Raw genomic sequence first — 113056 nt, 5'->3', positions numbered from 1 at the left:
ACGGCGCGGACGTCGAAGAGGTGCCGGATCCCCTCGAAGCCCAGATCCCGCTCATCCGCGCGGAGCTCGCCGCCCTCGGCATCCCCGTCGTCGGCGTCGCCGAGCATGAGGCCGACGACGTCATCGGAACCCTCGCCACCCGCGCGACGATGCCCGTCGACATCGTGACCGGCGACCGCGACCTCTTCCAGCTCGTCGATGACGCCCGTGACGTGCGCGTGATCTACACGGCGAGGGGCATGAGCAACCTCGAGGTCGTCACGGATGCCGTCGTCGTCGCCAAGTACGGCGTCCTCCCCCAGCAGTACGCCGACTTCGCCACGATGCGCGGCGACGCGTCAGACGGGCTCCCCGGCGTCGCCGGCGTCGGTGAGAAGACCGCCGCAACCCTGCTCAAGGAGCACGGCGACCTCGCCGGCATACGCACGGCCGCCACCGGCGGCACCGGGATGTCCGCGGGAGTCGCCGCGAGGATCACGGCCGCGGCGGCCTACCTCGATGTCGCGCCGACCGTCGTGCGGGTCGCCACCGATCTCGACATCCGACCCCCGGCGTCCCCGCTGCGCACGCTCGGTTCCGACGAGACCGATGCCGCCGTCGCGCTGGCCGAACGATGGAACCTCGGCACCTCGATGGCGCGCGCGCTCGCGGCCCTCCCCTCCTGAGAGCGGTTCCCCCTCAGCGGGGTCGCCGGGCCACGACCATGGCCGAGACGAGAGCGGACGTGTAGACGACGATCATTCCGGCGACCACCGTCAACGGAACCTGCCAGCCGCCGCTCGCCTCGTTCAACGCGCCCAAGACGGGCGCGCCCGAGGCTGCGAGCAGATAGCCGGCCCCTTGGACGAGAGCGGACATCGTCGCCGCCTCGGCGTCGGAGCGCGAGCTGCGCACCAGCGCGGTGAAGACGATCACGAAGCCGGCCGAATGCCCGATCGCGCCGAAGGCGGACCACAGCCATGCCAGCTCCGGCGCGAAGAGAAGGCCGAGCGCCATCAGCATCCAGCACGCGCCCATCGTGACGGCGGACGGGACGGCTCCGAGGAACCGGAGCAGCACGGGCGCGATCAGCGCCCCTGCGATCGCCGCGCCCTGGAAGACCGACGACATCGCGCCGGCGGCCGACGCCGTCGCCCCGATGCGGTCGATCAGCATCGTCGGCAGCCAGGTGGACAGCCCGTAGTACATCGCCGACTGCAGCCCGAACGAGCAGAGCAGAAGCCAGACGATCGGGCGTCTCACGATCGCGCCGACACGATCGTCCACGATCACCGGCAACGGCCCTGTCGTATCGGAGATGATCTCCCTGCCGCCCGCGGGGTGCCGCACCGGCTCGCCGGAGCCGCGCTCCGCCGAGCCCCACGAGCGCGAGCGCACGATGTGCGCGACCCACAGGATGAGGCCGAGCCCCGTGAACGACGACCACAGCAGCAGCGCCGGCGACCAGCCGAGCCCCTCGGCCAGCGGAGCCGTCACCGACGCGGTCGCCAACGAGCCCGCGTTGAGCGTCGCGGTGTACAGCGCCGTACCGAGCGCCGCACGTTCCGGGGGCAGGTCCCTCCGGATGATCACGGGGATCACGACGTTGCCGATCGTGATCCCCGCCCCGATGATGAGCATTCCGGTGAGCATCGCCCCGTAACCGGGCAGCGCGCGCACCAGAGTCCCTATCAGGACACCGGACAGCGAGGCGAGCAGCGCCAGCTCCGCCCCGGCCCTGCGGATCACGAGGGCGGCCACCGGCGTGATCGCCCCGAACATCAGCACGGGGGCCGTGGTCAGCAGCCCCGCCGCCGCCGACCCGATCCCGAGATCGGTGATGATCTCGGGGAGCACCGGCGTCACCGCGATGACCGGGCCGCGCAGGCTCAAGGCGGCGACGAGCACGCCGATCACGACGAGCCATGGCACGGCCCCGGCCGTCCGCCGGCTCACTCCGCCCACGCGAGCAGCCGCTCGGCACCCCAGGTGGTCACGACCCGCTCGGCCGGCACGCCCGCATGCTCCGCACGCTCCGCACGCTCCGCACCGTGATCGAGGAGGGACAGCTGCCCCGGCGCGTGCGCGTCGGAGTCCAGCGCGAACAGGCATTCCTCGGCCAGCGCGATCGCGATCAGCTCGTCGGGAGGATCCTGTCGTTCGGGGCGGGCGTTGATCTCCACCGCGACGCCGTTCTCGGCGCAGGCTGCGAAGACCGCTCCCGCGTCGAAGACGGATGCCGGACGCGTCCCGCGCTCGCCCTGCACCAGCCTTCCCGTGCAGTGTCCGAGCACGTTCACCCGCCCGGACTCCACCGCGCGGACCATGCGCGCGGTCATCGGCGCGGCCTCCATGCGCAGCGCGGAATGCACGGATGCCACAACGATGTCGAGCTCGTCGAGCAGAACATCCTCCTGATCGAGCGCGCCGTCCTCGAGGATGTCGACCTCGATGCCCGCGAGGACCCTGAGCCCGTCCCCTGAGGCGGTCCGCGCCAGCGGGATCTGCTCCCTCAGCCGTTCAGCGCTCAGGCCGCGGGCGACCCGCAGCCGCGGGGAATGGTCGGTGATGGCCAGATACTCGTGCCCGAGCGCCCGCGCGGCATCCGCCATCGCCGTGATGGACGTGGCGCCGTCCGACCAGTCGGTATGCGCGTGCAGGTCGCCGCGGAGGCGCCCGCGGAGCGCCGAGACGCGTTCCGGTTCGACCTCCCCGCGCAGCTCGATGAGATAGCCGGGCACCTCGCCCGCCTGAGCCTGGCGGATCACCGCGAACGTCGAGTCCCCGATGCCCTTGGCCGCGCGCAGGCGAGAGGGGTCCGCACGCACGGCGTCCGAAAGCGCCTGATACGTCTCCGCAGCCTGCCGGAACGCCTTGGCGCGGTAGCGGGAGGCGCGCTCGCGCTCGAGCAGCGAGGCGATCTCGAGAAGGGCCGCGACCGGATCCATGGCGGCCTCAGGCGCTGGCGAGCTCTCGCGAGACGGCGACCCATTCGTCGAGCTTCGCCAGCGCGCGTCCGTCGTCCACCGCGGCCGACGCCCTGTCCAGACCGGCGCGCAGCCGCTCGAGGATCGGGATCTGCGCCCGCGTCGCGTCCTGCGAGAGCTCGAAGGCGACGATGCCGGCCGCGGCGTTGAGCAGCACGATGTCGCGCACCGCCCCCTGTTCCCCTGCCAGCGTGCGCCGAAGCACCTGCGCATTGTGCTCCGGCGATCCGCCGATGAGATCGGCGAGCTCCGCGAGCGGGATGCCGAGATCCCGGGGATCCAGATCGTGCTCGTGGACGTCGCCCCGCGACACCTCCCAGATGCGGCTGTGCCCGGTCGTGGTGAGCTCGTCGAGCCCGTCGTCGCCGCGGAACACCAGCGCGGTCGCACCACGGGTGCGGAACACCCCGGTGATCAGCGGGATCAGCTCCGGGCGTGCGACCCCGACGGCGTTGGCCTCGGCGCGTGCGGGGTTGCACAGCGGGCCGAGCATGTTGAAGACCGTGGGGACACCGAGCTGGGAGCGGACGGCGCCCGCGTGCCGGAAGCCGGGGTGGAACGCCGCGGCCCAGGCGAAGGTGATCCCGGTGCGGTCGAGGACGGCGGCCACGGCGCCCGGATCGAGCGAGAGCTCGAGTCCCAGCGCGCCGAGGACGTCCGAGGAGCCGGAAGCCGAGCTGGCTGCCCTGTTGCCGTGCTTGACCACGGGGATCCCCGTCGCGCCGATGACGATCGCCGCGGTCGTCGAGACGTTGACCGTGCCCACCCTGTCGCCGCCGGTGCCGACGATGTCCAGCACGTCCGGCGAGACGGGAAGGGGGACGGCGGCCTCCAGGATCGCGTCGCGGAAGCCGACGACCTCGTCGATGGTCTCGCCCTTCGCGCGGAGCGCGATGAGGAAGCCGGCGAGCTGCGCCTCGGTCACCTCCCCCTTCATGACCTGACGCATCGCCCAGGTGGACTCCCAGACGCTCAGATCCCGTCGCTCCAGCAGCGTCGTGAGCACATCGGACCAGGTCAGGGATTCAGCCATGTGTGCGATCCTATCGGCGCGCCGAATTCGTCCGGATGCATCCGTCCGCTCTCCCGTCCGGCGTTTCCCGCGAATTCACCGTGTATTCGCAGTTGTTTCTTAGGTTCCCCTAAGTGCTGGCACGGTGAAACGGCCGCCGCCGGTGCAAGAATCACCCTCGCCGATCGGCCATAATGGAAGGGTGACGACCTCAGCGACGTATGCCCCGGCTGCCCGAACGATCAAGCGGCCCAATCCGGTAGCTGTCGGCACCATCGTGTGGCTCGGCAGCGAGGTGATGTTCTTCGCAGGACTCTTCGCGATCTACTTCACCCTCCGCAGCACCTCCGGCGAGCTGTGGGACGAGCGGACGGCGCTGCTGAACGTCCCGTTCGCGGCCGTGAACACCGCGATCCTGGTGCTGTCCTCCGTGACCTGCCAGATGGGCGTGTTCGCCGCGGAGGACCTGCAGCCCTACCGCCTCCCCAAGGGCCAGCTGAACGTCGCGGGTCGTCGGCGCCTGTTCGGCTGGGGCATGGTCGAGTGGTTCTGGCTCACCTTCGCCCTCGGGGCGGTCTTCGTGTCCGGCCAGGTGTGGGAGTACGCCCAGCTCGTGGCCGAGGGCATGCCGATCAACGCGGACTCGTACGCCTCGGCCTTCTACCTGACCACGGGCTTCCACGCCCTCCACGTGACCGGCGGCCTCATCGCCTTCCTGCTCGTCATGGGTCGCGCGTTCGCCGTCAAGAACTTCACCCACAAGGAGGCGACATCCTCGATCGTCGTCTCCTACTACTGGCACTTCGTCGATGTCGTCTGGATCGTGCTGTTCCTCGTCATCTACTTCCTGAAATAAGAGCGGAGCTGATCCCCGAGATGGCACGAGAGAAGAAGCGCCGTTCGAACGGCCGCCGCAGCCCCTTCGCGGCTGTGGCCCTCATCGGAGCAGGGCTCCTCATCAGCGGAGGCGTGTACGCCGGCGCGTCGGCGGCGTTCGCCTCCGGCGACACGCAGACCGTCGCGTCGTCGAACCTCACGGTCGACGACGGCGAGAAGCTGTTCTCCGCGAACTGCGCGACCTGCCACGGCCTCGACCTGCAGGGCACGGACAACGGTCCGAGCCTGATCGGCGTCGGCGAGCTCGCCACCGAGTTCCAGCTGTCGACCGGACGCATGCCGCTGCAGATGCAGGGCCCCCAGGCTCCGCAGAAGCCTGTCCAGTTCACCGAGGACCAGATCCAGGCGATCTCCTCCTACGTGCAGTCCGTCGCCCCCGGTCCGACGTACCCGGACTCCTGGATCACCGACGGCGAGGCGAATCCCACGAACGCCGACGACGAGGGCGCCGATGTCGCGCACGGCGCAGAGCTGTTCCGCGTCAACTGCGCGATGTGCCACAACGTCGCAGCCGCGGGCGGCGCGCTCACCGAGGGCAAGTACGCTCCGGCGCTGACGTCGACGAGCGCGCTGCACATCTACGCGGCCATGGTCACCGGCCCGCAGAACATGCCGGTCTTCGGCAACATGAACCTCTCCGACGAGGACAAGCGCGACATCATCGCCGCGCTCGTCTTCCAGCAGGACGCAGTGCAGGTGGGCGGCGCATCGCTCGGCTCGCTGGGCCCGGTCTCGGAGGGCCTGTTCATCTGGATCTTCGGCATCGGCGCGCTCGTCGCGATCACCGTGTGGATCACGGCGAAGTCCAACTGACGCATATTCATCGAAGAGGAACGTACGAGGAGCACCATGGCACACGACGACGACTCGCAGGCTCTCGACAGGGCCTACCAGCCCTCTCCTGGGCTGGGTGTCGCAGTCAGCGACCCCGTGCAGAACCCGGGGCTGCCGCCGCACCGCGAGCGGATGACGGACAAGGACCCCGCTGCGGAGAAGCGCGCGGTCCGCACCGTCTACACGCTGTTCTACCTGTCGCTGGCCGGTTCGATCTGGGCCGTCGCCGCGTACATGCTGTTCCCGATCGAAGACCAGTCGCTGCTCTCGATCCGCTACAACAACCTCTTCATCGGCCTGGGCATCGCCCTCGCCCTGCTCTCGCTCGGCCTCGGCGCGATCCACTGGTCGAAGGCGCTCATGAGCGACAAGGAGCACGTCGAGCTGCGCCATCCGACGCGCGGGCGCGACTCCACACGAGAGGCGGCGATCAAGGCCTTCTCGGACGCCAACGAGGAGTCCGGCTTCGGACGCCGCACGATGATCCGCAACTCGCTGTTCGCCGCGATCGTCGCCTCGATCATTCCCGGCGTCACCCTCTTCCGCGGCCTCGCCCCGCACAGCACGCCCGACGACCCGACGGCCGGCGACCCGGTCGCCCTGCTCAAGCACACCATGTGGTCCAAGGGCCAGCGTCTCGTCCGCGACCCCGACGGCACGCCGATCCGCGCTGCTGACGTCACTCTCGGCTCCGCATTCCATGTCATCCCCGAGGATCTCGCGACCCTGTCGCACCACGACGGCTACCTCGAGGAGAAGGCCAAGGCCATCGTGCTGATGATGCGCCTGCGCCCCGAGCAGCTCATCGAGGCGGAGGACCGCAAGGACTGGTCGTACGACGGCATCGTCGCCTACTCGAAGGTCTGCACGCACGTCGGCTGCCCCGTCGCCCTGTATGAGCAGCAGACGCACCACCTGCTCTGCCCCTGCCACCAGTCGCAGTTCGACGTCACCGACCACGCCAAGGTCATCTTCGGGCCGGCCGCGCGTCCGCTGCCGCAGCTGCCGATCATGGTCGACGAAGAGGGCTACCTCGTCGCGCAGAGCGATTTCCAAGAACCCGTCGGCCCGAGCTTCTGGGAGCGCCATTGAGCACCGCAACGCTGTCCAAAGAGGACAACAAGGACACCAAGGCGCCGCTGGGCGGACGCTTCGTCGGCGCGGCCTCGAACTACATCGACGAGCGCACCAGCCTCTCCGGCTTCGTCAAGGAGCTGGGCCGCAAGATCTTCCCCGACCACTGGTCGTTCATGCTCGGTGAGATCGCGCTGTGGAGCTTCGTCGTCGTGTTCCTCTCCGGGACCTTCCTGACGTTCTTCTTCCAGGCGTCCATGGTGGAGACGCACTACACCGGCGCCTATGCCCCGATGCGGGGGATCGAGATGTCGGCGGCCCTCGAGTCGTCGCTGCACATCTCCTTCGACCTTCGCGGCGGTCTGCTGGTCCGCCAGATCCACCACTGGGCCGCGCTGGTCTTCGTCGCCGGCATCGGCGTGCACATGCTGCGCGTCTTCTTCACCGGCGCCTTCCGCAAGCCGCGCGAGCTCAACTGGGTGATCGGCTTCGTGCTGTTCGTCCTCGCCATGGCCGAGGGCTTCACCGGCTACTCCCTTCCGGACGACCTGCTCTCCGGCAACGGCCTGCGCATCATCGACGGCATGATCAAGGGAATCCCCCTGATCGGCACCTGGACCTCCTTCATCCTCTTCGGAGGCGAGTTCCCCGGCACCGACATCGTGGGCCGCCTGTACACCCTGCACATCCTGCTGCTGCCGCTGCTGGTCATCGCCCTGATCGTGGTGCACCTCATGCTCATGGTCATCAACAAGCACACCCAGTTCGCCGGCCCCGGTCGCTCGAACGAAAACGTCGTCGGCTACCCGATGATGCCGGTGTACATGTCGAAGATGGGCGGCTACCTGTTCATCGTGTTCGGCACGATCGTGCTGATCGCGACCTTCTTCCAGATCAACCCGATCTGGAACTACGGCCCCTACGACCCCTCCCCGGTGTCCGCCGGCACGCAGCCGGACTGGTACATCGGATTCGCGGACGGCGCGCTGCGCCTGGCGCCCTCGAACCTCGACATCGTCTTCCTCGACCGCACCTGGTCGTTCGGGATCCTGATCCCCGTCGCGGTTCTCGGACTGTTCATCGTCGCCGTCGCGGTCTACCCGTTCATCGAGGCCTGGGTCACCGGTGACAAGCGCGAGCACCACATCGCCCAGCGCCCGCGCAACGCGGCGACCCGCACCGCGATCGGCGTGGCCGGCGTGATCTTCTACGCGGTGCTGTGGGCCGCGGCATCCTCCGACCTCATCGCGACGCACTTCATGCTCACGATGGAGGGCGTCATCCACACGCTGCAGGCGCTGCTGTTCGTCGGTCCGGTGCTCGGCTACTTCATCACGAAGCGCATCGCGATCGCGCTGCAGAAGAAGGACCGCGAGATCGTGCTGCACGGTTACGAGTCGGGCCGCATCGTCCGCCTCCCCGGCGGGGAGTTCATCGAGGTGCACCAGCCGGTCGATGTCTACGACCGCTGGAAGCTCATCGACGTCGACGGCTACGAGCCGCTCGTCGTGCGCCCGAACGCCAAGGGCCGGATCCCGTGGACGGAGAACCTCCGGTCCTCGATCTCCCGCTGGTTCTTCGAAGACCGTCTCACGCCGTTGACGCAGACCGAGATCGAGGCCGCCGATGCCCACCAGCATCATGTGACGGCTCACAACGAGGAGACTGAGGCCGAGGAGATCCAGGGCGCCCACGAGCGCGCAGGCGCTCCGGATGCGCCGCTGGTCGCCTCGGAGACGCACGTCGACGAGACCGCGAACACGCCGAGCACCGTCATCGCCACGGAGCCCGTCGACAAGACGAAGAAGAAGCAGGAGGACGGCGAGTAAGATCCGCCGCCCGAGGCCCCGTCGCGTTTCCTGCGCGACGGGGCCTTCTTCGTTAGGTTTGGTGTCATGCCCTCCGCTGTGCGCCTGATCCGCTCCCCCGCACTCGCCGACGCACCGTACGCCTATGCCGCGACCGCGCCAGCGGGGGCGCGACTGATCTTCCTCGCCGGATCCTGTCCACTCGCCTCCGATGGCGCCGTCGTCGCACCCGGCGACTACGGAAAGCAGGCCGAATGGTGCATAGAGAACATGCGCACCGCGCTGTCCGTCGCCGGAGCCGATCTCTCGGACGTGATCAGCACGCGCGTGCTGGTGGCGTCATCGGCGCGCGCCGATCTCGTCACCGCCTGGAACGTGGTGGCCGGAGCTTTCGGGAGCCACGACGCTCCCAGCACGCTCCTGGGAGTCACGGTGCTCGGCTATCCTGACCAGCTGGTGGAGATCGAGGCCGTGGCAGCAGTGCTGGATGTGTGAACCCGCGCCGTTCCCGTGGCTGGAATCATTCGATATCCGACCGCTCCGGAACGGAGGCGACAGGGCCTGCTCACTAGGCTGAGAGCATGATCGACCGCGCAGACTACTTCGCCGCCAAGCTCGCCTACGAGACGGACGCCAGCGACCTCTACGCGCGGCAGAGGGCCGGCGAAGACGTCACGATCGTCGACGTCCGCTCCGATGAGGCATGGGCGCAGGGACGCGTCGCCGGCGCGATCCATATGCACTACAGCGAGATCGCCGCTCGCGCACCGCAGGAGATCCCTGCCGGCACCGAGGTGGTCGTGTACTGCTGGAGCCCCGGCTGCAACGCGGGCGCCAAAGGCGCTCTCGAGTTCGCGAAGCTCGGTTACGACGTCCGCGAGATGATCGGCGGGTTCGAGTACTGGGCGCGGGAGGGATATCCGGTCGAGGATGCCGACGGCATCCACCGCCGTCCCGTCGACCCGACCACGGGCGTTCCGCGGATCCGCACCCGCGCCTGAGACGAGGAAAGGGCCCCGGAATGATCCGGGGCCCTTTCCTCGTGGAGCTCTCGTCAGCGGGCGAAGTTGCCGCGGTAGTACTCGTACACCCAGCCGACGATCGCGACGACGAAGATCGCCAGTCCGATCGGCAGCAGGAAGTGCCCGACGGCGAGACCGATCACGAAGATCGCGGCTGAGCCCGCGAGCACGATCGGCCACCAGGACCACGGGCTGAACTCGCCGAGCTCGGGGTCGCCGTCGTCGATGTCGCTGGTGAGGATGTCCTCCGGCAGCTCACCCCCCTGGGAGTGGTGCGTGCGGCCGAGATACCAGGCCACCATCGCGCCCATGAACGTCGAGAACACCAGTGTCACCGTGCCGACCCACTCGATCGCGAGGATCAGCGGACGGTCCTGGTGCGCCAGGATGTTCCAGCCGGTGTACACCACGGCCATCAGGCCGAAGAAGGCGGTCAGCACCCACCAGAGGATGATGTTGTCGCGCATGTTACTTGGCCTCTCCGTTCGCGCCGATCAGGACGGGCTCGGGAGCCGCGACCGGATGCTCTGCGGCTTCCGGATGGTTCAGATCGAACGCAGGGCGCTCGCTGCGGATCCGCGGGATCGACGTGAAGTTGTGACGCGGCGGCGGGCAGCTGGTCGCCCACTCGAGCGATGCACCGTAGCCCCACGGGTCGTTCACGGTCACCTTCGGCGCCTTGCGCGAGGTGATCCACACGTTCAGGAAGAACGGCAGCATCGAGGCGCCGAGGATGATCGCGCCGATCGTGGAGACCTGGTTCTGCCAGGTCCAGCCGTCGGCCGCCGAATAGTCCGCATAGCGGCGCACCATGCCGTCCACACCCAGCCAGTGCTGGATGAGGAACGTCATGTGGAAGCCGATGAACAGCATCCAGAAGTGCACGTAGCCGAGGCGCTCGTTGAGCATCCGGCCCGTCCACTTCGGCCACCAGAAGTAGAAGCCCGCGAACATCGCGAACACGACCGTCCCGAAGACGACGTAGTGGAAGTGCGCCACGACGAAGTACGAGTCGCTGAGGTGGAAGTCCAGCGGCGGCGCCGCGAGAATGACGCCGGTCAGACCGCCGAAGACGAACGACACCAGGAAGCCGAGCGCGAAGACCATGGGCGTCTCGAACGTCACGGAGCCTCGCCAGAGCGTTCCGATCCAGTTGAAGATCTTCACGCCCGTCGGCACCGCGATGAGCATCGTCATGAGCGCGAAGAACGGCAGCAGCACGGATCCGGTGACGTACATGTGGTGCGCCCACACCGCCACGGAGAGGGCGGCGATCGCGATCGTCGCGTAGATGAGGGTCTTGTAGCCGAAGATCGGCTTACGGCTGAACACCGGGAAGATCTCCGACACGATGCCGAAGAACGGCAGCGCGATGATGTAGACCTCTGGATGGCCGAAGAACCAGAACAGGTGCTGCCAGAGGAGCACGCCGCCGTTGGCCGGGTCGTAGATGTGCGCGCCGAGCACGCGGTCGGCGCCGGCGGCGAAGATCGCCGCTGCCAGCACGGGGAAGGCCATCAGGATCAGGAGGCTCGTGATGAGGGTGTTCCACGAGAAGATCGGCATGCGCCACATGGTCATGCCCGGGGCGCGCATCGTGATGATCGTGGTGATGAAGTTCACGGCGCCGAGGATGGTTCCGAAACCGGAGATGCCGAGTCCGAGCATCCACAGGTTCCCACCGGCGCCCGGCGAGAACGACGCGTTCGCGAGCGGCTGATAGGCAAACCAGCCGAACGACGCGGCGCCCTGCGGGGTGAGGAAGCCCGCGACCGCGATCGTCGATCCGAACAGGAACAGCCAGAAGGCGAAGGCGTTCAGACGCGGGAAGGCGACGTCGGGGGCGCCGATCTGCAGCGGCAGGATCGCATTCGCGAAACCCGCGAACAGCGGAGTCGCGAACATCAGCAGCATGATCGTGCCGTGCATCGTGAACAGCTGGTTGTACTGCTCCTTGGTCGGGATGATCTGCATCCCCGGCGCGAAGAGCTCGGCGCGGATGATCAGCGCCATCACACCGCCGAGGAGGAAGAACAGCACCGAGGCGATCAGGTACATGTACCCGATCGTCTTGTGGTCAGTGGAGGTGATCCACTTGACGATGATGTTGCCCTTCTGCTCGACGCGCGAGGAGCTCATCAGAGCGGCCTGACGTGCGGGCAGTGCGGTGGGGCGCTGCCCGCCTGCTTCACCGGATGCGGAGGTGGTGGACATGAGGATTACTCTCCCTCTTCCTCGGAGTCCGTCTCGGACGCGCCATCGGTGCCCGGGAGGTTCGACAGGCGGTCGTAGGCGTCGGCGATGTCGCCGGTGTCGCCCTTCTCGCGCAGCTCTTCGACATAGGCGTCGTACTCGTCCTGCTCGACGACCTTGACGTTGAACAGCATCATCGAGTGGTACTCGCCGCAGAGCTCGGCGCACTTGCCCTCGTACTCGCCGACACGCGTCGGGATGAAGGACCAGGTGTTGTCCTTCCCGGTGTACATGTCCTTCTTGTAGAGGAAGTCGATGATCCAGAAGGAGTGGATGACATCGCGCGACTGGAGGTGGATCGTGACCTCCTGGCCGACCGGCAGCACCAGCGTGGGCAGCTGCTCCTGGTCGATGTCGCCCTCGGCGTCGGGCTGACCCTGGATGCCCATGGTCCACACGGCGTCGGACAGGTCGTCGTCCTCGCCCGCGTACATGAAGTCCCAGGACCACTGCTTGCCGATCGCGGTGATCTCGACGTCGGGGTTCTCCCACTGCGTCTCGATCTCGGCCTGGTCGCGAGCCGTGAAGAAGAACATGCCCAGCACGAGGATCAGCGGCACGATCGTGTAGAAGATCTCGATCGGCATGTTGTACCGCATCTGCACCGGCAGACCGGTCTGGCCCTTGCGGCGGCGGTAGGCGATCGCGGCCCAGGCCATCAGGCCCCAGGTGATCACGCCGACGGCGAGGAGGACGACCCAGGAGCTGACCCAGAGGCCCGAGACCCGCTCGGTCTGATTGGTGGCGGCGGTGCCGTCTTCGAAGCCGGGGAGGAAGCCGTGGAGTTCCGTCTGGGAACATCCCGCGAGGGCCACGGCTGCCGCGATTCCCAGAGGAATGGCGGCCCAACGAAGGCGGCGTTTCGAGGGCACGATGCACCTTTCAGATTGCGGACAGGGCACACCCCAGTCTAGGGCAACCTCACACCCGATTCACGCCAACCACGCAGGTTGGCGAGCGCCTACAGGTCAGTGGAAGCTGTCGCCGCAGGCGCAGCTCCCGGCCGCGTTCGGGTTGTCGATCGTGAAGCCCTGCTCCGAGATCGTGTCCTTGAAATCGATCGAGGCGCCGTCGAGATACGGGATGCTCATGTTGTCCACGATGACCTCGACGCCGTCGAAGTCGACGGTCTCATCGCCGTCCAGGTAGCGCTCGTCGAAGTAGAGCTGGTAGATGAGCCCGGAGCATCCGCCGGGCTGCACGGCCACGCGCAGACGCAGGTCGTCGCGCCCCTCCTGCTCGAGCAGGTTCTTGACCTTGGTCGCCGCCGCGTCGGTCAGCGTGACGCCGTGGGCGGTCGCGGTCTCGGTGATCAGTGTGGTGTCGCTCATCTCACTCCTTGGGACGGGCCGTGCACGCACGGCGATACCGGAATTCTACCGCCGTGCGCGCCATCCGGGCGTGTCAGACGCGGATCCGGTTCATCCGCGTCAGCAGCAGGGCCTCCGTGCGCACGGCGTTGCGGAAGGTGTCCAGGTGCAGCGACTCGTTCGGGCTGTGCGCGCGCGAGTGCGGGTCCTCGACGCCGGTGACGAGGATCTGCGCGCCGGGGAACTCCCGCACGAGGTCCGCGATGAACGGGATCGAGCCGCCGACGCCGAGATCGGCCGGCGACTTCCCGTATCCGTCCTGCATCGCGCCGCGCGCCAGCTCGACCGCCCACCCGCTCGTGTCGACGAGGAACCCGTCCCCGAGGTCGACGTCGGAGAACGTCAGCTCGGCGCCGAACGGAGCGTGCGCGCGGAGATGGCGCTCCAATGCGGCATAGGCGTCGGCGCCGCTCTGGCCCGGCGCCACCCTCGCGCTGACGACGACGGAGATCTCCGGCGAGAGCGTGTTGGACGCGGCGTCGACGCTCGTCGCGTCGATCCCGATCACGGTGACGGCCGGCTTGTTCCAGATCCGGCTGAGGATGGCGTCTCGCCCGATGGGCGACACGCCGTCCGGGAGCCCGGCCTCGTCGCGGAGGGTCTCCTCCGAGTACGGCGGCGTCTCCGCCTCCCGCTGCTGCAGACCCGCCACGGCCACCGCGCCCTCCTCGTCCCAGAGCGTGCCGAGCAGACGGATCGTGGCGAGCATCGCATCGGGCACCGCTCCCCCGAACATCCCGGAGTGCGAGGCGTGCTCCAGGGTGCGCACGGTGAGGGTGAAGCGCGCGTTCCCCCGCAGGGAGACGGTGAGCCCGGGCGTCGTGGAGTCCCAGTTGCCCGAGTCCGCGACGACGATGGCGTCCGCCCGCAGCGCCTCCCTGTTGTCGCTGAGGAACTGCGCGAAGGAACGGGAGCCGTACTCCTCCTCCCCTTCGATGAACAGCGCGATGCCGAGATCCAGGTCCTCGCCCAGCGCATCCGCGACGGCGCGGATCGAGGCGATATGAGTCATGACGCCCGCCTTGTCGTCGGCCGCGCCACGGCCGTAGAGCCGCCCCTCGCGGACGGTCGGCTCGAAGGGCGGCGTCTCCCACAGGGCGTCGTCGCCGGGAGGCTGCACATCGTGATGCGCGTAGAGCAGGATCGTCGGACGTCCGTTCCGGGGAGCCCTCGTCGCGAGGATCGCCGGCTGGCCGACCTCCTCCGTGCCGGGGATCGCCGCTCGCAGCACCTTCACCTCGTCGAACACGCCGGTGTCGCCGGCCAGGGCGGCGATCGTCTCGGCGCTGTGCTCCAGCCTGGTCTGATCGAACGAGGGCCAGGCGATGCCTGGAATTCGGACTAGATCGCCCAGATCGCCCAGGGCGCGAGGGATGCCCGTGGCGACGGACTCCAGGACGGCGGACTCGACGGCGGGATCTGCGGGGGCCAGGGATTCAGGTGACGTCATGCGGGTAATCTTAAGGGCGAACCCGATGCACGACCGAGGAGCCCCGTGGCCAATTCGACACCAGAGACGAACGACGACGCCGTCGAGACGCCGAACGTCGGCAAGGGCAGGGCGACGCCCACCCGTGCCGAGCAGGAGGCTGCCCGTCGGCGCCCGCTGGTGGCGAACACCAAGGAGGCCAAGGCCGCGGCCCGCGCCCAGCTGCAGGAGCAGCGCGAGCGCGCCCGCGTCGGCATGGCCAACGGCGAGGACAAGTTCCTCCCCGTCCGCGACAAGGGCCCCCAGCGGCGCTGGGTGCGCGACTACGTGGATGCCGGGTGGCACCTCTCCGAGTGGATCATGGCCCTCATGGTCGTCGTGATCATCATCTCGCTGTTCACGGAGGCCTATCCCGCGCTCGGGTTCTACGCCTTCGCCGGGCTCTGGGCGTACTTCCTCCTCGCGATCATCGACATGGTCCTGCTCTCGCGCCGCGTCAAGAAGAAGGTGGCCGCGAAGTTCGGCAGGGACAGGCTCGAGAAGGGCCACGGATGGTACGCGGCGATGCGCGCGCTGCAGATGCGCTTCATGCGCCTGCCGAAGCCTCAGGTCAAGCGCGGCCAGTATCCGGCCTGAGCGGGGTCAGGCCCCGCGGAGCCCCCTGTTGATCTGGCGCCCCCAGAGGGGACCGCGGTAGAGGAAGGCCGTGTAGCCCTGCACGAGGGTCGCGCCGGCGTCCAGGCGCGCCCTGACGTCCTCGGCCGTCTCCACGCCCCCGACGGAGATGACGCAGAACGTGCCGGGCACTGCGGCTCGCACGATCTCCAGCACCTCCATCGAGCGCTCGCGCAGCGGCGCTCCGGAGAGTCCGCCCGCGCCGGCGGCCTCGATCTTCGCGGGGTCGGTGGTCAGCCCCTCGCGTCCGATGGTCGTGTTGTGCGCGATGATGCCGGCCAGTCCCTCCGCGACGGCGAGCCGTGAGATCGCGGCGATCTCCTCGTCCGGCAGGTCGGGGGCGATCTTCACGAGCAGCGGGGTCGGGCCTGCGGCGCCCTTCACCGCCCGCAGCAGGGGCGCCAGCGTCTCGACCGCCTGCAGCCCGCGCAGTCCTGGGGTGTTCGGAGAAGACACGTTCACCGCGAGGTAGTCGGCGAGGGGCGCGAGTCTCGTCGCGCTGGCGACGTAGTCGGCGGCGGCGTCCGCCACATCGACGACCCGGCTCTTGCCGATGTTCACGCCGATCACCGTGTTCGGACGCCGACGCCGCAGCCTCCGCAGTCGCTTCGCCGCCGCATCCGCCCCCGCGTTGTTGAAGCCCATCCGGTTGATGACCGCGCGGTCGGGGATCAGCCGGAAGAGCCGGGGCTTCGGGTTGCCGTCCTGCGGTATCGCCGTGATCGTGCCGATCTCGACGTGCCCGAAGCCGAGCGCCGCAAGGCCTCGGACGCCGACGGCGTTCTTGTCGAAGCCCGCCGCGATGCCGAAGGGCGAGGGGAACTCCAGGCCGAGCGCCTGGACACGCTGTTCCGCCGATGCCGCGGTGAGCCGCTGCGTCACCCAGGAGAACGGCGGAGCGCCGAGCACCCGGATCACCGCCATGGCGGCATGGTGGGCGAACTCGGGGTCGAGGCGCGCGAGGACGACGCGGAAGAGCAGCGGATACATCCCTGCCAGATTACCGGTCGGCGTCCGCCTTCTCCGCACGTCCGTGGTCCGCGCGCAGATCGCTGATGGCGCTCTCGAAGTCCTCCAGCGAGTCGAACGCCTGGTAGACGCTCGCGAACCGCAGGTAGGCGACCTCGTCCAGCTCGCGGAGCGGACCGAGGATCGCGAGCCCGATCTCGTTCGCATCCAGCTGCGACACCCCGGTCTGACGCACCGCCTCCTCCACGCGCTGCGCGAGGACGGCGAGATCGGAATCGGTGACCGGGCGTCCCTGGCACGCCTTGCGCACGCCCGAGATCACCTTCTCCCGGCTGAACGGCTCCATGACGCCGCTGCGCTTGATGACGTTCAGGCTCGCGGTCTCCGTGGTCGTGAAGCGGCCGCCGCACTCCGGGCATTGACGGCGCCGTCGGATCGAGAGCCCGTCGTCGCTCGTGCGCGAGTCGATGACACGGGAATCCGGATGCCGGCAGAAGGGACAGTGCATGGTGACTCAGCGTACCCGCTCAGACCGCGTCGGGCTCGGAGGCGAAACGCGCCTCGACGGCCTCCCCGTGCGCCGGGAGGATCTCGGCTCCGGCGAGGGCGACCACGCCGGAGCGCACCGCGGCCAGCGCGGAGTGGTCGTACTCGATGACCTGCTGCGGGCGCAGGAACGTGTAAGCCCCGAGACCGGACGCGTAGCGCGCCTGACCGCCGGTGGGAAGGACGTGGTTGCTCCCCGCCATGTAGTCGCCCAGGCTCACCGGGGTCTGATCGCCGACGAAGACGGCGCCGGCGCTCGTGAAGCGCGCCGCCGCATCGGAGGCGTCCTCCAGGTGCAGCTCGAGGTGCTCGGGGGCGTAGGCGTTGCTGAAGGCCTCGGCCATCGCGCGGTCGTCGACGAGCACGATCGCCGACTGCTCCCCCGCGAGCGACGCCGCGACGCGTTCTGCGTGCCGCGTCCTGGGTGCGAGCTCGGCCACCTCGGCGGCGACGTGCTCCGCGAGCCCTGGCGAGTCCGTGACGAGCACCGCCGACGCCTGCTCGTCATGCTCGGCCTGGCTGATGAGATCCGCCGCGATCAACCGCGGGTCCGCTGCCGCGTCCGCGACGATGAGGATCTCGGTCGCCCCGGCCTCCGAGTCGGTGCCGACGACGCCGGCGACGGCCCGCTTGGCCGAGGCCACGTAGTTGTTCCCCGGTCCGGATACGACATCGACGGGGTCGAGGCCGAGGCCGGCGACGCCGTAGGCGAGGGCGCCGATCGCGCCTGCTCCGCCCACCGCATAGACCTCATCGATGCCGAGGAGACCCGCTGCGGCGAGGATCGTGGGGTGCACGCGTCCGCCGTGCTCGGCCTGCGGCGGCGAGGCGAGGGCCACCACGGAGACGCCGGCGACCTGGGCCGGAACCACGTTCATCACGACGCTGGACGACAGCGGCGCCTTGCCGCCCGGGATGTACACCCCGGCGCGGGTGACCGGCTGCCAGCGCTGCGTGATGGTGGCGCCAGGGCCGATCCTGGTGGTCCGCGGCGCGGGGATCTGCGCGGCGGAGCCCTGGCGCACCCGCGCGATCGCGGTCTCCAGCGCCGTCTTCACGGCGGGATCGACCGTCGCCAGCGCCTCGGCGATGTGCTCCGCGGGAACGCGGATGGCGTGGCCGGTGACCCGGTCGAAGCGCTCCGCCTGCTCGCGCAGCGCCTCCTCGCCGCGGACGCGGACGTCGTCGACGATGCGCGCCGCGGTCTCCAGCGCCTCCGCGCGCGCCTGCGCGGCGCGCGGAACGGAGGCGAGCATGTCTGCCGGCGAGAGCTCGCGCCCCCGCAGATCGATGGTGCGCACGTCAGCCCTTCGTGATGTCTGCGATGTCGTGGAGATAGCCGATGCGGCCGTCGTCATGGCGAACGACGTAGGCGCCGCCTCGGTCCTCGATCACCAGGGCCCAGGCGTTCGGCCCGATCCGGAAGATCGCCTGCCCCTGCTCGTCGACGACGTCGCGTTCTGTGGGCGCGAGAGCCCAGAACGGCTGAGCAGACGGAGAGGTCCGAGGGTTCGTGGCGTCGATGTCGACCGCTCGGGTCGAGACGTCCTCTGCAGCCTCGTCCGGTTCGAATCCGAGGACCTCGATCGGCTCCTCGTCCGCCTCGGATTCCTCCGCGGCGTGGCGCGAACGGCGGGCGTAGCCGGGCACGTACTCCTCCTCGGCGACAGCGGGCGCGGTGCCGACGTCGCCGCCGGACGCATGCGCCGAGAGGGGGATCTGCTCCGAGAGGTCGAGCCGGGCGATCTCGTCCGTGCTGTGCTCGCCGGAGAGCTCGATGTCCAGGGCTGCCGGCGCGGGAGCGGGCTCCTCGGCCGGCGCAGGGAAGGGCTCCGCGGCGGTCTCCGGCTTCGGCGCGCGCGGACGCGGAATGACAGGGCGGACGGGATTGGCGTTGCGGTGCGCGAGGGTCTCAAGACGTCCGCGGAAGTCCTCCCGCAGACCCGGGATGAGGAAGGCGAAGGCCGAGACGGCGACGAGGCCCAGCATCGCCACGAACTGGACCCACGGCACCCAGGCGACCGGCCCGACGCCCGCCGCGATGGAGCTCGCGACGAGCTCCCACAGGAACTGCGCCCAGGACAGCACCGCCACCGAGAAGACGACGGATGCGAACTGATCGATCCCGAGCGATCCGACCCGGCGGATGCCGTCGGGAGAGAAGCGGCGCAGCACGATGAGGAACACGGCCGTCGTCGGCAGGCCGATCGGGAGGATCCACTGGATGCCCTGCCATACCGAGCCGCCGAGAGGGCTGAGCACGGGGAAGAAGGAGGTGACGAAGGCGATGAGCCAGACGCCGACGATGATCAGCTCTCGCAGCGTGAATCCGAGGACGCCGTGCTCCGGCGTCACCTGCTCCTCGTAGAGCACGTCGCCATCGTCGAAGGCGCCGTGAACCGTCGGAGCCGCCTCGGGCGCCGGGGTTTCGTCGAACGGCTGCGGGAAGGTCATCGGAGTTCCTTTCATCGTGACGCGTGACGTGCCTGCTCCACGCGCCTAACGCGTCCCGATCCTACCCGGACGCGCTGAAGCGCTCATGCCCGGGCGCGTGATCCTCACGGGTTTCTCATGAACGCGCTCAGCCGAGGCAGGCGGGACCGAGCAGGGACTTCAGATCGCCGAAGAGGTCGGCGGTCACCGAGACCGGCAGGGGAACCTCGAAGACCTTCGCCGTCCGACCTCTGTGGACGCGCAGCAGCACCTCGGTCTCGCCCTGATGTCGCCTCAGCACGGCGGCGAGCTCGTTCATCACCTGTTCGGTCGCCCGCTGCTCGGCGACGAGAAGAGACAGGGGGCCCGCGGCGTCGAAAGACCCCACGTCCGGGGCGAACGCCGACTGCGCATGCAGGTTCAGGCCGTCATCGCGACGCGAGACCCGGCCGCGCACGGCGAGGATCGAATCCTGCTGGAGGACGTGCTGGAACTCGGTGTAGGTCTTGCCCATGAACATGACCGTCACCTCGCCGTTGAAGTCCTCGACGGTGATCATGCCGTACGGATTCCCGCTCGCCTTGGCGACGCGATGCTGCACGCTGGTGACGAGCCCCGCCACGGTGACCTGGTCGCCGTCCTGCAGGTCCTCGGAGTTGTTCAGATCGTGGATCGCGATCGAGGCGTGCTTGGCGAGCGGGACCTCGAGCCCCGCCAGGGGGTGATCGGACACGTAGAGCCCGAGCATCTCCCGCTCGAAGGCGAGCTTGTCCTTCTTCGTCCACTCCGGACGTTCAGGCACCTTCGCCGGCGCGGCCTCCTCGAGGTCGTCGTACAGGCTGTCGAAGTCGAAGCCGATGGCGCCCTGGGCCTCGTTCCTCTTCCGGTCGACGGCCGCCTCGACGGCATCCTCATGGATCTCCAGGAGCGCGCGCCTGGTGTCTCCCATGGAGTCGAAGGCTCCGGCCTTGATGAGCGACTCCACCGTGCGCTTGTTCGCGACGTGCAGCGGCACCTTGCCGAGGAAGTCGTGGAAGGAGGTGAAGTTCTCCTTCTGCCTGGCCTGCACGATGCCGTCGACGACGTTGCTGCCGACGTTGCGCACGGCGCCGAGCCCGAAGCGGATGTCCTCCCCGACGGCGGCGAAGAAGTTGATCGACTCGCCCACGTCCGGCGGAAGGACCCTGATGCCCATGCGGCGGCACTCGTTGAGGTACAGCGCCATCTTGTCCTTGGAGTCGCCGACGCTGGTCAGGAGCGCGGCCATGTACTCGGCGGGATAGTGCGCCTTGAGGTACGCCGTCCAGTAGGACACCACGCCGTAGGCGGCGGAGTGCGCCTTGTTGAAGGCGTAGTCCGAGAAGGGCAGCAGGATCTCCCAGAGGGCGCCCACCGCGGCATCCGAATAGCCGTTGGCGTGCATGCCGGCCTGGAAGCCCTCGAACTGCTTGTCCAGCTCGGACTTCTTCTTCTTGCCCATCGCGCGACGGAGGATGTCCGCCTGGCCGAGGGAGAAGCCCGCCACCCTCTGAGCGATGGCCATGACCTGCTCCTGGTAGATGATCAGGCCGTAGGACTCCTCGAGGATGTCCGCGAGCGACTCGGTGAACTCCGGATGGATCGGCGTGATCGGCTGCTGGCCGTTCTTGCGCAGCGCGTAGTTCGTGTGCGAGTTGGCGCCCATGGGGCCGGGGCGGTACAGGGCGATGAGAGCCGAGATGTCGCCGAAGCTGTCTGGCTTCATGAGGCGCATCAGGGCGCGCATCGGTCCGCCGTCGAGCTGGAACACGCCGAGGGAGTCTCCGCGGGCGAGCAGGTCGTACGCGGCTTGATCGTCGAGGGCGAGATGCTCGAGGTCGAGCTCCTCGCCGCGGTTCATGCGGATGTTGTCGAGCGCATCGGAGATGATCGTGAGGTTGCGGAGCCCGAGGAAGTCCATCTTGATGAGGCCGAGGGTCTCGCACGACGGATAGTCGAACTGCGTGACGATCTGGCCGTCCTGCTCGCGGCGCATGATCGGGATGATGTCGACCAGCGGCTCGGACGACATGATGACGCCGGCCGCGTGAACGCCCCACTGCCGCTTCAGCCCCTCGAGCCCGAGCGCACGGTCGAAGACGGTCTTGGCCTCGGGATCGGTGTCGATGAGCGCCCGGAACTCGCTGGCCTCCTTGTAGCGCGGGTGCGCGGAGTCGAACATGCCGTCCAGCGGCATGTCCTTGCCCATCACGGGCGGCGGCATCGCCTTGGTGAGGCGCTCCCCCATGCTGAACGGGAAGCCGAGCACGCGCCCGGCGTCCTTGAGCGCCTGCTTGGACTTGATCGTTCCGTAGGTGACGATCTGCGCGACGCGCTCGGAGCCGTACTTCTCCGTCACGTAGTCGATGACCTCGGAGCGGCGGCGGTCGTCGAAGTCGACGTCGAAGTCGGGCATCGAGACGCGGTCCGGGTTGAGGAAGCGCTCGAAGATCAGGCCGTGCTCGAGCGGATCGAGGTCGGTGATGCGCATGGCGTAGGCCACCATCGAGCCCGCACCGGAACCGCGGCCGGGTCCGACGCGGATGCCGTTGTCCTTGGCCCAGTTGATGAAGTCCGCGACGACGAGGAAGTAGCCCGGGAAGCCCATCTGCAGGATGATGCCGGTCTCGTACTCGGCCTGTTTGCGGACCTTGTCGGGGATGCCGTTCTGGTAGCGGTAGTGCAGCCCCTTCTCGACCTCCTTGATGAGCCAGCTGTCCTCGGTCTCGCCGTCGGGAACCGGGAAGCGGGGCATGTAGTTCGCCGAGGTGTTGAACTCGACCTCGCACCGCTCGGCGATCAGGAGCGTGTTGTCGCACGCCTCTGGATGGTCGCGGAACATCTGCCGCATCTCCGCCGCGGTCTTGATGTAGTAGCCGTCGCCGTCGAACTTGAAGCGGTTCGGGTCGTCGAGGGTCGAGCCGGACTGCACGCACAGCAGCGCGGCGTGCGCATCGGCCTCGTGCTGGTGGGTGTAGTGCGAGTCGTTGGTCGCGACCAGGGGGATGCCGAGATCCTTGGCCAGCCGCAGGAGGTCGGTCATGACGCGGCGCTCGATGGAGAGCCCGTGATCCATGATCTCGGCGAAGTAGTTCTCCTTGCCGAAGATGTCCTGGAACTCGGCCGCTGCGGCGCGAGCGGCGTCGTACTGGCCGAGGCGGAGGCGGGTCTGGACCTCCCCCGAGGGGCAGCCTGTGGTGGCGATGAGTCCCTTGCCGTAGGTCTGCAGCAGGTCGCGGTCCATGCGGGGCTTGAAGTAGTAGCCCTCCATGCTCGACAGGGAGCTCAGCCGGAACAGGTTGTGCATGCCCTCGGTCGACTGGCTCCACATCGTCATGTGCGTGTAGGCGCCGGAGCCGGAGACGTCGTCGCCCTTCTGATCGGGCGATCCCCACTGGACGCGCGACTTGTCGCTGCGGTGCGTGCCGGGTGTGACGTAGGCCTCGAGCCCGATGATGGGCTTGACGCCCGCGGACTGCGCCGCGCGGTAGAACTCGAACGCCGCGAAGGTGTTGCCGTGGTCCGTCACCGCGATCGCCGGCATCCCGTATTCGGCGGCCGCCTGCGTCATCGCGCCGATCTTGGCGGCGCCGTCCAGCATGGAGTACTCGCTGTGCACATGGAGGTGGACGAAGGAGTCGGATGCCATGCTCCGAGTCTACTTTCGACGTCCGACGTCGGCGCGTGCCCGGAAGCGGTTCACGACTTCTCCTCTCCTCCGCGAAGGTCCCTCCGCATCAGCACGCGCGGAAAACCGTCCAGCACCGATCCCGTATCGGCGGCCTTCGTGAATCCGGCCGCCTCGAACAGGCGCCGCGTGCCCGCGTACGCCATCGTGAGGTTCACCTTCGCGCCGGCGCTGTCGACCGGGTAGCCCTCGACCGCGGGCGCGCCGCGCTCGCGCGCATACGCCACCGCGCCCTCGATCAGCGCGTGCGAGATGCCCTGCTTACGATGCCCCGGTCGCACACGGAAGCACCACAGCGACCACACGTCGAGATCATCGACGTGCGGGATGAGCCGGTTGCGGGCGAAGCTCGTGTCGCGCCGCGGGTGCAGAGCCGCCCACGCGACCGGCTCGCCGCCGAGGTAGGCGATGACTCCCGGCGGCGGATCGTGATCGCACAGCTCCCGGACGCGCGCGGCGCGGTCGGCTCCGCGCAGCGCGACGTTCTCCTTGTTCCCGATCCGGTAGCTCAGGCAGAAGCACACGTTCGAGGACGGATTCTTGGGCCCCACCAGCGTGGCGACGTCGTCGAACACGGTGGCGGGACGAACCTCGATGCTCATCCCCTCAGTGTGCGCTCCCTCACCGACATCGGTTCGGTCATGACTGCGGCGACTTCCGTTCGCGGGACCCCGGCCGAAGCGTGGCCGAAGGCGACGCCGGCCCGGTCACTCGCCGCGCAGCATCTCCAGGGCGTCCGCCAGATCGGCGGGATAGGGCGAGGAGAACTCCACCCGCTCCCCCGTCCCGGGATGCTCGAAGGCGAGCCGGTGCGCGTGCAGCCACTGGCGCGTGAGACCCAGCCGGGCCGACAGCGTCGGATCGGCCCCGTAGAGCGGGTCGCCGACGCAGGGATGCCGGTGCGCGGCCATGTGCACGCGGATCTGATGCGTGCGGCCCGTCTCGAGATGGATCTCCAGCAGCGAGGCGCCGGGGAAGGCCTCGAGCGTCTCGTAGTGCGTCACCGAGTCCTTGCCGCTCGGCGTGACGGCGAACTTCCAGGAGTGGCTCGGGTGCCGCCCGATGGGCGCGTCGATCGTGCCCGCGAGCGGATCGGGATGCCCCTGCACGACGGCGTGGTAGATCTTGTCGACGGTGCGCTCCTTGAAGGCGCGCTTGAGCGCGGTGTAGGCGCTCTCGGTCTTGGCGACCACCATGAGGCCGCTGGTCCCGACGTCGAGCCGGTGCACGATGCCGGCTCGCTCCGCCGCACCGCTCGTCGCGATGCGGAAGCCTGCGGCGGCGAGGGCGCCGAGCACGGTCGGCCCCTCCCAGCCCAGCGAAGGATGGGCCGCGACGCCGGTCGGCTTGTCCACGACCACGATGTCGTCGTCGTCGTGGACGACGCCGAGTTCCGGAACGGCCACGGGGACGATCCGCGGCTCCTCCCTCGGACGCCACTCGACGCTCAGCCACCCGCCGGCCCGCAGGCGGCCGGACTTGCCGAGCGTCACCCCGTCCATGCTGACCCCGCCCGCTTCCGCGACCTCCGCCGCGAACGTCCGGGAGAAGCCGAGCATCTTCGCCAGGGCCGCGTCGACGCGTACGCCCTCGAGCCCGTCAGGGATGGGCAGAGTCCGGGAATCCATGCTCAGGATGCCGCGCCCGACGGCGTCTCGAGGTCCTGATCGTCCACGGCGTCCACGCGATCGGCGTCCGCCGCATCCGCGATGTCCGCCTCGGCTGCCTCGGCATCCTGCTCGGACTCCGCCGCGACGTCCTTCTCGGCATGATCGCGCTCACGCGTGCCGTCGAAGCGCAGACCGAGGACGACGAGCAGCGCGACGGAGATCATGCCGGTCACGATAAAGACGTCGGCGACGTTGAAGATCGCAGGAATCATCCACGGCATCGAGATCATGTCGACCACGTGCCCGTTGCCGAAGCCGGGCTCCCGGAAGAGCCGGTCGGTCAGATTCCCGAGCACGCCGCCCAGCAGCGCCCCGAGCACGACCGCCCACAGCCGGGAACGGAGTCCGAAGGCCTTCCAGACGATCACACCGGCGACGACCGCCAGCGCGATGGTGAAGATCCAGGTCATCTCCGGCAGCAGCGAGAAGGCCGCGCCCGAGTTGCGGATGTAGTACAGCTGCAGGAAGTCGCCCAGCACCGGGACGGCCTCCTCCTTGGGGAGGTTCTCGATGGTGAGGTGCTTCACGAACTGATCGGCGGCCAGCACGACGATCGCGAGAATCGCGACGATCGCACCGGCCGCCGACCGACGAAGGGGACGGCGTCCTGACAAGAGGGCGCCTTACAGGCCGATCGCGGAGACCGGTGTGGAGTCCGTCGACGCCGACTTCTCGTCGAGGTCGCGGAGCTGACCCTCGATGTAGCCGCGCAGCTGCGTACGGTAGTCGCGCTCGAAGGTGCGCAGTTCCGTGATGCGGGCCTCGAGGGAGTTGCGCTCGCGCTCCAGGCGGGCCGACTCCTCGCGCTGCTTGGCCGCCGCCTCGCTGCGGATCTTCTCGACCTCGGTCTCGGCCTCTGCGATGAGCTGCTTGCGCTTGGCCTCGCCCTCGGCGACGTGCTCGTCGTGCAGACGCTGGGCCAGCTCGATGATGCCGGCCGTGGCCGTGGTGGAACCGGTCGCGTCGGGAGTCGTCGGCGCAGCGGGAGCAGCGACGGGAGCGGGCGCCTCGGCGACCGGTGCGGGAGCAGCGGCCTGCTGCTCGCCGGACTCGTAGGCCGCGAGCTTCGCCTTCAGCTCCTTGTTCTCCTCGATGACCTTGCGCCACTCGACGACGATCTCGTCGAGGTAGTCATCGACCTCGTCCGGGTCGAAGCCGTCCTTGAATCGGACGTGCTGGAACTGCTTGGTGACGACGTCATCCGGGGTCAGTGCCATGGGTGGCTCCTCTTTCGATGAGTTCGGTTGCCAGTTTTTCGACTATGGCGCGGTGTTGATCAGGTGCGTACCCGGGGCGCGCACCTGGGAGCCAAGCATAGTCCCCGCAGTTGCGGACCGCGACGCCAGGCCGTCGGCGCGGCGTCCGTTCCCGGTGCCGATCCGCCCGCGATCACAGCACGGACACGGCGATGACGCGCACGATCGACATCAGGATCAGCACGAGGAGCATCGTCAGCGCGAACCCGAAGTCCAGCGAGAGCCCACCGATCCGCAGGGGCGGGATGATCCGCCGGAAGAACCGGATCGGAGGGTCCGTGACCGTATAGACGGCCTCGGCGGCGACCAGCCCGAATCCCCTCGGACGCCACGACCGGTTGAAGATCGGGATGTAGTCCAGGATCAGGCGCGCGAAGAGCACGAAGATGTACAGCAGCAGCACCAGGTGAACGATGCCGGCGATGACGGAGACCAGCGAGCCCACGGGGTGCTACGCGTGGTCGAAGCCCGCGGACTCGGCGTCCGCGTGCGCGATTCCCCCATGGCCCGAGACGGCGATGTTCTCCGGCGAGAGCAGGAACACCTTGGAGGTGACGCGCTCGATCCGGCCGTACAGGCCGAGGGAGAGACCGCTGGCGAAGTCGATCAGGCGACGCGCCTCGGCATCCGACATCTGCGACAGGTTGATGATGACCGGAACGCCCTCACGGAAGCTCTCGGCGATCAGCTGCGCATCGCGGTACTGCTTGGGATGAACGGTGAGGATCTCGTTCACGGCTCCTCCGGCCGGCTGGCGCACGGCGGTCGGGCGACGCAGCGGGGTGACCGGCGCGGGCGCCGACTCCTCGACATCGCGTTCACGGTGTGCACGGGCGGGAGCCTGAGGCGCCTGGTCCTCGTAGGCGTCTTCCTCGTCGGCGAGGCCGAGATACACCATCGTCTTCTTGAGCGGGTTACCCATCGTGTCCTCCGGTGTTCGAACGTCTGGGGCTGGTCTTTTTCGAGGTTATCCCCGCGCAGGGCGAGGACCGGTGATTGCGGACCCGATCCGCAGGTGTGTCGCGCCGATCGCGATGGCTTCGACGAAGTCCGCCGTCATGCCGGCCGAGATCCACGACGCATCAGGATGCTGCGCCCGCACCTCGTCGGCGACGGCGCGCAGCCGGGCGAAGGCGGATGCCGGCTCCTCGTCCAGAGGCGCAACGGCCATCACACCGCGGAGCGCGAGCGTGTCCAGCGCTGCGATGGCGTCGGCGAGGGCGGGAGCGTCCTTCGGCTGCACTCCCCCGCGGCCGGGATCGTCCGTCAGGTTCACCTGCAGCAGGACGTCGAGGAGCTCCGGCCCCTCGGCGGCGCGATGCAGCGCCTGGGCGATGCGGTCACGGTCGATCGAGTGCACGGCGTCCGCGCTGCGCCGGATGGCGCCCGCCTTGTTCGTCTGGGCCTGGCCGATGAAGTGCCAGCGCACCCGCACGTCCTGCAGCTCCTCGCGCTTGGCGGTGAGCTCCTGCTGGCGGTTCTCCCCGACGTCGGTCACCCCGAGCACGGAGAGCTCGCGCACCAGGGCGGCCGGATGGAACTTCGTCACCACGATGCGCGTGATCCCCGCGGCATCCCGTCCCGCCGCACGCGCGGCCTCGGCGATCTGCGCATCGATCGCCGACAGCCGTGCGGCGAGGGTCACTTCAGGAACTCGGGGATGTCGAGATCCCCGTCGTCCGCGAAGGCGGGTTCGATGCTGCTGGTCACCGAGATCGGCGCGGCCTGCTCCGCCTCCGACTTCACCTCGACGGCCGCTGCGGCCTCGTCCAGATCCTCCTTCACCTGCTCCGGCAGCGTGGCCGGTCGCGAGACGAATGTGGGGTCCAGGCGCAGCGTGGGCTCTCCGCCGTCGAATCCGGCCGCGATGACGGTCACGCGCACCTCGTCGCCGAGAGTGTCGTCGATGACCGTGCCGAAGATGATGTTGGCCTCCGGGTGAGCGGCCTCCTTGACGAGGTCCGCGGCGTCGTGGATCTCGAAGATGCCGAGGTTAGATCCACCCTGGATCGACAGCAGCACTCCGTGCGCGCCCTCGATGGACGCCTCCAGCAGCGGAGACTCGACGGCCAGCTCGGCCGCCTTGATCGCGCGGTCCGCGCCGCGCGCCGAGCCGATGCCCATGAGCGCCGAGCCCGCGCCCTGCATGACCGACTTGACGTCGGCGAAGTCGAGGTTGATGAGGCCGGGCGTCGTGATGAGGTCGGTGATGCCCTGCACACCGGCCAGGAGGACCTGATCGGCCGTGGCGAAGGCCTCGATCATCGAGATGCCCCGGTCGCTGATCTCGAGGAGCCGGTCGTTCGGCACCACGATGAGCGTGTCGACCTCTTCCTTGAGCTTGGCGACGCCGGCCTCGGCCTGGCTCTGGCGGCGCCGACCCTCGAAGGAGAACGGCTTGGTCACGACGCCGATGGTGAGCGCGCCGATGGACTTCGCGATGCGGGCGACGACGGGAGCGCCTCCGGTGCCCGTCCCTCCGCCTTCACCCGCGGTGACGAAGACCATGTCCGCACCGGTGAGGGCCTGCTCGATCTCCTCCGCGTGATCCTCGGCGGCACGACGGCCGACCTCGGGGTCCGCTCCCGCGCCGAGTCCCCTGGTGAGCTCGCGGCCGACGTCGAGCTTGACGTCGGCATCGCTCATGAGAAGCGCCTGGGCGTCGGTGTTGACGGCGATGAACTCGACTCCGCGGAGGCCGAGGTCGATCATGCGGTTGACGGCGTTGACGCCGCCACCGCCGACGCCGACGACCTTGATCACGGCGAGGTAGTTCTGGTTCTGGCTCATGGCCGGCCTCCGATGTGTCGAGCCTGAATTCTGTCCTGGGGGGTGGTGAACCTTAAACCTCAGGTAGAGGTGTAAAGTATTTCCCGGTATTGCGTTCTCTTGATCGAAGGTATGCGCCGCTTCGGCATGCGCACGCTATGACACGCGCGTGTCGGGCAATCCCGTGTGCCGGCGCTCAGCCGACGATGCCGACGCCGGGCGCGGAGACGTCGAAGGATCGCGCATCCGGATTGGCGGCGATGAGTCCCTGAAGCGCGAGCGCCTTCTCCGCGGATCTCTCCGAGCTCCCCCAGACGACGGCGACGCCGCCGAGAGTCAGGCTCACGTCGTCCGGCGAACTCGCCCGGACCCTGGTGAGCTGAGCCCGCAGATCCGCGGGCAGGGATCGCACCACGAGGCCCGCCGAGGCGAAGGCCCCGGAATCCGTCCCGCCGTCGATCTCCAGCAGCGGCTGGCCCTCCGGCTGGGCGTCGGTCGTCGACAGCACGACGCCGGCGGCGTCGACGAGGGTGTAGCCGGCGTCGGATCGGATCACGCCGACCGGCGTGCGCTCGACGATGCGGACCGTCAGCCCGTGCGGGGGGCTCGCCTCCAGCGTGTACGTCTCGATGAGGGGGAACGCGACGAGCGCGGCCTTCACCTCGCTCCCGTCGACGAGGGCGAGCGGCGTGCCGACCTGGTCGACGAGCGCGGCCTCCACCGTGGCCGCGTCCAGCGTGGATGCGCCGACGACGGTGATCTTCTCGACCGCGAACAGGGGACTGTAGGCGGCCAGCGCACTCCCGCCGATGAGCAGGACGATCGCCCCGAGAACGCTCCACCAGACGATGCGCCGACGGCGCGAGCGCTGGGTGAAGCGCCGGATCTCGCTCTTGAGCGCCTTCCGCCGGGCTCTGGCCGCACGCCAGACGTCGCGCTGCGTGAGCGGCGCCTCCCCGGCCGGCGCGTCCCCTGGCGGCGTCTCCTCCGGCACCGGGTGGATCGCAGGCTCATCGACGGGCGTGCGCCGCGGCTCGCGGCGCGACGGCGCCGGCTTCTCCGGCGGGGCCTGCTCAGCCGGAAGCGGTGCGGGCCGTCGCATCCCTCACTCCCCCGCGGTCCGCCGGAGAGCGCCGAGCACCTGCGGGATGATCTGGTAGACGTTGCCGCAGCCGAGCGTGATGACGTAGTCGCCTTCGCGCGCGATCGACGCGGTGTAGTCGGCGGCCTCCTGCCAGTCCGCCACGTAGTGCACATTGCCCTGATCGGCGAACGCCCCGGAGACGAGCTCTCCCGTGACGCCGGGCACGGGATCCTCCCGGGCGCCGTAGACGTCGAGCATGACCGTGTGGTCCGCGCCCCGTTCGAGCACCTCGGCGAACTCCCGGTACATGTGCTGCGTGCGCGAGTAGGTGTGCGGCTGCTGGATCGCGATGACGCGTCCGTCGCCCACCACCGCGCGAGCCGTCGCGAGGGCGACCTGCACCTCGGCGGGGTGGTGGGCGTAGTCGTCGTAGACGCTGACGCCGCGCTCGGCGCCGTGCAGCTCGAAGCGCCGCACCGTCCCGGCGAATCCCTCCAGGGCCCGCGCCGCCTCCGCGAGGGAGTGGCCGAGCGTCTGCAGGACGGCCACGGCGCCGGCGGCGTTGATCGCGTTGTGCGCGCCGGGAACGGCCAGTCGGAGGCGGACCGACTCCTCGTCGCGGGTGAGCGTGGCGGAGACCGGGCCGTTCACGTCGATGTCGCTCACGCGCAGGTCGGCGTCCTCCGCCAGCCCGAAGGTCACGACGCGCGAGTGCGAGAGTCCCGCCTTCACCCGCAGCGCGCCGGGGTCGTCGGCGGAGATGACGACGGCCTCGGTCGCAGCGTCGGCGAACCGGATGAAGGCGTCGTGGAAGGCCTCGTCGGAGCCGTAGAAGTCCAGATGGTCGGGATCGACGTTGGTGATGAGCGCGACGGCGGTGTCGTAGAGCAGGAAGGTGCCGTCCGACTCGTCCGCCTCGATGACGAACAGCTCGTCGGAGCCTGTGCCGCTGGACGCTCCGAGCTGCTCGATCACGCCGCCGTTGACGAAGCTCGGATCGGCTCCGAGCTCGCGCAGGGCCGTGATGATCATCCCCGTCGAGGTCGTCTTGCCGTGCGCGCCGGCGACCGAGACGAGCCGCCGGGAGCCGATCAGCCAGTGCAGCGCCTGCGAGCGGTGGATGACGTGCAGCCCGCGCTCCTTCGCCGTGACGAACTCGGGGTTCTCCGCCCAGATCGCGCCGGTGTGCACGACCGTGTCCGCGTCGCCGAGCTGGGCGGCGTCGTGACCGACGTGCACCGTCGCGCCCGCGGCGGCGAGCGACCGCAGAGCGGCGCTGTCCGCACGATCGGAGCCGGACACGCGGATGCCGGCGTCGAGGAACATCTTGGCGAGCCCGCTCATACCGGAGCCGCCGATGCCGATGAAGTGCGCGGCGGCGATGTCTTCCGGGATCGGGAGGGAGAGGTCAGGTCTGATCATGTCCCGTCAATCCTAAGTCGGAGAGGCTCCGCGTCGGCTCTGCGGCTCGCCCTCGCTCACCGGGCGGATGCGTCCGCCACGGCGCGATCGATCATGGCGATGACGTTCTCGGTGCCGGAGCGCGTGCCGATCCGCCCTGCAGCTGCGGCCATCGCCGCGATGCGCTCGGGATCCTTCAGCAGCGGGATGACGGTCGACCGCACGACGTCGCCCGTGAAGGTCGGATCGTCGAGCAGGATCGCCGCTCCCGCCGCCACCGACGACGCCGCATTGAGCCGCTGCTCGCCGTTGCCGACGGAGTACGGCACGTAGACGGCGGGAAGGCCGAGGGCGCTGATCTCGCTCACGGTCGCCGCCCCGGAGCGGGAAACGATGAGATCGGCCAGCGCGAACGCGAGATCCATCCTGTTCACATAGCGCCGCACGACGTAGCCGGGCGCCCCCGGGTCGGCCAGGTCGCTGCGCTCCCCCGTCACGTGCAGCAGCTGCCAGCCGGCGTCCAGGACGTCCTGCCAGGCATCGCCGAAGGCGTTGTTGAGGCGCAGCGCGCCCGTCGATCCCCCGAACACGAGGAGGACGGGGCGATCCAGCGCGAGTCCGAACTCCGCAGCAGCCCGGGTCCACAGCGCCGGGCGGTCGAGCTCGACGACCTCGCGCCGCAGGGGCATGCCGACGGTCTCCGCGCGGGCGAGCGGAGTGCCGTCGAACGCGACGCCGACGCCCGCGGCCCTGCGCGCGCCCAGCCTGTTCGCGAGCCCGGGCCTGACGTTGGCCTCATGCACGACGAAGGGGACTCCCTCCCTGCGCGCGGCGACGTACGCCGGCGCGGATGCGTAGCCTCCGAAACCGACGACGACATCGACTCCGCGGGAGCGGATGTGCTCGCGGACCTGCCGCACGGCGCGCCGGTACCTGGCGGGGAATCGGAGGGCCTGGGCATTCGGCTTGCGCGGGAAGGGCACCTTGTCGACGATGAGCAGCTCGTAGCCGCGTTCCGGGACGAGCCTGGCCTCCAGCCCCTCCGCCGTCCCCAGCACGAGGACGTCGGCCGAGGCGTCCCGCTCGCGGAGCCCGTCGGCGACGGCGAGCAGGGGGTTGACATGTCCGGCGGTTCCTCCGCCGGCGAGCAGGTAGGTGGTCACCGTGCGACCCTACCCCGTTCGGCGGTCGGGAGCGTGCGGGCGAAGGCGAGCAGGACACCGCATCCGAGGAGCACGGACAGCAGCGCCGTCCCCCCCTGCGACATGAACGGCAGCGGCACGCCCATGACGGGGAAGATGCCGATCACGACGCCGATGTTGATGAGCGCCTGACCGATGATCCAGACGGTGATGCCGCCGGCCGCCACCCGGATGAACGGATCGTCGGTCTTGCGGATGACGTGGAAGGCTCCGACCGCGAAGATGAGGAACAGAGCGAGCACGACGATGCACCCGATCAGGCCCAGCTCCTCGCCGACGATCGCGAAGATGAAGTCGTTGGAGGCCGCGGGCAGCCAGCCGTACTTCTCCTGGGAGTTGCCCAGCCCCAGCCCGAAGATGCCGCCGGTGGCCATCCCCCACATCCCGTGGATGGACTGATAGCACTCGTTGATGTAGGCCTTCGCGTCGACCGCCGGATCGACGTTCGCGCACAGCGCGGTGATGCGCTTCATGCGGTTGTCGCTGGAGAGGGCGTAGAAGAGCACGGCGCCGGCGCCGAGCACGAGCGGGATGATGAACAGCCGCAGCTTGACCCCGGAGAAGAACAGGCACGCCAGCAGCACGAGCACGAGCACCATGGCCGTGCCGAGGTCGTCGCCGGCGATGACCGAGCCGATCACGAGGACCGCGACCGGGATCACGGGGATGAAGACGTGCTTCCAGTTGGCCAGCAGCGTCTTCTTGCGCAGCAGCACGTAGGCGATCCACAGCGCGAGGGTGAGCTTGAGGAACTCGGAAGGCTGCAGCTGGAATCCGCCGATGCCGATCCAGTTGCGGTTCCCGTAGGAGTCGACGCCCAGCGGGGTGAACACGAGCAGCTGCAGCAGCGTCGCGCCGATCAGGGCGGGCCAGGCGAGGCGCCGCAGCCAGGCGAGCGGCATGCGGCTCACCAGGAACATCATCGGGATGCCGACGATCGCGAACAGCCCCTGCTTGATGGCGGTGTCCATCGTGCCGGCCTCGGTGGCGCTGGTGGCCGAGATGATCATCACCAGCCCGAAGACGGTCAGCAGAAGCGCCGAGGAGGTGATGAGCAGGAACTCCGTGGAGACCGGCGTGAAGATGCGCCCGAGCGAGACCCGCGCGGCGAGGCCGGCGCCCTCAGTGCGCTTCGGGCGAGCCGCCTGCGTCATCGGCGCTCCCCCGCTCGATCCATTCCTGCACCGCCTCGGCGAAGCGGCGGCCGCGATCCGCGTAGCCGGAGAACTGGTCGAAGGAGGCCGCGGCGGGGGCCAGCAGCACCGTCCCCTCGCCGTCGACGATCCCCGACGCGATCTCCACGACGCGGTTCATGACCTGTCCAGTGTCGCCATGATCGACCTCGAAGACCGGCACCGTCGGCGCGTGTCGTGCGAACGCGGTCACGACGGCGTCCCTTTCGACGCCGATCACCACGGCCGCACGCGCCGAGGAGCCGACCTCCGCCACGAGGCCGCCGATGTCGACGCCCTTGAGATCGCCGCCGACGACCCAGACGGCGCCGGGGTACGCGCGCAGCGAGGATGCGGCGGCGTGCGGGTTGGTCGCCTTGGAGTCGTCCACCCAGGTGATCCCGCCGTGGGTCGCGACGACCTGGATGCGGTGCGCATCCAGACGGAAGGAGGCGAGCGCCGTCGCGATGGCGGCCGGGGCGACGCCGAGCGACCGCGTCAGGGCTGCGGCGGCGAGGATGTTCTGCACCACATGAGGCGCGGACAGGCCGGCACTGCGCAGATCGGCGATCGTGGTCAGCTCGAGAGCGCTGCGGGCGCGGTCCTCGTGGAAGGCGCGATCGACGAGGATGCCGTCGACCACGCCCACATCGCTCGGGCCCGGCACGCCCAGGTCGAAGCCGATCGCGCGCGCGCCCTCGACGACGTCGGCCTCCTCGACCATGAGCCTGGTCGCGGCATCCGCCTTGTTGTAGACGCAGGCGACCTTGGTGTTGCGGTACACGACCGCCTTCGCATCGCGGTACGCCTCGGCGCTGCCGTGCCAGACGAGATGGTCGTCGGCGAGGTTCAGGCACACCGACGAATACGGCACGAGCTCCGCGACCGCGGCGCTCTGCCCGATGTACCAGAGCTGATGGCTGGACAGCTCGACGACGAGGACGTCGAATCCGGCCGGATCGCGCACGGCGTCCAGCACGGGGATGCCGATGTTGCCGCATGGCGCGGCCCGCAGTCCCCCCTCGACGAGCAGCGTCGCCGTCAGCTGGGTCGTCGTCGTCTTGCCGTTCGTCCCGGTGATGAGCACCCATTCCGCGGGCGTGCCGTCGGCGCGCAGCACCTTGTCGCGCACGCGCCAGGCGAGCTCCACGTCGCCCCACAGGGCGATCCCCGCGTCGCGCGCCCAGCGGATGACCGGGTGCGAGGGCGAGAAGCCCGGCGAGGCGATCACGACCTCCGGCTCGAAGGAGCGCAGCGCCTCCGGCGCCTCCGACAGAGGACCCAGCTCGAGCCGTGCGCCGACGACGGGGACGAGGCGCTCGTACTCCTCGCTCGCGTCCTCGGAGAGCACGAGGACGTCGGCGCCGAGCTCCGTGAGCGTGTCCGCGACGGCGAAGCCGGTCACGGAGAGCCCGAGCACGGCGACGCGAAGCCCGGCCCAGTCGGCGTGCCAGCTGGTCAGATCATCCAGACGCGACGCGCTCACGGGACCTGGCTCAGCCACTCGACGTAGAACAGTCCGACCGCCGACACCGCGAGCAGCCCCGCGATGATCCACAGCCGCACCACGATCGTGACCTCGGGCCAGCCGCGCATCTCGAGGTGATGGTGGAATGGGCTCATCAGGAAGATGCGCTTGCCGCGGGTGACCTTGAAGTAGAGCCGCTGCAGGATGACCGACCCCGAGGAGATCACGAAGCTGCCCGCGATGATGAACAGCAGCAGCTCCGTGCGGGTGAGGATCGCCATCGCCGTGACGACGCCGCCGATCGCCATCGAGCCGACGTCGCCCATGAAGACCTTCGCCTTGGGCGCGCTCCACCACAGGTAGCCGATGAGGGACGCGGCGAAGGACGCGGAGACGACGGCGAGGCTGAACGGATCGCGCACCTCGTAGCAGGCGGACAGCACGCTGGGGTCGACGTCCTCGCCGCACACCTGCTTGAACTGCCAGAACGCGATCAGGCTGTAGGCGCCGATCACGAAGATGCCCGCGCCGGTGGCGAGGCCGTCCAGGCCGTCCGTCAGGTTGGCGCTGTTCGAGGTCGCCACCCCGATGACCGAGATCCAGGCGAGGTAGAGGATCCAGCCGAGGATCACCCCGCCCGCCATGAGGTTCAGCCAGGGGATGTCGCGGAACAGCGAGACGAAGGCGCTGGCGGGCGTCTGGCCCCAGTCGTTCGGGAAGTTCAGCGCGACGATGCCGAAGGGGATGATCACCAGGAGCTGGCCGAGGATCTTGCGCCACCCGGAGAGGCCGAGGCTGCGCTGGGACCGGACCTTCATGTAGTCGTCGATGAAGCCGACGACGCCGAAGCCGACCATGACCCAGAGCACGAGCATCGCCGAGAGGGTGGGCTGGCTCCCGCCGGCGTAGATGCCCGTGAAGTACCCGAGGATCGTCCCGACGATGAAGATGACGCCGCCCATGGTGGGGGTCCCGCGCTTGGCTTCGTGGCTCGGGTTCTCGATGGCGTCGGGGGTGCGGATCACCTGCCCCCAGCCCCACTTGCGGAACAGCCGCAGGAAGACGGGAGTCAGGAAGAGCGTGAAGGCGAGCGATATCGCCGCCGCCATAAGCAGGGACCTCACGAGAACAATTCTCCCAGACGATCGCCGAGGTGCCGGAGCCCCACGGAATTGGACGACTTCACGAGCACGCGGTCCCCGTCGCGCAGCTCGGTTCTCAGGTACTCGAAGGCGGCGTCCTGATCGGGCAGATGCACGGCCTCGCTGTTCCAGGAGCCCTCTCCGACCGCGGACAGGTACAGCCGTCGCGCTTCGGGGCCGATGACCACGATGCGCTGGATGTTCAGCCGGACGGCGAGCAGGCCGATCCGGTCGTGCTCCTCCCCCGCGTCCTCGCCGAGCTCGTTCATCGCACCGAGGACGGCGACCGTCCTCTCATGCGGCTGCGTGATCTGCGCCAGGGTGCGCAGCGCCGCCGCCATGGAGTCGGGGCTGGCGTTGTACGCGTCGTTGATGATGCGCACGCGATCGTTCCCGAGCGGCTGCATCCGCCAGCGCTCGGCGATCTCGAGCGTCTCGAGGCGTTCGATCGCCGCCGCCGCCGGCACCCCGAGCGCTCCGGCCGCGGCGATGGCGGCCAGCGCGTTGCCGATATGATGCGCGCCCAGCACCTTGAGGCGCAGCGGGAGCGCACCGGCATCCGCCGTCTCGACGACGCAGCGCGTGCCCTCAGCGGTCACCTCGACGTCCCTGGCGCTGACGTCCGCCTCCGCGCTCCGGCCGAAGCCGATCACGGTGATGTCCCGCTCCTCGGCGAGCGTGCGCATCGCGGCGACACGGGGGTCGTCCAGGTTCAGGACGCCGACGCCGCCACGGCGTGTCGCGGCGATCAGCTCGGACTTGGCCTTCGCGGTCTCCTCGATCCCCCCGAAACCGCCGGCGTGCGCCATCCCCACCATGAGGACGATGGACAGGTCGGGTTCGACGAGACCGGCGAGCCGCGCGATCCTGCCCGGCGTCGCGGCGCCGAACTCGCTCACGAGATACCGGGTCGACTCCGTCACCCGGAGCATCGTGAGCGGCGCGCCCACCTCGTTGTTGTAGGAGTTGATCGGCGCGACGGTCTCGCCCTCGTCCTGGAGGATCCGCGCCAGCATGTTCTTCGTCGTGGTCTTGCCGTTGGATCCTGTGATCCCGACGATGCGCAGGCCGCCCCGAGCACGCACCTGCGCGACGACCTCGCGGGCGAGATCCGCCAGGGCTGCGACGGAATCGGGCACGACGACCTGCGAGATCGCGACGTCGACGGGGCGCTCGACGATCGCGAGCACGGCTCCGGCCTCGGCCGCGGCCGCCACGAACTCGTGGCCGTCGGTGGTCGCCCCGGGCTTGGCGACGAAGATCGACCCCGGCCCCATCACGCGGGAATCGGTGTCAACGACTCCGTCCACGAGGGTGTCGGGCGCGTGCTCGCCGGAGAGTCGCAGCTCTCCGGCGAGGACAGCGGCGATCCGGGCAAGCGACAGGGCGATCATGACTTCTCCATGCGCGGCTCTCGCCGACTCAGTTGAACTTGGGCAGCAGGTCTTCCCTGGCTTCGGTGGACGGCTGGACCCGGTACGTCTTCAGCACCTGCGTCATCGCCTTCTGGAAGGCGGTGGCTGTTGCGGCCGACGACCTGATTTTAGTCGGCTCGTCCATCGTGATCACGACGACGTACTCAGGGTCCTCGGCCGGAGCATATCCGACGATGCTCACGTCGTACACGCCGGACTTGTATCCGCCGTGGCCGTTCGGGGTCTGCGCGGTGCCCGTCTTGGTCGCGATCCGGTAGCCGGGGATCTCGATGCGCTCGGACAGGTTCCCCTGCACGGCCACGTTCTCCAGCATCCGCTGCAGCTGCGCCGCGGTGTCCTCCGCGATCACCCTGGTGCTCTCGGGATCGGCGGACTCCGTGACGGCGCCGTCCGCGCCGGTGCAGGATTCGATCAGGGACAGGTCGATCTTCTTCCCGTCGTTCGCGATGGCTTGGTAGGTCCCGGCCAGCTGAGCCGCGGTGATCGTGAAGTGCTGGCCGAAGGTCGTGGTGTACAGCGACTGGTTGTCCCACTCGCTGACGGGGTGCAGCGTGCCGGACTCTTCGCCGGGGAAGCCGATGTCCGTCCGGTGCCCCACCCCGAAGGCGTCGAGGTAGTCGTAGCGGGTCTGCGGCGAGACCATCGTGCCGTACTTCGACAGCGCGACGTTGGAGGAGTCGATGAGGGCGCCCGCGAGGGTGTAGTCGTAGACCGGGTGCGGGAACGGGTCGTTGATCTCGGCGCCGTTGTCGAAGTACTCCCGGCTGGGCGCGGTCACCGAGGTGGACCAGTTCGCGGCCCCCTGGTCGATGACCGTGGCGGCCGTGACGGCCTTGAAGGTGGAGCCCGGCTCGAACGTGCTGGAGAAGATCTGCGACTTCCAGTACTCGGCCGGAGTCGCGTCGATGTCGTTGGGGTCGACGGAGGGCCACTCCGCCGCCGCACGGATCTTGCCCGTCTTGACCTCGACGACCGTCGCCGTGGCGCTCGCCGCGCCCTGCCGCTGCGCCTCCTCGGCGATCATCTGCTGCAGATACCAGTTCAGGTCGCTGTTGATCGTGAGCTCGACCGCGCCCCCGTCGACCGCGTCCGTGGTCGTCTCGCTTCCCGGGATGACGTTGCCGTCCTTGCCCCGTCGGTAGGTGCGCTCGCCGCTCTGCGCGGCGAGGCACTCGTTCGCGAGACGCTCCACGCCGTACTTGGCCTCGCCGGAGCCGTCCAGGAAGCCGATGATGTTCCCCGCGACCGCGCCGTTCGGGTACACGCGGACGCTGCGCGGCTTCATCGCCAGATACGGGAGCTCCAGCTCCTTGAGCTGCAGGTACTGATCGGTGCTCAGGCCGTTCTTGAGCAGGTAGTACTGGGAGTCGGGGTTCTTCTCGAGATTCGCGGCGACCGCGGCGCGCAGCTCCTCACCGGTCGAGGCGCCGACGATCGCGGCGATGCGCTCCGAGGCCTCCGCCCAGAGGTAGGTCGGCGGGTTCTTCGTGTTCTTGTCCACCTCCTCGATGAGAGAGGGCGAGAGCTGCGCGTCGTACACCAGGGTGCTGGAGGCGAGCACGGTCCCCTGCGCGTCGACGATGCTGCCGCGGTTGCCCGCCAGGGTCGTGGAGGTCCCGAGCTGTCCTACGCTGAGCGAGTCGTCGACGTGATCGTCCGCGTTGACGACCTGGATGTCGACGAGTCGCACCACGAACGCCGCGATCACGGCGAGCACGACGGCGAGGGCGACGACGGTCCTCCGGCGGGGTCCACGGGTTGCGCGCGTCGTCATGGCATCTCCTGATCAGTGCGTGCTGGGGGTCGGAAGACCCTGTTCCAGGGTCGCGGGAAGGTCGGATGCCGCCTCGGCGTCCTCCGTGGCCTGCTCCTCGGCCGCGGCGACCGGGGTCTTGTCGGCGAGCAGCGAGTTCGCGACGGCGCCCGAGCCCTTCGGGTCGATGCTGGAGATCCAGCCGGCGCCGGAGCCCGCTCCGGCGACCGTGCCGTCGCTGAGACGCAGGTACGAGGCGCTCCCGGCCACGACCATGCCCATCTCGGAGGCCTTGGTGGCCAGCGCCTGCGGCGAGCTGATGCCGGCGAGCTCGTCCTGCAGCGCCTGCGCCTCGAGCGTCAGCGCGCGATTCTCGGACGTGAGGCCGGCCAGGACGAAGGAGTCCTGGGTCGTGGCGATGGTGAGGCCGATCTGCGCGACGGCGATCAGCGCCGCACCGCCCAGCGCGAGCAGCGCGTAGGCGAGCCTGGGGCGACGGCGCGGCGACGGCGCGCCCACCGGGCGGAGGATGCGGCCGCGCTCGGGCCGGGCCGGACGGACCCGCTCCGGCAGCAGCAGTGCTTCTGCGCTCATGATGCCTCCCGCAGCTTCTGAGCGGCGCGGAGGCGGACCGGGATCGCACGCGGGTTGCGCGCCCTCTCCCCCTCGTCGGCCTGTTCGGCGCCCTTGGTCAGCATCCGGAATCGCGGAGCGTGCTCCGGGAGCTCGACGGGCAGGCCCGCCGGCGCCGTCGATGCGGATGCCGCGGCGAACGCCTGCTTGACGAGGCGGTCCTCCAGGGACTGGTACGACATGACGACGATGCGTCCGTCGATGTTCAGGGCGTCCATGGCGGACGGGATGGCGTCGGCGAGGACGCTGAGCTCGCTGTTGACCTCGATGCGCAGAGCCTGGAAGACGCGCTTGGCCGGGTGTCCCGCCCGCTGCGCGGCCGCGGGCGTCGCGGCGATGAGCAGATCGACGAGCTGCCCCGACCGTTCCAGGGGCTGGGCTTCGCGCGACTGCACGATGAAGCGGGCGTAGCGGGCGGCGAGCTTCTCCTCGCCGTAGCGCTCGAAGATGCGGCGGAGGTTGCCCTCGCTGTACGTGGCGAGCACCTCGGCGGCCGTCGTGCCCTTGGTCTGATCCATCCGCATGTCCAGCGGCGCGTCCTTGGCGTAGGCGAAGCCGCGGTCCGCCTCATCGAGCTGCAGCGAGGAGACGCCGAGATCGAACAGGATGCCGGAGGCTCCGTGCGCGTGGAGGCCGATCTCGTCGTACACGGTGTGCACGAAGGAGACCCGATCGCCGAAGCGGGCGAGCCGCTCCGAGGCGATCCGGAGGGCATCGGTGTCGCGATCGAGGCCGATCACGCGGATGCCGGGGAAGCGCTCCAGAAAGGCCTCGGAGTGCCCGCCCATGCCGAGCGTGGCATCCACGAGGACGGCGCCGTCGTGCTGCAGCGCAGGCGCCAGCAGCTCGAGGCAGCGCTCGAGCAGGACGGGGGTGTGGATGTCGCGAATGCCCATGATGTCTTCGGGTGGCCTTCGACCCTGATCCCCCTCCGCTTCTCGACCCGGCACCGGGGAAGTGTGTCGGGGCGGGAGCGGCGGGGCATCACAGTCGAGGGTCAGAACAGTCCCGGGATCACCTCCTGCTCCAGATCTGCGTACGATTCCTCGTTGCCTTCGAGGTAGGCGTTCCAGGCCGCCGCATCCCAGATCTCGGCGTGGGCGCCGACTCCGGTGACGATGAGCTCCTTCTCGAGCCCCGCGTACTGCCGGAGGTGTGCGGGGATCGTGATGCGGTTCTGGGTGTCCGGCATCTCAGCGCTCGCCCCCGAGAGGAACATGCGCAGGAAGTCGCGGGCCTGCTTGTTGCTGAGCGGCGCCTGACGGATCCGCTCGTGCATCGCCTCGAACTCGGCCGTGCTGAAGACGTACAGGCAGCGTTCCTGCCCGCGGGTGACGACGATGCCGCCGCCCAGGTCCTCACGGAACTTGGCGGGGAGGATCACTCGACCTTTGTCGTCCAGCTTCGGAGAGTGCGTCCCCAGCAACATCGGCCTTCACCCCCTCTTCGTCCGGCCAACTCGAGGTATTCCCCACTTTACTCCACTTTGCTCCACTTTCCTACGACCAGATGGCACGATCCTGGCACATACAGGAGATGTCCAGCCCCGAACCCCCGGGATTCCGCGGTGGAGCAGCAGTGGAGGACAGTGGAGCAGCGGGTGTCGGAAGGGCGCCCAGAACGCGAAGAAGCCCGGATGCTCAAGGCATCCGGGCTTCTTCGTGGAGAGAAGTGGAGGGGTCAGCGACCTTCTTGGCGACGGTCCCATCGGTCGTTCATGCGATCCATGAAGCTGCCGGCCGAAGCGGCGCCGTTCTTGGGCTCCTTCGGCGGGACGGGCGTCGTGCGGCGCGTCGGCGTGACCGCCAGCATGACGCCGCCGAGCATCGCGATGAAGCCGATGACGCCGATGACGACGGCGACGATCCCGAGCTCCTTGCCGAGGGCGACGCCGACGACGAGCGCTCCGATGCCGGCGAGAAGCAGGAGCGCCCCGTAGACGAGGTTGCGATAGCTCAGCACACGGTCACCGGATGGCGCGCTGACGACGTCCGCGTCGTTCTGGAGGAGATGGCGTTCCATCTCGTCGAGCAGACGCTGCTCCTGTTCGGACAGTGGCATTCCGTCCCCCTCGGGTGTAGTGCCCACCAGTCTACTCGCGCGCAGGGTCACAGGCTAGAGATCGGCTGAGAGCTCGCCGTGCTTCTCCCCGTAGGCTGGAAGCGTGCCCGATCCCGCTTCCGTCCTCGACGCCGTCGCCGCGCGCCTGACCGCTTTCCTCGAGCGCATGCACGCCGAGACCGCCGGGCACGGCCCCGAGGGGCGGCGTTTCGCCGAGGCGGCAGGGCGCACGCTCGAGGGCGGGAAGCGGCTCCGCGCGCGTTTCTGCCATGCCGGGTGGGAGGCGGTGGCGCGCGCGTCCGATCGCACCGCCGCGGCGCCGGACGCGCTGTGGGGCGTGTGCGCCGCCCTCGAGGTGTTCCAGGCCGCCGCCCTGGTGCACGACGACCTCATCGACAACTCCGACACGCGACGGGGCAGGCCCTCGGCCCACCGCGCCCTGGAGAGCGACCACGCGGCGGCGGGGTGGAGCGGGGACGCCGCATCCTTCGGCCGCGCATCCGCGATCCTGCTCGGCGACCTCCTCGTGGCCTGGAGCGACGACCTGCTCGAGGAGTCCATCGCTGCGCACCCGAACGCGGACGCGGTGCGTCGCGAGTACGCCAGGATGCGCAGGGACGTCACCACCGGCCAGTTCCTGGACATCGCGGAGGAGTCCGCGTGGAGCGTGAGCCCGCTGGACCAGCATGCGGAGCGCGCGCTGCGCGTGATCTCGCTCAAGTCCGCCAGGTACAGCGTCGAGGAGCCCCTGCTCCTCGGCGCCCTGCTCGCGGGAGCGGATGCCGACCAGCAGGCGGCGCTGCGCGCCTTCGGGCATCCGGTCGGGATGGCGTTCCAGCTGCGCGACGACGTGCTCGGCGTGTTCGGCGACGAGGCCGTGACGGGAAAGCCCTCCGGTGACGACCTCCGCGAGGGAAAGCGGACGGTGCTGATCGCCTTCACCCGTGAGAGGCTCCCCTCCTCCGCGCGTGCCGTTCTCGACGACCTGCTCGGCGATCCGGAGCTCGACTCCGCGCAGGTGGCGGCGCTTCAGGCGACCGTGCGCGACGCCGGCGCCCTGGACCGCGTGGAACGCCTCATCGCGGAGTACGCCGAGACGGCCGTCCGCGCGCTCAACGCCGCGCGCCTGGACAATGCGGCCGTGAGCGGTCTGCGCGAGCTCGCGCGCCAGGCGACCGTCCGCGCGGCGTGACGGCGTCCGCGCTCAGGCGAGCGTGCGCGCCACGCGGCGGACCGCGCTCTTGTGTCCGGCGAGCAGCGCCTCGATGGGCGTGCGTCCGAGCGACTCCTCCGGAGCGAGCAGCCAGTCGATGATCTCCTCGTCGCCGAAGCCGGCGTCCCGCAGCGCGATGACCGTTCCGCGCAGCGAAGCCAGCGGATGCCCGTCGACGATGAAGACGGAGGGCACGGCGAAGACGCCGTCATGACGGATGCCGATGAGGTGGTGCTCGTCGAGGAGACGCCGCACGCGGCCCAGCGGCTCGCCGAGCGCCTCCACGAGATCGGGCAGGGTCAGCCAGTCGGTCGGGATCGAGGCGGGAGTGTTCTCAGGCACGTTGCCACTATCTCATCTCGGCGGACCGCACGCACTTCCATCACACTCGTCACTTCTGTCACAGGAACAACTTCTGTTGACTTGCGTATATATCCGTGACACCGTTGTGAAGGCTAATGAGGGGGAAGACATGAGCCCGACGACGAAGCGAGCCCGCTCGCGACAGCTTCAGATCGGCGTGCCGGCCGCGATCATCGGCTCGCTCGCCGGTGTTCTCACCGCCGCACCGGCCATGGCCGCGGAACCGGGTGCGGTCGGCGCGTCCGGCCTGGCCTCGCCGGCACCGGCCGGCCGGACGGCCCCGGCCGCGCCACAGGCGCCGGCCGGCTACACCGTGCGCTCCGGCGACACCGTCTGGGCCATCGCCCAGCGCTTCGGGCTGCGCACGGCCGACGTCCTGGCGTGGAACGGCCTCAGCGCGGCGTCCGTCATCCACCCCGGTCAGGTGCTCAGGCTGAGACCAGGCGCTTCCTCCCCGCAGACACCGGCCACGAGCGCATCGGCCACGCACACCGTCGTCGCCGGCGACACGATCTACGGCATCGCGAAGAAGTACGGCAAGACGGTCGCGGCCGTCCTGTCCGCCAACGGGCTCTCGTCCTCGTCGATCATCCACCCCGGTCAGAAGGTGCGGCTGCCCGGCGCACAGGCCCCCGCGCAGACAGCGGCCCCGGCGCCCGCCTCCACCACGCACGCCGTGTCCAGGGGCGACACGGTCTTCGGGATCGCGCAGAGGTACGGCACCACCGTGACCGCGGTCCTGGCGGCGAACGGGCTCTCCTCCTCGTCGATCATCTACCCGGGGCAGAGGCTGGAGATCCCCTCGACGACGGCGGGATCGCTGAACTCCAGGCAGGCCGAGAACGCGAGGATGATCATCCGGATCGGGCGCGAGCTCGGCGTCTCCGACCGCGGCATCGCGATCGCGCTGGCGACGAGCATGGTCGAGGCCTGGATGCGCAACCTGGACTGGGGAGACCGCGACTCCCTGGGACTCTTCCAGCAGCGGCCGAGCCAGGGCTGGGGAACGCCGGCGCAGATCCGCGATCGCGACTACAGCATCCGGGCGTTCTACGGCGGACCCTCGGATCCGAACGGCTCCGAGACGCGGGGTCTGCTCGACATCCCAGGATGGGAGTCGATGGGCTTCAGCGAGGCCGCGCAGTCCGTGCAGATCTCGCAGTATCCCGAGCGGTACGGGCAGTGGGAGACGCAGGCCTACCGGTGGCTCGAGCAGTACGGATGATCGGGAACCGCGCGGTCCAGGGGGCGAGCCGCTCCCCCGGCTTCCAGCCTGTTCTCCGTAGACTCTCTCTGTGACGACGAATCAGCAGGCCGACCCCCTCATCGGGCGGCTTGTCGACGGTCGCTACCGCGTCAGGGCCCGCATCGCCCGCGGCGGGATGGCCACGGTGTACGTCGCGACGGACCTACGGCTCGAGCGCCGCATCGCCCTGAAGGTGATGCATGCGCACCTGAGCGACGACTCGGCCTTCCAGAGCCGTTTCATCCAGGAGGCCCGCGCCGCCGCGCGCCTGGCCGATCCGCACGTCGTCAACGTCTTCGACCAGGGTCAGGACGGCGAGCTCGCCTACCTGGTGATGGAGTACCTGCCGGGCATCACGCTGCGCGAGCTCATGCGGGAGCAGCGCCGGCTCACGGTGCCGCAGACGATCACGATCATGGACGCGGTGCTCGCAGGCCTCGCCGCCGCGCACCGCGCGGGGATCGTGCATCGCGACGTGAAGCCGGAGAACGTGCTCCTCGCGGAGGACGGCCGCATCAAGATCGGCGACTTCGGCCTGGCCCGCGCCACCACCGCGAACACCGCGACCGGCGCGCAGCTGCTCGGCACGATCGCGTACCTCGCCCCCGAGCTCGTCACCCGCGGAACCGCGGACGCGCGCAGCGACATCTACGCCCTCGGCATCATGCTCTACGAGATGCTCGTCGGCGAGCAGCCGTACAAGGGCGAGCAGCCCATGCAGATCGCCTTCCAGCACGCCACGGAGTCGGTTCCACGCCCGAGCGCGCGCAACGCCGGCGTGCCCGAGCAGCTGGACGAGCTCGTGCTGTGGGCGACCGAACGCTCTCCGCACGACCGCCCTGACGACGCGCAGGCCATGCTGGACCGCCTCCGCGAGATCGAGCGGGAGCTCGGCATCGCACCGCAGGTCGCGGCCGCCACGGCTCCCCCCTCGCGCTCGCAGCTGGATTCCGGCGACGTGACCAAAGTCCTTCCCGGAACCGTGGCCGCCGTGACGACCGAGCCGGTGACGACGACCGTGGACAATGCCACGCTGCTGCGCCGGCGCACCTCGCGTCGCCGCGCACGCGGAGCGTTCCTGCTCACGCTCGTGCTCCTGCTGGCGACCGTCGCCGGCGGCGTCGGCTGGTGGTTCGGCTCGGGGCCCGGGTCTCTCGTCGCCGTGCCCGACGTGGCCGGCGTCGACTTCGCCACCGCCGAGGCGATGCTCGAGGAGCACGACCTCGTCGCCGTCGAAGCGCACGAGAACTCCATCGACGTGGATGCCGGCACGACCACCCGCAGCGATCCGGAGCCCGGACAGCGCCTGGACAAGGGCGAAGAGGTCACGGTCTACGTCTCCGACGGACCGGCGCCGCACACGCTGGAGGCGCTGGCGGGCAGGACCGAGGACGAGGTGCGCTCTCTCCTGGGCGATGCGAGGATCAACATCCGCGACAACGAGGAGTACTTCTCCTCGCAGACCGCCGAGGGCTCTGCGATCAATGTGAAGATCATCCCGCGGGACGGCGGGGACACGCACGCCTGCGGCGACGGATGCGAGGTCTTCGAGGACGACGACGCGATCATCCAGGTCTCGCTCGGCCCCATGCCGGACGTGGTCGGCAAATCGGTGTCCGAGGCGACCGCGGCGCTGGAGGCGAAGCGCCTCACCGTGAACTCCGAGACGCCGACGGAGTACAACGACGACATCGCCGAGGACGCGGTGATCCGGATCGGCGACCGCGCGGAGAAGGGGTCGTGGCGGCCCGGCGACCAGGTGACGCTGATCGTCTCCCTCGGCCCGAGGCCCATCGAGATCCCCGACGTGATCGGATGGACCATCCGGGACGCCGTCGATGAGCTGAAGGGCCTCGGCTTCGAGGTGAACGCGGGCATCGACGACCTCGAGCTGCCGTTCGGCGGGGGCTACTGGGACATCTACCGCGTCCGCGGGATCGATCCGGACGACGAGGCGCTGCCCGGCGCGACCATCACCCTCACGCCGGGACTCTGAGCCCCGGCGCGCAGGGAGACGATTCGTTCACCTCGCGCTCACCGGACGGACATCGTCTCGGCATGCGACGTCTTCCTGGCGACAACATCCTGGCGGCATCCCCCCGTCGGACCTCATCGGAGTGTGTCCCATGCCGTCTCGTTCCCTGCGCGCAGCACTGCTCGCCACCTGCCTCGTCGTCGGCGCCATCGGGGTCGCCGTCCCGGCATCCGCAGCGCCGGAATCCGCATCGCCCGCCGCATCCGCCTTCGCGCGCACGGCGACCTACCCGGTCTATCAGGACGTCCCGGACGGCGTCGACCCGTCGGCCGCGACCGTCGCCGAGATCTCCGCCATCACCGCGGACGGCACCGTGGTCTACACCGATGCGCTGGGCAGGCGGGTCGGCTTCGTCGACGTGAGCGATCCCGCGAACCCGGTCGGCACCGGCACGGTGTCACTCGCCGATCTCGGTCACGCGGACGACCAGCCGACCTCCGTCGCCTCGTACGGCGACTACATCCTCGTCGTGATCGACGAGACCGGCGGCGACTTCGTGAACCCGCGCGGACGCCTCGACGTGCTGCGCGCCTCCGACCGCGTGGTCGTGCGTTCGATCGATCTGGGCGGACAGCCGGATTCCATCGCGATCTCGCACGATGGGGCGTATGCCGCGATCGCCATCGAGAACCAGCGCGACGAGGGCGCCGCCCCGGAGGGCGGCGAGGAGGGAGACCTGCCTCAGCTCCCCGGCGGCTTCGTGCAGGTGCTCGAGCTCGGCGACGACCCTGCCGCATGGACCACGACACCGGTGTCCTTCCTCGACGACGAGGGCGTCCCGCTGCCGATCGTCGAGGCGGCGGGATTGGACACGCCGGAGGACCCGGAGCCCGAGTACGTCACGATCAACGAAGCCGGCGAGCTGGCCGTCACCCTGCAGGAGAACAACGGCGTGGCCGTGATCGACCTGACGACGAAGGAGATCACGTCGGTGTTCTCCGCCGGCACGGTCTCGGTCTCCGGGATCGACACCGCCGAGGACGGCCGGATCGATCTGACCGGGTCGATCGAGGACACCCCGCGCGAGCCGGATGCGATCGCCTGGGTGGGCGACGGCCTGGTGGCCACCGCGAACGAGGGCGACTGGAAGGGCGGCACGCGCGGCTGGACGGTGTTCGACGCCCGGTCGGGCGAGCCGGTCTGGGATGCGGGGAGCTCCTTCGAGAGCATCGCGGTGCGACACGGCCTGCACAACGAGGCTCGCGCGGACAGCAAGGGAGCGGAGCCCGAGGGCCTCGCCTTCGCCGTGTTCGACGGCATCCCATACGCGTTCGTCGCCAGTGAGCGCTCGAACTTCGTCGCCGTGTACGACATGACGGATCCGACCTCGCCGGAGTTCGTTCAGATCCTGTTCACGACGAACGGCCCGGAGGGCATCCTCCCGTGCCGGACCGCGACCTGCTCGTCGTCTCCAGCGAGACGGACGACGCCGCCGTCGGAGTGCGCGCCGCGGTGAACGTCTTCTCGTTCGGCGGCTCGTCCCCGGCCGCGCAGCCGAGCATCGTCTCGGATGCGGTGGGCGGCGCGCCGATCGGGTGGTCCGCACTGGGTGCGCTCTCCGGCCACCCGAGCGAGGCCTCGACCGTGTACGCCGCGAGCGACGTCGTGCTGTCCCCCGCGACGATCTACAGCGTGGACGTCTCCGAGGCGCCGGCTCGCGTGACCTCCGCGCTGCAGGTGACGGAGGACGGCACGCCGATCGCCCTGGACGTGGAGTGACTCTCGGCGGCCGAGGACGGCACGTTCTGGCTCGCCGCCGAGGGCGCCGACGGCGCGGGGAACACGATCGTGCACGCCGACGCCGACGGTGCCGTGATCGCACGGCACCCGCTGCCCGCCGAGGTCGCCGCGCACGTCGGCAAGGGGGGGCTTCGAGGGTGTGACGGTCACGGGCTCCGGTGCGGACGTGCGCGTCTGGAGCGTCATCCAGCGTCCGCTGTGGAACGACCCGGCGACTCCCTCAGCGGGGACCGTGGACGATGCGGATGTCGCGCGGATCGGCCGTCTGGATCCTGCCACGGGCGCATGGGACTGGTTCGGGTACCGGCTGGACGCCACGACGAAGGCCGGCGACTGGATGGGACTCTCCGAGATCACCGCGATCGACGAGGACACCTTCGCGATCATCGAGCGCGACAAGCTGAACGGCCCCTCCGCAGCGGTCAAGCGGATCACCAGGGTCGAGATCCCGGCAGACGCCGAGGGCAGCGCGTTCGGCGAGCCCCTCACGGTGCTGGAGAAGTCGACGGCGATCGATGTGCTGCCGCTGCTGCGCGCCACGGCCGGCTGGACCCAGGAGAAGCTCGAGGGCTTCGCGATCGCCGCCGACGGCGGTCTCTATGCGGTCACCGACAACGACGGCCTGACGGATGCCACCGGCGAGACCGTGTTCCTGCGCCTCGGGTCGGCGGCGACGGCGTTCCCCGACGTCGCCGCTCCCGCCGATCCGGCCCTCGCGCTCAGCGCGACGTCCGCCGCGGCAGGTTCGAAGGTCATCGTCACCGGTTCCGGATTCCCCGCGTCCGCTGCGGTCCGCATCGAGCTGCACAGCACGCCGGTCGTCCTCGGCACGACGACGACGGATGCCGATGGCGGGCTGGTCTTCGTCGCGACCATCCCGGCGTCCGCCCCGGCGGGCGAGCACGAGATCGTCGCCTTCACGGGCGAGATCACGGCGGCGGCCGCTCTGACGGTCACCGCGACGAGCGGCGGCGGCGATCCGGATGCGGCCGACGAGGACACGGAGTCCGGATCGCTGGCGGACACGGGCGGCGATGCGACCGGTGCCGTGCTGTCCGTCGTCATCGCAGGACTCCTGCTCGCGACCGGCGCGCTGCTGCTCCGTCGCCGCCGGGCCTGAGAACGCGAAGAGAGGGGGCCGGAACGATCTGTTCCGGCCCCCTCTCTTCCGCGCGTCCTCAGCGACGCTGAGCCGCGGCCAGCTCCTCGGCGACCAGGAAGGCCAGCTCGAGCGACTGCATGTGGTTCAGGCGAGGATCGCACAGGCTCTCGTAGCGGGTGGCGAGGTCTGCCTCGTCGATGTGCTCGGAGCCGCCGAGGCACTCGGTCACGTCGTCCCCGGTCAGCTCGACGTGTATGCCGCCGGGGAAGGTCCCGACCGAGCGATGCGCCTCGAAGAAGCCGCGGACCTCGTCGACGACGTCGTCGAAGCGGCGCGTCTTGTAGCCGGTGGGCGTGGTGATGCCGTTGCCGTGCATGGGGTCCGTCACCCACAGCGGGGTCGCGCCGGCGTCCTTCACCGCTGCGAGCAGCGGGGGAAGCGCGTCGCGGATCCTCCCCGCCCCCATGCGGGTGATGAAGGTGAGGCGACCCGGCTCGCGGTCGGGGTCGAGCTTGTCGATGAGGGCGAGAGCGGTCTCCGGCGTCGTCGTCGGGCCGAGCTTGACGCCGATGGGGTTGCGGATCCGGGAGAAGTAGTCGACGTGCGCGCCGTCCAGGTCGCGGGTCCGCTCCCCGATCCACAGGAAGTGCGCCGAGGTGTTGTACGGGGTGCCCGTGCGCGAGTCGATGCGGGTCATCGGGCGCTCGTAGTCCATCAGCAGCCCCTCGTGGCCGGTGAAGAACTCCACGCGCTTGAGCTCGTCGAAGTCCGCGCCGGCGGCCTCCATGAACTTGATGGCGCGGTCGATCTCCGCCGCCATCCGCTCGTAGCGCTGATTGGCGGGGTTCTGCGCGAAGCCCTTGTTCCAGGAGTGCACCTCGCGGAGGTCGGCGAAGCCGCCCTGCGTGAACGCGCGGATGAGGTTCAGGGTCGACACGGCCGTGTGGTAGCCCTGCAGGAGACGTGCGGGATCGGCCTGCCTCGACCCCTCCGTGAAGTCGTAGCCGTTGACGATGTCGCCGCGGTAGGCGGGCAGCGTGACATCGCCGCGCGTCTCGGCGTCGCTCGAGCGCGGCTTGGCGAACTGCCCGGCCATCCGGCCCATCTTGACGACCGGCATCGAGGCGCCGTAGGTGAGCACGACCGCCATCTGCAGGACGGTCTTGATGCGGTTGCGGATCTGCTCCGCGGTCGCCCCGGCGAAGGTCTCCGCGCAGTCGCCGCCCTGCAGGAGGAACGCCTGACCGGATGCCGCGCGCGCGAGCCTGTCCCGGAGGTTGTCGACCTCGCCGGCGAAGACGAGCGGCGGAAGCGCGGCGATCTGCGTCGAGACCTCGGTGACGCGCTCGGCGTCGGGCCACTGCGGCTGCTGCTTGATCGGGAGGGAGCGCCAGGCGTCGAGGTCGTGCGTTGTCGGCATGCCCCCAGCTTAGTGGGGCACGGGATGCCGCGACGTGACGCTCAGGGGCGCCTGCGAGCAGGCATCCGGTCCTTGACCGTCGATGCGTAGACGTCGTCGTATTCCTGCTCGCCGAGGCGCTGCAGGGCGATCATGATCTCGTCCGTCACGGAGCGCAGGATGTAGCGGTCGTTCTCCATGCCGGCGTAGCGCGAGAAGTCCAGCGGCTCGCCGATCACGATGCCCACGCGCATCACGTTCGGGATGCTCTGCCCGATCGGCATCGCCGTGTCGGTGTCCACCATGATGACCGGGATCACTGGAACTTTCGCCTCGAGGGCCATGCGCGCGATGCCGGTCCGCCCCCGGTAGAGCTTCCCGTCTGGACTGCGGGTGCCCTCCGGGTAGATCCCGAGGAGGTCGCCGCGCCCGAGCACCTGGAGACCGGCGTTCAGGGAAGCCTCAGAGGCCTTGCCCCCCGAGCGATCGATGGGGATCTGCCCGGTGGCTCTCATGAAGATCCTCGTCGCCCAGCCCTTGATCCCCCTGCCGGTGAAGTAGTCGCTCTTGGCGAGGAAGGACATCGGACGATCGATCATCAGCGGCAGGAAGACCGAGTCGGAGACGGAGAGGTGGTTGCTGGCGAGGATCGCGGCGCCGGTCTTGGGCACGTTGCGCCGACCCACGATCCAAGGACGGAAGACCGCCTTGACGATGGGGCCGATAGCCACGTATTTCATCAGCCAGTAGAACATCGCTGTGCAGTCTAGCGCCCGCAGAGTGCTGCGACTCGGTCTCACTAGATGCGCGACTGAATCCCATAACATAGACTCGAGGCACACCCGTGCCGACCGGTACCGAAGGAGCTGCCGTGGTCAAGTTCGAAGTCCCTGCGATCGTCCCCGCCGACCCCGACGCGAACGTCACCGATCTCCTGGTGAAGCGCGTGGAGGCGACCCCGAGCCTGGCACTGTTCTCCGTGCCGCAGGGCGAAGGCTGGCGCGACATCACCGCCGCCGATTTCCAGACCGCGGTCATCGCCCTCGCCAAGGGCTTCGTGGCCGCGGGCGTCCAGCCCGGCGAGAAGATCGGGTTCATCGCGCGCACCACCTATGAGTGGACGCTGATCGATTTCGCGCTGTTCTACGCGGGCGCCGTCATGGTCCCGATCTACGAGACCAGCTCCCCCTCGCAGATCCAGTGGATCATGGAGGACTCCGGGGCGTCGGCTCTCATCGTCGAGTCGGCGGAGCACTTCCAACGCGTCGACGAGGTGCGTGGAGACCTTCCCCTCATCCGAGAGGTCTGGCAGCTGCACCTCGGCGCCGTCGACGCGCTCACCGCCCAGGGCGCGTCCGTCGACGACGCCGAGATCGAGCGCCGCCGCAACCTCGCCGTCGGCAGCGACATCGCGACGCTCATCTACACCTCCGGATCGACCGGTCGCCCCAAGGGCTGCGTGCTGACGCACAGCAACTTCGTCGAGCTGGCCCGCAACGCGGCGAAGTCCCTGGAGGACGTCGTCAACACGCCAGGCGCGTCGACCGTGCTGTTCATCACCACGGCGCACGTCTTCGCCCGGTTCATCTCCATCCTGGACATCCACGCCGGCGTCCGCACCGGGCACCAGCCGGACACCAAGCACCTCCTCCCCGCACTGGGCTCCTTCAAGCCGACGTTCCTCCTCGCGGTCCCCCGCGTGTTCGAGAAGGTCTACAACTCCTCCGAGCAGAAGGCCGAGTCCGGCGGCAAGGGCAAGATCTTCCGCGCCGCCGCAGCCGCAGCGATCGAGCACTCGCAGCTCGTCGAGGCGGGCGAGAAGGTGCCGTTCGGTCTCAAGATCCGCTTCGCCGTGCTCGACCGCCTGGTGCTGTCGAAGATCCGGGAGGCCATGGGCGGCAACGTCACCTACGCCATCTCCGGCTCGGCGCCGCTCGGCCCGCGTCTCGGCCACTTCTTCCACAGCCTGGGCGTGACGATCCTCGAGGGCTACGGCCTGACCGAGACCACGGCGCCCGCGACGGTGAACCTCGCGGACAAGTCCAAGATCGGCACCGTCGGGCCCGCCCTCCCCGGTGTCGGCGTGCGCCTCGCGGATGACGGCGAGATCGAGATCCGCGGCATCAACGTCTTCAAGGAGTACTGGAACAACCCGGCGGCGACGGCGGCCGCGTTCGACGACGGCTGGTTCCGCACCGGGGACATCGGCAGCTTCGACGCCGAGGGCTTCCTCACGATCACCGGGCGCAAGAAGGAGATCATCGTCACCGCGGGCGGCAAGAACGTCGCGCCGGCCGCGCTGGAGGATCCGATCCGCGCGAATCCCGTCGTCGGGCAGGTCGTCGTGGTCGGCGATCAGAAGCCGTTCATCGCGGCCCTGGTCACGCTCGACCCCGAGATGCTGCCCACCTGGCTCGGCAACAACGGCCTGGATGCGACGATGACCCTCGCGGAGGCGGCGAGGAACCCGGCAGTGCGCGCCGAGGTCCAGCGTGCGGTGGACGCCGCGAACGCGACCGTCTCGCGCGCGGAGTCGATCCGCAAGTTCACGATCCTGGACTCGGAGTGGACCGAGGCGTCCGGTCATCTCACCCCGAAGCTGTCGATCAAGCGCAACGTGATCGTGTCGGACTTCGCAGACGAGATCGCGGCGATCTACGACGAGCCGGTGCAGACGACGAACGTCGCCATCGGGGGCTGAGGGACACCCCGCCCGCTCGTCGGGCGCGCCGTCGTCCCCACCCGCTCGTTGAGCGACGCCAGCCCCACCCACCCTTAGAGCGACGCCAGCCCCCACCCGCTCGTTGAGCGAGCCGAAGGCGAGTCGAAACGGGCTTCGACACGAGCGCGTTTCGACTCGGGCGCCTACGGCGTCCTCGCTCAACGTTGATACGATGCGGGCTCAACGCCGCTGCGCGGCCTTGAGCCCGCCCGTATCAATATCAAAACCAGTCGCTCTCCCGGACCTCGCGCATGGCGATCCTGCGGGTCTCGGGCGCCAGCCGCGACAGGTAGACCATGCCGTCGAGGTGATCGGTCTCGTGCTGCAGCGCCTGGGCGAGCAGCCCCTCGCCCTCGAGGACGACCGGGTTGCCGTCCAGGTCGATGCCCTCGACCCTCGCCCACGGATGGCGCAGCGCCTCGTGCCAGAGGCCGGGCACCGACAGGCATCCCTCACCCGTCGGGACCGGCTCGCCCCGCACCTCGACGAGAACCGGATTCAGGACATAGCCGATGTCGCCGTCGATGTTGTAGCTGAACGCGCGGACGGCGACGCCGATCTGATTGGCGGCGACGCCGGCGCGTCCTGGCAGCTCCACGGTGTCGACGAGATCGGTCACGAGCGCGCGGACGCCGTCGTCGATCTCCTCGACCGGTGCGCACACGGTGCGCAGCACGGGGTCGCCGAAGAGGCGGATCTCACGGACGGCCATCAGGCGACGCCGGTGCGCAGGCCCTCGACGAGGAGGGCGGCGAGCTCGCGGGCCGCCTGGCGGGTCTCCGGCTGGAGGGCGGAGAACACGATCGGTCCGCCGCCGGCGATCTGCGCGTCGTACGGGATCCGCAGGACGTGACCCGCCCTCGTGCCGAAGTGCGCCTCGAGCTCGTTGAGCCGGACCAGAGGGCTCCCCGGCGTCGACTGGTTGAGGACCACGACCGCGTTCCTCGCCAGCTCCGCATAGCCGTTGGTCTCCAGCCAGGTGAGCGTCTCGGAGGCGAGTCGTGCCTCGTCGACGCTGAGGCCGGACACGATCACGAGCTGGTCGGCGAGCTCGAGCGTCGCACCCATCACGGAGTGGACGATGCCGGTCCCCGTGTCCGTGAGGACGAGCGAGTAGTAGTGCGCCGCGACATCGGCGACGTCCCGGTAGTCGGCGTCGCTGAAGGCATCGGCGATCCGAGGATCGGTGTCGGAGGCGAGTACGTCCAGACGCGTGGCGTCGCGCGCCACGATGGCGGAGATGTCGTGGTAGCCGCGCACCTCGCCGCGAGCCCTGACCAGATCCCGCACCGAACGGCCGTGGGAGCGGACGATGCGCTCCGCGAGCGTCCCGCGATCGGGATTGGCGTCCACCGCGATCACGCGGTCGTCGCGGGCGTCCGCCAGCGCCATCCCGAGCAGGGCCGTGACGGCGGTCTTGCCCACCCCTCCCTTGCGCGACAGCACGGGGACGAAACGGGCCCCGCCCGACAGCGGCGCCGCGATCCGCGCCGACAGCGCCTTGCGCGCCTTCGCCTTGCGGCCGTCGCCGATGTTGATGCGGCGCCCTGAGACCGAGTAGAGGAAGTGGCTCCACGCCCCCTCGGGCTCGGGCCTGGTGATCTGATGCGGGTCGAGCAGCCGATCCGCGGTGAGCAGATCGGCGGACTCGCGCGCGGCCTGGCCGAGCTGGTCGCCCAGCCTCTTGGCGGTCAGCTCGACGTCCGCCCGGGGCTGCGCGCCGGACGGCTTCGGGGCGAGCGCGCTCTGCGGCTCGATGGACGGCTTGTCATCGCTCACGATCTCCGTCGCTTTCTCTGCGGGTTCGGACGCCGTTCCTGCGGCGGCTCTCTCGACCGAGGTCACCCATGGCGAAGCGGGGCGCGGGGCGGCCTCGGGAACGAGGGGATCGGCCTTCGGCGCGGGCTCGGACTCGGGCTCAGCCACGGGCCGGCGCGGGGCTGGAACGGGCTCGACCACGATCTCCGGCTCCACCGCCTCGGGCGTCGTCGCACCGGCATCCGCGGATGGCTCCCCCTCCGCATCCGCCGACTCCACGATCACCTCGGCCGTGACGGCCTCGACGGGAACCGGCTCCGCCGGCGGTTCGTCGGCGGGCAGCTCGATGACGATGTCCTTCGAGCCTCCCTGGATGCGACCGATCCCGGCGGCGTCCTCTGCGTCATCGATGATGAGATCGGAGACCACCTCGCCGATCACCGAGTCGTCGACGAGATCGTCCTCGTCCCCGGTGGGGATCGCGACGTTCACCTGCGCCGTACCGCCGAGAAGGCCGATTCCGGTGGTGTCCAGCGAGGCGGCGGCGTCGAGCACGCCCAGCGAGTCCTCCTCGGCGGGATCTGTGGTCTTCTTCGCGGTCACTGTGTCAACTCCAAGCCTGTGCGAGCGTGTCGCCCGCACAAGATTACTGGGCTGGACGGATCACAACCAAAAGATCGCCCGCCTCGACCTGCGCCGTCCCGGCGATCGCGAGCCGTTCGACGACGCCGTCGACGGAGGCCGTGATGGCCGCCTCCATCTTCATCGCCTCGATCGACGCCACGGGCTCACCGGCGCGAACCGCAGTGCCCACCTCGGTCTTCACCGTCACCACTCCCGAGAACGGGGCGGCGATCTGGCCGGGCTTCGAGGTGTCCGCCTTCTCCACCTCGTGCGCCTGGACCGAGATCGACCTGTCCCGCACGAACACCGGGCGCAGCTGGCCGTTGAGCGTCGTCATGACCGTGCGCATGCCGCGGTCGTCCGCATCGCCGATCGCCTCCAGGCCGACGTAGAGCTGCACGCCCCGATCGATCTCGACGAGGTGCTCCTGGCCCGGGACGAGCCCGAACAGGTAGTCGCTCGTGTCCAGCACGGAGAGATCGCCGAAGAGCTCCCGCATCTGCGTGAACTCCTGTGTGGGAGCAGGGAACAGCAGCTGGTTCAGGCGCGCACGGCGTTCCGCGCCTGACCCTGCGAGCGCCGCCTCGTCCTCGGCGCTGATCGAGGTGCTCCCCTGGCGCACCTCACGCCCTGCGAGGACCTTGGTCCGGAACGGCTCGGGCCATCCGCCGGGCAGATCGCCCAGCTCGCCCGCCATGAAGCCGACGACCGAGTCCGGCACGTCGTACTTCTCCGGGTGGGCCTCGAAATCCGCGGGGTCGGCTCTGACGGCCGCCAGATGCAGGGCGAGGTCGCCGACGACCTTGGACGAGGGCGTCACCTTGGGAACCCGTCCGAGGATGCGATCGGCGGCCGCGTACATGTCCTCGATGAGCTCGAAGTCGTCCGCCAGTCCCAGCGCCTTCGCCTGCTGGCGCAGGTTCGAGAGCTGACCGCCGGGAATCTCGTGGTGGTACACCCGCCCGGTCGGCCCCGGCAGTCCGGACTCGAAGGGGGCGTAGGTGTTGCGCACGGCCTCCCAGTACGGCTCGAGGTCGCTGACGCCTGCGAGGTCGATGCCGCTGTCGCGCTCGGTATGCGCGAGCGCGGCGACGAGCGAGGACAGCGACGGCTGGCTGGTGGTGCCGGACAGCGGGGCGGAGGCGGCGTCCACGGCATCCACGCCGGCCGCACTCGCCGCGAGCAGGGTCGCGAGCTGCCCGCCGGGGGTGTCGTGCGTGTGCAGGTGCACGGGCAGGTCGAAGCGCTCGCGCAGCGCCCGCACGAGCTTTGCGGCCGCGCCGGGACGCAGCAGTCCCGCCATGTCCTTGACGGCGAGGATGTGGGCGCCGGAATCGACGATCTGCTCCGCCAGGCGCAGGTAGTAGTCCAGCGTGTAGAGGTCCTCGGCCGGGTTCAGCAGGTCGCCGGTGTAGCAGAGCGCGACCTCTGCGACGGCCGTTCCCGTGGCGCGCACGGCATCGATCGCCGGACGCATCTGCGAGACGTCGTTGAGCGCGTCGAAGATCCGGAAGATGTCGACGCCGCTGACGGCGGCCTCCTGGACGAAGGCGTCCGTGACGGCGGTCGGGTACGGCGTGTAGCCCACCGTGTTGCGCCCGCGCAGCAGCATCTGGATCGCGATGTTCGGCAGGGCGGCACGCAGCCTGTCCAGCCGCTCCCACGGGTCCTCGCCGAGGAAGCGGAGCGCCACGTCGTAGGTCGCTCCGCCCCAGGCCTCGACGGAGAGCAGCCCAGGCGTCAGTCGTGCGAGGTAGGGCGCCGCGGCGACGAGGTCGCGCGTGCGGACCCTGGTCGCCAGCAGCGACTGGTGCGCATCGCGGAACGTCGTGTCGGTGATCGCGAGGGCGTTCTGCTGCCGCAGCGCGGACGCGAAGCCCTCCGGCCCCTTCTCGAGCAGGAGCTGGCGGGAGCCCGGCGCCGGCTCGGCGGACAGGTCGATCGCCGGCAGCTTCGTGCGAGGGTCGGCCGTGCCGGGATGCCGGCCGTGCGGCTTGTTGACCGTGACGTCGACGAGCCAGTTCAGGATCTTCGTGCCCCGATCCTTGGAGACCCTGCCGCGCAGCAGCTCCGGGCGCTCGTCGATGAACGAGGTGCTCACGTCGCCCGCGATGAACGCCTCGTCCTCGAGCAGCGCCTGCAGGAACGGGATGTTCGTCGCGACGCCGCGGATGCGGAACTCCGCCAGTGCGCGCCGGGCGCGGGCGACCGCCGCCGGGAAGTCCCGTCCGCGGCAGGTGAGCTTGGAGAGCATCGAGTCGAAGTGCGGGCTGATCTGCGCTCCCTGATGCACCGTGCCGCCGTCGAGACGGATGCCGGCGCCGCCCGGCGAGCGATAGGTGGTGATCTTGCCCGTATCCGGCCGGAAGCCCTGCGTCGGATCCTCCGTGGTGATGCGGCATTGCAGAGCAGCACCGCGCAGCTGGATGCGATCCTGCGTCAGTCCGAGCTGCGAGAGCGTCTCGCCGGAGGCGATGCGCATCTGGGTCTGCACGAGGTCGACGTCCGTGACCTCCTCGGTGACCGTGTGCTCGACCTGGATGCGCGGATTCATCTCGATGAAGACGACCTCACCGGCCCGCTCCCCCGCCGTCTCCAGCAGGAATTCGACCGTTCCGGCATTCTCGTAGCCGATCGAGCGGGCGAACGCCACGGCGTACCCGTGCAAGGCGGTCCGGATGCCCTCGTCCAGGTTGGGTGCGGGCGCGATCTCGACGACCTTCTGATGACGGCGCTGCACGGAGCAGTCCCGCTCGAACAGATGGACGGTCTCGCCGGTCTTGTCCGCCACGATCTGCACCTCGATGTGGCGCGGGCGGACGACCGCCTGCTCGAGGAACATCCGAGGGTCGCCGAAGGCGCTGGCCGCCTCGCGCATGGCCTCGGCGAGGGCGGGCGCGAGCTCCGCCATGGACTCGACACGGCGCATTCCGCGGCCTCCGCCGCCGGCGACGGCCTTGGCGAACAGCGGGAAGCCGATCCCGTCGGCCTGCGCGAGCAGCTCGTCGACGTCGTCGGATGCCTCGGTGGAGCGCAGGACAGGCACTCCGGCCTCGACGGCGTGCCGTTTGGCCTCCACCTTGTTCCCCGCCATCTCGAGGACCTTCGCGGGCGGACCGATGAACACGATCCCGTTCGCCGCCGCCTTCTCCGCCAGCTCGGGGTTCTCGGAGAGGAACCCGTACCCCGGGTAGACGGCATCCGCGCCCGACTCGAGGGCGACGCGGATGATCTCGTCCACATCGAGATAGGCGCGGACCGGATGGCCCCGTTCCCCGATCTCATAGGCCTCGTCGGCCTTCAGCCGGTGGAGGGACCCGCGGTCCTCATGGGGGAAGACCGCGACGGTGCGCGCCCCCACCTCGAAAGCGGCGCGGAAGGCGCGGATCGCGATCTCGCCGCGATTGGCCACAAGGATCTTCTGGAACATGCACACCTCTGGATGCTCGATGCGCGTGATCTCGCACACGCAAGGGCGGGGCTGAGCGTCTCCCCAGACTAGCCTGAGTCTTCTCTTCTGAACCGAAGCGAGCAGGGAGTCTGCGCCGTGGCTCGCAAGGCGGAGGAGGAAGCCGAACCGGGGTGCGGCGACCGACGACAACGCCGCGAGACACCCGCAGGCACCCGCGCAGCAGGCGATTGAAGGGAAGACTCAGGCTTGGGCACTGTAACGTGGAGTCCGTGCACGTACTCAGCGTCAGCTCCCTCAAAGGAGGCGTCGGCAAGACGACCGTGACCCTCGGCCTGGCCTCAGCGGCCTTCGCCAGGGGTGTGCGGACGCTCGTCGTCGACCTCGATCCGCAGTCCGACGTCTCCACCGGAATGGACATCCAGGTCGCGGGACGCCTCAACATCGCCGACGTCCTCGCCAATCCGAAGGAGAAGGTCGTCCGCCAGGCGATCACCTCCAGCGGATGGGCGAAGGTGCATCCAGGGACCATCGACGTCCTCATCGGAAGCCCATCGGCGATCAACTTCGACGGTCCTCATCCGAGTGTGCGCGACGTGTGGAAGCTGGAAGAGGCGCTGGCCGCGGTGGAGGCCGACTACGACCTCGTCCTCATCGACTGCGCGCCGTCCCTGAACGCCCTCACCCGCACGGCATGGGCGGCCAGCGACCGCGTCATGGTCGTCACCGAGCCCGGGCTGTTCTCCGTGGCGGCGGCCGACCGAGCGCTCCGCGCGATCGAGGAGATCCGCCGAGGTCTCTCCCCCCGCCTCCAGCCGCTCGGCATCGTCGTGAACCGCGTGCGCCCGCAGTCGATCGAGCACCAGTTCCGCATCAAGGAGCTGCGCGACATGTTCGGCCCGCTGGTGCTCTCCCCTCAGCTGCCCGAGCGGACCTCGCTCCAGCAGGCCCAGGGTGCGGCCAAGCCGCTGCACATCTGGCCCGGCGACTCGGCGCAGGAGCTCGCCGCCGACTTCGACCTGCTGCTGGACCGCATCGTCCGCACCGGCCGCGTCCCCGTCCCGGAGAAGCCCTGATCCAGCGGCTTCCCGATCGAGGTCAGGCCGAGCGCTTGGTGCGTCGGGCCGCGAGCTCGTCGACCGGATCCGGAGCCGTCGGATCGAACTCCACGAGCGTGGACTCCACCTCGCGCAGGACCTTGCCGACGGCGATGCCGAAGACGCCCTGGCCACGGCTGACGAGGTCGATGACCTCGTCGTTCGAGGTGCACAGGTAGACCGAGGCGCCGTCGCTCATCAGCGTCGTCCCTGCGAGATCGCGGATGCCGGCCCTGCGGAGCTCTTCGACGGCCGTGCGGATCTGCTGAAGGGAGATCCCGGTGTCGAGAAGGCTCTTCACGAGCTTGAGGACGAGGATGTCGCGGAAGCCGTAGAGACGCTGGGAGCCGGAGCCGGAGGCGCCGCGCACCGTGGGCTCGACGAGCTCCGTGCGTGCCCAGTAGTCCAGCTGACGGTAGGTGATGCCCGCCGCACGCGCGGCGACCGCGCCGCGGTAGCCGACCTCGTCGTCCATGGCGGGCAGGCCGTCCGTGAAGAGGAGCTCCGTCACGAACCGCGGGTCGCCGTTCAGCTCGTCCGCATTCATACTCTGTCCTCCCTGGAGCGCTTATGCTCCACGCTAGAGCAGTGCTCCTGCCCCGGCAATGACATCCGCATCGCGCGGAAGGTGTGTCGCAATCAGTTCGTTACGAAAGGGTGCGCGCGAGCGCTTCCCTCACGAACAGCGTGCGCACCTCGTCGATGCGCGACGCCAGCTCCGGAGCCAGCTCGCCCGCCCTGCCCCTCGACGCGGCGTCCGTCCGGCGCAGCAGGGCTGCGAGCGCGGACTCGACCAGCGCGACCTCCCGCTCCGCGCTCTGCCTGATCGTCCGGAGATGACGCGGCTCGATGCCGTGCCTGTCCAGGGCGACGAGGCTGCGCAGCAGGCTCACGGTCGAGTCCGGGTAGGACTCCGCCGCCGTGATGATGCCCGTGCTGATGGCGTCGTTGAGCAGCTGCGGACCCGCCGCGGCCGCCGCCAGCAGCTCTTCCCTGCGATAGCGGCGTGCCGTCGGGGTGATCGACGGCGGCGGCGTCAGCGCCGCATCCGGATCGCCGTTCGCCTGCGCCTCCTCGAGCTGCTCCCTGATGACGTTCAGCGGCAGGTAGTGGTCGCGCTGCAGCGTCAGCGCGAGGCGCAGACGCTCGACATCCGCCGTCGAGAACTTGCGGTAGCCGGACTCGGTGCGCGACGGCGTCACGATCCCCTTGTCCTCGAGGAAGCGGAGCTTGCTCGCCGTGATGTCGGGGAACTCGGGGGTCAGGCGCGCCAGCACCTGGCCGATGCTCAACAGGCCCGGTGACGCAGAGCGTTCCCGGGCGGAGGGAGCAGCCGCCATCAGTCGTCCGCCGCCACGACGTCCGCGGGCGAAGCGAAGAAGTTCAGCCGGAACTTGCCGACGCGCAGCTCGTAGCCGTTGGCGAGCGGGCTGCGATCGACGCGTTCGCCGTTGACGTACGTGCCGTTGAGGGAGCGCTGATCGATGATCTCGAAGGCGGCGCCCGCACGGGTGATCTCGGCGTGACGACGCGAGACCGTCACATCGTCGAAGAAGATGTCCGCCTCCGGATGACGGCCGACCGTCGTCACGTCCGTGTCGAGGAGGTAGCGTGCTCCGGCGAGAGCGCCGGAGCGGACCAGCAGGAGCGCGGATCCGGAGGGGAGGGCCGCGATGGCGGCCTGCTCCGCCTCGGAGAGCTCCACGCCGAACGGGACGAACGACAGATCGGAATCATGCCCGAACGTCTGCGTCACATCGTGCTTCTGCTCGCCGTCCCTGTGGATCGCGGCGTTCCCGATGCGTCGGCTGTCGTTGTCTGTCACGGTGCCCTCCTAAGACGTCCAAGCCTAACCGATCGAGCGCGTCCGCCGGGAGGGCGATTCGGCATCCGGCGCGATCCGCAGGCGCGTTCCGTAGGCTTGAGGGGTGTCCGCCACCGCTCTCAGACGCCCATCCGCTCCTCTCGTCCTCGCCGCAGCGCTGCTGACGGCCGCTCTCGTCCTGATCCCCGCCGCTCGGGCATCCGCCCACGACTCGCTGGTCTCCAGCGATCCGGCGGCCGATTCCGCGATCGAGACGCTCCCCGAGGAGCTGACGCTGACGTTCAGCGCCGCGCTCATCGACGCGCCGGGCGGCACGGCCGTGGTCGTGACGGATGCCGAGGGCGCATCGCTCACGGACGGCCCTCCCGAGATCAACGGAGCCATCGTCACTCAGAAGCTGCGCACGGACGGCGCGCCCGCCGGCGTCTACACGGTGCTGTGGCAGGTCGTCTCCAGCGACGGGCACCCGACCGAGGGCGACTTCGCGTTCACCGTGGCCACCGGATCGACGGCGTCGCCGTCGCCGTCGCCGGCCGAGTCGGAGGAGACGGCTCCGACGCCGGAGGCGGACGCGAGCGCCGTGCCGACCGCAGACGACCCGAACATGACCGCGGGCTTCTCCCTCTCCGTGCCGTGGCTGATCGCGGGAGCGGTCGTCCTGCTCATCGCGGTCTTCCTCGTCATCGTGTACACCGCACGCGCCGGGCGGAAGGGCCGGGACGCCGGTTCCGACACCCCTGCGGAGGGATAGGCTGGAGCCATGCCACATTACGATGTCGTCATCCTCGGTGCGGGCCCCGGCGGCTACGTCGCCGCCGTCCGCAGTGCACAGCTCGGCCTGTCCACCGCGATCATCGAAGAGAAGTACTGGGGCGGTGTATGCCTCAACGTCGGCTGCATCCCCTCCAAGGCGCTCCTGAAGAATGCGGAGCTCGCGCACACCCTGAAGCACAAGGCCGACTTCTTCGGGATCTCCGGCGAGGTCACGATGGACTTCGGCAAGGCATGGGACCGCTCGCGCGAGGTCGCGGACGGCCGCGTCAAGGGCATCCACTTCCTGATGAAGAAGAACAAGGTCACCGAGTACAACGGCCGCGGCGCCTTCACGGGCCCGAAGGCCATCTCGGTCGCGAAGGCCGACGGCACGACCGAAGAGGTCACCTTCGACAGCGTCATCATCGCCACCGGCTCGACCGTCCGGCTGCTGCCCGGCGTCACGCTGAGCGAGAACGTGGTCACCTACGAGGAGCAGATCCTCTCCCGCGAGCTCCCCGAGTCGATCGTCATCGTCGGCGCCGGCGCCATCGGCATGGAGTTCGCCTATGTCCTCACGAACTACGGCGTGAAGGTCACGATCATCGAGTTCCTCGACCGCGCGCTCCCCAACGAGGACGCCGACGTGTCGAAGGAGATCGCCAAGCAGTACAAGAACCTGGGCGTCGACATCCTCACCTCGACCAAGGTCGAGACCATCGTGGACAACGGCTCGTCCGTCACCGTCGCCTATACGGGCAAGGACGGCGCACGGGCCTCCATCGAGGCGGGCAAGGTCCTCATGTCCGTCGGCTTCGCCCCGAACGTCTCCGGCTTCGGCCTGGAGAACACCGGCGTGCAGCTCACCGAGCGCGGCGCGATCGACATCGACGACCACATGCGCACCAATGTCGAGGGCATCTACGCGATCGGCGACGTCACCGCGAAGCTGCAGCTGGCGCACGTCGCCGAGGCGCAGGGCGTCGTGGCGGCGGAGACCATCGGCGGAGCCGAGACCCAGACGCTGGGCGACTACCGGATGATGCCGCGTGCGACGTTCTGCTCGCCGCAGGTCGCCTCCTTCGGCCTCACCGAGGCGCAGGCGAAGGAGACCGGCCGCGAGATCAAGGTCGCCACCTTCCCGTTCATGGCCAACGGCAAGGCGCACGGCCTGGGCGAGCCGGTGGGCTTCGTCAAGCTCATCGCCGACGCCGAGCACCTCGAGCTCATCGGCGCGCACATGATCGGCCCCGACGTCTCCGAGCTGCTGCCCGAGCTGACGCTGGCCCAGAAGTGGGACCTCACCGCCCTGGAGCTGGCCCGCAACGTGCACACGCACCCGACGCTGTCGGAGGCGCTGCAGGAGGGCTTCCACGGCCTCGCCGGCCACATGATCAACTTCTGATCGGCGACACAGCCGGCACCCAGGTCAGGAAGAGGCACCGAGGTCAGAAGGATCTGCGGCGCTTCCTCCTGACCTTGGCGCACTCTCCTGATCTCGGAAAGGCTCAGAGCCCGAGCGCGCGGGCGAGCTTCGAGTCGGATGCCGCCGGACGCCCGCCCACGGCGCGGATCGCCTCCTCCGCTGCGGCGAAGAGAGCTTCGCGGCCCGCCGCATCGGCGGGAGCGGCGGGCCCCAGTTCCAGCTCCCACTCACGCCATTCGCGCCGCACACCGCGGCGGAGATCCGTGGCGGCCACGCGATCGTCGACGAACTCCGCGACGACGCCCCGCGGCCCGGTGAGGAGATAGGCGATGCGGCTGTTCTCGATGCGGGCCAGCGGGGTCAGCGCCGCGGTGGTCCAGCGGGAGAGAGTCGCCCTGACGGCATCCGGGATCTCCTCGCCCTCGCCGAGCGGCCAGCCGATCTCCAGTCTGCCGTCGCCGGAGCGGGGTCCCTTGATATGCCAGCCCTCGTCCGGACCGCCCGTCCGACGGCGCACCGCGACACCGGCACGGGAGAGGGCGGCGTCCGCCGTGTCGAGGTAGCGGGCGTCGAGCTCCCGCAGCTCGCCGCCGGCGGTCTCCTCGACGCCGTCGATCCCCGTCCAGACGGGCAACGGCGTGCCTGCGTCCACATCGTACTTGCGCTCCACCTCCACGCTGCGGGAGGGCTCGGAGCCGGTCGATGCGGTCTCAGTCATCCGAGGTCGTGAGGTCCTCGAGGGACTCCTCGTACCGGTAGTCCACCTCGGTGGGACCGTCGCTCGCACCGGTGTTCTGGGGGTCGCCCGTCCTGTTGTAGACCACCTGGGTCTCGCTGTAGGGGACGATCAGCTTGTCTTCGACATCGCCCTCGAGGGGGATGATCTGCCCGTCCAGCGGGCCGCCGTGGAGTCGCGCGAGTGCCATGAGATCACCATAGCCCCCTCACCCCACGACGATCCCGATGGCGGCGCCGATGATCATCCACGGTCCGAAGGCGATGCGCGTCGTGCGTTTCGCGCGGCGCAGGCTCATCAGGACGAGCGCGTAGACGGCTCCGAGGAGGAAGGCCGCCGCCGCTCCGATGAAGAGGGACTGCCAGCCGTGCCAGGCGAGCACCAGGCCGATGACGGCGGCGAGCTTCACGTCCCCGCCGCCCACGCCTCCCCCTGTCAGGCTCAGCAGGACGTAGAAGCCGCCGAGGACGATCATGCCCAGAAGCGAGCGTCCGAGACTCCCCCACTCTCCCGTCGCGAGGGCGTCGAGCAGGATCAGCACGAGCAGCGCGGCGCCGGCGGGCAGGACGATGCGGTTGGGCAGCCGGTGCGTTCTCGCGTCGATCACGAGAAGGCACGCGCCGGCTCCGATGAGCCCCGCATGCACGGCGATCACGAAGAGGTCGTGCAAGGAAGGCCAAGGCATGAGCGGAAGGCTACGAGATCGCCGCCGTGCGCGTTCTCGGGGCTGTGGATAACTGCAGACCGATGTCCGATGTCCGAATTACGCTCTGATCATCAAGTGATATCTTCGTATCTATCTTCGATAATGGAGGCATGGGCATGGCACAACCCGCCCGCGCGCAGGAGCTGCACCGATTGCGCAGCGAGATCTCCCGCATGCAGCGTCGACGCAGCGACGCGCCCTTCCTCCCCCTCGATCCCGCACTGGAGGGGCTGCTGCCCGGCCCCGGGCTGCGCGCCGGCTCCGCCTATTCGATCTCCCCCTCGCCCAGCCTGCTGGGAGCACTGCTCGCGGCGCCCTCACGACAGGGGGCCTGGTGCGCGGTGATCGGCATGCCCCATCTCGGCGTCGAGGCGATGGCCGCCCTCGGCGTCGACCTGTCCCGCCTCATCCTGGTCCCCGATCCCGGTGAGCGCTGGCTTTCCGCGGCCTCCGCGCTCTCCGAGGTCGTGCCGCTCATCGGCGTGCATCCGCGCAGCAGGGTCTCGGATGCCGACGTCCAGCGGCTCGGCGCCCGCCTGCGCGACCGCTCCTGCACGCTCCTGGTCACCGCGCGCTGGCCGCAGAGCGAGGCGACGATCCGCGTCGAGGACATCGAATGGCACGGCCTCGGCGAGGGGTGGGGACTGCTGGCCGACCGCACGGTGACGCTGCGCGCCTCTTCCCGCCGGCAGAGCCCGCACAGCGTGCGGGTGCGTCTTCCCGGTGCTCTCGGCCGGGTGGATGCGGCGCCTGCACCGCTTCGCCCCGTCGCTCCCCTCCCTCTCACTGCGCACGATCCCGCGGCGCAGCAGGACGCCTGGGCGGTTGCCGGATGACTCCAGAGCGTCATCTCGTCCTGTGGCTGCCGGATTGGCCGGTCCGCGCCGCTCTGGGCGCGCCACCGCCGTACGGGCCGGTCGCCGTCGTGCAGGCGAACACGGTTCTCGCCTGCTCCGCCGAAGCGCGAGCGCAGGGCGTGCGCCGTGGCCAGCGCCGCCGGCTCGCGCAGATGCGCTCGCCCTCCCTGCGGCTGATACCGGCCGACGCCCTCCGCGACGAGAGCGCCTTCCTCCCCGTGCTGCGGGCGCTGGAGGAACTGGTGCCGGGCGTCCAGCCGCTGCGCCCCGGGCTCGCGGTGCTGCGCGCCAGAGGGCCGGCCCGCTACTACGGCGGAGAGGAGGAGGCCGCGCTCCGTCTGATCGAGGTGCTCGCCGAGCACGGTCATCCCGGCACCAGGGCCGGGGTGGCCGACGGCCTGTTCACCGCGGAGCAGGCCGCCCGCCTGGGGGATCCCGCCTTCGTCGTCCCCGCGGGCGGAGCCCGCATCTTCCTCGCGCCTCTCCCCGTCCGGATCCTCGGCGACGACGAGCTCACCGCCCTGCTCGACAAGCTGGGCGTGCGCACCCTCGACGGCTTCGCCCGGCTCGACGAGGGCCTGATCCACGATCGTTTCGGCGAACGGGGCGCCCGGCTGCATGCGCTGGCCGCGGGAGCGGACTCCCGTCCTCTCCCGGCCGGATCTCCGCCGCCCGAGCTGTCGCGCGAGGTCTCCTTCGAGACGCCGCTGACCCAGGCCGATCAGATCGCCTTCGCCGTGCGGCAGACCGCCGACGCCGTCTGGGAGGGTCTCGCCGAGGCGGCACAGGTGTGCACGGAGGTGCGCATCGAGCTCACCGACGACGACGGAGCGGTCTCGCAGCGCGTGTGGATGCATCCGACCTCCTTCGAGGCGGCCGACCTCGTCGACCGCGTGCGCTGGCAGCTGGAGGCCACCGCTGACCTCGACAGCGGCATCGTCCTGGCACGGATCATCCCCACCCGCACGGACGACAGCCGTCACCATCAGCCCGGCCTCTTCGGACAGGGACCGGAGCAGCGCCTCCATCACGCGGTCTCCCGCGTGCAGGCCATGCTCGGGCATCGCGGCGTCGTGGCCCCTGCCCTCGTCGGCGGGCGCCGTCTGGCCGAGCGACAATGGCTGCAGCCCTGGGGGGATCGCTCCCCCGTCGACCGCGATCCTGCGCTGCCGTGGCCGGGGAGTCTCCCCCATCCGCTGCCCTCAGAGGTGTTCGATCCGCCACGTCCGGTGGCCGTCGCGGCATCCGATCGCTCCTCTCCGACCGTCGATGCCCGAGGGATGCTCTCCGCTCCGCCCGCCTTCATCGCCGAGAGATCCGTGCTGTCCTGGGCGGGCCCCTGGCCGCTGCACGAGCGCGGCTGGGACAGGGATGAGGCGCGCCGCGCGCAGCGCTTCCAGCTCCTCGACGAGGACCAGCAGGCCTGGCTCGTGCTCTGGGAGGACGAGCGCTGGTGGCTGGAGGGGAGGTACGGCTGATGGGCTGGAACAACCACCCCGGCATGAACTGGAGGGAGCTCGAGGAGACCCTGAGCGCCCGAGAGCCCGACCCGAGACGACGGCCGGACCCGGGTCCGGTCAGCAGATCCCGGCGCCCCGCCCCTCCGGAGCCGATTACCCGGCCCTCCGATGCGATCCCCTATGCCGAGCTGCACGCGCATTCGACCTTCTCCTTCCTGGACGGCGCCTCCTCCCCGGAGGATCTGCTGGCGGAGGCGGAACGTCTCGGACTCAGCGCCCTCGCGATCACCGACCACGACGGGTTCTACGGAGCGGCCCGCTTCGCCGAGGCGGCCGATGTCATGAAGGCCAGGGTGCAGACGGTGTTCGGCGCCGAGCTGTCGCTCGATCTCTCCACGGCCCACGCGGGCAGCCCCGATCCCCCGGGGGAGCACCTGCTGGTCCTCGCCCGCGGCATGGAGGGATACCACCGGCTGTCCGGCGCGATCACCCGTGCCCAGCTGCGCGGCGGCGAGAAGGGCCGGCCGCGCTACGACCTCGACGACCTGGCTGCGAGCGCGGACGGGCACTGGACGATCCTCACCGGCTGCCGCAAAGGGGCCGTACGGCAGGGACTCGACGTCGGTGACGCCGCCGCGCCCCTGCAGCGGCTGGTCGACCTGTTCGGAAGGGATCAGGTCGCCGTCGAGCTCATCGACCACGGCGATCCGATGGACTCCCGACGCAACGACGCGCTGGCCTACCTCGCCCGCGCGCATCGCCTGCCGGTGGTGGCGACGAACAACGTGCACTACGCACGCCCGGAGCGCGCCGGCATGGCGGAGGCCGTCGCCGCGGTGCGCGCCACACGGAGCATGGACGAGCTGGACGGCTGGCTGCCCGCGCACGGTTCCGCGCATCTTCGCAGCGGCGCGGAGATGACGGAGCGCTTCCGGAGGTATCCCGGCGCGATCGAACAGGGGCTGGTCATCGCGAAGGACTGCGCCTTCCCGCTGCGCAGGGCTCGCCCTGCGCTTCCCCGGCAGGAGTTCGCGGACGGGCGCACCCCGATGCAGCATCTGCGCTCTCTGGTGCAGGACGCCGTCCCCGAGAAGTATCCGGACCTGGATGCCGCAGGCAGGGCCCGCATCGAGCGGGAGCTGGACGTCATCGAGGAGAAGGACTTCCCCGGCTACTTCCTCATCGTGCACGGCATCGTCGCCGAGGCGAGGGATCGCGGCATCCTCTGCCAGGGACGCGGCTCCGCTGCGGCGAGCGCGGTCTGCTACCTGCTGGGCATCACGGCGGTCGACCCGATCCTGTACCGGCTCCCCTTCGAGCGCTTCCTCGCCACGACCCGTGAGGAGGAGCCGGACATCGACGTGGACTTCGACTCGGACCGCAGGGAGGAGATCATCCAGTGGGTGTACGACGAATACGGTCGCGAACGTGCGGCGCAGGTGGCGAACGTCATCCAGTACCGACCGAAGAACGCCGTGCGCGACATGGCGAGGGCCCTTGGGCACGCCCCCGGCCAACAGGACGCCTGGTCGCGGCAGGTCGACGGATGGGGCGCCGATCTGCTACCCGCCCAAGGGCACGACATCCCCGAGCAGGTGCTCGCCTACGCCGGCGACCTGCTGAAGGCGCCGCGTCATCTCGGCATCCACTCCGGCGGCATGGTGCTCACTGCACGTCCCGTGGGCGAGGTCGTCCCGGTGGAGCACGCCAGGATGCCGAACCGCACGGTCATCCAGTGGGACAAGGACGACGCCGCCTGGATGGGCCTGGTGAAGTTCGACCTGCTGGGCCTGGGGATGCTGGCGGCGCTGCAGCACTGCTTCGACCTGATCGCCGGCTCCACCGGTGAGCGCTGGACGCTGCAGTCCCTCCCCAAGGAGGAGCCGGAGGTGTACGACATGCTGTGCCGCGCCGACTCGATCGGCGTCTTCCAGGTGGAGTCCCGTGCGCAGATGGGACTGCTCCCCCGTCTGCAGCCCCGGGAGTTCTACGACCTCGTCGTCCAGATCGCCCTCATCCGTCCCGGTCCCATCCAGGGCGGCGCCGTGCACCCCTTCGTGAGACGCAAGCTCGGCAAGGAGAAGGTCGCCTACGCCCACCCCGACCTGGAACCGATCCTGGAGCGGACGCTCGGCATCCCGGTGTTCCAGGAGCAGCTCATCCAGATGGCGACAACGCTGGGCGACTGCACCGCCGACGAGGCCGATCTGCTCCGCCGCGCGATGGGATCCAAGCGCGGGCTCGAGAAGATCGAGCGCATCCGCGAGAAGCTCTACGCCGGGATGGCCGCCAAGGGACTCGACGAGAGCACCTCCGATCGCATCTACGCGCAGATCCAGGCGTTCTCCAACTTCGGCTTCGCGGAATCGCATTCGCTGTCCTTCGCGCTGCTCGTCTACGCGAGCTCCTGGCTGAAGCTGCACTATCCCGCGGCCTTCCTCGCCGGGCTCCTGCGCTCCCAGCCGATGGGCTTCTACTCGGCGTCCACGCTCACCTCCGATGCCCGCAGGCGCGGCGTCCTGGTGCATCGTCCAGACCTGCACGCCTCGGCGGCGCAGGCGACGCTCGAGCCGCTCGGGGAGGACAGGGCGGCGACGGGACAGGACGCCTGTCTCGTCTCCCGGGGGAAGGAGAGCATCCGCGTCTTCGACCGGAGCGCTCCGGACGTCTCCGCCGCTCACCGCAGGGACGGCGGCTTCGCCGTGCGGCTGGGATTGTCTGACGTCCGCGGCATCGGAGTCCCCTTCGCCGGGCGCATCGTCGCCGAACGGGAGGCGAACGGACCCTTCCAGGATCTGAACGACCTCGTGCGCCGGACGGATGCCACGGCGGCTCAGCTGGAGGCGCTCGCCACGGCAGGGGCCTTCGAGAGCATGGGGATGAAGCGGAGGGAGGCGGTCTGGCTGGCCGGCGTCGCGGCCGAGGACCGCGCACGCTACCTGCCGGATACGACCATCGCCGTGCAGCCTCCGCTGTTCCCCGACCAGAGCGGATACGAGCGGCTCTCCGCCGATCTGTGGGCCACCGGCATCGCCACCGACGATCACCCTCTCGCCCACTTCCGCAGCGAGCTGCAGGCGCGCGGCGTGCTGCGCTCCGCCGACCTGGCCTCGCACGAGAGCGGACGCCGCATCGAGGTCGCGGGCCTCGTCACCCACCGGCAGCGTCCGGCGACGGCGTCGGGGATCACCTTCCTCAATCTCGAGGACGAGCACGGCCTCGTCAACGTGGTCTGCTCACCCGGGGTGTGGAAGAGGCATCAGCGCGTCGCGAGGGATTCCCCTGCGCTGATCGTGCGCGGGATCCTCGAGAGGTCGGAGGAAGACGTCGTGAACGTGCTCGCCGACGCGTTCGAGGATCTGCGCACCGGCATCGCCCATCGTTCCAGGGACTTCCGATGAGTTCTCACCGGCGGCTGATGAGCGCGGCTCACCAGATGCGGACGGGCTCCTGGTGGGGCGGACGGTCGCCTCCGCCCCAGCGGTCGGCCTCCGCCTTCGCCGCTCCCGCCGCCGCATCCGCCCCGCGCAGCGCCGCATCCGCCTCGACGGCGGCCGACCGTGCGGGATCGACCCGCACGGTGGTGCGCGGACCGTCGGCGGTCGAGGTGATCGTCGTCGTCAGGACCCTGCCCTGCCACACCGCCAGCTCCCCACGGGGCTCCTCGGCGCGCTGATAGCGCACACCGGTCTCGAGATCGACGATCACGACCACCGATCGGGGCGTCCCGTCCTGGCCCAGCTGCTCGGTCACCTCGACGAGATGCCCGACGGGAAGGGCCGCGGATGCCGCCAGCACGAGCGTTCTGTCCATGGCTCCACTCTAGGAAGCGTCCCGCCGCCGCGCCAGAGCGCTGTCGCGCGCCCCCACCCCTCCTCGAGTCTGCGACACCACGCCGAACCCGCAGCGATACGACGCTGTCTCGGCGTGGTGTCGCAGTCTCGGGCTCGGAGGACGCCGTCCTAGACTCGAGATCATGCCGCTGCCTCTCGATGCCAGGACGGGGCGCGTCTACTTCGCAGCCCAGGCCGTGCTCGGCGCCGCATGGTGGATCGGCGTCTTCTCGAACGAGACGCTGCGCATTCTGACTCTCGGCGAGCTCGACCCCGTGGTCATCGCCATCGCCGACATCCCGCTGTTCGTCGTCGCCTCCGCTCTGGCGGCCTCGGGTCTCCGCTGGGCGGCGTGGGTCGTCGTGCCGTGGACGGCGCTCGTCGCCGCGGGCATGGCCGTGTACGCCACGATGACCACGGCTGCGGGATGGGGTGCGCTTCTCATGGCCGGCGCCGCGGTCGGCGGCATCGGCGCGGGACTCCTCGTGCTCCGAGGCCGTCTGCCGGGCGAGCGGCTGCTCGTCGGGCCGTTCGCGTTCCATCCGGCGACCGAGCGCAGCACGGGCGATCACCTGCGTCGCACCGTCGTGCAGCTGCTGGTCTTCTGGGGAGCCTTTCTCTTCGCAGCCCCTCTCGTCATCGCTTTCGTGGAGCGGCGCTGGATGCTCGACATCCCCTTTCCTCCCCTCGTGCGCGTGCTCGGCGCGATCATGCTCCTCGCGGCCAGCGCTCTGGGCGTCTGGTCCGCCCTGGCGATGTCGACGCGCGGCGAGGGCACGCCGCTTCCCTCCGAGACCGCGGCGCGGCTCGTCGTCACGGGTCCGTATCGTCTCGTCCGCAATCCGATGGCCGTCGCGGGCATCGCCCAGGGCGCGGCCGTCGGGATGCTGACGGGCTCATGGCTCGTCATCGTCTACGCCCTGTGCGGCTCCCTGGTGTGGAACGCGCTCATCCGTCCCCTCGAGGAGGAGGATCTCGAGCAGCGCTTCGGCGCGGAGTTCCGCGCCTACCGCGACCGGGTCCGGTGCTGGGCGCCGGGACGGTTCCCGTCGAGAGCGGGACGCGGCTGATGCGCATCTCCGTGGTGATACCGGTGCGCGACGACGCGCCGATGCTCGAACGCTGTCTGGCGGCGCTGGCCGTGCAGCGCCGGACACCGGACGAGATCGTCGTCGTCGACAACGCCAGCTCGGACGGTTCGGCGGCGATCGCAGCCGCGGCCGGCGCCCGCGTCGTCTTCGAGGCCATCCCCGGCATCCCGCGCGCCTCGGCCGCCGGCTACGACACCGCGACGGGCGACGTCATCGCCCGCCTGGACGCCGACTCCCGTCCCGCCCCCGACTGGCTGGAACGCATCGACGCCGCCTTCCGCGGGACGGATCTGGACTTCCTGACCGGTGAGCCGCGGTTCTACGGCGGCTCCGCGTTCGTGCGCTGGGCGGGGCGCCACCTGTACATCGGCGGCATGTACGCCGTGCTGACGCCGCTGCTCGGACACCCCCCGCTGTTCGGCTCGAACATGGCGATGCGGACCGCGGCGTGGCGGATGCTCAGCGACGAGGTCCACCGCGATCGCACCGACATCCACGACGACTTCGACCTGTCCCTCCACATCCGGCCCGGCATGACGGTGCGACGCGACCGGCAGCTCATCGTCGACGTGTCGGCGCGCCCGTTCGACAGCTGGCGCTCCCTGCGGCGGCGGCTGTCCTGGGTCCTGCCGACCGTGCGCCTGCACTGGCCGGCCGATGCGCCGGGACGCCGGCGTGCCGCCCGCCGCGCGGTGGCGTCCCGCGACGACCGCGGACGATCCAGCGCTGCGGAGGCACCCCGCTGAATCAGCGCGCCCGCGCGTAGAGGGCGAGCAGGTCCAGGCAGAGCTGATGAGGCGTCGTCTCGCAGGGGCTGTGCCCCGTGGGGTAGAACACGGCCTCCGCGCCGATCGCCTCCGCGTACCGCTCATGGGCGCGTCGTGGCCACAGATCACGGGTTCCTGCGGCGAGGAACTTCGGCATCGGCAGCCGGCGGACCTCGCCGCGCACATCCGGCGTCCGCATCATGAGCCCGACGATGTCGTCGACGCTGCGCCGGTCGGTGTGCGCGAACCGGGAGCGGACGAAGGCGAGCCTCCCCGGCGGCACCCGGTTCTTGTTCGTGACGATCCCCCAGAGCATCAGGGATGCGCCCACCCGCGGTGTGGCGAGCGGAGCCGCGGGGCCGAGCACCCGCATCGCGCGGAAGACGTTCCCCGCGCCGGGCGGCGTGGCCAGCAGTGCCAGGGAACGCACGAGATCCGGACGACGAAGGGCCACGAGCTGCGCCACCGTTCCGGCGAACGAGTATCCCAGCAGATGCGCGGGCTCCCCCGCCTCGAGGAAGGCGACCATGTCGTCCGCGAACAGTTCGTGGGTGTAGCGCTCCCCCTCCCCCGGACCGGCTGTCGCCGACTCGTACTGACCCGCCATGTCGTAGGACTGCACATAGTAGCCGGCGGCCGCCAGCAGCGGGAGCATCAGCGTGAAGTCCTCCTTCGAGCCGGTGGCACCGGGCACGAGGACGACGCGAGGATGCCGGGGATCGCCGAGGGACACGACGGCGAGCTCCCCGCTCGGGGCGGTGAAGCGGGCATGATGCGCGCCAGCGGGCGGCGTGGTCCAGTCGATGTCGCCGATCGCCGCATCCCGTTCGGCCGCCGTGCGGCGCCCGGCCCCCTGCGTCGGGGACGTGAAGCGCTCCATACCCCCACGCTAGCGCCGCCGGAGGGCTCTCCCGCTCATCCGACGCCGTCTGCGAGATTCCCGATTCAGGCCTGCGCACGGCGATCCGCCCGCAGAGCGCTGCGACCGTCAGCCGATGGGCTGCAGCGTCCCGCCGTCGAGCGTGAACAGCGCGGGCGAGACCGGCTTGCCTCGTGCGCCGTCGAACAGCGCAGGGGTCATCTCCTGCAGGGACGCGACGGTCTCGGCATCCGCTGCGCTGCACAGGAAGAGCTCGACACGGGTCGGAACCGCGACGGCCAGCTGTCCCTCGATCGCGACCGCGCTGCGCCAGACCTCGGGGATGAGCAGGAGCGAGGCCGTGAGGTCCGACTCGGAGGGGACCTCGAGGCCGTAGCGCCCTTCACCTCCGTCGAGGCGGATCCCGCCGCCGACACGACGACGGAGGTTCTCCCGCGCAAGGGCGTGCAGCGCCTCCTCGCCGCCGAGCTCGTCGACCTGCCCGCGCTGGACGAGGTCCCAGATCCCCTCGGCATCCGAGGCGTACGTCGCCCAGAGGCCCTCGGCCAGGGGACGGGCATGCGGATGGGCGGATTCGGGGAAGCCGGGGATCTGCGCGAACCGCTCGGTGTTCGCCGCCATCCACGCGGTCCCTGCCAGCAGGGGGACGACGAGATCGGTGCGGTGATGCGGACCAGCCGGCGGGGCGGCGTCCATCGTCGTCTTCTTGCGTCCGAACAGGCCCATCTCTCCCCCTCACGAGGGCGGTCGCCCTCGACCCGTCGAGCCTAGGCGAGCATCGCGGATCGCGAAACCCTCATCGATCGGCGCGATCCGTCGGGGCGAAGAACAGCTGGGGCACGCCGTCGAAGTCGATCCGGCGCATGTCGATGCCGTAGACGGGCTGCAGCACCTCGGGGACCAGCACCTCGCCCGGCGCGCCCCTCGCCACCACAGCGCCCCGCGCGAGCAGGACGAGCTCGTCGCAGTACCGCGCCGCCAGATTGAGATCGTGCAGCACGACGATCGTCGTGAGCGGCAGGCCGTGCACGAGCGCCAGGATCTCGTGCTGATAGCGCACGTCGAGATGGTTGGTCGGCTCGTCGAGGAGGAGATGGCCTGCCTCCTGGGCGAGCGCCCGGGCGATGAGCACGCGCTGGCGCTCCCCGCCCGAGAGCTCGTCGACGGATCTTCCGGCCAGCGCGGCGACTCCGGCGCGCGCCATCGCGTCCGCGGCGGCGCGCTCGTCGATCTCGCGATAGCGGCTCCATCCCGGCAGTCGCGGCGATCTGCCCAGCAGGACCGAGTCCCAGGCCGTCAGCGGCAGCCCGCTCGGCTCCTCCTGCGCGACGACCGCGATGCGCTCGGCGCGTCTCCGAGGAGTGAGGGATTCGATGGGATCCTCGTCCACGACGACCCTGCCGCCGTCCCTGCGGATGGCGGCGAGGATCGCCCGCAGCATCGTCGACTTGCCGGAGCCGTTCGGGCCGATCAGTCCGAGGGTGCCGGAGTCCGGGGCGACGAGATCCGCAGCGTCCACGGCGAGCGTCCGGCCGTACCGGACGCTCACCCCCTCGGCGGTGATCATCCCGCGAGCGCCCCTGTCCCCTCGAGGACGGTGCGGAGCCCGCGCAGCGCGCCGGGGTCGGGCGAGAGGTCCGCGGCGAGGACGCCGATCACCCTGTCCTCCTGAACCGCGGTCAGTCCCGCCGCTCCCGGCTCCGTCAGCAGGTGGTCGTAGGCGTCCTGGAAGCTCTCGCCGTAGAGCCCGTAGGCGAGCACGAGCGTGTGCGGGTCCGCATCGAGCAGCGTCTCGATGTTCGCCTCGAGGTAGACGGAGGGCTCCTCGCCGTAGACGTTCTCGAACCCCGCACGCGCGAGCACGTCATCGGCGATGCCCTGTCCGCCGCGCGCCGACAGCGTGGCGCTCTCGGAGAAGTAGTAGACGACGGCCGCCGTCTCCCCCGCGTCCTGCGCGGGGACGGCCGCCGTCAGCTCTTCGAGCTCGGCGCGCAGGCCGGCGAGCCGCTCGTCGGCGGTCTCCTCCGTGCCGAACACGCGCGAGAGCCTCTCGACGTCCGAGAAGATCGCCTCGAAATCGGTCTTCCCGGTGAGCGCGGCGTCGTGGCTGCATTCGCCGTCGATGACGATGTCCGGGATGCCGGCGGCGGCGACGTCGTCCTCCGAGGCGTTGAAGAGCCCGTAGCCGACGATGACGTCGGGCTCGGCCCCCACGATCGCCTCGATCGCGGGATCGGAGGGATCGACGACGACCGCGTCCGAGGGCGCGTGCACGAGTCCCTCCGGGAGCTCGGCGCCGAACTCGCCCGCCCTGGCCGTGATGCGGTCGGATGCGCCCGCCGCGTCGAGGAGCGAGATCGCGGAGGTGCCGATCGTGAGGACCGCCTGCGGTTCGCTGTCGATGGTGAGCTCGGCGCCGCAGTTCTCGATGGTCACGGGGTAGGCGGAGACGTCGTCCGGCTCGGGCGCGGGCTCGGCGGTCTCCGCGCCGCAGGCGGTGAGCAGGAGCAGGCCGGTCAGCGCGGCGGCGGCGCCGACCGGGCGCAGGCGGGGTGTTGCAGGGGACATGGATCTTCCTTCTCTTTCGGGGTGGGACGCTGCTTCGGTTCGTGCGAATCAGCGGGCGAGGGAGCGGCGCACCAGCGCGATGAGCAGGGGCGTGCCGATCAGGGCGGTGAGGATGCCGAGGGGCAGCTCGCGCGGGGCGAAGGCGATCCTGGCCAGTGCATCCGCCGCGACGAGGAGCAGCGCCCCGAGAAGGGCGGCGGTCGGGAAGAGGATGCGATGCGTGCCCCCGACGAGGCGGCGGGCGATGTGGGGGACGACGAGGCCGACGAATCCGACCAGCCCCGACACGGCGACGGCCACGGCGACCGTCAGGGCCACGAGGACCGCCGCGACGGCGCGGAACCGGGTCGGATCCGTGCCGAGCGCGAGGGCCGTGTCGTCGCCGATGGCGAGGGCGTCGAAGCGCCGGGACCAGACGATGTGCACGACGGTCGCGAGGAGGATCGCGACGACGAGGATCGGAACGGACGACCAGCGCGCCTGCGCCAGGGATCCGAGCATCCAGAACAGCACGGCACGGGCGCCGTCGCGCGACTCGCTGGCGAACACGAGGAAGTTCGTGAGCGCGGTGAGCGCGAACCCGACGGCGATCCCCGCGAAGACGAGACGGGAGGTGACCAGCCGGCCGCCGATACGCGCGATCGAGAGCACCAGGACGATCGCGAGCATCGCGCCGAGGAAGGCGCTGCCGGTGAGCGCGATCGCGCCCAGCCCGCTCCCGAAGCCGAACAGGATGCTCGCGGCGGCGCCGGTCGAGGCGCCGGAAGAGATGCCCAGCAGATACGGATCGGCGAGCGGATTGCGCACGAGCGCCTGGATCGCGACGCCGGACATCGCGAGCGCCGCGCCGACGAAGACTCCGAGGATGACGCGCGGCAGGCGGATGAGCCAGACGATGGCGTGCTCGGAGGAGTTCCCGCCCCAGGGGGCGCCGATTCCCAGCTCCCCGGCGACGATCCTCACCACGGTCTCGGGAGGGATCGCGATCGGTCCGATGCCGACGGCCGCCACCGACACGCCGGCCAGCAGGATGCCGAGTGCGAGAAGGAGGACCCGCTGCCGACGGCGTGTCGCCTGTGCTGCCAAGGCGGGAGCGGCGGCGGCGCGCATCACGACTGGCATGAGCGGGTCGTCATCGTGTACAAAGGTGTTCACTCCATTATTGAGAACGATTATCACTAATACGTTAGCAGAGGTCGCCCGTGATCCATTTCCGACTGCTCCGCCTGGTCGGCGGCCGCGGCGGCCTGGCCTCCGCCGTGCTGATCGGCCTGATCCTCAGCGGGCTGGCCATCTCACAGGCGCTCGCGATGTCCGCCCTCTTCGGCGGCATCCTCGCCGGCGCCGCTCCGGCGGCCCTCGCTGCACCGTTCGCCGTCCTCGCCGCCGCCCTGCTCCTCCGACCGCTCCTCACGGCGGCCAGAGAACTCGTGGCGCACGCCGCCGCGAGCCGGATGAAGCGGAACCTCCGCGGCCGCATCCTCGACCATGAACGCGCCCAGGGGCCGTTCGGGGACGGCGGAGAGCGGACGGGAACCCGCCACGCGCTGCTGATCGAGGGCGTCGAGAACCTCGAGCCGTACGTCACCCGATACCTTCCGCAGGTCGCCATCACCGCGATCACGGCCTTCGTCGCCGTGGCGCTCCTCGTCCTCGTGGATCCGGTCGTCGGGGCCGTCGCCGGGGCGGTCGCCGTCCTGGTCCCCCTCGTGCCGCGCCTGTGGGACCGCGTGCTGCGCGGACGCGGCGAGGAGCACTGGAGCGCCTACGCGGCTCTGCACGCCGATGTCGTGGACTCGATGCGCGGCATGGAGACCCTGAAGCTGCTCGGCGCATCGGAACGGCGCCGCGCAGAGCTGGCGTCCGCGAGCCGCTCTCTGCTGCGCGCGACGCTCCGCCAGCTCCAGCTCTCGCTCGCCGAGTCTGGCCTGACCGGCTTCCTCCTCGTCGCCGGCCCCGCCACCGCGCTGACCGTCGGCGTGATGCGCGTCGCCTCCGGAGCGCTCGCCCCGGAAGCCCTGTTCGCCGTCGCGCTCCTGGGCTTCGAGGTCTTCCGGCCGTTCCGGGAGCTGTCCGGCCACTGGCACGCGGGCTATCTCGGCGTGACGGCGGGCTCGCAGCTGCTCGATCAGCTCTCCGCTCCCGCACCGGAGACGACGCCGCAGAGGACAGGGCTCCGGGCTCCCGCGTCCGGCTCCCCCGCTCCCGGCATCGCGATCGAGCTGGACGACGTGCATGTGCGCTATCCCGGCGCCGACCGCCTCGCGCTGGAGGGCTGTTCCCTGCAGATCCCGCTGGGTTCGTTCACCGCGATCGTCGGCCCTTCCGGTGCGGGGAAGTCGACCGTGGCCAATGTGGTCCTCGGGCTGCTCGCCCCGGAGAGCGGACATGCCAGGATCGCGCAGGGTCAGAATGCCGCATCTGTCAGCCTCGTCTCGCAGGATCCGGTGCTGTTCTCCGGCACGCTCCGTGACAACCTGACTCTCGTCGCACCGGATGCCGACGACGACGCGCTGCGCCGTGCGCTCCGCAGCGCTCAGGCGTCGGAGCTGGTCGATGCGGAGGACGGCCTCGACGCGCAGGTGGGAGACGGCGGCACGCTGCTCTCGGGCGGCCAGCGCCAGCGCGTCGCCATCGCGCGGGCGCTGCTGCGCGGATCTCGCATCCTCGTGCTGGACGAGGCGTCCGCCGCGCTCGACGCGCGCCGGGAACGGGATCTCCTGCAGGGACTGCGCGCGGCCGAAGCGGACGGGAGTCCCCTCACGATCGTCGTCATCGCGCACCGCCTCACGGCGATCAGGGACGCCGACCTCGTCATCGCGGTGGACGAGGGACGCGCTGCGGAGCAGGGCTCTTACGAGCAGCTGGTCGAAGCGGGCGGCGTGCTCGCCCGCCTGCACGCCGCCCAGGCCGAGCAGGTGGACGCATGAACGCCGCACGCACGCTGCTCCGTCCCGTCGTCGGACTGCTGGCCGAGGTGCGCGCCGAGCGCGCCCTGTTCCTGCGCTCGACGCTGTCGATGACCGTGCTCCAGCTCGCCACCGCCGCATCGGCCGGGCTCAGCACGGCGGTGGCGACCGGCGTCGTCGCAGGCGCCGGCGACGACGTGGTCTCCGCGACGCTGATCGGGCTGTTCGCCGCCGTCGCGACCGTGGCCGTGTTCACCTGGATCGAGTCCTGGCTGAGCCACGTGCTCGCCTACCGGATCATCGACGCCCTGCGGATGCGCGTGTACGACGCGGTGCAGCGGATCGTCCCCGCGAGAACCGGCGTCCGGCGCACCGGCGAGGTCGCCGGCACGGCGATGAACGACGTCGAGGTCCTCGAGTGGTTCTACGCGCACACCCTCGGCTCGGGGATCAACGCCGTCGTGTCCCCGCTGATCGTTTCCGTCGTGCTCGTCCTCCTCGTGGGACCGATCGGCCTCATCGTCCCCGCCGGGATCCTGCTCCTGCTGCTCATCCCGTGGCTGTTCGCTTCGACGCAGCTCCGCCAGGGCGCCGCGATCCGTCGCGGCCTCGGGGATCTCCAGGCGATCGCCCTCGAAGGGGCCGAGGCGCGAAGGGAGCTCGCGACGCTCGGTCTCACCGAGCATCACCGTGCGCACGTGCTGGAGCGGACCGCGCATGTGCAGACGGCGAAGCGCCGCTTCGCCCTGCGCGCCGCCGTGGAGTCCGCCCTCGCCGACGTCGTGATCGCGCTCACCAGCCTGGGGTTCCTCGTCGCGCTGATCTCGGCCGCCGCACGCGGGGCCGTGGAGCCGACCGTGATCCCTGCGGCGCTCGTGCTGGTGCCGGCTGCCGTCGCCCCCGCCGCAGGCGCGTTCGTCATGTTCCAGCGCCTCGGGGAGATGTCGTCCGCGGCCGAGCGCGTGCGGGAGCTCATCCAGGTTCCCGCCGCCGATGCCCCCGACGCTCTCAGCGCTCTGCGCTCCGGAGGACGGGGCGACGTCCGCTTCGACGGGGTCCGCTTCGCCTATGAGGGCGGAGGACCCGTGCTCGACGGACTCGATCTGCGTGTCAAGGCCGGTGAGCACATCGCCCTCGTGGGCGCGTCCGGTGCGGGCAAGACGACGATCGCGCGCCTGCTGACGGCCCTCTGGCGGCCGGATGACGGACGCATCCTGCTCGACGGCGTCGACATCGCCGGAGTCGCGGGCGATGCCGTGCGGCGAGAGGTCGCCCTCGTCTCGCAGCATCCGTTCGTGTTCCGCGGCACGGTGCGCAGCAATCTGCTGCTGGCCGCTCCCGACGCGGATGACGAGACGATGAGGACGGCGCTGCGCGATGCCGGTCTCGCCGACACCGTCGAAAACTGGGCGGGCGGCCTCGACGAGAGGATCGGCGACCGGGGCGCGACGATGTCGGGAGGGCAGCGTCAGCGCCTCTCGATCGCGCAGGTCCTGCTGCGGGATCCGGCCGTCCTGATCCTGGATGAAGCCTCGGCGCAGCTCGACGCCGTGCGGGAATCCGACCTCTCCGACGCCGTCGCGCGCCTTCGAGCCGGACGCACGACCCTCGTCATCGCCCACCGCGTCTCCACGATCCGGCGGGCCGAGCGGGTCGTCCTCCTCGACGGCGGACGCGTCATCGCCGAAGGCGCGCACGACCATCTGCTGGCCACGAGCCCCCGCTATCGCGAGCTGATCGCCCACGACGAGACCCTCCAGAGCCCCCCGCCGGCGTTTCACGCCGACACCGCATCGGAGAGAGGAAGGAGGTGAAAGACATGCAGCAGATCGTCATCTCGGAGGTTGCGACGGAGCGCTCGGACGAGCAGATCCTCGCGCCCAACGCGAACAACCACGGACACGTCTCGACCGCGTTCGCCTGGTCGTGACCGACCTGCGGGTGCCCCCGGAAGGGGGCGCCCGCACCTTCTCGCCCCAATAACGCCTCACAGGAGGAACAATGCCCGCACCGTCCACCCTCGCCGTCCCTCGCGTCGAAGTGCGTCCGCTGACCGGCGGCCGCACGCTGATCACGACGCCGACGGGCGCCTCCTTCACCGCTGCGGTCGATCCGTCGACCGTGCTGCGCATGCTCGATGCCTGGGCGACCGGAGAGGCCTCCCCCGCGCTCGCAGACGGCTGGGAGTCGGCGGCGACGGTCCTGCACGACGTCCTCGAGCGCGACGGCGCCTTCGCCGAGCCCGTGCCGGCCGGTCTGCTCGCCGAGGCGTCTCCCGCCTACGACGAGGGCGACGGCTCCGATGCGCTGCCCGGCGATCTTCTCCTCACGGGCGACCCCCGGGTCGTGGCGGCCCTTCAGCAGGCATCCCGTTCACGGGTCCTCCGCGCCGTGCCTGCCGACGACTGGCAGCGTGTCGTGCATCGCGCCTTCCGCACGGGGGAGCTTCTCGTCTACACGCTGCAGGGCGCCGACGACGCCACGTTCATCGCGCTCGACCGGTTGTGCGCCGACGCACGCACTCCGTGGGTCGCTCTCGAGGTGAGCCTCTCCGCGGTCTGGCTCGGTCCCTTCGTGACGCCGGGCACCGGAGCGGGCTATGAGGACTTCGCGGCCAGGCGCACGGCCGCGGCCTTCGACGCGGCGGCGCATCGCGCTCTCCGCGCACCCTCGGTCGGCGGCGACGCCGGAAGGCCGCCGCATCTTCTCGGCGCCGCGCTCGGCAGGGCGCTCGACATCCTGCACGGCGATCGTGCCGGGGACGCCGTGCACGAGATCGGCGCGAACGGCGCCGTCGGGTCCCATCCCGTGCTGCCCCTCCCGAACAGTGTGATCAGCGCGGCGCGACCGCACACCCCGGACGACCTCGTCGACCGGGTGACCGGTCTCGTCCAGCGCACCAGAGACGTGACCCACCATCCCGGCATCCCCCGCTCGCTGGCCACGGCGCAGAGCGATGTGTGCAACATGCGCAGGGTGTCACGATGGGCCAACAACACCTCCTGCCAGGGCGCCGCGTTCGGCGATCCGGAGCAGGCCCGTGCGAGCGCCGTCGGCGAGGCCGTCGAGCGCTACTGCGGCAACCTCCTCGACACTCTCCCCGTCACCTTCGCGAGCTACGAGACGCTGCGGCGCGGTTCCGTGCGCGCGCTCGACCCCGACGCGCTCGTGCTGTACTCCGACGCGCAGTACGGGACGCCCGGCTTCCCCTTCGTGCGGATGACCCCCGAGCTGGAGATGCACTGGGTCCCCGGCAGATCGCTCACGACCGGCGAGGATCTGCTCGTCCCCGCGAGCATGGTCTACGTCAACTGGTTCACCGCGGGGTACTCGGGCGCACCGGTGACGAACTTCTGCCCCTTCGCGGGGATCGCCGCCGGCCCCACCATGGACTACGCGATCACCTCCGCCCTCGAGGAGGTCATCGAGCGCCACGCGACGATGGTGTGGTGGCTGAACGGACAGCCGATCGACGCGACCGATCCCGGAGACCTCGCCGCGCTCTGGGACGGGGTGCCGGGGGACGCGGGCCAGCGCCCGTCGCTGATCATGCTCGACAACGAGTTCGGCGTGCCGGTCGCCGCAGGCGTGCTGCACAACGACGTGGACACTCTCGTCAACGTCGGCTTCGCCTGCCGGGACACGCCGGAGGCCGCGGCCCGCAAGGCCTGGACCGAGGCGTGCACCCTGCAGGAGGGCAGCCGCGATCTGCTCCGTGCCGACGGCGCGCACTGGGATGCGATGAGCCGAGGCGAGCTCAACAGCCGTTCCTTCAAGCCCTGGCGCGCCGACCGTCGCTACCTCGATTCCTACCGGGAGGACATGCGCGACTGCGATGACCTGATGGTCCAGCAGCAGGTGCACCTCGATCCCCGCGCGGTGCAGCGCGTCGCGCCGTTGCTGGAGCGGCCGGTCACCCGCAGGATGGCGGACGCCCCGAGCCTTCCCTCGCGCACGCCGGGCGCCTACCGGGCGGCCCTCGAGTCCGCCGGCCACGAGGTGATCGTCGTCGACATCACCTCGCCGGACATCGCCAGCACCGGGATGGCCGTCGTGCGCGCGATCGTGCCGGGCACGGTCGGCAACGCACCGGCCGCCTTCCCTTTCCTCGGCCGGCGGCGCGTGCAGGACCTCGGGGTCGAGCTCGGCTGGCGGCGGACGGCTCTCGAGGAGTCCGAGCTGAACCACTTCCCGATCCCGCACGCATGACGCGGCTCGCCGTCCATGCGCTGGGCGACGACCGCATGGTCGTCTGCGCCGACGACGGACGCCGCTGGACGATCGACGCGCCCGCCGCCCTGATCGACGACGAGGCGGTGCGCGATGCGCTCTCCGCGCTCCGCGGCCCGGAGGCGGATGCCGTCATCGTCCCGCCAGCCGACGACGCGACGATCCTTCTCACCTGCCTAGGCGACCTCGCACGGCTCGCGGCGACCGTGACCGCACCGACGACGGCGCAGTGGACGTTCGCCGGGCGGATGCACCGGGTGCTGCTCCGTCCCGGCGATGCGGCATCCGTAGCACGGGAGGTCACCGCGTGCCTCCTGGCCACCGTCGCGGATGCCGAGGAGGCGAGGGGTCTCGCCGCGCGTCCGCTCGTCGACGAGATCTCCGGCGCACGTCCCGCCCGGCGGCCGCCTGCCGAGGGGATGCTCGAGCGCTGGGCCGACGGCGCATGGCATCCCCACCGGCTCGATCCGCCGCCCCTCGTCGACGCGGTCACCGGCATCCTGCGCCGCATCGTCGAGCGTCCGCGGGACCCGCAGTCGCCGCCCGAGTTCGTGCACCTGCATGCCGAGCTCCCGCACCTGTCGAGCATCGACGGCAGATTCCGGCCGGATCCGCTCGCACCGGCCGGAGGCTTCCGCGGTGCGGCGACCCCTCCCGAGCACGAGGCGATCCTCTCGGGCGTCGCGCACGAGTGCGGGGCCTACCTCGGACAGGGGGTTCGCCGTGCCGCGAGCGCCGCTGAGCTGCGCCTGGCCGGAGAGCGGGTCCTGACCGTGACGGAATGGCGTCCGCACGATCCCCGGCTGCACGAGATGCCCGGATTCCCGTTCGTCCGCGACGATCCGGCGCTGCGGACGACGTGGTTGCGCGGCGAGGACGCGCAGGGAGCCTGCTGGGTGCCGCTCAGCCTCGTCCACGCGGGCTACCTCGCGAGCCGGCTCGACGATCTCCCGCCCACCAACGGTCACAATCTCGTCGGGCTGCAGGCCGGGTTCACCCGGGCGGAGGCGCTGGACAGGGCGGCGGCCCACCTGATCGCGCAGGATGCCGTGGCCCGGTGGTGGTCAGGGGGCTCCCGGCTCGCGGAGACGCCGCTGCCCGCCGTCGCACGATGGGAGCAGAGCCCCTGGCGGGTGCGGGTGATGGCCGTGCCGAGCCGGTTCGGCATGCCTGTCCGTCTCGCCGTCGTCGACGATCCCGCTGAGGGGGTCGTGGCGCTCGGCCACGGATGCGCGCAGTCGCCGTCCGAGGCCGCGGCGCGTGCCCTCTCGGAGGCTCTCGTCCAGCACGCCTCCGCCCGCGATCTCCTCCGGCCGGACAGCCTCATCCGCGATGCGGCCGCTCTCGGCAACGGCGGCGTCGCCGGCCTCGCCCCGTACGACGCGCGACGGCGCTACGCCGACGCCTTCTCCGATCGGCGGAGGATGATCGACCCGATGTGCCATCTGCAGTACGGCCTCGACCCCGAGGCGGTCGACCATACGCGCCGGCGGCTCGAGCCATCCGGCGTGGAGGCGGAAGCCACCGCACCGCCGTCCGGCTCCCCGTTCGCGGCGCTGACGAGAGGCTGCCGGCGAGTGGTGCGGGTGGATGTCACCACACGCAGGGTCAGGGACGCCGGCGCATCCGCCGTGCGCGTGCTCGCCCCGGATCTCGCCCGGCTGTCGGTGGCCGCTTTCGACGGATCCGAGAGCTCGACGGCGCATCCCTATCCCGGTTGGTGACCCCGCCGCACCCGCTCAGGCGTGCATGACGACGCGCCATGGCCGGACGCGAACCCCGAAGAGCCCCTCGGCGACACTGCGATCGTCCTCGTTCGCGAGGCGTTCGGCATCGCCGATCCGGTCCGGTCCCGCGAGGCGGAGGATCGTCATCCCCTCCCCGTCGCCATCGCCGAACGAGCCGGCCGCGATCAGCTCGCCGGCCTCGGCGCGGCGCCGGAGGAAGGCGATGTGCCCGGCGAAGCGAGGGTCGTCGAAGACCCCCCGCCCGATCGCGGAGCGATGCAGGAGCGCGACCCAGGTCTCCCCGCCCTCATCCGCCGGTTCTCCGTGAAGATGCCCGGCGTACCGCTCCAGCACCTTCGGCCAGCCATGGCCGTACTCCTCGCGCGCGGCGGCAGGTGCGGCCAGACGCTCCCAGCCGGCGTGCTCGAGGGTCACCAGCGTGCGATCCTCGTCGAGGGCGAGGAACTGAACGGTCACCGCCGTGGCGAGGCTCTCGTCCCGGCCAGGATGCCAGCTGAAGTCGAGCCGATGCGGCGGATCCCAGCGCGTGACCCGACCCCAGGGGGAGGTCTCCCCCGTTGCGGACGTCTCGACGATCGTCCCGTCGACGAAGGCGACGGTCGCCTCCGCGCCGAACACGCTCAGCTCGGACACCGGCCACCAGCGGTCGATCCGATCGGTGAACACCGCGAAGGCCGTGCCGGGATCGGCGTTCACGATCACCTCGCGGTGGAGGGGCGGAAGGATGGTGGTCATGCGCGTCTCTCTCCTGTCGAGCCATGCGGTGCTTCTGGACGTTCCCGGCTCGCCCCCGCTGCGCCGCGCGAGCCCGCGGACTCCGCCTCTGCCGCGAAGTCGGCGAGCGCGGCGTCCCAGACGCCGACCAGCCACTGCTGAGCGGTGGCGAGGCCGGGCGGCGCGAGCGCGTAGAGGTTCCGCGTGCCGCTCCGGCGGTGCTCCACCAGGCCCGCGTCGCTCAGCACGCGCAGATGCTTGCTGACGCCAGGGCGCCGGGCGGGCAGCCGGTCCGCCAGCTCCCCGACGGGCAGCGGTCCCTCGCGGAGGACCTCGACGATGCGACGACGCATGGGCTCGCCCAGAGCGTCGAAGACATCGTCCGTCGCGTTCATAACGGTGACTCTAGAGCAACGGTTGCTGGAGAGCAACCCTTATGCGACGACGTCCGCCGGTGGGGGATCACGGAGTCGGCCGCCGTGCACCGGCGGACCCCCTCTCGCTCACGAGGGATCGCCACACCTCGGCGAGCTGACGCTCATCGCCGGTGACGTCGACCGACGAGACTCCCGGCGAAGAGGCGCGGATGCCCCGCGGAAGGCCTCGTCCTGGCCTACGGCGCGGCGTGGTCCGACACGGCGGACCCGGTCAGTCCGTGCGCGCCTCGTCCCGCGGCGCCCTTCCGAAGAGCCGCCGGTACTCCCGGGCGAACTGGGATGCCGAGGAGTACCCCACCTCGTACCCGAGCTGAGCGATGTCACTCGTGCCGGAGAGCAGACGCATCCTGGCCTGGTGCAGCCGGACCTGCTTCTGATACTGCAGCGGGCTGATGCTCGTCGCCCGGCGGAACCGACGGTTCACGCTGGAGACGCTGAGACCGACGGCGTCCGCGAGCTCCTCGGCGCGATAGGGACGATCGAAGTTCGCCCGGAGCCACGCTCCCGCACGCGCCACCGTGGCGAGCTCCCCCTCCGCTCTGCCGAGGCTCCGGATCATCTCGCTCCGGACGCCGGTGAGCAGTCGCCAGTGGATCTCCCGGACGACCGCCGGTCCCAGCACCCGACTGTCCAGCGGCGATCGGACCGTGCGCAGGAGCCGGAGGAAGGCGTCCACGAGCTCGGGCTCCGCGTCGGACTCCCCCACGGCTGACCCCGTCGACACGCTCGTGCGCGCCGGCAGGTCGAGGAGCAGCTCGGCGATCAGCGGCGGATCGAGCGTGATGCCGACGGCGAGGAACGGCGCGTCGTCGCTCGCCTCGCTGATCCAGGACGTGAGCGGCAGATCGACCGCGACGACGAGGAGCTGCCCGGAGGCGTAGTCGAAGACGCGATCGCCGAGGAGCGTCCGCTTGGCCCCCTGCGCGACGAGCGCCACGTTCGGCTCCGAGAGCACCCCGATCGGGGCGGTCGCGTGCGGGGAGGCGAACACCGTGACGCCCGGCGCAACGGTCCGCGGATCGGGATGCCCCGTGGCCAGCCCGCTGATGGCCTCTCTCAGCTCTGCCAGGCGATCGCTCTCATCCATGGGGACGATTCAAGCACAGGCGCCGATCCGATCCGATCCACGATGCGCGGATCGTGCAAGAGATCGACCCTATCGTCCTGGATCGGATGCGAGCCGGGTGATGGACTGCAGGAAGCAGAGAAAAAGATCGCGGAAGACGAAGGACGAACCCCCATGCCGCTCACCTCCTACATCACGCTCGGACGGTCAGGACTCCGTGTGAGCCCCTTCACCCTCGGCACGATGACGTTCGGGGAGGACAGCGGATGGGGCTCGCCGCCGGACGTCTCCCATCGCGTCCTCGCCGCCTATCTCGATCGCGGAGGGAATTCCGTCGACACCGCGAACGTCTACACCAACGGGCATTCGGAAGTCATCGTCGGCGACTATCTCGAAGCGAATCCAGGCGTCCGCGATCGGATCGTGCTGGGCACGAAGTTCTACTGGAATCTGTGGAAGGGCGATCCCAACGGCGGCGGACCGGGCCGCAAGGGCATCATCGACCAGCTCCATCACTCGCTGCGGCGGCTGCGGACCGACTACGTCGACGTCTACTGGCTGCACAACTTCGACCCCGTCACGCCGATGGACGAGACCATGCGGACGCTCGACGACCTCGTGACGGCAGGGAAGATCCGGTACCTCGCCTTCTCGGACACCCCCGCGTGGGCCACGGCCCGCGCGCAGACGATGGCCGAGTTCCGCGGCTGGGCGCCGATCACCGCCCTGCAGCTCGAGTACTCGCTGCTCGAGCGCACCGCGGAGGGCGAGCTCCTGCCCATGGCGCAGCAGCTCGGCTTCGGCGTCATGCCCTGGGGGCCGCTGTCCGGCGGCTTCCTGTCCGGGAAGTACTCGAGCACGACATCCGGAGCCGTCGACACGACGCGCGCGTACAAGGGCACCCCGACGTCGGAGGAGTTCGCCGTCATCGACGAGACGAACGCCGTCGCGGCCGAGCTCGGAGTCCCCGCGGCGACGGTCGCCCTCGCCTGGGTGCAGAGCAGGCCGGCGGTGGGCTCGACCCTGATCGGCGCGCGGACCATGTCGCAGCTCGAGACGAATCTGGCCGCCCTCGACCTCCCGCTGCCGTCCGAGCTCGTCGCCCGTCTGGACGCGGTGTCCCGGCCGAGTCTGGACTTCCCCGCGCAGAACAACGCCCTCTATGCGCGGCTCGCCCGCAACGCCGGCACGACCGTCGACGGCGAGGCCACGGATCTGCCTCCCCAGCTCGCGTCAGGAACGATCTGGTGAGCCTCGGGGACGTGAGGCCTCCGACGCGCTCGGACGCCGGAAGCCGACAGGACCAGGAAGAGCAGCACGAGAAGGAGAAGGAGTACGCATGACCGCCCGCATCAGCACGCCGTTCGACGCACGATCGACCGCCGAGGAGGTGATCGCCGGCGTCGACCTGCACGGCCGGCGCGCGATCGTCACGGGGAGCGCCGGCGGGCTCGGCCGCGAGACGGCGAGAGCGCTCGCCTCGGCGGGGGCGGAGGTCACGATCGCGGCGCGCGGGCTCGACGCCGCGGAGAGGGTCGCCGCGGAGATCCGTCTCGAGACGGGGAACCCCGGCGTCCGCACCGCGCACCTTGACCTCGCCGATCCCGCATCCGTCGCGGAGTTCGTGCGGAGCTGGTCCGGCCCGCTGCACATCCTCGTCGACAACGCCGGCGTCATGGCCACCCCCGAGCAGCGCACGCCGGAGGGCCGCGAGCTTCAGTTCGCGACGAATCATCTCGGCCATTTCGCCCTCACCGTCGGACTCCACGACGCGCTGCGAGCCGCGGGGTCGTCGCGCGTCGTCGTGCTGAGCTCCGTCGGACACGTCAACGGGCCCGTCCGCTTCGATGATCCCGACTTCACCGCGGAGCCCTACGACCCCTGGCTCGCCTACGCGCAGTCGAAGACCGCGAACATCCTCTTCGCCGTGGAGGCCGCACGACGCTGGGCGGCCGACGGCATCGCCGTGAACGCGCTCAACCCCGGACGCATCTGGGAGACCGGTCTGGGACGCCACATCGAGACCCCGCCGCAGACGTTCGATCCCGCAGGCGCGACGGGAGTCTCCGAGAAGAGCATCGCCCAGGGCGCGGCGACCTCCGTCCTGCTCGCGGCCTCTCCTCTCGTCGATGGCGTCACGGGACGGTACTTCGAGGACTGCCAGGAGGCCGAGCCCTTCGCCCCGGGAATCCGACGGGGGGTCGCTGCGTACGCGATCGACCAGGACGACGCCCGTCGGCTCTGGGACCTCTCCGTCGAGTTGACCGGGGTCGGCGCGGAGCCGGGAGCGTGAGGAAAGGCGGAGCCGTCTACTCCTGCACGGAGAACGCGGCGTCGAAGGACGCCGCCGGAGCCTCCCACAGCATCGAGCGGACGAACTCCAGCGCGTCGGGAGCTCCGCGCAGACGATCCATGCCGGCATCCTCCCATTCGATGGAGATCGGCCCGTCGTATCCGATCGCCCGGAGGGTCCGGAAGCAGTCCTCCCACGGCACGTCGCCGTGGCCGGTCGACACGAAGTCCCAGGCCCGCCGGGGATCGCCCCAGGGCAGATGGGAGCCGAGCACGCCGCGTCTGCCGTTGCGCTCCCTGACGCGCGTGTCCTTGCAGTCGACGTGGTAGATCCGGTCGGCGAAGTCGACGAGGAACGCCACCGGGTCGATGCCCTGCCACATCATGTGGCTGGGATCCCAGTTCAGCCCGAACGCCTCGCGGTGCTCGATCGCCTCGAGCGCCCGTGTCGTGGTGACGTGGTCGTAGGCGATCTCCGAGGGGTGCACCTCGTGGGCGAAGCGGACCCCCTCGCCGTCGAAGACGTCGAGGATCGGGTTCCAGCGGTTCGCGAAGTCCTCGTAGCCCTGATCGATGACCTCCGCAGGAACGGGCGGGAACATCGCGAGATAGGGCCAGATCTTCGAGCCGGTGAACCCGACCACCGTGTCGACGCCCAGCCGCCGGGCGGCCTTCGCGGTCGTCTTCAGCTCCTCGGCAGCACGCTGCCTGACCCCTTCGGCGCCACCGTCGCCCCACACCCGGGACGAGAGGATCGCCCGGTGGCGGAAGTCGATCGGATCGTCGCACACGGCCTGCCCCGCGAGATGGTGCGAGATCGCCCACACGCCAAGGCCGTGCCGCGCGAGCAGGTCTTTGCGCTCGCGCAGATAGCGGTCGTCCTCGACGAGCCGGACGACGTCGAGGTGCTCGCCGGAACAGGCGATCTCCAGTCCGTCGTATCCCCAGCCGGCCGCGCGCGATGCGACCTCCTCGAGCTCGAGATCGGCCCATTGGCCGGTGAACAGCGTGACGGGCGCGGTCATCCTTCTCCTCCATCGATGTCGGTCCAGGCGCGGGACGCCGCCGACCGGGCGACGGCATCCACGATCCGCGCCGCACGGAGCCCGTCGGCGAAGACGGGAAGCCCGTCCGGCCGGTCGCCGCGGATCGCGGCGAAGGTGTCGGCGACGAAGGCGGTGAAGCAGTCCTGGTAGCCCTGGGAATGCCCGGCGGGCACGGAGGCCAGACGGGCGTGGTCCGGCGCCATCGGCGGGGTCCCCCTGGCGATGATCTGCGCGCCGTCGGTCTTCCCGAGCCACGCCGTCTCCGGCTGCTCCTGGTCGAAGACGGCGGATCCCGCGGAGCCGTCGAGCTCGAACCACAGCCGGTTCCTGCGGCCGGCGGCGACCTGGGAGACGACGACGTTCGCCGGCGTCCCCGCCTCGGTCGCGAAGGTCGCGATCGCGATGTCCTCCGTGGTCACCGGTGAGCGCTCTCCCCCGGCGGCGCCGGCGAAGGCCTCCGCCGATCCGGCCGGACGCTCGGGCACGGCGATGGAGAACAGCGCGCTCGTCGCCGCGAGCCGCTCGCCGCTGACGAACTCGACGAGGTCGCACCAGTGCGATCCGATGTCCGCGAACGCCCGCGAGACGCCTCCGGCAGCGTCGTCGACCCGCCAGTTCCCCGTGTCCGGCGAGAGGAGCCAGTCCTGCGTGTACGAGCCGTGCAGGGCGTTCCAGCGGCCGAAGTCCCCGCGCAGTCGCCGTGCGCGCAGCTCCCTGATGAGGGGGTGGTAGCGGTAGACGAAGGGCACGGTCGCGACGAGACCCGACGAGGACGCGAGGCGGGCGAGGCGCTCGGCGTCCTCCGGCGTGGTCGCCAAGGGCTTCTCGCAGACGACGTGGCGGCCCGCTCGGAGCGCGGCCTCGCTGTACGCGACATGCGTGCCGTTCGGCGTGCAGACGTGCACGACGTCGATCCCGGCGCCCAGGAGCGCGTCGAGGTCGGGGAACTCCTCGGCGCCCCATTCCGCCGCCAGGGCGGCAGCACGGCCAGGCCGGGAGCCGAGGAAGCCCGTCACCTCCCCGCCGGCGGCCCGCACCGCTCGCGCGTGCACGGTCGCGATCATGCCGCTGCCGATGATGGCGGCGCGGACGGATGCTGTCATGGTCGGTCTCCTCCTCGGTCGGGCGGGCGCCGGCTCCCGACGCCCGCCCGGTCTGCGTCAGCGGCTGATCGGAGCGCCCGCGGCGAGCTCCTCGCTGAGCGACGACGCCAGCGCGGAGGCGGCGCGCCACGCCAGCGCGACGGTCGTGAGCGTCGGGTTGGCCGCCGTGGCGGTGGGGATGACCCCGTTGCCGCCGACGTAGAGGTTCTCGACGCCCCACACGCGCAGGCGCTCGTCGCAGACGGACGTGCCGTCGTCCACCGCGCCCATGCGCACCGTGCCCTGATAGTGCAGGGACGAGCCGCCCGCCGCCAGTGCCGGCTCCTCGGTGAGAGTGCCGATCCGCTCCGCGGAGCGGATCGAGTTCGCCCTCATCTCGGCGATCGTCTCGAGGTCCCGTTCGGTGCGCGAGTACCGGATCGACATCTTCGGCATGCCGTAGAAGTCCGTCTCGGTGTCGCTGAACTCCACGGCGTCCTCCGCGCGGACGTCCTTCGCGGCGTACCACGCGAGGATCCCGAGCCGCATGGCCGCCGCGTCGTCGCCGATCGCGAGCGCGTACGGCGACCCCGCCAGCGCCATGACGCCGCCCTGCATCGGCCGCTCGTCCGAGAATGGGATCAGCACGTAGCCCAGCCCCCGGGGGTCGCGCTCGAACGCGGCGGGGTCGAACTCGTCGGACAGCAGCACGAACGACGCCATCTGGAAGTGCTCGTTGAGGTGACGCCCCAGCGCTGCGGGGCGGATGCCGGACGCGAACAGCACCTGCGGGGTCCGAAGGCCGTCGGCGCAGACCACCACGCGCGCGGCGCGCACGGTGTAGCGTTCACCGGTCGTCCTGTCCTCCAGCTCGGCTCCGACGGCGACGCCGTCCTCGACGACCACCCGACGCGCGAGGGTCTCTGGGCGCAGCTCGAACCCGGGCACGGAGTCCTCGATCTCGCCGAGGATCACGCCGGTCCCGGAGAAGGTCAGCCGCTCCCCCTCCCAGTGGGTGGCGCTCGGCATGAAGCCGACCGGCGTCAAGCCGGGACCGTCGAACTCGTCGGACATGGCCTGGTAGATCTTCGCGGCGAGGCCCGCGCCCGGAGGCGTCTGCACGGTGACGCCCAGCACGGACTCGGCGTGCGCGAGCGCGGCATCCATGTCCTCCTCGGGGATGAACGGGATCCGCTCCGACTGGTGCGGTCGAGGCGTCGAGGTGCCCCAGTGGATGCCCATCCCTCCTACACCTGTCGACATGCTCGCCGCCGGCAGCCCCACTTCGCCCTCGCGCAGCGCCGGCCGCGGATCGACGAAGTGCAGTCCGGGGAGGATCGTCTGGCGGAACTCCAGACTCGGATCGAGACCCTCCGCGATGTCCTGGAGGGCGGCGGCGCGCTCCACGCCGGCCTCCGGCCCCTGCGTGAGCAGCTGGACCGCGGCCCGTTCCTCGTCCGTCATGTTCTGCGTGTGGTCGCCACGGAGACCGGGCACGCGCGGCCCGAGCTCCACCATGAGGATGCGTGCGTGCGGGACCTGCTCGCCGATCGTCCTGGCGTACATCGACCCCGCGGGGCCGCTGCCGATGATGAGGACGTCGACGTCGTCGGTGCGGACGGTCATGCCTGCACCTCCGCCGCCTGGCGGGCGACGTCGAGCACGCGCGCGCTCTTCGCCCAGGGATCGCCGCCCGTCCCCTCGTATTCGACGGTGAGCGGCCCGTCGAATCCGTGGGATCGCAGGATGCCGATGGCCCGATCGAGATCGACGGGACGGACGACGCCCTCATCGTCCACATCGTGCGCCTTGACGTGCACGAGCTCGGCACGCGGCGCGAGCTCTTCGATCCCCGCGTAGACCGATGTCAGGTCGACGTTCTCGAGCAGGGCGACGGGGTCGACGGCCGGCGCGCCCTCCGGCTGGAACATGAGCGCCATGACGGGCTGCATGAGGGCGTCGAAGTTTCCGAGGTCCAGAAGGAGCCCCAGGTGCTCGGCGCCGACGGCGTCGAGCAGCCCGAGCATCCAGGCCGGGTCGCTGCTGGGGCCGCCGTGGTTCTCGACGAGCAGGCGGCTGCCCAGCGCGTTCGCGTGGTCGCCGAGCTCGACGAGCGCGTCGACGAGGTGCGCGGGCGGCCGATCGCCATGATGCGGGCTGAACGGCGATCCGGGGTTGACGCGCACGAACCGCGCTCCCATCCCGGCGAAGCGGGCGATCCAGCGCTTGAGCTCTGCGATATCCGCCGCGCGCTTCGCGTCGTCCGCCTCGAGCAGGTCGCCGGCATCGATCGCCACGTTCAGCAGACGCACGCCCGACGCTCTGAGGCCTTCCGCGAAGGCGTCGAGCTCCGGATCGTCCAGGCCGTCGCGGAACTGGAACGCGACCGTCTCGATCTGGTCCACCCCGAAGGCCTCCTTGGCCCTGGCGGGGAATTCGGCGAGCGTCGTGAGGCTCTCGTAGGGGAAGGAGAAGGTGTGCGTCTCCCCCTGCGGGTCGGTGAAGCTGAACTCGACGGGTCCGAGATGCTCTCGGACGCTGTACGAGGACATGGCGAGGGTGGTCATTCCTGGTCTCCTGTTCGGTGGGAAGGGTCTGGGTCAGGCGGTGACGGCGGGTTCGCGGCTGATCTGCGCCCAGCGCGGGTCGCCCTCCCTGCCGATCTCGGGCAGGCGCAGCACGAGGAGCGCGCCGACGATGCCGATGACCGCGAGCGTGACGTAGAGGGCGCTGAAGCCGCCGATCCCGAGCAGCAGCGGGGCGATGAACGGCACGAACGACTGCGGGAGCGTGTTCGCCATGTTGATGATCGCGAAGTCCTTGCCCGCGTTCTCCGCACTGGGGAGCATCCGCACGCACAGGGCGCTGTCGATCGAGAAGAACAGCCCGGTGCCGAGCCCGAGGATCCCGACGGCGAGGTAGACGACCTCGATGGTCGGGGCGAAGGCCTGCAGCACGAGGGCGCCGGCCGCGAGGAGTCCTGCGGCGATCACGAACGGCTTCTGCCTGCGGATCCGGTCGGAGATCGGCCCGGCGACGACGCTCGTCACCGCCAGGAGGCCCACCGAGATGAGGGAGAGCGTCAGGACGCTGCCCCCGACCTCCTCCGGCGAGATGCCGAAGCGGTCCATGAGGAAGAACGCGTTGTAGGTGCCGCTCGCATAGGCGCAGGTGAGGAGGAAGCGCACGAGCCATGCCCAGCCGAAGGCGGGGTGCTTGCGGGGGTTCAGCCAGAACGACAGCAGCAGCTGCTTCAGGTTCAGCCCGGCCTGGTCGGGTGCCGGCGTGTGCTGCGGGTCGCGCAGGATGATGACGGCGACGACGCCGAGGACGACGGAGATCCCTGCGACCGTCGCCCACTGGGCGACGGGATCGGTCAGGGCGCTCACGGCCGCGATGCCGGCGAGGGGGCCGAGGGCCCCGGCGAGGCCGACGAAGCCGGAGACCGTGCCGCGGCGGTGGATGGGCACCTGATCGGCGAGCAGCGCGTTCGTCGCGGCCTGCTGGAAGTTGAAGAGGGTCTGGGTGAGGCACCAGATGAGGGCGACCTGCCAGATCTCGGTCGTGAAGGCGAAGGCGAAGACGGCGAGCGAGCCGCCGATGGATCCGGTGAGGATCCAGGTGCGACGGCGGCCGAAGCGTGCGGCGGTGCGATCGCTGATGCGCCCGGCGAGCGGATTGGCGACGAGGGCGAACAGGGCGCCGATGCCGGTGATGAACCCGAACGCCGCAGCGGCGTCCGCGCCGGCGATGCGAGTGGTCTGCAGGGTGAGCAGAAGCTGAAGGGGCGTGAGCAGAGCGATCAGGGCGCCGACGTTCGAGGAGAACATCGCCGCGATGAGGCGGGGAAGCGGGGTGGCGGGTCTGAGGGGCAGTTCGTCGACGGCTGCGTCGGTTCGGGTGGTCATGGCACTCCAATGTGCGTGAGAGTCATTCCAAAATGGAAGTGACTCCCAATATGGAGGATCACCCGATTCTTTGTCAAGCGCGGCCCCCGGACGATCTAGACTCGTGTCCGTGGGACTCCGGGAGATGAAAGCCGCACGCACGCGACGCCAGATCGCGGAGGTCGCCGTGTCCGCTTTCATCGAGCAGGGATACGACGAGACGACGATGGAGCAGATCGCCGAAGCGGCGGAGATCGGCACCTCCACGCTCTATCGGTACTTCCCCAGCAAGGAGCTGCTGATCCTCGAGCCGTTCTCCGAGGTCCTCGACTACGCGCACTTCCTCCGCGCGCGTCCGGCCGACGAGCCCGTCGGCGAGGCGCTGGCCGGCGCTCTCCTCGATCTCGCCGACGAGTTCGCCGACCCCGCCCGCCGCATCACGGAGATCCGCCGGATCATCGACGCCTCGGCCGTTCCGCGCGCGCGGCTGTGGGACGTGTTCCTCGACAGCCGTGCGGAGTTCGAGACGGCGCTCGCCGAGCGCATGGGGCTCGCGCCGACCGACCACGCCGTGCAGATCTCCGTGGGAATCGCGCTGGACATCTTCTACCGCGTCGACGAGCAGTGGAAGGGCGACCACGACAAGGACTACCGTGTGCTCTTCCGCGAGGCCCTCGCCTCGCTCGGCTCGACGGAGATCGTGATGCCGAGGCTCCCCCTCGCGGTCACCGCACAGGCGCCGCATTCATAAGGAGGCGGGGCTTCGAGGGGCGATGCCTGGAAGCCCCGCGACCGGGTCGCCGTCGGATCCCGGCCCGACCCCGGCTAGGCGACGTCCGTCGCGACGGCCAGAGCCCTGGCGGACTCGATGTCGGCACTGACGAGTATTCTGAACCGTACAGTCCAACCGAAGGAGTGAGATGACGCGCATGGAGCAGATGCCGGATGCCGGGTTCGACGTGGACGACGGAACCTGCGGGTGGGCGAACGGCACCGCCGAGATGCGCGCCTACCACGACACGGAATGGGGCGTGCCCTCCTCCGACGACCGGCATCTCTTCGAGATGCTCACGCTCGAGGGCGCGCAGGCCGGGCTGTCCTGGCTGACCGTCCTGCGGCGGCGTTCCGGATACAAGAGCGTCTTCGCCGACTTCGACGCCGCCGAGCTCGTGGCTTGGGGCGACGATCGCCTGCTGGCCCTGATGCAGGACGAGCGGATCATCCGCAACCGGGCGAAGATCCTCTCCGTCCGGACCAACGCGCAGGCGCTGCTGCGCCTGCGCGAGGAGTCCGGCTCGTTCTCCGACTACCTGTGGGACCGCGTCGGGGGTGCGCCGATCGTGAACAGTCCTCGGACGCTCGCCGATCTCGTCCCCTCGTCTGCGCTCTCGGACTCGATCAGCAAGGATCTGAAGAAGCGGGGATTCTCCTTCGTGGGGACCACGATCGTGTACGCGTTCCTCGAAGCGGTCGGGATCGTCGACGATCACCTCGTCGACTGCCCGAGGAAGAGGACGAGCAAGGGAGAGAGCCGATGAGCGAGACCATCGCCTGGCACGAAGGGCAGTGGCGGAATCCGCCTGTCAGGACGGCGACCACGTCCCTCGGCGCCCTCGTCGCCGAGGCCGCCGAGGGCAGCGATGCCTGGCGCACGACGTCGTACGGCTTCGTGCACGACACCGAGCACGCCCTGCTGCGCCCGTTCGCGCCGGGGATGGCGATCGAGGTGGACTATCTCCCCCGCATGTCGCAGCAGTTCGACCAGGCCGGGCTGATCGTCCGGTTCGACGACGAGCACTGGATCAAGGCCGGGACGGAGTTCGCCGACGGCCTTCCGCGCATCGGCGCCGTCGTCACCGACGGGCTGTCGGACTGGTCCTCCGCCCCTGTCCCCGGCTGGAACGAGCGACCGATCCGGATTCGCGCGAGCTGGGCCGACGACGCGCTGACCGTCAGGGCCGGCCTCGTCGGAGAGCCCCTGCAGTTCATCCGGCTCGCCCCCTGGCCCGCGATCGCCGATCGGGCCGTGTCCGCCGGCCCCTACCTCTGCGCGCCGACCCGCTCGGGCTTCGAGACGGAATTCCTCGCCTGGCGCGTCACTCCGGCGGACGACTCTCTGCACTGAGGCTTCGCAGGTGGTCGAGAGCCGCGCGCAGCGACGGCTCGAGGTAATCGAGCGTCCCGGTCGCCTTGTCGACCACGGCGCCGCCCTGCAGAGCCGTCAGGAACAGTGCGGCCAGCGCATCGGCGTCCGCCTCCTCGCGGAGGAGCCCTGCGGCGGTCATCGACCGGAGGCCTGAAGCGAGATGGGCGTGCCAGACGGTGAAGCTGCGGCCGAGCAATGCCCGCTCGGCGGGATCGGAGTCGAGGATCCGCCCGGCGAGAGCCGCGACCTCGCAGGCGTCCTCCCTGGTCTGCAATCGATGGAGGCGGATGATGCCCTCGATCCAGCGCTCCCACGCCGTGAAGGTATCCAGCTCCGCCGTCGACTCGACGGCGAGCCGCTGGAGCTGCTGCTCCGTCGCGGCGCGGATGAGCTCCTGCTTGCCCCCGGGGAAGTAGTGGAACAGCTGTCCTTTGCTCGTCCGGGTGACGGCGAGGATGTCATCGAGGTGGACCGCCTCGCGGCCTCCGCGGACGAGAACCTCGACGGCGGCGTCGAGGATGCGTGCCTTCGTGGCGGTTCCCTTCGCGGTGGTCATGGCGCGATTCTATCATTCTGGACTTGACAGTCCAGAGGATCGGATCTCATAGTGGACTTCACAGTCCATAAAATACGCACCCCGGGGAGAACCGCATCCATGAACCTGAAGAATCAGACCGCCCTCGTGACCGGAGCGACGAGCGGGATCGGGAAGGCCATCGCGCTCGCGCTCGCCGCCGAGGGCGCCGCCGTGCTCGTCCACGGACGTGATCGCGCCAGGGTCGACGCCGTGGTCGAGCGCATCCGCAGCGCCGGCGGAACGGCGCTGCCCGTCGTCGCGGATCTCAGCGCAGGACCGGATGCCGTCCGGTCCCTCGTCTCGAACGCCCTGTCGTCCGCCGGTGACGGTGGCGTGGACATCCTCGTCAACAACGCCGCGGCCCTGATCCCCGGCCAGTCGATGCTCGACGTGACCGACGAGCAGCTGGCCGTCGCCCTGGCGGTGAACATCGCCGCCCCGATCGTGCTCACCGCGGGAATCGCCCCTGGCATGCAGAGCCGCGGGCGCGGCATCATCGTGAACATGGGATCCAACGCCGGGACGATCGGCATGGCCGCCGCCGGCCTGTACGGCGCGAGCAAGGCCGCGCTGCACTCCCTCACGCGCTCCTGGGCCGACGAGCTCGCTCCGAGCGGCATCCGGGTCAACGCGATCGCGCCCGGTCCGACCGTCACGGAGGACAACGCCGCCCACCGCGAGCACCTGGAGGCGCTGACGCTGCAGCATCCCGATCGCCGACCAGGGACCTCCGAGGAGGTCGCCGGCCTCGTCGTTTTCCTCGCAAGCCCTGCCGCGGCTCACATCCACGGTGCGATCATCCCCATCGACGGCGGATCCACGGCCATCTGATGACGATCCCCGAGACTCCCTGGAATCCCGCCGAGCTTCCCGACGCCCGCGATCGGGTCTTCGTCGTCACCGGCGGCAACGCCGGCATCGGCTACTTCATCAGCGAGCAGCTCGCCGCCGCAGGCGCGAGCGTCGTGCTGGCCTCGCGCAGCGAGGCGAAGGCGCAGCTCGCCATGCAGGCGATCACCGCGAAGGTGCCGGGCGCCCGGCTGGGCCGCATCGCGCTCGATCTCGCCTCGATGGCCTCCGTCCGCCGCGCCGCCGACGAGATCGGAGGCCTCGAGCGCGTGGACGGGCTCGTCCTCAACGCCGCGTCCCTCATGCAGAGGCGGCGGCGGGAGACGTCCGACGGGCACGAGCTCGTGTTCGGGACGAACTTCTCCGGCAACGTCCATCTCCTCTCGGGCGTCCTCCCCCACCTCGAGAGGACACCCGGAGCGCGGATCATCACGATGGGCAGTGTCGCACAGAGGATCGGGCGCCTCGACCTCGACGACCTCGAGCAGACGCGCGGCGCCTACCGCGGATTCCGCGCCTACGGGACCGCGAAGCTCGCGCAGATGCTGTTCGCCCTCGAACTCGACCGGAGACTGCGCGCGGCCGACCGCGATCTCATCAGCCTCATCGCCCATCCCGGCGGCGCCGTCGACGCCCTGACCCCCGATCGGGCGCCGGCCTTCGCGCGGACGGACCGTCAGCGCCGATCCGCGCCGCTGATGCGCCCGTTCGTGCAGGGCAAGGACCGTGCCGCCTGGCCCGCGGTGCGAGCGGCTCTCGATCCTCGCGCCGAGGGCGGGCAGATCTGGGGTCCCGGATCCGCCACGGGTACCCGTCCCCCGCGCCTGGACACCCTGCGCGGGCCGGTGAACGACGTGGATCTCGCCGGGGAGCTCTGGCGGCATACGATCTCGGAGCAGGGTCTCGCGTTCGAGCTCTGATCCTGGCCGGCGGCACAGCGACCGCCCTCAGCGGGCGATGCTTCGAGGGATCCGATCATGCGCGTACAGGGTGCTCAACGCCTCGAGGGTGACGATGCCGCGCCATTCGACTTCCTGCCCTGGCGACCAGTGCAGGAAGTCGAAGTCCCAGCCGCCGTCGTCCAGCTGCTCGCGCTCGAGCTGATCCAGCCCCTCCTCGATCACGTCATCGCTGAAGAGGGCACGACTCGGCGCCCCGGGCCGGGGTGAGAGCTGCAGCGGTGTGACGCGCTCCCCATCGACCCCGCCAGGGATCGGAATGCCGCCATCGGAGTCGAGGCTCGGCCGGAACCGCTCGACGGCCTCCGCCGCACGCGGCCCTTCCGGCACGGCATCGATGAAGCTCAACGCGAAGACCGCCTCATAGCCGGCGAGCTCCCTCGTCTCGATCTGGCCCCAGCACCACGCCGTCGCAGGGCCAAGCCAGGAGTGGCGCGCACCGAGGCTCCACAGGTGCGCAGCCGTGCGGAACGTGAGGAAACCGGCGTCGCCGGGCTGCATCCACGGCGCGCGAGGATACGCAGAGGCCGACGACAGCACATGCGGCACGCTCCCATCCGGCAGGGCGATCGATCGCAGCCAGTCGGCGGTCGCCGCCACCAGCGGATCGCCCGAAGCACCGATCCGCGCGAGCACGCCCAGGGCGGACATCGCCGCCGAGACCTGGCTGTCGGGGCCTCGCAGATCAGGCTCGAGGGCATGCCCCCACCCGCCATCGACCGTGCGATAGGCGCGCAGAGCGGCGAGAGCCGTATCCGCCGGTGCGCCGTCGAGCAGCACCGCGGCGAGATGCCGCTCCAGCACGCGCGCGCCGTCGTAGAGGAACCTTCGGGCGGCTTCGAGATCGATCGTCATGTCCCCACGCTACGCAGCGGTCAGCGACGCGTCTTCCAGGAATCGGACCGGCGCGAGCCCGGTGAGCCGCCGCACCTCATCCGACATGTGCGTCTGACTCGCATAGCCGGCGAGAACGGCGCGCTCGGCGAGCGCCGGCGTCCCCGGCCGACCGGACAGCGCGATCAACCGGCGGAGTCGGGCCACCCGTCCCAGCGTCTTGGGGCCGTACCCGATCGCGGCGACGGTCCGACGATGCAGATGCCGCTCGCTCACCCCGAGATCCGCAGCGACCGATCCGACCCGCGCAGACCCGGCCCTGAGCAGGCGAGCGGCGGCGGCGACGAGAGCGTCCGGCTCCGTCCTGCGCCCCAGGCCCCACTGAGCCAGCAGCGCGCGCCGATCCGCCGACTCGGCGGCGAGGTCGTCGATCAGCATCGCCGGATCCTCCGGGAGGACCGCTGTCGCCGGCACGCGCCGGTCCCGCACCTCCGATGCGGGGATGCCCAGCACGGCTCCTGCCGCGCCCGGCTTGAGCCGGATTCCACTGATCGACTGACGACCCGTCGCGATGTGGACGACGGGGCCGGTGTCGGCGCCGACGACGAACAGCTCGCCGTCCATCCACACCAGGTCGACGCATCCGTCCGGGATCACCCGCTGCTCGTCTCCCGCACCCCGGTCGTTCTCCCACAGGCACGCGACCAGGGAGCGCAGCTGCGCCGGCGGCGCGAACTCCCGGTAACGCCCCATCCGGACACTCTAACGCCGCACCGACGAGATGCTCAGCCGCATAGAATCGTCTGACGATGATGCGACTCCGCCCCTTGGAGATCCGCGTCAGGTTCCGCCCGCCCCACAGGAGAGGCAGCTGACACGCGATGACCGAAGCCCTCAGTCCGCTCGCCTACGACCGCAGCCGGGTCACCGCCGGGATCATGCACTTCGGGGTGGGCAACTTCCACCGTTCCCACCAGGCGATGTACGTCGACGCCCTCCTGCGGGATCCCGAGACGTTCGAGGCGACGAGGACCTGGGGCATCTGCGGCGTCGGCGTGCTGCCCGGCGACGTCCGGATGCGCGACGCACTCCGCGGACAGGACTACGAATACACCCTCGTCGAGCGCCGCCCCGACGGCACGGCGCCGGCCTCCCGCATCGGATCCATCGTCGACTTCCTCCACGCGCCCGAAGAGATCGACGCGGTCCTGGAGCGCCTGGCAGCCCCTGCGACGCGCATCGTCTCATTGACGATCACCGAGGGCGGCTACAACATCAGCGACATCACCGGCGAGTTCGACGTCGCGAATCCGACGATCGTCGCGGATGCCGCGCCCGGCGCCTCGCCGGCCACGGTGTTCGGCATCGTCGTCGCAGGCCTCCGGCTCCGTCGGGAGCGGGGCATCGCCCCCTTCACGATCATGTCCTGCGACAACATCGAGGGCAACGGCGACGTCGCCCGCGGCAGCTTCACCGCGTTCGCGCGGCTCATCGATCCCGAGCTGGCGGCATGGATCGAGTCCTCGGTGTCCTTCCCGAACAGCATGGTCGACCGCATCACGCCCGTCACCACGGACGCGGACCGCGCCTGGGTGCTCGACCGGTACGGCGTCGAGGATGCCTGGCCGGTGCTGAGCGAGGACTTCGTCCAGTGGGTTCTCGAGGATCGCTTCCCCCTCGGTCGTCCCGGCTTCGAGCGGGTCGGCGTGCAGCTGGTCGAGGACGTGCGCCCCTACGAGCTGATGAAGCTCCGCCTCCTCAACGCCGGCCACCAGGCGCTCGCGTACACCGGAATCCTCGCCGGATACGAGTTCGCCCATGAGGGTGCCTCCGACCCCGTGATCGCGGCGTTCCTCCGCGCCTACATGGATCGGGAGGCCACTCCGACGCTCGCGCCCGTTCCCGGCGTGGGTCTCGACGCCTACAAGGACCGGCTCCTCGAGCGCTTCGCGAATCCGTTCGTGCGGGACACGCTGGCGCGTCTCGCGACGGACGCGTCCGACCGCATCCCGAAGTGGCTCGTCCCCGTCATCCGCGAACGCCGGGCCTCGGGCGAAGGGTCGCCGCTGAGCGCCGCCGTGATGGCCGGATGGGTGCGGTACGCCGAACGCCGCGCGACGGCCGACGACGTGCCCTTCCGCGACCGTCAGGAGGCGGCGGTCCTGGATGCCGTCGACCGGAATGCCGACGATCCCGTCGGCTTCCTCCGCAATCCGGACTGGTTCGGCGATCTCGCCGATGACGATGTCTTCGTCGCCGACTATCTCGCCGCGCTCGGAGCCTTCCGCCGGGAGGGCGATCCCCGTCCTCTGATCGAGCGTCTCGTCCGGGGCTGACGGTCGCGCAGGCACGTGGGCTTCTCATGGATCGGGCTGGCGGTGGGTCTGGCCGTCCTCGCGCCGAACCTCCTCCTGATCCGGTTCCCTCCGGTCGAGGGCATGCCGGCGTTCCGCCCTCCTGCGGCTCTGTCCTGGCTGGAACGCGCAGGTCAGGCGCTGTGCCTCGTCGTGCCCGCGATCACCGAACCGGGTGAGTTCACGATCGGGTGGGCCGCCGTGAGCGGAGCGGCGCTGCTGGGATACTACGGCCTGTGGGCACGGTACCTGCGTTCCGGACGACGGGTCGCGACGCTCTACCGATCGCTGTGGATCCTCCCCCTCCCCATGGCGATCCTGCCGGTCGTGGTGTTCCTCGCCACCGCCGCGTGGCTCGGCAATCCCTGGATCGCCGTGGCCGCGCTGATCCTCGCCGCCGGGCACGTACCCGTCGCCCTCCTGACCAGGCGGGCCGTCGCCGATCCGGCATGACGGCCTCAGCGCGCGTCGCGCCCGAGGAAAGGTCGCGGCCAGGCGCCGAGGGCGAGGACGGCCAGCACGGTCTGGACGAGGCCGGCGATGAAGTAGACACCGTGCAAGGGCGACCAGACGAGCATGATCGCGATCTCGACGAAGATCCAGATCATCATCGTCAGGCCCGCCGCGGCATGCATGCCCCAGGCCGCACGGAACCTCCGGTACTGCGTGAAGAGCGCCGCCGCCTGCACGCCGCCCACGACGACGCCGAGGATCACCCCCGGCCAGAAGTAGGAGGTGAAGACGCTCCCCTCGAGCCACTCCAGCGGGATGCCCAGGCCTCTGCCGACGGTGAGCCCGACCCCTCCGACGAGCGCGGAGAGCAGGCTGAACCCTGCGACGGCGGCGAGCACGATCCCCAGTGCTCTCGGCGGGCGCCCCGGCTCCGGAGGGGACGGCGTGCGATGACTCACGAGAGGAGACCCCGACCGTGCCGCTACCGGACGACGGCCGTCGGCGCGACGAGGGAGGAGAGCACCTCGTGGCTGATGGAGCCCAGGAGGAATCGTGCGACCGCTCCACGCCCGTGAGAGCCGACGACGGTGAGCCGTGCGGAGGCCGCGGCCTCGTTGATCGCGCGCGAAGGATAGCCGCGGCGGATGAGGCGCTGGATCTCCAGGTCGGGATAGGTCTGCCGGAGCCCGGCGAGCGACAGCGCGAGAGCCTCCTCGGTGAGCGCCTGCATGGAGCGCAGGTACTCCTCCGGATACACGACCGGATTGCCGGGGACGGCCAGCGGCGTCCAGGCCGCGACCGCGATGAGGGGCTCGCCGAGTCGATCAGCCTCGGATGCCGCGAAGGCGATCGCCGCCTCCGACACCGGCGATCCGTCCACGCCGACGACGACGCCGCTCCGGGCGGAGATGTCCAGGTCGGGGACGACCACGACGGGGCATGCCGCCCCTGCGACGATCCGGATGCCGTGCACACCCCGCGAAGGGCCGGCGCCATGCCCGCGGTAGTCGCTGCCGATCACGAGCAGCGACTCGCCCTCGGTGGCGGCGACGATCTGCCTCACCGGGTCTCCGCGGAGCACCTCGACGTCCACGGTCAATCCGGATCCGCGCAGGGCCACGGCCTTCTCCTCCAGCAGCTCCTGTGCGGCGGCGACGGCCTCCCCCACCACCGAGCCTTCGCCGACGGCCCCGACCGCTCCCCCGACGACGGAGACCAGGAGCACCGGCGTCCGCCGACCCCGCGCGCGATCCGCCGCCCAGTTCAGGGCCCGTTCCCCTGCCGACGTGTCGACCACACCGACCACAATGCGTCCGCTCATCACCGAACCTCCTCTTCCCTCTTCCTAGCAGGAAGGAGTGCGGAGCGGGGAGCGATCCGGCCGTGGAAAACTCACAGGACCCGCTCGCCCTGCGCTACTGCTCGACGATCGACCGGATGAGCGAGGCCGCCGCTCCCCTGGCCCAGTCCTCGAAGGTGTGCGGGCGGGTGACGATCCGGCACCGGGAAGCCGCGCCGAACGCGTGCTCCCGGAAGGATCGACGGAGATTCTCGTCGAACAGGTCGAAGTTCGACACCGCCTCGCCGCCGATGATGACCAGCTCGGGACCGGTGAGATTCACGAGACTCGCGATCGCGGTCCCGATCAGCTCTGCGGCGACGCGGAACGCATCACCGGCCGCGGCATCCCCTGCGTGGGCGAGCGCGACGGCCTCCTCGATCGACACCGCACGTCCGTGCGCGCGGGAGACGGTCTCGACGATGGCCGGGGTCGCGGCCACCGCCTCGACGCAGCCACGACGACCGCATGGGCAGACGTGCTCGGGCGAGGCGAGCGGAAGGTGCCCGATCTCGCCCGCAACGCCGTACGCTCCCTCGACCACCTCCCCGTTGACGTGCAGTCCGCTGCCGATGCCGCGTCCGATCGTGACGATCGCGAACGACTCGGTGCCGACGCCGACGCCGAACCAGTGCTCCCCGATCGTGAGGGCGCGGACGTCGTTCTCGACGAGCACGGGGAATCCCACGCGGTCGGCGATCCTGTCGCCCAGCGCAACGCCGCTCCAGCCCATGATCGCCGACTCGCGCACGACGCCTCGCGTCGAGTCGACGTCGCCCGACACCGCGACGCCGACGCCGACGACGGTCGAGGCGCTGCCGTCGAGGCCGCTCAAGAGCACGTCGCACATGCGGACGATCGCGTCCACCACACGGGACTCGTCCCGCGAGTCCAGCGGCATACGGTGCGTCGTCAGCACGCGCGTCGTGAGATCGGTCGCGACGCCGACGAGCTCGTCGAACGTGACCTTGACCCCCAGCAGCGTCAGCGCATCCGGCACCACGGCGACCGGGGTCGCAGGACGCCCCGGCATCCCGTCGCGCTGGGCGCCGACGGTGTCGACCACGAGCCCTGCGGCCGCCAGCGGCGTGACCGCCTTCGTGACGGCCGCCTGCGACAGCCCCGTCAGCCTCGCGATGTCGATGCGGCTGATGGGGCTGCGCGTCAGGATCGTCGTGAACACGCGCGTCGCCGCCGCCGACGACGACCTCAGCAGGGTCGCCCGTTCGGCCGTCTGGTCCGTCACGAATGTCGCCTCTCCGCTCGCCGGTGACACTACGGTATCGGGGCGGGGTGCGCTCGAACGCGCGCCCCGCCCCGACGCGGTCACTCGGCGAGGATCTCCTCGCTGCGCTGCGCCATCTCGGCGAACACGTCGTCGTCGCGCTCTCCCGTGAAGAACGCCTCGAACATCGGCTGGATCGTGTCGACGATCTCCTGCCCGTTGGCCGTCGGCGGCGCCGGGTACAGCACGCCGTCGTTGAGCGCGTCCACGAAGCTGGAGATGTCGAGCCCCGCCTCCGCCTGGGCGTCGACCGTGGCCTGCAGCGCCTCGGCGATCGAGGGGAGGAAGGTCGCGTCGACGCCGGCGGCCGTCTGGCACTCCACCGAGCCCATGTAGGTGACCCACTTCCAGGTCTCGTCCACGTGCTTCGTGCCGACGAACACGTTGTTCGCGTTGGAGTTGCTGATCATCGAGCGCCCTTCGGGACCCTCCACGGTCGGGGCGATGCCGACGGGGACGTCGGGGATCTTGGTGATGGCGGTGGCGTCCCACGTCCCGCCCTGCACCATGGCCACCGAGCCGGAGCCGATCTGCTCCGCACCCGAGACGGTGAACTGGCCGAAGGCCGGCATGAGGCCGCGATCCCCGAGTCCGCGCACGTAGTCGAGCGTCTTCGCGAAGTCCGGGTCGTCGTACGGCAGCTTGGTCGGCCAAGCCGTCGCGTCGCCGCCCAGACGCCAGCCGAGCGTCGAGACGAAGGAGTTCCACGATGTCTGGCCGTTGAAGTCGCCCGAGGCGAGGCTGCCGATGCCGTAGGTGGCGATGTGATCCTTGTCGAAGCCGGCTTCGTCGCCGCGCACGTCGTTCTCATCGATGGTGAGACGGGCGACGATGTCGTCGAACGTCCCGCCGTCGTCGGGGTTCCAGGTCATCGTCCGGATGTCGTCGGCGGTCAGGCCCGCCTCGGCGACCTTGTCCTCGTTGAAGTAGATCGCGGCTCCCGCCCAGTCCAGCGGAATGCCGTACTGCTTGCCGTCGGTGTACTTCCACGAGTCGACTCCGATGTCGAACACCGACAGGTCGTATCCGGTTTCCGCGATGAGGTCGTCGAGCGCCATGATCTGGCCCTGCCCGGCGTAGGCGCCCAGCAGCGGAACGCTGTTCTGGAACGCGTCCGGTGCGGTGCCTGCGACGAAGCCGGTGGTGAGCTTGGTGAAGTAGTCGTCCACGGCGTACTGGGAGATCTTCACCGTGATTCCGGGGTTGGCCTCCTCGAACGCAGGGATGCACGAGCGGTAGGACTCCGCCTGCCGCTCGTCCCACGTCCACCAGTTCACGGTCGCCTGCCCGTCGGCACCGCCCTCGTCGCCCTGATCCGACGGCGCGCACGCCGCCAGTCCTGAGATGGCGATGCCCGCGAGCACCGTGCTCGCGATGATCCGCTGCTGTCTCATAGTTCCTCACTCTGGTGTGGGGCGCCGCCTTCGGCGCCCGTTCGGTGTGTTGTGGTGGGTCCGGCGCCGGGTGCGAGATGCGCCGCGGCGAAATCCTGGGCGTTCTCCTCGTCGAGCTCGCCTCCTGCCTCGTGGCCGTTGTAGGGCCAGAGCACGACGCGCTTGGGTCCGGCGTATGCCGTGAAGGCCGGGAGCACGGAGGCAGGTGGAGTGACGCCGTCCCGCAGCCCCGTGCTCAGCAGGGCCGGGGCCTTGGCGCGCCGGGCGTGCAGGACGCCGTCGAAATAGCGGAGCGTGTCCAGCGCGGTCGCCGCCTCGAGCGGACGATCGGCGAGGTGCTGGGCGAGCACCGTGTAGGGGAACTCGGAGCTGAGCTCGACGATGCGGTTCAGCTCGCACAGCGCCGGCGCCTGGATGATGACGGCGGCCAGATCGGGGATCAGACCGGCCATGGCCAGGGCGATGCCGCCGCCCTGGCTCGCGCCCGCCGCGCCCACCCGGCTCTCATCGACCTCATCGAGACGACGCAGGGCGTCGACGGCGCGGACCGCGTCGGCGAACACCCGCCGGTAGTAGTAGTCCTTCGGCGACGCGATGCCGCGCACCAGGAAGCCTCCGGACGACGGTCCGCCGCGCACATCGTCGTCGGTGTCGCCGTGCCCCTGCCCTCGTGCATCGACGACGAGGTGCGCATAGCCGGCGGACGCCCACCTCAGATCGCGCAGAGCATGGCCGCGTCCGTTCCCGTAGCCCGTGAACTGCACCATCCCCGGGAGCGGCCGGGCGACTCCTCTCGGCATCCGCAGCCACGCCCGCACGGTGCTCCCGCCGAATCCTCGGAAGCTCACGTCGTGGACGTCGAGGGTCTGCAGACGTGTCGGGTGCGCCGTCACGCGCAGGTCGAGGTCGGATGCTCGGACCTGCTCGATCGTGTCGGCCCAGAAGGCGTCGAAGTCCACCGGTTCCGTCTGCGTCGTCGGCACGTCGATCAGCCCGGTCTCACCGTGCACCGCGCACCTCCAGAGCGGAGCCGAGCACGATGACGCCGGAGGCCGGCAGCGCGATGCGCCGCTCGTGATCGCCGAGGCGGACCGCGATCCCCCGCTCCGATCCGAGCAGGTCGCGGATCGCGGCCGACACGAGCGTTCCGGCCTCCCAGTCCAGATCGACCTCGATGCCACCGCGGGCGCGCAGCCCCGTCACCCGACCGCTCGGCCAGGCCTCCGGCAGGGCGGGGAGCAGATGGAGCCCGTCGTGACTCTGCAGGAGCATCTCGGCGATCGCGGCGGGGAAGCCGAGGTTCCCGTCGATCTGGAACGGAGGATGGGTGCTGAACAGGTTCGGCAGCAGACCGCCCCACTCCGATCCGTCCACGGGCGCGTGACGTCCGACGATGCCGTCGTAGGGGGTCAGCGCCTCGTCGAGCAGCCGGTGGGCGGCGCCGGCATCGCCCAGCCTGGCGCGCAGCGCGATCTTCCACGCCCACGACCACCCCATCGCGCCGGGACCGCGCGCCTCGAGGAAGCGACGCGCCGCCTCGGCGAGCTCGGGCGTGCGCTCAGGAGTGATGTCCTCGAGCGGATAGAGCCCCACGAGCGGCGAGAGGTGGCGGTGATGGGGCTCGTGCTCGACGACGTCCTGCGACCACTCCCGCAGCCGTCCGTCGGCGCCGATCCCCACGGGAGCCAGCGCGGTCCTGGCAACGGCGGCCTCCGCCGCGACGACGTCGTCGATACCGAGCGCCTCCGCGGCGATCACGACGCGATCGAACAGGGCGCCGATCAGCGCCAGGTCCATCGTCGCCGTCGGTCCCACCGCCTGCGGACGCCCATCGGGGCCGACGAAGGAGTTCTCCGGAGAGGTCGAGGGCACGGTCACGAGCACTCCGCCGTCCTCGACCAGCCAGTCCAGGCAGAACTCCGCCGCTCCGCGCAGGAGCGGCCAGATGCGGTCGCGCAGCAGATCGAGATCGCGCGAGTAGTCCCACCGATCCCAGAGGTTGTGGCACAGCCACACGCCGCCCATCATCCAGATCGCCCAGCTGGGAGCGCCGTGGCCCATGCCCACCGGCAGGCTCCAGCCCCACAGGTCGCTGTTGTGATGAGCGACCCAGCCGCGAGCGCCGTAGAGGTCGCGGGCGACCTCGCGCCCGGTGCGCGCGAGGCGCTCCACGAGGGAGATGAGCGGCTCGAAGGAGTCCGTCATGCCCAGAACCGGCGCCGCCCAGTAGTTCATCTGGGTGTTGATGTTGATCGTGTAGTTCGACGACCAGGCGGGGCGCAGCTCCTCGTTCCAGATGCCCTGGAGGTTGGCGGCCGGCCCGCCGGAGCGGGAAGCCGACTGGAGCAGATAGCGCCCGTACTCGGCGGCGACGGTCGCGCGCAGGGCGTCGTCGTCACCACGGAGCACATCTGCTTCGACGTCCCAGAGCCCGCCGCGCCGGCCGCCGATCGCGAACCGCGCCGCCGCGACCTCTCGAAGGTCGGCGACGTGCTCGTCCCAGCGCTGCCGAGCGGTGCCGCCGGCGGCGGTCTCCGCTCGCGCACGGGCCTGGTCCCGGATCGTCTCCCGTGAGACGGTCCGCCACTCCTCGTCCGGCGCGCCGGCCCACCACGACTCGGCGCGGCTGGATGACGAGAGGGCGATCAGCAGCCGGCCGGCACCGGTGACCCCGAGGACGGAGTCGTCGACGGCGGCAGCGGTGCCGTCGCTTCGCACCGCGACGGACGCGGCGGCGAAGGCATCGAAGGCGATCCCCTGAGCGTCGGACGCGAACGTCAGCGCGGGGACCACCGAAGGCTCGTGCAAGGGGGCGCCGTCCACGGGCGCCTCGACGTCGAGCGTCGCGCCGTCGCCGCGGACCTCCCGTCCGGCGACGCGCAGCGGCGAGTCGAGCGCGATCGCGACGTCGAGCACCGGCGCGTCGGCGACGAGCTCGATCAGCAGCGCCCGGGCAGGAGCGGACACCCAGGAGCGGCGGCGCACCGGCACGCCCCGCACCGTCAGCTGCTCCTCGACCACGGCGTCGTCGAGGTCGAGGACGCGGGCGGGGACGCCCTCGGCGGGGAGAGCTCCGACGACGTCGACGACGAGGTCGACGAACGGCAGATACTCCTGCGAATAGCGACCCTCGAAGGTGAGCAGCAGCTCGTTCGCGAGGCGGAGGTCTCCGGATCGGAGGGCGGAGCGCACCTGCGCGAGACGCTCGGGTCCCGCGCCGCCGGCGACGACCCGCTCGCGCTCCCTGGCGGGGCCGTCCGGATCGCCCGACCAGACGGTGGCGTCGTTGATCTGATAGCGCGCCCGCGCGCCGCCGAACACCATCGCCGCGAGCCTGCCGTTGCCGATCGGGATCGCCTCGGTCCACTCGGACGCCGGGGAGCGCCAGGCGAGTCTCAGGTTCTGCTCGCTCATTTGAGACCCGTGAATCCGATCGAGTTGACGATGCGCTTGCCGAAGGCCATGAACAGGATGAGCATCGGAAGGGCCGCGACGAGGGTGGCCGCCATCAGGCCGGCCCAGTCCGGCTGGGACTGCGGCGAGGACTGCTTGAACACCGCCAGGGCGAGGGTCAGCGGCTGCACAGACGAGTCGGTCGTGACCAGCAGCGGCCAGAAGTAGTCGTTCCACATGCCGATGAAGCCCAGGATCGACAGGGTGATGATGGGGCCGCTGGTCATCGGCAGCGTGATGCCGAACAGCACTCGCAGTCGTCCGGCGCCGTCCAGCAGCGCCGCCTCCTCCGTCTCCGTGGAGAGCCCCAGCATGAACTGACGCAGGAAGAAGATGTTGAAGGCGGAGAAC

Annotated in this window: 104 protein-coding genes and 1 pseudogene (2 of these 105 only partly in view); 36 read left to right on the top strand and 69 right to left on the bottom strand. The window is 70.2% G+C overall.

Features of this window, described 5'->3' with window-relative positions; all coding sequences use genetic code 11:
- Nucleotides 1-665: the 3' portion of a 5'-3' exonuclease gene (locus tag ACYVGQ_RS08040; RefSeq protein WP_460784102.1), read on the top strand. 256 nt of this gene lie to the left of the window's left edge; 665 of the gene's 921 nt are visible here — the last part of the coding sequence; the start codon falls outside the window, past its left edge; the stop codon is at nucleotides 663-665.
- 13 nt (nucleotides 666-678) lie between these two features.
- Here ACYVGQ_RS08040 and ACYVGQ_RS08035 read toward each other — a convergent pair whose 3' ends face one another.
- Genes ACYVGQ_RS08035 through trpD form a run of 3 tightly spaced genes read right to left on the bottom strand, consistent with a single transcriptional unit; the run spans nucleotide 679 to nucleotide 3999 of the window.
- Nucleotides 679-1935 carry an MFS transporter gene (locus ACYVGQ_RS08035; RefSeq protein WP_460784101.1) on the bottom strand — a complete coding sequence of 419 codons (1257 nt, stop codon included), beginning with the start codon at nucleotides 1933-1935 and terminating at the stop codon, nucleotides 679-681.
- A complete protein-coding gene (locus tag ACYVGQ_RS08030; RefSeq protein WP_460784100.1) occupies nucleotides 1932-2927 on the bottom strand; it encodes a PHP domain-containing protein in 996 nt (331 codons plus the stop codon). The genes ACYVGQ_RS08035 and ACYVGQ_RS08030 overlap by 4 nt, the downstream gene beginning before the upstream one ends.
- 7 nt (nucleotides 2928-2934) lie before the next feature.
- Nucleotides 2935-3999 (bottom strand): anthranilate phosphoribosyltransferase, encoded by a 1065-nt coding sequence (gene trpD / locus ACYVGQ_RS08025; RefSeq protein WP_460784098.1) that lies wholly within the window; start codon nucleotides 3997-3999, stop codon nucleotides 2935-2937.
- A gap of 181 nt (nucleotides 4000-4180) precedes the next feature.
- Between trpD and ctaE the strand changes: the two genes are divergently transcribed.
- The 6 genes from ctaE (at nucleotide 4181) to ACYVGQ_RS07995 (ending at nucleotide 9592) form a co-directional block, all read left to right on the top strand.
- Nucleotides 4181-4834, top strand: coding sequence for an aa3-type cytochrome oxidase subunit III (gene ctaE, locus ACYVGQ_RS08020; RefSeq protein ID WP_460784096.1), 654 nt, complete (start codon nucleotides 4181-4183; stop codon nucleotides 4832-4834).
- Nucleotides 4835-4854: 20 nt separating this feature from the next.
- Nucleotides 4855-5688, top strand: coding sequence for a cytochrome bc1 complex diheme cytochrome c subunit (qcrC, locus tag ACYVGQ_RS08015; RefSeq protein ID WP_460784095.1), 834 nt, complete (start codon nucleotides 4855-4857; stop codon nucleotides 5686-5688).
- A 36-nt stretch (nucleotides 5689-5724) separates the two neighbouring features.
- Nucleotides 5725-6801 (top strand): cytochrome bc1 complex Rieske iron-sulfur subunit, encoded by a 1077-nt coding sequence (qcrA, locus tag ACYVGQ_RS08010; RefSeq protein ID WP_460784093.1) that lies wholly within the window; start codon nucleotides 5725-5727, stop codon nucleotides 6799-6801.
- Complete coding sequence (qcrB, locus tag ACYVGQ_RS08005; protein ID WP_460784092.1) at nucleotides 6798-8612, top strand: cytochrome bc1 complex cytochrome b subunit; 1815 nt, start codon at nucleotides 6798-6800, stop codon at nucleotides 8610-8612. Before qcrA ends, qcrB begins: the two co-directional genes overlap by 4 nt.
- Before the next feature lie 66 nt (nucleotides 8613-8678).
- Entirely contained in the window at nucleotides 8679-9086 is a 408-nt protein-coding gene (locus ACYVGQ_RS08000; RefSeq protein ID WP_460784090.1) for a RidA family protein, read from the top strand.
- Between the two features lie 86 nt (nucleotides 9087-9172).
- Nucleotides 9173-9592 (top strand): rhodanese-like domain-containing protein, encoded by a 420-nt coding sequence (locus ACYVGQ_RS07995; protein ID WP_460784089.1) that lies wholly within the window; start codon nucleotides 9173-9175, stop codon nucleotides 9590-9592.
- A 53-nt stretch (nucleotides 9593-9645) separates the two neighbouring features.
- On the opposite strand, the gene ACYVGQ_RS07990 is transcribed toward ACYVGQ_RS07995, so the two are convergent.
- The 5 genes from ACYVGQ_RS07990 to ACYVGQ_RS07970 form a co-directional block, all read right to left on the bottom strand.
- A complete protein-coding gene (locus ACYVGQ_RS07990; protein ID WP_460784088.1) occupies nucleotides 9646-10080 on the bottom strand; it encodes a cytochrome c oxidase subunit 4 in 435 nt (144 codons plus the stop codon).
- A gap of 1 nt (nucleotide 10081) precedes the next feature.
- The gene (gene ctaD, locus ACYVGQ_RS07985; protein WP_460784826.1) at nucleotides 10082-11752 is read right to left on the bottom strand and encodes an aa3-type cytochrome oxidase subunit I; all 1671 of its coding nucleotides are present in this window, start codon (nucleotides 11750-11752) and stop codon (nucleotides 10082-10084) included.
- An 80-nt stretch (nucleotides 11753-11832) separates the two neighbouring features.
- Entirely contained in the window at nucleotides 11833-12738 is a 906-nt protein-coding gene (gene ctaC / locus ACYVGQ_RS07980) for an aa3-type cytochrome oxidase subunit II (protein WP_460784087.1), read from the bottom strand.
- 96 nt (nucleotides 12739-12834) lie between these two features.
- Nucleotides 12835-13197, bottom strand: coding sequence for an iron-sulfur cluster insertion protein ErpA (erpA, locus tag ACYVGQ_RS07975; RefSeq protein ID WP_460784086.1), 363 nt, complete (start codon nucleotides 13195-13197; stop codon nucleotides 12835-12837).
- Nucleotides 13198-13270: 73 nt separating this feature from the next.
- Nucleotides 13271-14686, bottom strand: a complete 1416-nt coding sequence (locus ACYVGQ_RS07970; RefSeq protein ID WP_460784085.1) for a M20/M25/M40 family metallo-hydrolase — start codon at nucleotides 14684-14686, stop codon at nucleotides 13271-13273.
- A 45-nt stretch (nucleotides 14687-14731) separates the two neighbouring features.
- Between ACYVGQ_RS07970 and ACYVGQ_RS07965 the strand changes: the two genes are divergently transcribed.
- The gene (locus ACYVGQ_RS07965) at nucleotides 14732-15301 is read left to right on the top strand and encodes a DUF3043 domain-containing protein (RefSeq protein WP_460784084.1); all 570 of its coding nucleotides are present in this window, start codon (nucleotides 14732-14734) and stop codon (nucleotides 15299-15301) included.
- 6 nt (nucleotides 15302-15307) lie between these two features.
- Here the strand turns inward: ACYVGQ_RS07965 and ACYVGQ_RS07960 are convergent, their stop codons facing one another.
- From ACYVGQ_RS07960 to ACYVGQ_RS07840, 25 genes are all read right to left on the bottom strand, one after another.
- Nucleotides 15308-16330, bottom strand: coding sequence for a quinone-dependent dihydroorotate dehydrogenase (locus tag ACYVGQ_RS07960; protein ID WP_460784083.1), 1023 nt, complete (start codon nucleotides 16328-16330; stop codon nucleotides 15308-15310).
- A gap of 10 nt (nucleotides 16331-16340) precedes the next feature.
- Complete coding sequence (nrdR, locus tag ACYVGQ_RS07955) at nucleotides 16341-16817, bottom strand: transcriptional regulator NrdR (RefSeq protein ID WP_460784082.1); 477 nt, start codon at nucleotides 16815-16817, stop codon at nucleotides 16341-16343.
- Nucleotides 16818-16836: 19 nt separating this feature from the next.
- Nucleotides 16837-18156 (bottom strand): histidinol dehydrogenase, encoded by a 1320-nt coding sequence (gene hisD, locus ACYVGQ_RS07950; protein ID WP_460784081.1) that lies wholly within the window; start codon nucleotides 18154-18156, stop codon nucleotides 16837-16839.
- A gap of 1 nt (nucleotide 18157) precedes the next feature.
- Nucleotides 18158-19309, bottom strand: a complete 1152-nt coding sequence (locus ACYVGQ_RS07945) for a hypothetical protein (protein ID WP_460784080.1) — start codon at nucleotides 19307-19309, stop codon at nucleotides 18158-18160.
- Between the two features lie 127 nt (nucleotides 19310-19436).
- Nucleotides 19437-22955 carry a DNA polymerase III subunit alpha gene (gene dnaE, locus ACYVGQ_RS07940; protein ID WP_460784079.1) on the bottom strand — a complete coding sequence of 1173 codons (3519 nt, stop codon included), beginning with the start codon at nucleotides 22953-22955 and terminating at the stop codon, nucleotides 19437-19439.
- A gap of 50 nt (nucleotides 22956-23005) precedes the next feature.
- Nucleotides 23006-23596, bottom strand: coding sequence for a GNAT family N-acetyltransferase (locus tag ACYVGQ_RS07935; protein WP_460784078.1), 591 nt, complete (start codon nucleotides 23594-23596; stop codon nucleotides 23006-23008).
- 105 nt (nucleotides 23597-23701) lie between these two features.
- Nucleotides 23702-24622 (bottom strand): RluA family pseudouridine synthase, encoded by a 921-nt coding sequence (locus ACYVGQ_RS07930; protein WP_460784077.1) that lies wholly within the window; start codon nucleotides 24620-24622, stop codon nucleotides 23702-23704.
- Between the two features lie 2 nt (nucleotides 24623-24624).
- Nucleotides 24625-25278: a signal peptidase II gene (lspA, locus tag ACYVGQ_RS07925; RefSeq protein ID WP_460784076.1), complete on the bottom strand. Its 654-nt coding sequence runs from the start codon at nucleotides 25276-25278 to the stop codon at nucleotides 24625-24627.
- 9 nt (nucleotides 25279-25287) lie between these two features.
- Nucleotides 25288-25881, bottom strand: a complete 594-nt coding sequence (locus tag ACYVGQ_RS07920) for a DivIVA domain-containing protein (RefSeq protein WP_460784074.1) — start codon at nucleotides 25879-25881, stop codon at nucleotides 25288-25290.
- A 172-nt stretch (nucleotides 25882-26053) separates the two neighbouring features.
- The gene (locus tag ACYVGQ_RS07915) at nucleotides 26054-26365 is read right to left on the bottom strand and encodes a YggT family protein (protein WP_460784072.1); all 312 of its coding nucleotides are present in this window, start codon (nucleotides 26363-26365) and stop codon (nucleotides 26054-26056) included.
- Between the two features lie 6 nt (nucleotides 26366-26371).
- Nucleotides 26372-26842, bottom strand: a complete 471-nt coding sequence (locus ACYVGQ_RS07910) for a cell division protein SepF (protein WP_460784070.1) — start codon at nucleotides 26840-26842, stop codon at nucleotides 26372-26374.
- Between the two features lie 45 nt (nucleotides 26843-26887).
- Entirely contained in the window at nucleotides 26888-27565 is a 678-nt protein-coding gene (locus ACYVGQ_RS07905) for a YggS family pyridoxal phosphate-dependent enzyme (protein WP_460784069.1), read from the bottom strand.
- Nucleotides 27562-28710: a cell division protein FtsZ gene (gene ftsZ, locus ACYVGQ_RS07900; RefSeq protein WP_460784067.1), complete on the bottom strand. Its 1149-nt coding sequence runs from the start codon at nucleotides 28708-28710 to the stop codon at nucleotides 27562-27564. Before ftsZ ends, ACYVGQ_RS07905 begins: the two co-directional genes overlap by 4 nt.
- A gap of 175 nt (nucleotides 28711-28885) precedes the next feature.
- Entirely contained in the window at nucleotides 28886-29791 is a 906-nt protein-coding gene (locus ACYVGQ_RS07895) for a cell division protein FtsQ/DivIB (RefSeq protein ID WP_460784066.1), read from the bottom strand.
- Between the two features lie 3 nt (nucleotides 29792-29794).
- The gene (murC, locus tag ACYVGQ_RS07890) at nucleotides 29795-31195 is read right to left on the bottom strand and encodes a UDP-N-acetylmuramate--L-alanine ligase (RefSeq protein ID WP_460784065.1); all 1401 of its coding nucleotides are present in this window, start codon (nucleotides 31193-31195) and stop codon (nucleotides 29795-29797) included.
- A 56-nt stretch (nucleotides 31196-31251) separates the two neighbouring features.
- On the bottom strand, nucleotides 31252-32337 hold the full coding sequence (locus tag ACYVGQ_RS07885) for a UDP-N-acetylglucosamine--N-acetylmuramyl-(pentapeptide) pyrophosphoryl-undecaprenol N-acetylglucosamine transferase (protein WP_460784064.1): 1086 nt from the start codon (nucleotides 32335-32337) through the stop codon (nucleotides 31252-31254).
- Nucleotides 32334-33530 carry an FtsW/RodA/SpoVE family cell cycle protein gene (locus tag ACYVGQ_RS07880; protein ID WP_460784063.1) on the bottom strand — a complete coding sequence of 399 codons (1197 nt, stop codon included), beginning with the start codon at nucleotides 33528-33530 and terminating at the stop codon, nucleotides 32334-32336. Before ACYVGQ_RS07880 ends, ACYVGQ_RS07885 begins: the two co-directional genes overlap by 4 nt.
- Nucleotides 33499-35034, bottom strand: coding sequence for a UDP-N-acetylmuramoyl-L-alanine--D-glutamate ligase (gene murD, locus ACYVGQ_RS07875; protein WP_460784062.1), 1536 nt, complete (start codon nucleotides 35032-35034; stop codon nucleotides 33499-33501). Before murD ends, ACYVGQ_RS07880 begins: the two co-directional genes overlap by 32 nt.
- On the bottom strand, nucleotides 35031-36140 hold the full coding sequence (mraY, locus tag ACYVGQ_RS07870; protein ID WP_460784061.1) for a phospho-N-acetylmuramoyl-pentapeptide-transferase: 1110 nt from the start codon (nucleotides 36138-36140) through the stop codon (nucleotides 35031-35033). The genes murD and mraY overlap by 4 nt, the downstream gene beginning before the upstream one ends.
- A complete protein-coding gene (locus tag ACYVGQ_RS07865) occupies nucleotides 36137-37552 on the bottom strand; it encodes a UDP-N-acetylmuramoyl-tripeptide--D-alanyl-D-alanine ligase (RefSeq protein ID WP_460784060.1) in 1416 nt (471 codons plus the stop codon). Before ACYVGQ_RS07865 ends, mraY begins: the two co-directional genes overlap by 4 nt.
- A gap of 28 nt (nucleotides 37553-37580) precedes the next feature.
- Nucleotides 37581-39368: a peptidoglycan D,D-transpeptidase FtsI family protein gene (locus ACYVGQ_RS07860; protein ID WP_460784059.1), complete on the bottom strand. Its 1788-nt coding sequence runs from the start codon at nucleotides 39366-39368 to the stop codon at nucleotides 37581-37583.
- A 12-nt stretch (nucleotides 39369-39380) separates the two neighbouring features.
- Nucleotides 39381-39941 (bottom strand): hypothetical protein, encoded by a 561-nt coding sequence (locus ACYVGQ_RS07855; protein ID WP_460784058.1) that lies wholly within the window; start codon nucleotides 39939-39941, stop codon nucleotides 39381-39383.
- Nucleotides 39938-40876 carry a 16S rRNA (cytosine(1402)-N(4))-methyltransferase RsmH gene (gene rsmH / locus ACYVGQ_RS07850; protein ID WP_460784057.1) on the bottom strand — a complete coding sequence of 313 codons (939 nt, stop codon included), beginning with the start codon at nucleotides 40874-40876 and terminating at the stop codon, nucleotides 39938-39940. The genes ACYVGQ_RS07855 and rsmH overlap by 4 nt, the downstream gene beginning before the upstream one ends.
- A 101-nt stretch (nucleotides 40877-40977) precedes the next feature.
- Nucleotides 40978-41409, bottom strand: a complete 432-nt coding sequence (gene mraZ / locus ACYVGQ_RS07845) for a division/cell wall cluster transcriptional repressor MraZ (RefSeq protein ID WP_460784055.1) — start codon at nucleotides 41407-41409, stop codon at nucleotides 40978-40980.
- Between the two features lie 251 nt (nucleotides 41410-41660).
- Nucleotides 41661-42041: a DUF3040 domain-containing protein gene (locus ACYVGQ_RS07840; RefSeq protein WP_460784054.1), complete on the bottom strand. Its 381-nt coding sequence runs from the start codon at nucleotides 42039-42041 to the stop codon at nucleotides 41661-41663.
- Nucleotides 42042-42144: 103 nt separating this feature from the next.
- Between ACYVGQ_RS07840 and ACYVGQ_RS07835 the strand changes: the two genes are divergently transcribed.
- Nucleotides 42145-43233, top strand: a complete 1089-nt coding sequence (locus ACYVGQ_RS07835) for a polyprenyl synthetase family protein (RefSeq protein WP_460784053.1) — start codon at nucleotides 42145-42147, stop codon at nucleotides 43231-43233.
- A 12-nt stretch (nucleotides 43234-43245) separates the two neighbouring features.
- On the opposite strand, the gene ACYVGQ_RS07830 is transcribed toward ACYVGQ_RS07835, so the two are convergent.
- Entirely contained in the window at nucleotides 43246-43596 is a 351-nt protein-coding gene (locus tag ACYVGQ_RS07830) for an Rv2175c family DNA-binding protein (RefSeq protein WP_460784052.1), read from the bottom strand.
- Nucleotides 43597-43726: 130 nt separating this feature from the next.
- On the opposite strand from ACYVGQ_RS07830, the gene ACYVGQ_RS07825 reads away from it, so the two are divergent.
- From ACYVGQ_RS07825 to ACYVGQ_RS07805, 5 genes and pseudogenes are all read left to right on the top strand, one after another.
- Complete coding sequence (locus ACYVGQ_RS07825; protein ID WP_460784050.1) at nucleotides 43727-44842, top strand: LysM peptidoglycan-binding domain-containing protein; 1116 nt, start codon at nucleotides 43727-43729, stop codon at nucleotides 44840-44842.
- A gap of 70 nt (nucleotides 44843-44912) precedes the next feature.
- The gene (gene pknB / locus ACYVGQ_RS07820) at nucleotides 44913-46859 is read left to right on the top strand and encodes a Stk1 family PASTA domain-containing Ser/Thr kinase (RefSeq protein WP_460784049.1); all 1947 of its coding nucleotides are present in this window, start codon (nucleotides 44913-44915) and stop codon (nucleotides 46857-46859) included.
- Nucleotides 46860-46989: 130 nt separating this feature from the next.
- Nucleotides 46990-48354: a choice-of-anchor I domain-containing protein gene (locus tag ACYVGQ_RS07815; RefSeq protein ID WP_460784048.1), complete on the top strand. Its 1365-nt coding sequence runs from the start codon at nucleotides 46990-46992 to the stop codon at nucleotides 48352-48354.
- Nucleotides 48282-48617 (top strand): hypothetical protein, encoded by a 336-nt coding sequence (locus tag ACYVGQ_RS07810; RefSeq protein WP_460784047.1) that lies wholly within the window; start codon nucleotides 48282-48284, stop codon nucleotides 48615-48617. Before ACYVGQ_RS07815 ends, ACYVGQ_RS07810 begins: the two co-directional genes overlap by 73 nt.
- Nucleotides 48618-48756: 139 nt before the next feature.
- Nucleotides 48757-49758: pseudogene (locus ACYVGQ_RS07805) on the top strand (esterase-like activity of phytase family protein); the annotation flags it as partial.
- Between the two features lie 58 nt (nucleotides 49759-49816).
- On the opposite strand, the gene ACYVGQ_RS07800 reads toward ACYVGQ_RS07805, so the two are convergent.
- Entirely contained in the window at nucleotides 49817-51160 is a 1344-nt protein-coding gene (locus tag ACYVGQ_RS07800; protein WP_460784046.1) for a class II 3-deoxy-7-phosphoheptulonate synthase, read from the bottom strand.
- Nucleotides 51161-51201: 41 nt separating this feature from the next.
- Nucleotides 51202-51894 carry a lysophospholipid acyltransferase family protein gene (locus tag ACYVGQ_RS07795; protein ID WP_460784045.1) on the bottom strand — a complete coding sequence of 231 codons (693 nt, stop codon included), beginning with the start codon at nucleotides 51892-51894 and terminating at the stop codon, nucleotides 51202-51204.
- A gap of 116 nt (nucleotides 51895-52010) precedes the next feature.
- Here ACYVGQ_RS07795 and ACYVGQ_RS07790 point away from each other — a divergent pair, with 116 nt between their 5' ends.
- Complete coding sequence (locus ACYVGQ_RS07790; RefSeq protein WP_460784043.1) at nucleotides 52011-53840, top strand: AMP-dependent synthetase/ligase; 1830 nt, start codon at nucleotides 52011-52013, stop codon at nucleotides 53838-53840.
- 241 nt (nucleotides 53841-54081) lie between these two features.
- Here ACYVGQ_RS07790 and ACYVGQ_RS07785 read toward each other — a convergent pair whose 3' ends face one another.
- The 3 genes from ACYVGQ_RS07785 to ACYVGQ_RS07775 are packed head-to-tail and all read right to left on the bottom strand — an operon-like array spanning nucleotide 54082 to nucleotide 59673.
- Entirely contained in the window at nucleotides 54082-54573 is a 492-nt protein-coding gene (locus tag ACYVGQ_RS07785; protein WP_460784042.1) for a peptide deformylase, read from the bottom strand.
- Nucleotides 54573-56222 (bottom strand): MinD/ParA family ATP-binding protein, encoded by a 1650-nt coding sequence (locus ACYVGQ_RS07780; RefSeq protein ID WP_460784041.1) that lies wholly within the window; start codon nucleotides 56220-56222, stop codon nucleotides 54573-54575. The genes ACYVGQ_RS07785 and ACYVGQ_RS07780 overlap by 1 nt, the downstream gene beginning before the upstream one ends.
- A gap of 43 nt (nucleotides 56223-56265) precedes the next feature.
- Nucleotides 56266-59673, bottom strand: coding sequence for a pyruvate carboxylase (locus ACYVGQ_RS07775; protein ID WP_460784040.1), 3408 nt, complete (start codon nucleotides 59671-59673; stop codon nucleotides 56266-56268).
- Between the two features lie 251 nt (nucleotides 59674-59924).
- On the opposite strand from ACYVGQ_RS07775, the gene ACYVGQ_RS07770 reads away from it, so the two are divergent.
- Nucleotides 59925-60728: a ParA family protein gene (locus ACYVGQ_RS07770; protein ID WP_460784039.1), complete on the top strand. Its 804-nt coding sequence runs from the start codon at nucleotides 59925-59927 to the stop codon at nucleotides 60726-60728.
- A 22-nt stretch (nucleotides 60729-60750) separates the two neighbouring features.
- Here ACYVGQ_RS07770 and ACYVGQ_RS07765 read toward each other — a convergent pair whose 3' ends face one another.
- From ACYVGQ_RS07765 to ACYVGQ_RS07755, 3 genes are all read right to left on the bottom strand, one after another.
- Nucleotides 60751-61296 carry a MerR family transcriptional regulator gene (locus tag ACYVGQ_RS07765; RefSeq protein WP_460784038.1) on the bottom strand — a complete coding sequence of 182 codons (546 nt, stop codon included), beginning with the start codon at nucleotides 61294-61296 and terminating at the stop codon, nucleotides 60751-60753.
- Between the two features lie 100 nt (nucleotides 61297-61396).
- Nucleotides 61397-62089 carry a transcriptional regulator FtsR gene (ftsR, locus tag ACYVGQ_RS07760; RefSeq protein ID WP_460784037.1) on the bottom strand — a complete coding sequence of 231 codons (693 nt, stop codon included), beginning with the start codon at nucleotides 62087-62089 and terminating at the stop codon, nucleotides 61397-61399.
- The gene (locus ACYVGQ_RS07755; protein ID WP_460784036.1) at nucleotides 62089-62574 is read right to left on the bottom strand and encodes an FHA domain-containing protein; all 486 of its coding nucleotides are present in this window, start codon (nucleotides 62572-62574) and stop codon (nucleotides 62089-62091) included. The genes ftsR and ACYVGQ_RS07755 overlap by 1 nt, the downstream gene beginning before the upstream one ends.
- Before the next feature lie 103 nt (nucleotides 62575-62677).
- Between ACYVGQ_RS07755 and ACYVGQ_RS07750 the strand changes: the two genes are divergently transcribed.
- Together ACYVGQ_RS07750 and lpdA are read left to right on the top strand one after the other, a co-directional pair.
- Entirely contained in the window at nucleotides 62678-63325 is a 648-nt protein-coding gene (locus tag ACYVGQ_RS07750; protein WP_460784035.1) for a copper resistance CopC family protein, read from the top strand.
- A gap of 9 nt (nucleotides 63326-63334) precedes the next feature.
- Nucleotides 63335-64732, top strand: coding sequence for a dihydrolipoyl dehydrogenase (gene lpdA, locus ACYVGQ_RS07745; RefSeq protein WP_460784034.1), 1398 nt, complete (start codon nucleotides 63335-63337; stop codon nucleotides 64730-64732).
- A gap of 103 nt (nucleotides 64733-64835) precedes the next feature.
- Here the strand turns inward: lpdA and ACYVGQ_RS07740 are convergent, their stop codons facing one another.
- From ACYVGQ_RS07740 to ACYVGQ_RS07730, 3 genes are read right to left on the bottom strand one after another with little or no spacing between them, the layout of a single operon-like run.
- A complete protein-coding gene (locus ACYVGQ_RS07740; RefSeq protein WP_460784033.1) occupies nucleotides 64836-65471 on the bottom strand; it encodes a CYTH domain-containing protein in 636 nt (211 codons plus the stop codon).
- Nucleotides 65464-65679, bottom strand: a complete 216-nt coding sequence (locus ACYVGQ_RS07735) for a response regulator (RefSeq protein ID WP_460784032.1) — start codon at nucleotides 65677-65679, stop codon at nucleotides 65464-65466. Before ACYVGQ_RS07735 ends, ACYVGQ_RS07740 begins: the two co-directional genes overlap by 8 nt.
- 18 nt (nucleotides 65680-65697) lie before the next feature.
- The gene (locus ACYVGQ_RS07730) at nucleotides 65698-66174 is read right to left on the bottom strand and encodes a prepilin peptidase (RefSeq protein ID WP_460784031.1); all 477 of its coding nucleotides are present in this window, start codon (nucleotides 66172-66174) and stop codon (nucleotides 65698-65700) included.
- Between the two features lie 131 nt (nucleotides 66175-66305).
- Here ACYVGQ_RS07730 and ACYVGQ_RS07725 point away from each other — a divergent pair, with 131 nt between their 5' ends.
- From ACYVGQ_RS07725 to ACYVGQ_RS07715, 3 genes are read left to right on the top strand one after another with little or no spacing between them, the layout of a single operon-like run.
- A complete protein-coding gene (locus tag ACYVGQ_RS07725; protein ID WP_460784030.1) occupies nucleotides 66306-67031 on the top strand; it encodes a hypothetical protein in 726 nt (241 codons plus the stop codon).
- Nucleotides 67028-68530 (top strand): DNA polymerase Y family protein, encoded by a 1503-nt coding sequence (locus ACYVGQ_RS07720; RefSeq protein WP_460784028.1) that lies wholly within the window; start codon nucleotides 67028-67030, stop codon nucleotides 68528-68530. Before ACYVGQ_RS07725 ends, ACYVGQ_RS07720 begins: the two co-directional genes overlap by 4 nt.
- Complete coding sequence (locus ACYVGQ_RS07715; RefSeq protein ID WP_460784825.1) at nucleotides 68530-71913, top strand: error-prone DNA polymerase; 3384 nt, start codon at nucleotides 68530-68532, stop codon at nucleotides 71911-71913. Before ACYVGQ_RS07720 ends, ACYVGQ_RS07715 begins: the two co-directional genes overlap by 1 nt.
- Nucleotides 71914-71941: 28 nt before the next feature.
- Here ACYVGQ_RS07715 and ACYVGQ_RS07710 read toward each other — a convergent pair whose 3' ends face one another.
- Nucleotides 71942-72325: a hypothetical protein gene (locus ACYVGQ_RS07710; RefSeq protein WP_460784027.1), complete on the bottom strand. Its 384-nt coding sequence runs from the start codon at nucleotides 72323-72325 to the stop codon at nucleotides 71942-71944.
- A gap of 163 nt (nucleotides 72326-72488) precedes the next feature.
- Between ACYVGQ_RS07710 and ACYVGQ_RS07705 the strand changes: the two genes are divergently transcribed.
- The gene (locus ACYVGQ_RS07705; RefSeq protein WP_460784026.1) at nucleotides 72489-73415 is read left to right on the top strand and encodes a methyltransferase family protein; all 927 of its coding nucleotides are present in this window, start codon (nucleotides 72489-72491) and stop codon (nucleotides 73413-73415) included.
- On the top strand, nucleotides 73415-74182 hold the full coding sequence (locus tag ACYVGQ_RS07700; RefSeq protein WP_460784025.1) for a glycosyltransferase family 2 protein: 768 nt from the start codon (nucleotides 73415-73417) through the stop codon (nucleotides 74180-74182). Before ACYVGQ_RS07705 ends, ACYVGQ_RS07700 begins: the two co-directional genes overlap by 1 nt.
- 1 nt (nucleotide 74183) lies before the next feature.
- On the opposite strand, the gene ACYVGQ_RS07695 is transcribed toward ACYVGQ_RS07700, so the two are convergent.
- The 5 genes from ACYVGQ_RS07695 to ACYVGQ_RS07675 form a co-directional block, all read right to left on the bottom strand.
- Nucleotides 74184-75083 (bottom strand): alpha/beta fold hydrolase, encoded by a 900-nt coding sequence (locus tag ACYVGQ_RS07695; RefSeq protein WP_460784024.1) that lies wholly within the window; start codon nucleotides 75081-75083, stop codon nucleotides 74184-74186.
- Between the two features lie 108 nt (nucleotides 75084-75191).
- Nucleotides 75192-75809 (bottom strand): DUF1444 domain-containing protein, encoded by a 618-nt coding sequence (locus ACYVGQ_RS07690; protein ID WP_460784023.1) that lies wholly within the window; start codon nucleotides 75807-75809, stop codon nucleotides 75192-75194.
- A gap of 70 nt (nucleotides 75810-75879) precedes the next feature.
- On the bottom strand, nucleotides 75880-76650 hold the full coding sequence (locus ACYVGQ_RS07685; RefSeq protein WP_460784022.1) for an ABC transporter ATP-binding protein: 771 nt from the start codon (nucleotides 76648-76650) through the stop codon (nucleotides 75880-75882).
- Nucleotides 76647-77651: an ABC transporter substrate-binding protein gene (locus ACYVGQ_RS07680; protein ID WP_460784021.1), complete on the bottom strand. Its 1005-nt coding sequence runs from the start codon at nucleotides 77649-77651 to the stop codon at nucleotides 76647-76649. Before ACYVGQ_RS07680 ends, ACYVGQ_RS07685 begins: the two co-directional genes overlap by 4 nt.
- Nucleotides 77652-77699: 48 nt before the next feature.
- Nucleotides 77700-78773 (bottom strand): FecCD family ABC transporter permease, encoded by a 1074-nt coding sequence (locus ACYVGQ_RS07675; protein WP_460784020.1) that lies wholly within the window; start codon nucleotides 78771-78773, stop codon nucleotides 77700-77702.
- A gap of 80 nt (nucleotides 78774-78853) precedes the next feature.
- Between ACYVGQ_RS07675 and ACYVGQ_RS07670 the strand changes: the two genes are divergently transcribed.
- The 4 genes from ACYVGQ_RS07670 to ACYVGQ_RS07655 all read left to right on the top strand — a co-directional run bounded on the left by ACYVGQ_RS07670 (nucleotide 78854) and on the right by ACYVGQ_RS07655 (nucleotide 86514).
- Nucleotides 78854-80581: an ABC transporter ATP-binding protein/permease gene (locus ACYVGQ_RS07670; protein WP_460784019.1), complete on the top strand. Its 1728-nt coding sequence runs from the start codon at nucleotides 78854-78856 to the stop codon at nucleotides 80579-80581.
- On the top strand, nucleotides 80578-82374 hold the full coding sequence (locus ACYVGQ_RS07665; RefSeq protein ID WP_460784018.1) for an ABC transporter ATP-binding protein: 1797 nt from the start codon (nucleotides 80578-80580) through the stop codon (nucleotides 82372-82374). Before ACYVGQ_RS07670 ends, ACYVGQ_RS07665 begins: the two co-directional genes overlap by 4 nt.
- A gap of 187 nt (nucleotides 82375-82561) precedes the next feature.
- Nucleotides 82562-84769: a YcaO-like family protein gene (locus ACYVGQ_RS07660; protein ID WP_460784017.1), complete on the top strand. Its 2208-nt coding sequence runs from the start codon at nucleotides 82562-82564 to the stop codon at nucleotides 84767-84769.
- Nucleotides 84766-86514, top strand: a complete 1749-nt coding sequence (locus tag ACYVGQ_RS07655; RefSeq protein WP_460784016.1) for a YcaO-like family protein — start codon at nucleotides 84766-84768, stop codon at nucleotides 86512-86514. Before ACYVGQ_RS07660 ends, ACYVGQ_RS07655 begins: the two co-directional genes overlap by 4 nt.
- Nucleotides 86515-86529: 15 nt before the next feature.
- Here the strand turns inward: ACYVGQ_RS07655 and ACYVGQ_RS07650 are convergent, their stop codons facing one another.
- From ACYVGQ_RS07650 to ACYVGQ_RS07640, 3 genes are all read right to left on the bottom strand, one after another.
- A complete protein-coding gene (locus ACYVGQ_RS07650) occupies nucleotides 86530-87273 on the bottom strand; it encodes an SRPBCC domain-containing protein (protein ID WP_460784015.1) in 744 nt (247 codons plus the stop codon).
- Nucleotides 87270-87647, bottom strand: a complete 378-nt coding sequence (locus tag ACYVGQ_RS07645; protein WP_460784014.1) for an ArsR/SmtB family transcription factor — start codon at nucleotides 87645-87647, stop codon at nucleotides 87270-87272. Before ACYVGQ_RS07645 ends, ACYVGQ_RS07650 begins: the two co-directional genes overlap by 4 nt.
- 253 nt (nucleotides 87648-87900) lie before the next feature.
- Nucleotides 87901-88776 (bottom strand): AraC family transcriptional regulator, encoded by an 876-nt coding sequence (locus ACYVGQ_RS07640; RefSeq protein ID WP_460784013.1) that lies wholly within the window; start codon nucleotides 88774-88776, stop codon nucleotides 87901-87903.
- A 153-nt stretch (nucleotides 88777-88929) separates the two neighbouring features.
- Here ACYVGQ_RS07640 and ACYVGQ_RS07635 point away from each other — a divergent pair, with 153 nt between their 5' ends.
- Both ACYVGQ_RS07635 and ACYVGQ_RS07630 read left to right on the top strand, forming a co-directional pair.
- Complete coding sequence (locus ACYVGQ_RS07635; RefSeq protein ID WP_460784012.1) at nucleotides 88930-90006, top strand: aldo/keto reductase; 1077 nt, start codon at nucleotides 88930-88932, stop codon at nucleotides 90004-90006.
- 88 nt (nucleotides 90007-90094) lie between these two features.
- A complete protein-coding gene (locus ACYVGQ_RS07630) occupies nucleotides 90095-91048 on the top strand; it encodes an SDR family NAD(P)-dependent oxidoreductase (RefSeq protein WP_460784011.1) in 954 nt (317 codons plus the stop codon).
- 16 nt (nucleotides 91049-91064) lie between these two features.
- Here ACYVGQ_RS07630 and ACYVGQ_RS07625 read toward each other — a convergent pair whose 3' ends face one another.
- From ACYVGQ_RS07625 to ACYVGQ_RS07605, 5 genes are read right to left on the bottom strand one after another with little or no spacing between them, the layout of a single operon-like run.
- Entirely contained in the window at nucleotides 91065-92072 is a 1008-nt protein-coding gene (locus ACYVGQ_RS07625) for a sugar phosphate isomerase/epimerase family protein (protein WP_460784009.1), read from the bottom strand.
- Nucleotides 92069-93196 (bottom strand): Gfo/Idh/MocA family protein, encoded by a 1128-nt coding sequence (locus ACYVGQ_RS07620; RefSeq protein ID WP_460784008.1) that lies wholly within the window; start codon nucleotides 93194-93196, stop codon nucleotides 92069-92071. The genes ACYVGQ_RS07625 and ACYVGQ_RS07620 overlap by 4 nt, the downstream gene beginning before the upstream one ends.
- 57 nt (nucleotides 93197-93253) lie before the next feature.
- Nucleotides 93254-94801, bottom strand: coding sequence for a GMC oxidoreductase (locus tag ACYVGQ_RS07615; protein ID WP_460784006.1), 1548 nt, complete (start codon nucleotides 94799-94801; stop codon nucleotides 93254-93256).
- Complete coding sequence (locus ACYVGQ_RS07610; RefSeq protein ID WP_460784005.1) at nucleotides 94798-95742, bottom strand: sugar phosphate isomerase/epimerase family protein; 945 nt, start codon at nucleotides 95740-95742, stop codon at nucleotides 94798-94800. The genes ACYVGQ_RS07615 and ACYVGQ_RS07610 overlap by 4 nt, the downstream gene beginning before the upstream one ends.
- 33 nt (nucleotides 95743-95775) lie before the next feature.
- Nucleotides 95776-97083, bottom strand: a complete 1308-nt coding sequence (locus ACYVGQ_RS07605; protein ID WP_460784004.1) for an MFS transporter — start codon at nucleotides 97081-97083, stop codon at nucleotides 95776-95778.
- Between the two features lie 109 nt (nucleotides 97084-97192).
- Here ACYVGQ_RS07605 and ACYVGQ_RS07600 point away from each other — a divergent pair, with 109 nt between their 5' ends.
- The 3 genes from ACYVGQ_RS07600 (at nucleotide 97193) to ACYVGQ_RS07590 (ending at nucleotide 99187) form a co-directional block, all read left to right on the top strand.
- Nucleotides 97193-97813 carry a TetR family transcriptional regulator gene (locus tag ACYVGQ_RS07600; RefSeq protein WP_460784003.1) on the top strand — a complete coding sequence of 207 codons (621 nt, stop codon included), beginning with the start codon at nucleotides 97193-97195 and terminating at the stop codon, nucleotides 97811-97813.
- Between the two features lie 169 nt (nucleotides 97814-97982).
- Nucleotides 97983-98600 (top strand): DNA-3-methyladenine glycosylase I, encoded by a 618-nt coding sequence (locus ACYVGQ_RS07595; protein ID WP_460784002.1) that lies wholly within the window; start codon nucleotides 97983-97985, stop codon nucleotides 98598-98600.
- A complete protein-coding gene (locus ACYVGQ_RS07590; RefSeq protein WP_460784001.1) occupies nucleotides 98597-99187 on the top strand; it encodes a DUF1349 domain-containing protein in 591 nt (196 codons plus the stop codon). Before ACYVGQ_RS07595 ends, ACYVGQ_RS07590 begins: the two co-directional genes overlap by 4 nt.
- On the opposite strand, the gene ACYVGQ_RS07585 is transcribed toward ACYVGQ_RS07590, so the two are convergent.
- The gene (locus ACYVGQ_RS07585) at nucleotides 99159-99764 is read right to left on the bottom strand and encodes a TetR/AcrR family transcriptional regulator (RefSeq protein ID WP_460784000.1); all 606 of its coding nucleotides are present in this window, start codon (nucleotides 99762-99764) and stop codon (nucleotides 99159-99161) included. The genes ACYVGQ_RS07590 and ACYVGQ_RS07585 overlap by 29 nt on opposite strands.
- Before the next feature lie 99 nt (nucleotides 99765-99863).
- On the opposite strand from ACYVGQ_RS07585, the gene ACYVGQ_RS07580 reads away from it, so the two are divergent.
- Complete coding sequence (locus tag ACYVGQ_RS07580; RefSeq protein ID WP_460783999.1) at nucleotides 99864-100616, top strand: SDR family NAD(P)-dependent oxidoreductase; 753 nt, start codon at nucleotides 99864-99866, stop codon at nucleotides 100614-100616.
- Nucleotides 100616-101554: an SDR family NAD(P)-dependent oxidoreductase gene (locus tag ACYVGQ_RS07575; protein ID WP_460783998.1), complete on the top strand. Its 939-nt coding sequence runs from the start codon at nucleotides 100616-100618 to the stop codon at nucleotides 101552-101554. Before ACYVGQ_RS07580 ends, ACYVGQ_RS07575 begins: the two co-directional genes overlap by 1 nt.
- A 27-nt stretch (nucleotides 101555-101581) precedes the next feature.
- Here ACYVGQ_RS07575 and ACYVGQ_RS07570 read toward each other — a convergent pair whose 3' ends face one another.
- Nucleotides 101582-102448 carry a hypothetical protein gene (locus ACYVGQ_RS07570; RefSeq protein ID WP_460783997.1) on the bottom strand — a complete coding sequence of 289 codons (867 nt, stop codon included), beginning with the start codon at nucleotides 102446-102448 and terminating at the stop codon, nucleotides 101582-101584.
- A 9-nt stretch (nucleotides 102449-102457) separates the two neighbouring features.
- Complete coding sequence (locus ACYVGQ_RS07565) at nucleotides 102458-103180, bottom strand: AraC family transcriptional regulator (protein ID WP_460783996.1); 723 nt, start codon at nucleotides 103178-103180, stop codon at nucleotides 102458-102460.
- 128 nt (nucleotides 103181-103308) lie between these two features.
- Between ACYVGQ_RS07565 and ACYVGQ_RS07560 the strand changes: the two genes are divergently transcribed.
- On the top strand, nucleotides 103309-104763 hold the full coding sequence (locus ACYVGQ_RS07560) for a mannitol dehydrogenase family protein (protein WP_460783995.1): 1455 nt from the start codon (nucleotides 103309-103311) through the stop codon (nucleotides 104761-104763).
- A gap of 15 nt (nucleotides 104764-104778) precedes the next feature.
- Complete coding sequence (locus ACYVGQ_RS07555) at nucleotides 104779-105234, top strand: hypothetical protein (RefSeq protein WP_460783994.1); 456 nt, start codon at nucleotides 104779-104781, stop codon at nucleotides 105232-105234.
- A gap of 5 nt (nucleotides 105235-105239) precedes the next feature.
- Here ACYVGQ_RS07555 and ACYVGQ_RS07550 read toward each other — a convergent pair whose 3' ends face one another.
- The 7 genes from ACYVGQ_RS07550 to ACYVGQ_RS07520 form a co-directional block, all read right to left on the bottom strand.
- On the bottom strand, nucleotides 105240-105692 hold the full coding sequence (locus ACYVGQ_RS07550) for a hypothetical protein (protein WP_460783993.1): 453 nt from the start codon (nucleotides 105690-105692) through the stop codon (nucleotides 105240-105242).
- A 23-nt stretch (nucleotides 105693-105715) separates the two neighbouring features.
- Nucleotides 105716-106555, bottom strand: a complete 840-nt coding sequence (locus ACYVGQ_RS07545; RefSeq protein ID WP_460783992.1) for a universal stress protein — start codon at nucleotides 106553-106555, stop codon at nucleotides 105716-105718.
- A 94-nt stretch (nucleotides 106556-106649) separates the two neighbouring features.
- Nucleotides 106650-107819: an ROK family protein gene (locus ACYVGQ_RS07540; protein WP_460783991.1), complete on the bottom strand. Its 1170-nt coding sequence runs from the start codon at nucleotides 107817-107819 to the stop codon at nucleotides 106650-106652.
- Nucleotides 107820-107899: 80 nt separating this feature from the next.
- Nucleotides 107900-109252, bottom strand: coding sequence for an ABC transporter substrate-binding protein (locus ACYVGQ_RS07535; protein ID WP_460783990.1), 1353 nt, complete (start codon nucleotides 109250-109252; stop codon nucleotides 107900-107902).
- Nucleotides 109249-110262: an acetylxylan esterase gene (locus ACYVGQ_RS07530; protein ID WP_460783989.1), complete on the bottom strand. Its 1014-nt coding sequence runs from the start codon at nucleotides 110260-110262 to the stop codon at nucleotides 109249-109251. Before ACYVGQ_RS07530 ends, ACYVGQ_RS07535 begins: the two co-directional genes overlap by 4 nt.
- On the bottom strand, nucleotides 110252-112666 hold the full coding sequence (locus ACYVGQ_RS07525; RefSeq protein WP_460783988.1) for a glycosyl hydrolase family 95 catalytic domain-containing protein: 2415 nt from the start codon (nucleotides 112664-112666) through the stop codon (nucleotides 110252-110254). The genes ACYVGQ_RS07530 and ACYVGQ_RS07525 overlap by 11 nt, the downstream gene beginning before the upstream one ends.
- A protein-coding gene (locus tag ACYVGQ_RS07520; protein ID WP_460783987.1) for a carbohydrate ABC transporter permease crosses the window boundary here: on the bottom strand, nucleotides 112663-113056 show its 3' end. It continues 494 nt past the right edge of the window; 394 of the gene's 888 nt are visible here — the last part of the coding sequence; its start codon lies beyond the right edge, outside the window; the stop codon is at nucleotides 112663-112665. The genes ACYVGQ_RS07525 and ACYVGQ_RS07520 overlap by 4 nt, the downstream gene beginning before the upstream one ends.

The organism is Microbacterium tumbae (genome assembly GCF_054780175.1).
This window is presented reverse-complemented; position numbering and strand designations above follow the sequence as displayed.

Bases quoted from the DNA above. Each gene is read 5' to 3' on its own strand.
- ACYVGQ_RS08030 (WP_460784100.1), bottom strand. From the start codon at position 2,927: ATGGATCCGGTCGCGGCCCTTCTCGAGATCGCCTCGCTGCTCGAGCGC.
- trpD (WP_460784098.1), bottom strand. From the start codon at position 3,999: ATGGCTGAATCCCTGACCTGGTCCGATGTGCTCACGACGCTGCTGGAG.
- qcrC (WP_460784095.1), top strand. From the start codon at position 4,855: ATGGCACGAGAGAAGAAGCGCCGTTCGAACGGCCGCCGCAGCCCCTTC.
- qcrA (WP_460784093.1), top strand. From the start codon at position 5,725: ATGGCACACGACGACGACTCGCAGGCTCTCGACAGGGCCTACCAGCCC.
- ACYVGQ_RS08000 (WP_460784090.1), top strand. From the start codon at position 8,679: ATGCCCTCCGCTGTGCGCCTGATCCGCTCCCCCGCACTCGCCGACGCA.
- ACYVGQ_RS07995 (WP_460784089.1), top strand. From the start codon at position 9,173: ATGATCGACCGCGCAGACTACTTCGCCGCCAAGCTCGCCTACGAGACG.
- ACYVGQ_RS07990 (WP_460784088.1), bottom strand. From the start codon at position 10,080: ATGCGCGACAACATCATCCTCTGGTGGGTGCTGACCGCCTTCTTCGGC.
- ctaD (WP_460784826.1), bottom strand. From the start codon at position 11,752: ATGAGCTCCTCGCGCGTCGAGCAGAAGGGCAACATCATCGTCAAGTGG.
- erpA (WP_460784086.1), bottom strand. From the start codon at position 13,197: ATGAGCGACACCACACTGATCACCGAGACCGCGACCGCCCACGGCGTC.
- ACYVGQ_RS07970 (WP_460784085.1), bottom strand. From the start codon at position 14,686: ATGACGTCACCTGAATCCCTGGCCCCCGCAGATCCCGCCGTCGAGTCC.
- ACYVGQ_RS07960 (WP_460784083.1), bottom strand. From the start codon at position 16,330: ATGTATCCGCTGCTCTTCCGCGTCGTCCTCGCGCGCCTCGACCCCGAG.
- nrdR (WP_460784082.1), bottom strand. From the start codon at position 16,817: ATGCACTGTCCCTTCTGCCGGCATCCGGATTCCCGTGTCATCGACTCG.
- ACYVGQ_RS07945 (WP_460784080.1), bottom strand. From the start codon at position 19,309: ATGACCTTCCCGCAGCCGTTCGACGAAACCCCGGCGCCCGAGGCGGCT.
- dnaE (WP_460784079.1), bottom strand. From the start codon at position 22,955: ATGGCATCCGACTCCTTCGTCCACCTCCATGTGCACAGCGAGTACTCC.
- ACYVGQ_RS07935 (WP_460784078.1), bottom strand. From the start codon at position 23,596: ATGAGCATCGAGGTTCGTCCCGCCACCGTGTTCGACGACGTCGCCACG.
- ACYVGQ_RS07930 (WP_460784077.1), bottom strand. From the start codon at position 24,622: ATGGATTCCCGGACTCTGCCCATCCCTGACGGGCTCGAGGGCGTACGC.
- ACYVGQ_RS07920 (WP_460784074.1), bottom strand. From the start codon at position 25,881: ATGGCACTGACCCCGGATGACGTCGTCACCAAGCAGTTCCAGCACGTC.
- ACYVGQ_RS07910 (WP_460784070.1), bottom strand. From the start codon at position 26,842: ATGGGTAACCCGCTCAAGAAGACGATGGTGTATCTCGGCCTCGCCGAC.
- ftsZ (WP_460784067.1), bottom strand. From the start codon at position 28,710: ATGAGCCAGAACCAGAACTACCTCGCCGTGATCAAGGTCGTCGGCGTC.
- ACYVGQ_RS07895 (WP_460784066.1), bottom strand. From the start codon at position 29,791: ATGCGACGGCCCGCACCGCTTCCGGCTGAGCAGGCCCCGCCGGAGAAG.
- murC (WP_460784065.1), bottom strand. From the start codon at position 31,195: ATGATCAGACCTGACCTCTCCCTCCCGATCCCGGAAGACATCGCCGCC.
- ACYVGQ_RS07880 (WP_460784063.1), bottom strand. From the start codon at position 33,530: ATGACGCAGGCGGCTCGCCCGAAGCGCACTGAGGGCGCCGGCCTCGCC.
- ACYVGQ_RS07865 (WP_460784060.1), bottom strand. From the start codon at position 37,552: ATGATCGCCCTGTCGCTTGCCCGGATCGCCGCTGTCCTCGCCGGAGAG.
- ACYVGQ_RS07860 (WP_460784059.1), bottom strand. From the start codon at position 39,368: ATGACGACGCGCGCAACCCGTGGACCCCGCCGGAGGACCGTCGTCGCC.
- ACYVGQ_RS07855 (WP_460784058.1), bottom strand. From the start codon at position 39,941: ATGAGCGCAGAAGCACTGCTGCTGCCGGAGCGGGTCCGTCCGGCCCGG.
- rsmH (WP_460784057.1), bottom strand. From the start codon at position 40,876: ATGGGCATTCGCGACATCCACACCCCCGTCCTGCTCGAGCGCTGCCTC.
- mraZ (WP_460784055.1), bottom strand. From the start codon at position 41,409: ATGTTGCTGGGGACGCACTCTCCGAAGCTGGACGACAAAGGTCGAGTG.
- ACYVGQ_RS07840 (WP_460784054.1), bottom strand. From the start codon at position 42,041: ATGCCACTGTCCGAACAGGAGCAGCGTCTGCTCGACGAGATGGAACGC.
- ACYVGQ_RS07825 (WP_460784050.1), top strand. From the start codon at position 43,727: ATGAGCCCGACGACGAAGCGAGCCCGCTCGCGACAGCTTCAGATCGGC.
- ACYVGQ_RS07815 (WP_460784048.1), top strand. From the start codon at position 46,990: ATGCCGTCTCGTTCCCTGCGCGCAGCACTGCTCGCCACCTGCCTCGTC.
- ACYVGQ_RS07800 (WP_460784046.1), bottom strand. From the start codon at position 51,160: ATGCCGACAACGCACGACCTCGACGCCTGGCGCTCCCTCCCGATCAAG.
- ACYVGQ_RS07795 (WP_460784045.1), bottom strand. From the start codon at position 51,894: ATGTTCTACTGGCTGATGAAATACGTGGCTATCGGCCCCATCGTCAAG.
- ACYVGQ_RS07785 (WP_460784042.1), bottom strand. From the start codon at position 54,573: ATGGCCGTCCGTGAGATCCGCCTCTTCGGCGACCCCGTGCTGCGCACC.
- ACYVGQ_RS07775 (WP_460784040.1), bottom strand. From the start codon at position 59,673: ATGTTCCAGAAGATCCTTGTGGCCAATCGCGGCGAGATCGCGATCCGC.
- ACYVGQ_RS07765 (WP_460784038.1), bottom strand. From the start codon at position 61,296: ATGAATGCGGACGAGCTGAACGGCGACCCGCGGTTCGTGACGGAGCTC.
- ftsR (WP_460784037.1), bottom strand. From the start codon at position 62,089: ATGGCGGCTGCTCCCTCCGCCCGGGAACGCTCTGCGTCACCGGGCCTG.
- lpdA (WP_460784034.1), top strand. From the start codon at position 63,335: ATGCCACATTACGATGTCGTCATCCTCGGTGCGGGCCCCGGCGGCTAC.
- ACYVGQ_RS07740 (WP_460784033.1), bottom strand. From the start codon at position 65,471: ATGACTGAGACCGCATCGACCGGCTCCGAGCCCTCCCGCAGCGTGGAG.
- ACYVGQ_RS07735 (WP_460784032.1), bottom strand. From the start codon at position 65,679: ATGGCACTCGCGCGACTCCACGGCGGCCCGCTGGACGGGCAGATCATC.
- ACYVGQ_RS07730 (WP_460784031.1), bottom strand. From the start codon at position 66,174: ATGCCTTGGCCTTCCTTGCACGACCTCTTCGTGATCGCCGTGCATGCG.
- ACYVGQ_RS07725 (WP_460784030.1), top strand. From the start codon at position 66,306: ATGGGCATGGCACAACCCGCCCGCGCGCAGGAGCTGCACCGATTGCGC.
- ACYVGQ_RS07720 (WP_460784028.1), top strand. From the start codon at position 67,028: ATGACTCCAGAGCGTCATCTCGTCCTGTGGCTGCCGGATTGGCCGGTC.
- ACYVGQ_RS07715 (WP_460784825.1), top strand. From the start codon at position 68,530: ATGGGCTGGAACAACCACCCCGGCATGAACTGGAGGGAGCTCGAGGAG.
- ACYVGQ_RS07710 (WP_460784027.1), bottom strand. From the start codon at position 72,325: ATGGACAGAACGCTCGTGCTGGCGGCATCCGCGGCCCTTCCCGTCGGG.
- ACYVGQ_RS07705 (WP_460784026.1), top strand. From the start codon at position 72,489: ATGCCGCTGCCTCTCGATGCCAGGACGGGGCGCGTCTACTTCGCAGCC.
- ACYVGQ_RS07700 (WP_460784025.1), top strand. From the start codon at position 73,415: ATGCGCATCTCCGTGGTGATACCGGTGCGCGACGACGCGCCGATGCTC.
- ACYVGQ_RS07695 (WP_460784024.1), bottom strand. From the start codon at position 75,083: ATGGAGCGCTTCACGTCCCCGACGCAGGGGGCCGGGCGCCGCACGGCG.
- ACYVGQ_RS07690 (WP_460784023.1), bottom strand. From the start codon at position 75,809: ATGGGCCTGTTCGGACGCAAGAAGACGACGATGGACGCCGCCCCGCCG.
- ACYVGQ_RS07685 (WP_460784022.1), bottom strand. From the start codon at position 76,650: ATGATCACCGCCGAGGGGGTGAGCGTCCGGTACGGCCGGACGCTCGCC.
- ACYVGQ_RS07680 (WP_460784021.1), bottom strand. From the start codon at position 77,651: ATGTCCCCTGCAACACCCCGCCTGCGCCCGGTCGGCGCCGCCGCCGCG.
- ACYVGQ_RS07675 (WP_460784020.1), bottom strand. From the start codon at position 78,773: ATGCCAGTCGTGATGCGCGCCGCCGCCGCTCCCGCCTTGGCAGCACAG.
- ACYVGQ_RS07665 (WP_460784018.1), top strand. From the start codon at position 80,578: ATGAACGCCGCACGCACGCTGCTCCGTCCCGTCGTCGGACTGCTGGCC.
- ACYVGQ_RS07660 (WP_460784017.1), top strand. From the start codon at position 82,562: ATGCCCGCACCGTCCACCCTCGCCGTCCCTCGCGTCGAAGTGCGTCCG.
- ACYVGQ_RS07655 (WP_460784016.1), top strand. From the start codon at position 84,766: ATGACGCGGCTCGCCGTCCATGCGCTGGGCGACGACCGCATGGTCGTC.
- ACYVGQ_RS07650 (WP_460784015.1), bottom strand. From the start codon at position 87,273: ATGACCACCATCCTTCCGCCCCTCCACCGCGAGGTGATCGTGAACGCC.
- ACYVGQ_RS07645 (WP_460784014.1), bottom strand. From the start codon at position 87,647: ATGAACGCGACGGACGATGTCTTCGACGCTCTGGGCGAGCCCATGCGT.
- ACYVGQ_RS07640 (WP_460784013.1), bottom strand. From the start codon at position 88,776: ATGGATGAGAGCGATCGCCTGGCAGAGCTGAGAGAGGCCATCAGCGGG.
- ACYVGQ_RS07635 (WP_460784012.1), top strand. From the start codon at position 88,930: ATGCCGCTCACCTCCTACATCACGCTCGGACGGTCAGGACTCCGTGTG.
- ACYVGQ_RS07630 (WP_460784011.1), top strand. From the start codon at position 90,095: ATGACCGCCCGCATCAGCACGCCGTTCGACGCACGATCGACCGCCGAG.
- ACYVGQ_RS07625 (WP_460784009.1), bottom strand. From the start codon at position 92,072: ATGACCGCGCCCGTCACGCTGTTCACCGGCCAATGGGCCGATCTCGAG.
- ACYVGQ_RS07620 (WP_460784008.1), bottom strand. From the start codon at position 93,196: ATGACAGCATCCGTCCGCGCCGCCATCATCGGCAGCGGCATGATCGCG.
- ACYVGQ_RS07615 (WP_460784006.1), bottom strand. From the start codon at position 94,801: ATGACCGTCCGCACCGACGACGTCGACGTCCTCATCATCGGCAGCGGC.
- ACYVGQ_RS07610 (WP_460784005.1), bottom strand. From the start codon at position 95,742: ATGACCACCCTCGCCATGTCCTCGTACAGCGTCCGAGAGCATCTCGGA.
- ACYVGQ_RS07605 (WP_460784004.1), bottom strand. From the start codon at position 97,083: ATGACCACCCGAACCGACGCAGCCGTCGACGAACTGCCCCTCAGACCC.
- ACYVGQ_RS07595 (WP_460784002.1), top strand. From the start codon at position 97,983: ATGACGCGCATGGAGCAGATGCCGGATGCCGGGTTCGACGTGGACGAC.
- ACYVGQ_RS07590 (WP_460784001.1), top strand. From the start codon at position 98,597: ATGAGCGAGACCATCGCCTGGCACGAAGGGCAGTGGCGGAATCCGCCT.
- ACYVGQ_RS07585 (WP_460784000.1), bottom strand. From the start codon at position 99,764: ATGACCACCGCGAAGGGAACCGCCACGAAGGCACGCATCCTCGACGCC.
- ACYVGQ_RS07580 (WP_460783999.1), top strand. From the start codon at position 99,864: ATGAACCTGAAGAATCAGACCGCCCTCGTGACCGGAGCGACGAGCGGG.
- ACYVGQ_RS07575 (WP_460783998.1), top strand. From the start codon at position 100,616: ATGACGATCCCCGAGACTCCCTGGAATCCCGCCGAGCTTCCCGACGCC.
- ACYVGQ_RS07570 (WP_460783997.1), bottom strand. From the start codon at position 102,448: ATGACGATCGATCTCGAAGCCGCCCGAAGGTTCCTCTACGACGGCGCG.
- ACYVGQ_RS07565 (WP_460783996.1), bottom strand. From the start codon at position 103,180: ATGGGGCGTTACCGGGAGTTCGCGCCGCCGGCGCAGCTGCGCTCCCTG.
- ACYVGQ_RS07560 (WP_460783995.1), top strand. From the start codon at position 103,309: ATGACCGAAGCCCTCAGTCCGCTCGCCTACGACCGCAGCCGGGTCACC.
- ACYVGQ_RS07545 (WP_460783992.1), bottom strand. From the start codon at position 106,555: ATGAGCGGACGCATTGTGGTCGGTGTGGTCGACACGTCGGCAGGGGAA.
- ACYVGQ_RS07535 (WP_460783990.1), bottom strand. From the start codon at position 109,252: ATGAGACAGCAGCGGATCATCGCGAGCACGGTGCTCGCGGGCATCGCC.
- ACYVGQ_RS07525 (WP_460783988.1), bottom strand. From the start codon at position 112,666: ATGAGCGAGCAGAACCTGAGACTCGCCTGGCGCTCCCCGGCGTCCGAG.